Source organism: Paenibacillus xylanexedens (genome assembly GCF_007676705.1).
GTDB lineage: Bacteria > Bacillota > Bacilli > Paenibacillales > Paenibacillaceae > Paenibacillus > Paenibacillus xylanexedens_C.
This window is the reverse complement of sequence record NZ_VEBF01000003.1, coordinates 173,015-288,357: the sequence shown is the minus strand read 5'-3', so window position 1 is coordinate 288,357 and position 115,343 is coordinate 173,015. Positions and strand designations below refer to the sequence as shown.

Below are 115,343 nucleotides of genomic sequence, written 5' to 3'. Positions count from 1 at the left end.
AAACCGGGACTGATCATCGGTATGCCAGTAGGATTCGTATCCGCAGCAGAATCCAAAGACGAGCTGCGTAAACTCGACATCCCGTTTATCACCAACATCGGCCGTAAAGGCGGAAGCACCATCGTCGTAGCGGCTCTGAACGCCATCTCCCTGATGGCAGTAAGAGCTGAATCATTAAATAACCGCCCATAGGGTAGATTCAACCGAAAGCCAAACAAGCACAAAACCGCGTAACTACATTCCATGCCATCTCCTAGTGGCATGGAATGATCAGTTACCCAAAACAAACCTCAGGGCATTGTTTAGCCCAAGAGGTGCACTACGCACTGTGCCAGGTGGATGCAGAAGCAGGTAGCAGCGAAGGGGACGGAATCGATTCTGAAGAAGTGGAGCGGTCGCCTTTGTCTCCGGATTTCTCCCTTTAGAAAAGGGAATCGAGGAAATCTGGAGACAACAGCGATCATAAGAACGATCCGTACCCGTAGCGTCCACCCAAGCGCCCAAAGCCCCACCCACGTACGCAGCGTAATGCCACCTCATTTAAACTAGCTAATTAAAGGACGGGAGGTTCAAAACCCATGATAGGCGGCAATACCCCAGACCCCGACAAACCAATGCGTTCCGGTTTCACCACAGGAGCGTGCGCGACAGCCGTTGCCAAGGGAGCCACGCAACTCCTGTTAACAGGTGTTACGCCGGCACAGGCCGTGGTTTCATTGCCCGCGGGCTTTGACCACTCGTTCGAACTGATCGAGCAGGAACTGACCGATGGCGTAGCGACCTGTGCCACCATCAAGGACGCGGGGGATGACCCGGACGCCACGCATCGGGCGAAGATCATCGCGCATGTGTCGTGGCGAGACGAGCCCGGCATGGAGCTGGATGGGGGAATCGGCGTAGGCCGAGTCACGAAGCCCGGACTGCCCGTGCCTGTAGGCGAAGCGGCAATCAACCCCGTTCCGCGCCGCATGATTACCGAAGCGGTAACCCAGGTGCTTGCTGAACATGGCACAGCCAGAGGGGTGCGGGTCGTGATCAGCGTGCCGGAAGGCGAAGAGATCGCCAAGAAGACCCTGAATTCCCGGCTCGGCATTCTGGGCGGTATTTCTATTTTAGGTACACGCGGCGTGGTCGTTCCGTTCTCCACCTCTGCCTACAGAGCGAGTGTCGTACAAGCTATTTCCGTTGCTCAGGCATCGGGCTGTGAACATATTGTGCTGACGACGGGCGGTAGTAGTGAGAAATACGCGATGAAGATGATGCCGGAGCTGCCGGAGGAAGCTTTTATCCAGATGGGTGACTTTGTCGGGTTCGCCATCAAACACGGTAAACGACTGGGCATGAAACGCATCAGTCTGGTCGGAATGCCAGGCAAATTTGCCAAAGTAGCTCAAGGCGTCATGATGGTGCACTCCAAGAGTGCGCCGGTGGATTTTGGATTTCTTGCGTCTGTGGCCCGCGAGACCGGATCTGGAGATGAACTGGCGCAAGCGATCGAGGAAGCCAACACGGCGACTCAGGTAGCAGATATGATGACTGAAGCGGGGTACTTGCCCTATTTTGAAAAGTTATGTACATATGCTTGCCAGCACTGTCTGGAGCATGCGGGAGGCGGCATAACGGTGGAAGTGGTATTGGTTACGATGAAAGGAATGGAACTGGGGAGGGCGGAAATCAGTGAACTCGAAGACAGCAACTGGAGCAAAGAATCGTAGAATCCGCATTATCGGCGTGGGTGAAGAAGGCGCGGCAGGATTGACAACAGATAGCCTGAATCTCATTCAGGAGGCAGATGTACTTGTGGGCGGAGAGCGTCAGCTGCAGTATTTCCCGGCATTTGCGGGTGAGAAGTTAGCGATCAAGAGCGGTTTAAGCGATCTGGTTGTGAAAATAAAAGCGTTGCAGGCCACACACAACGTCGTTGTGCTTGCCTCGGGAGACCCGCTGTTCTACGGCATAGCCGGGTATTTAGCGCGCAAATTAGGCCCGGATCAACTGGAGATCCGGCCTAATCTCAGTTCGCTGCAGCTGGCATTTGCCCAGCTTGGCGAGAGCTGGCACGATGCCGTGCTCGAAAGCGTGCACGGACGCCCGCTCAAAGGCCTCGCACAGCGCATCGATGGCAAAGCCAAAATTGCGCTGCTCACGGACGAGCATAACAGCCCCGCTGCGATCGGGGCTTATCTGCAACAGTTCGGCATGACCGAGTATGATGCCTACGTTGCCGAGAACCTGGGCGGGGCAGACGAGCGTGCCCGCCATTACACCCTGGACGAGCTTGCGGCAGCAGAATGCAGCCCGCTGAACGTCGTGATTTTGCTGCGCCGCAAGGATGCACCTGCGCCGCGCCGGGGGTTCGGTTTTGCCGACGAGGAATTCCAGCAGCGCAAACCGGAGAAAGGCCTGATCACCAAGCGCGAGGTCCGCGCATTCAGCTTGGCTGAACTGCGACTTGGCGTGGATAGCATTGTGTGGGATATCGGCGCTGGCTCTGGCTCTGTGGCGGTAGAATGCACGCGGCTCGCGCCGCAGGGACATGTCTACGCCATCGAAAAAAATGAAGGTGACCTCGTGAACATCGAGGCCAACCGGATCAAATTCCGGACAGACTTCACCGTCCTTCATGCCAAAGCACCAGCAGGGCTGGACGAACTACCGAATCCGGATGCGGTGTTTATTGGCGGCAGCGGCGGTGAGCTTGCCCAGCTGATCGCCTTGTGTGCGTCTCGGCTACGCCCAGAGGGACGCATTGTGGTGAATGCAGCGACCATCGAGACGCTGCATGACAGCATGAAGGCCATGCGCGAAGCGGGCCTGGAGGCATCCGTGACGTTACTTCAGACGGCGCGCAGCAAGCCGATCTTGAACATGACCCGTTTTGACGGATTGAATCCGATTTACGTAATCACAGGACAGCACGGAATAACAGAGGAAGTGGAAGCTGGAGCGGCAGAATGACTTTTCAAGGACAGGACAAGGGGGAAAACAACATGAGTACGGCAGCAGTAGGTACGCTGTATGGCGTGGGTGTCGGGCCGGGAGACCCGGAACTGATTACCGTGAAGGCGTATCGGATGATCCGGGAATGTCCAGTGGTCGCTTATCCGAAGAAGCGCAAAGGCGGAAAATCATATGCCCACGAGATCGTGGAACTGTACGTGAACCCGGAAGAGAAAGAGATGCTCGGCTTGATCTTCCCGATGACCAAGGATCCGGTTGTGCTTGAACGTGAGTGGGGCAAGACCGTTGAAGCATGCTGGGGTGCGCTCAAGGAAGGCAAGGATGTGGCCTTTGTAACCGAGGGTGACCCGAACTTGTACAGCACATTTATTCATCTGGCCCGGCTGATGCGAGAGCTGCATCCTGAAGTGCCGATTAGTTCGATTCCAGGCATTTCATCTGTGTTGGGTGCAGCGGCAGCACTGGATATCCATCTGGCAGACGGAGACGAGCAGGTGGGCATTATTCCGGCTACGGCAGATAAAGAAGCGATGAGGCAGGCGATCGAGCATCACGATACGATTGTATTTATCAAAGTGGCGAAGGTGCTTGATCCGATGCTTGAATTGCTGGACGAGATGGGACTCGGCGGCAAAGCTTCGGTCGTTACCAAGGTCACTTCTCCATATGAACTGGTCTGGCGTGATGCCCGTGAACTGAAAGGGCAGGAGCTGGAATATCTAAGCCTGATGGTGGTGAGCAAATGAAGACATTGGAAGCGAAAGTCTACATTGTAGGTGCAGGCCCGGGTGACCCGGAACTGATTACCGTGAAGGGTTCGAACATTTTAAAGAGTGCGGATATGGTGCTGTATACAGATTCACTCGTGAATGATGAACTGATTGCTACCGCGAAGCCCGAAGCAGAAGTGCTGCAAAGCTCTGGCATGGATCTGGAACGTCAGGTTGAGCTGATGTGTGAAGCCACTCGTGCGGGGCGTAGCGTAGCGCGTGTGCACACGGGTGATCCGGCGATGTACGGCGCGATTCTGGAACAAATGGTGCTGCTGAAACAGCAGGGTGTGGAATATGAAATTATTCCGGGTGTAAGCTCGGTCTTTGCTTCGGCAGCTGCGCTGGGAGCTGAATTGACTGTACCGGAACTCACACAGACCGTAATTCTGACGCGTGCAGAAGGGCGCACACCTGTGCCTGAGCGGGAGAAGCTGCGTGATCTGGCATCCCATCACTGCACGGTGGCGCTCTTCCTGAGTGCGACTTTGGCGAAAAAAGTCGTGGTTGAATTCCTCGCCGCAGGCTGGAGCGAAGATACGCCGGTGGCAGTGGTGCAGCGTGCGACATGGCCTGATCAGAAAATTGTACGGACCACGCTTGCCAATCTGGCAGCAGATCTGCGTGCCGCAGGCATTACAATGCATGCAATGATTCTGGCGGGCTGGGCGCTCGATCCCGATCTCGTGAACCGGGATGCCCACCGTTCCAAGCTGTACGATAAATCCTTCACCCATGGCTATCGCAAGGGAGTGAAGTCCGGTGAGTAATCCGTTTGCAGCCGTTGCCATCACGAAGCATGGCGTGGAGATGGTGCGTAATCTGGCGGGGCAGTTCCAGGGTACGGACGTGTATTATATGAGCAAGTTTGCTCGTGGGGATGAAGAGCAGTTGGGTTATGAGCTGTTCGAAGGCTCAGTGAAGCTGATTTTGCCTGATTTGTTCAAACGATATAATGGCATTATTCTATTCATCTCTTTGGGTGCGGTTGTGCGTATGATCGCTCCGATTCTGGTGGACAAAAAAGTCGATCCCGCCGTGCTGGTCATTGATGACCGCGGTGAGAACGTCATCAGCGTGCTGTCTGGTCACCTTGGCGGCGCGAATGAGTTGACTCGTCAGGTCGCAGAGGTGCTTGGCGCACGCGCGGTCATTACGACGGCTTCAGACGTGCAAGGCACCATTCCGGTGGACATGTTCGGCCGGGAGTTGGGTTGGATCGTGGATAGCTTCGACAAGGCGACACCTGTCAGTGCAGCTGTTGTGAACGAAGAGCCTGTAGCTCTCATTCAGGAGACAGGGGAGCGGAACTGGTGGAGATATAACAAACCAGTGCCGGATCATATCCGCGTCTTCAACAGCCTCGAGGAAACAGAATCATTCCCGTTCAATGCTGCACTGGTCGTCAGTGACCGCTTGCTTTCGGCAGAAGAAGAGGAACGTTTTCTCACCAATGGCGTATTGTATCGTCCAAAAAGCCTCGTGCTTGGCATGGGCTGCAATCGCGGCACATCTGTAGAGGAATTGGAGCAGGAAGTCCTCGCGACCTTAGAGGAGTTATCCCTCTCCGTGAAGAGCGTGCGCAACATTGCCACGATTGATCTGAAAAAGGATGAAGAGGGCTTGTTGGCCCTATGCGCCAAATACGGGTGGGAGCTGGTGACCTACACCCCTGCGGAGCTCAATACGGTGAAGCTTGCGAATCCTTCCGAGACAGTATTTAAATATACTGGAGCATATGGCGTAAGTGAACCTGCGGCGTTGCTCTCTTCGGGAGCCGATCATTGGTTGCTGGAGAAGAAAAAGAGCGGCAATCTAACGATCTCCGTAGCACGGATTTCATTTGAGTAGAGATATGCATGAAGTGAATCTACTTTACACAGGTACTTCGATGACAGAATAACCTTCCGATCACTAGTGTGTATTAATCTTGACCGCATCGCTATATGATGCGGTTTTGTTTAGATTATAGAATTTATACGTTTTCAGCGGAGCTGAAGGATTCGATAATCGCAAGAAAAGCAACAACTAAAACACGAATGTATCATCCTTGATAGTGCTTCGATCAGAAGCTTTTGTTATATTGACGAAAAGGTGGAATTGACGATGACCATTGCAGATCGTAATGCCAGACCCCGACTGATCATTGCAGGCACCGGAAGTGGTGCAGGGAAAACGACAGTAACCTTGGGGCTGATGAGAGCACTCGCCCAGCGTGGTTTGAGTGTACAAGGGTTCAAGTGCGGCCCGGATTATATTGATCCGACATATCATACCGCCGTTACCGGCAGACCGTCACGCAATCTGGATGCATGGATGACATCGGCTGAATACGTGAGAGATACGTTCGAGAAGGCATCGGCAGGACATGATATATCCATTATCGAAGGCGTTATGGGCCTCTACGATGGCAAAGATCCGATTAGCAATACAGGCTCGACTGCAGAGATTGCTCTGATCACGAAGACCCCTGTGATCCTGGTCGTGGATGTACGCAGTATGGCTCGTAGTGCGGCCGCGATTGTTCTTGGTTTTCAACAGCTGGAGCCTGAATTACATATTGCCGGAGTGATCGTCAACCGTTGTGGAAGTGTGGGTCATTACACCATTGTGAAAAAAGCCATTGAGCAGATGTGCGGCATTCCGGTGGTTGGCTGGCTGAAGCGGGATGAAGACATGTCCATCCCCGAGAGACATCTGGGACTGGTGCCTGCCATTGAGCGCGGTGAACTGGAACCGTTATTTCAGCGGGCTGCCGATGTATTAATGGAAGGCACCGATCTGGATCTTCTGCTGGAGCTCGCAGCAAGCGCCCCGCCGCTTCAACAAGAAGAAGGCAGTCTTGCCGCTACTACCCACACGGATTCGGCTAATGCTGAATCCGGCTCGAATTACGATTCACAATTCGATTCAGTGATCCACGTTAATAATCGACATGTATCATATGAAGTACAGCCTGTCATTGCCGTTGCGCGTGATGCGGCGTTTAATTTCTATTATCCCGATAATCTGGAATTGCTCGAAGCGGCCGGGGCTCGATTACAATACTTCAGTCCGCTCGCTGGCGAAGGCATTCCAACGGATGTGGATGGCGTCTATTTGGGCGGCGGATTTCCAGAGGAATTTGCAGCAGTGATTGCAGGAAACATGGGTTTCCTAGGAGGACTTCGTGAAGCAGCGCGTTCGAACATGCCTTTATTCGCAGAATGTGGTGGCTACATGGTACTCGGGGAAACGTTGACCGACCGAGAGGGCGTTACTTTCGAGATGGCGGGCATTATCCCCGCACAGGTGCAGATGCAGAAGAAGCGAGCTGCACTTGGTTACCGTGAAGCGAGTGCGGTTGAGGATTCCTTTTTGCTGAAAAAGGGTGAAGTACTTCGGGGTCATGAATTTCATTACTCCACAATGACCTATCGTGAAGAAGGAATGATTCCTTATGCGTATGAGACCAAGGGGTTGCGTGGCTTGAAGCAAGAAGGGTATGCTGCAGGCAACATCGTGGCGGGGTACACGCATGTTCATCTGGGCTCTTACCCGGCAGCCGCTCGAAGATGGGTGGAACATTGTTTAGCCTATCGACAGGAGCGATATGGGTCAGGAATAATAACAGAGCAATAAACCGCTCAATTCAATAAGCAGAATGGCTCTAATCTCGCTTTTACCTCATGAGTCTTTGGTCGTGAAGTTGGGGAACCCCATTCTGAATTAAAGGTTTTCAGATGAATATGTGGAATGAGTTAAAGACAGAATCATTGGCGAGGGAGGGACAATATGATGAGAACCGTATGTGTAACGGGTGCTGCCCGGGGGTTGGGACTCGCTCTGACAGCACAGATGCTGAAGAGAGGTTATCTCGTGTATGCGGCCGGTCTGGATGTGGAAGATTCCGAGGGGATTCGTGTGCTTGCAGAAGCATACCCTGATCATCTGCGGGCGATCGAACTGGATATTGCGGACGACCTGTCGGTAGCTCTGTTCACGGAGACATTGAAGCTGGGTACGAATCATCTGGATATGCTGATCAATAATGCGGCTATACTAGGAAGTATTACGGATCATATCCGCGGGCCGTTGAATATAGCGGAGATGGCTGAAGTATTTAATGTAAATACTCTTGGCACACTGCGTGTGACTCATTCTCTGTTACCCCTTCTTCTTCAAGGGCAGACCAAGCTGATTGTTGATATCTCTTCCGAGGCTGGAAGTATGGAGCAATGCAGTCGGGATGGATGGTTTGCCTATTGCATGTCCAAAGCTGCTTTGAACATGCAGGCATGTCTTGTGCACAATGGTCTGAAGGATGAAGGCGGACAAGTGATGCTTGTGCATCCCGGTTGGGTACAGAGTTATATGCGGGGAGAATTGGATGCTTCTGCGGATCTCACGCCCGAGCAATCTGCACAGCATATCGCAGTACTTATCGACCGCCATGAGCAGTTTAAAGGAGATCAGCCCGCATATGTGGACTACAAGGGAGACACACTTCCCTGGTAGTGGTTGTATACAGTGAGGTGAACAAGAAAGGAGATTGATTGAATGGATCATCGTAAAAAAGCATTACTACTTGGCGATTATACGCATCCGGATTGGCACCCGCTTCAAGGTGTGGATGCAGAGATTAGCCGAATTTTCCATGATACTATGACTGTGCAGTGCAGTGAGAATCGGAATATGCTGCTGCAAGAAAATATAACCGGGTTTGATGTATGTATCTCATACATGGACGATTGGAAGGGGAAAGTCTCTCCACAGCAGACAGCAGGTTTGTTGTCCTATGTAAGTAATGGAGGTGGGCTGGTCATTATACATAACGGCATTTCGCTCCAAAATCGTTATGAACTCAAACAGATGATCGGTGCCAAGTTCCTGCATCATCCGGCTTATGCACCGCTTGAATTCACTGTAACGGCCGAAAGCCATCCAGTGACGGAGGGTATTTCGAATTTCACAATGGAAGAAGAACCTTATCAGTTCGAGTTTGGTTCTTTTGCCGAAACGAAGATTTTGCTGGAATATCAATCCGAAGAAGGACCGAAGCCTGCGGTTTGGGCACATCGATATGGTATTGGACGTATTGTTTATCTGATGCCAGGTCATCATGTGCCGTCTTTTGCGCACGAAACGTACCGTAAATTACTCCTGCAAGCAGGCAAATGGGCTGCACGATACGTCTGATCGGACGGACATCTTTGCATGCAGAGTATAAGGGGTATAATATAGAGATCAACGAAGAGGAGGATGACAAAAATGAGCGATTTGTTCAAAAAGGCGATCTCGTTAGGGCTTGGTCTTACTGTCGTAAGCAAAGAGAAAATTGAGAAAACCGTGGATGATTTGGTCAAGCGCGGGGAACTTGCGCCCGGTGAATCCAAAGCTTTGGTTGAACGTCTGCTGGAACGGGGCGATGAAGAGCAGGGTCAGTTCAAGAGAATGATTCAGGAGCAGGTCAAGCGAGTGCTTCAGGAAGCTGGTGTGGCATCCGAAAGTGATGTAACCAGTCTGGAACAGCGCGTTGCTGTCCTGGAGAAAAAACTTGCCGAACTGGGCCAATCACCACAACTCCAACCTGATGAATCCCCGGCTCCACTTGAAGTTCCTCCTCCTCTCAAAGGAAACGAGATCGAGTAGATGGCAGTGCGAATCAAACATATCGGCAGATACCGTGAAATTGCCATGGCGCTAGTGCGTCATGGCTTCGGTTATATGGTCGAGGAGCTGGGTTTGTTCCAGTTGCTGGCTCTACCCAGACGGTGGATGTCGCGTGAAGCACACACCACCAAAACGCTGAGTGAACGCATCAGGCTTGTACTGCAGGAGCTGGGGCCAGCTTTCGTCAAGCTGGGGCAACTCGCAAGTACAAGGGCAGATCTATTGCCTGAGTCTGTCATTCGTGAATTGGTGAAGTTGCAGGATCAGGTCCCGCCGTTCTCTTCCGAGACGGCACGGGGTATTTTGGAACAGGAATTGGATACACCGCTGGAGGAGATCTTTTCCCGGTTCGAGGATACCCCTGTAGCTGCGGCCAGCATTGGACAGGTGCATCTGGGCAAACTTCGAAGCGGTGAGTCGGTAGCCATCAAGATTCAGCGGCCGGGTATATCGCGTATTGTGCAGCGTGACCTGGATATCTTGCGTGAACTGACAGCCATGGCGGAGAAGCGCTGGGACTGGGTGAAACAATATCAGATTCCGCAAATGGTCGAAGAATATGCTCAGGCACTGATGGCTGAACTGGATTATACGGTTGAAGGCCGAAATACGGAAAAGATTGCACAGCAATACCAACAGGACAACAAGGTCAAAATCCCGACAATTTACTGGGATCAGACTTCATCACGTGTACTCACGATGGAGTATATCGAAGGCATTAAACTCAATGATCGTGAAGAACTGGTGAGACGGGGTCATGATCTGAATAACATTGCCGAGCGGCTGGTGGATTCATTATTGAATCAGATCTTTATTCAGGGATTCTTTCACGCTGACCCACATCCGGGCAATCTGATGGTATTGAAGGATGGACGTCTTGCTTTTATAGACTTCGGTATGGTAGGCAGTCTGAGTGATGAGATGAAACAACAGCTCGCTTCGCTTATTATTGGGTTAATGCGCAAAGATACGGACAGTATGATCCGGGCAATTGAGAAATTGGGCATGATGCCAGATGACATGGACCTGCGTGGGCTTCATGTGGATTTGGACAAGTTACGTACCAAATATTACGATATTCCCTTTTCCAAGATCAGTGTTGGTCAGGCGTTGAATGACTTGTTCGGCGTAGCCCAGAGGCACCGGGTGGTGATGCCTGCCGATATTCTGCTGCTCGGCAAATCGTTGCTAACGATGGAAGGTGTCATCGAACATCTTGATCCTTCCCTGAGCATCGTAGATATGGCCGAACCCTTTGGCCGGAAGCTGATCAAGGAACGTTTTAGCGCCGGAAGAATCAAGAATCGGTTGTTCCGTAGTGCAGCTGATATGGCTGAGAGTGTCATTGGTCTACCGGGGCAGTTAAGGCAGTTATCATCCATTATTAGCAAAGGCAAGCTGAGGCTGGAGATCAGTGTTCCTGAACTGGATGCACTCATGCGTAGAATGGACCAGATCAGCAATCGGCTATCTTTCAGTATTGTGTTACTCGCTTTTTGTATCATCATGGTGGGCTTGATTATCGGATCTTCGATCAGTCATCAGTCCACGATGCTGTGGGATATTCCGGTCATTGAGATTGGTTTCCTGGTGGCGATTCTGATGGTGGCTTTCCTGCTCTATTCGATATTCAAATCGGGAAGGTTCTAGCATCAGCATGACATCACAAGAGGACCCGTAAAGAGACTTTCTTCAAAGGATCTTTGCGGGTTATTTTTTGTGAATAGAGCATTGATGAGTAAATTATAGAAATATTAAGATAATAGAAGAAAAGGTTCTATTTTTTCACCATAACTGTATTAGTACATATCCGGTCCTGTGACTATAATAATAGGTCAGTACATTAACGGACCCGGTTTTTCTGAGAGGGGAAAACCTATTGGCATCAGGATCAGCTCCTGATGTCGCACGAGTAAGACAACTGAAGGCAGTAATGGAATATCAGCGATACACACTGGAACGGAAAAGAGTGAGTGCTCATTAAGCCGTCAAGGTTATACGGATGGGGAAGAATGATGCCAGCTCAGGCAAGAGCATATACGAATGATGCGGAGAGGAATCCGTTGTTTTGTGCTGTCCTGGGTAGTTAGTTAGTGGTGTACGGATTCCGTTACTCTTCAGTAGGATTGTCCAATATGAGGGATACACGTAGGAGGAACGGCAAAGAACATATGAATACGTTAAAACAACAATGGTTTGGCAACATTCGCGGAGATGTGCTGGCAGGCATTACGGTAGCGCTGGCGTTAATTCCGGAAGCCATTGCGTTCTCCATCATTGCAGGTGTTGATCCGATGGTCGGATTGTATGCTTCGATTACAATTGCAATTGTGATCTCGATTGCTGGTGGAAGACCAGGCATGATCTCGGCGGCAACAGGTGCCATGGCGGTACTGATGGTTGGACTCGTCAAGGATTATGGGGTGGAATACCTTTTTGCAGCAACGATATTGACGGGAATTATTCAGTTTATTTTGGGTATTTTCAAGGTGGGGCGATTCATTACGTTTGTGCCTCATTCGGTACTGACCGGATTCGTGAACGCACTGGCTATACTAATCTTTATGGCGCAGTTAACCCATTTCACGGGAGCGAATTGGATCATGTATGCGATGGTGGCAGGTACGCTGGCGATCGTCTATATTTTGCCAAGGTTTTTCAAAGCCGCACCGGCTCCGTTGATTGCCATTATCGTGATGACGATCATTACGGCGATGTTAAATCTGGATGTTAAGACTGTCGGCGATATGGGGAACCTGACCAGTACATTGCCGATGTTCCACTTGCCTAATATTGCATGGACTTGGGACACGCTGATGATTCTGCTGCCCTATTCATTCACTCTGGCACTCGTCGGTTTGCTGGAATCTCTCCTGACCGCTACCATTGTGGATGAGATGACGGAGACCAAGAGCAGTAAAAACCGCGAAGTACGCGGTCAGGGGATTGCCAACTTCATTAACGGTTTGTTCGGTGGTATGGCGGGCTGTGCCATGATTGGGCAGTCGGTCATTAATGTGAAGTCTGGAGGACGTGGAAGATTATCTACGTTTACTGCGGGTGCATTTCTCGCGATCCTGTTGTTGCTGCTCAGCGGAGTGGTGAAACAGGTGCCGATGGGTGCGCTCGTCGGTGTAATGTTTATGGTGTGTATCGGAACATTCGACTGGAGTTCCATCAAAAATATTGCCCGTGTGCCTCGGGCGGAAGCCTTTGTCATGATCGTGACGGTGGCGATTGTGGTCTATACCCACGATCTGTCGATCGGGGTTATGGTCGGCGTTGTGCTCAGTGTGCTGCATTTTGGCTGGAAACAGACCAAGATTCGCGTACAGGCGAGCCAGGAGCAAGGGCAGAAAGTATATCGGGTTCACGGACCGTTCTTCTTCGGTTCTTCGTCCCGTTTTGTGGATGAGTTCGATGCAGAAGCCGATCCGAAGGAGATTACGATTGATTTCGGAGGGTCACATATCTGGGATAATACTGCGGTTGTGGCTATTGGCAAAGTGAAGTTCAAATATGCGAAGCTTGGTAAAACTGTGCACCTGCGCGGGTTGAACGAAGAGAGCACTCGCATTCTTGAACGGAGTGGATTTGCCACAGCCGGAGGGCACAGTTCGTAACTTGTTTGGAACGAAGTAAACAACGAATAGGTAACATAAAAAGATGCATTTTAATCAGCGTCGCACTTTTTCCGGATTTAATCGGGGAGAGGGCGTCGCTGTTTTTTATTAGAGCCTGAGGCATGCTAGGTCATTTGCACATCATCAGCAACCTGAAGGCAGATCTAGAGTCCCTTGTTTGATACAAGTCACGCTGAACTCGAGATTTTATGCTACAAGTTAGGGGGTAACGCTGTATCCCCTTTTGTTTTGCTTGACTAACGTGTAAACTACAGGGTATGGAGAAGAAGAGCAACGAGTGGATTGCTTTTTAAAAAATTCATTTCATAATCATGATTGATATAAGGAAAGCTAGTCTTGATTGCAGATACTGAAGTCTTTATGAAATGGACTTATCTAAATGAATATACAGAGGTGTAACGATTGGCAAACTTTGAACAACTGGGCATTCGCCCGGAATGGTGTGAGATCCTGAAACATCAGGGCATCACCGTGCCGACTCCGGTACAGGAGCGTTCGATTCCGGTACTGCTGGGTGGACGCGATATTATCGCCGAGGCACAGACAGGCACAGGGAAAACGCTGGCATTTTTGCTGCCGATTATTCAGAAAATTAACGTATCCGACCGTTCGCCGCAAGCCCTGATTATCGCGCCTACGCGTGAGCTTGCGCTGCAAATTACGGAAGAAGCGAAGAAGCTCACTGCTAACGACGATAAACTGCACGTTCTTGCCGTATATGGCGGGCAGGATGTGGACAAGCAACTGCGTAAATTGCAGAACGGTACCCAGATCGTTATTGGTACACCGGGGCGTCTCCTGGATCACCTGCGTCGTGGCACGTTGAAGCTTGATAATGTGAAAAAACTGGTGCTGGATGAAGCCGACCAAATGCTGCACATGGGCTTCCTGGACGATGTGGAAACGATTCTTAGTGAGCTTCCACACAAACGTCAGACCATGCTGTTCTCAGCAACAATGCCGAAGGGCATTCGCAACCTGGCGAAGACCTACATGAAAGATCCGGAAGATGTGAAGGTATCTTCCCAATCGGTTATCCCGATCAAACAGATTCGCCAGCAGGTGCTGGAATGTACGGATCGCGGTAAGCTCGAAGCGCTTCGCGGCATGATTGATACGTATCGCCCATACTTGGCGATCATTTTCTGCCGGACCAAGCGTCGTGCATCCAAGCTGAACCAAGATCTGCGTGAAGCAGGTTATGCAAGTGATGAACTTCATGGAGATCTGTCCCAATCCAAGCGTGAGAACGTGATGAAAGCGTTCCGCGATGCCAAACTGCAAGTGCTGGTTGCTACAGATGTAGCTGCACGTGGACTTGATGTAGAAGGCGTCACGCATGTATTTAACTACGATATGCCGCATGATGCGGAAAGTTATATCCACCGGATCGGTCGTACAGGCCGTGCAGGCGGTACCGGTCTTGCTGTAACGTTTGCAACAGAGCACGACAGACCAGAGCTTGCACGAATTGAACAAGGTATCGACCAGAAGCTGTCCCGCATCCAGTGGACGAGTGAAGGCCCAATTGCTTCGACTGGAGCTGCTAGACGTTCCATCAACAGCCAGGGAGATGACGAACGTTCAGGCGGACGCTCTTCCGGGACAGGCAGTGCCCGTCGCGGTGCAGGCCGTAACGATGGCGGACGTGGGGGTCGTGGTTCCCGCGGCGGCGAAGGTGGACGCAGTGGTGGTCGTAGCGGTGGCCGCAGTGGCGACAGCAGTCGCGGTGCAGCAGGTCGTGGTTCCGCGCGCAGTGGCGACAGCAGTCGCAGTGCAACGGGCCAAAGCGGACGCAGTGGTGGGCGTAGCGGTGGCCGCAGTGGCGACGAACGTAGCGCAGGCCGTGGTTCCGCGCGCACCAGCGACAGCAGTCGCGGTGCAGCGGGCCAAGGCGGCCGCGGTGCAGCTAGCAGCGGCTGGGCTGGACGTAGCGCCGACAAGCGCAGCTCCGGGCGCAGCAGTGAAGGCTCTCGCCGTCCGGAATCCGCAGGACGCGGACCGGCGAAGGGCGACCGTCGCGATTCTCGTCGCGGAAGGTAAAGATTTCGGTGCAAGCGGCGATGCAGCCGCAATTGCACCATGCCATGCTACAGAGATTGGCATGGCGGATAGCATGAGAGGCTTCCGGTACAGAGGTACCGAACCCTCAGATCAAGGGTTGCGACGGAAGCACGTCGCGGCCCTTTTTTCACCAGAATAGAATATGGTTACCGTTTATTGCTCATTGCTCTGCCATAAACTTCAAAACACCTCATCCTAGACCTAAGGATGGGGTGTTTTTGGATTAATTCTTATATCATTAGAATCATAACATTCGATACCTGTTGCCGATGTGCATGCAGGGGTGGTTGAAATTGCATTCGTCTATATACACGGAGTGAGTTTGCACTAAACTACGTTTTTCATTCCCAATATATCCTTGTTACACGTGAACGTCTGCGTACTGATCCCGATATTTCTCGTTATACACCCGGCCCACCGACTCTGCCAGTCCACCGCGTGCCTTGCTCGGATAGCGTTCAATCGTGTGATAGAGCCTCATGAACCGATCCTTGGTCATAAAGCGGGCGTAACGGGTAATAAGACTAGGGAATAACTCAATATATTTGCTCTTGCGCACAGCAGCAGCAGCTACGGCTGTAAGTATCTGAATTCCATTGTGGAGCTGTAAAATGTTCACTTCATAGGTAGCGATATAACGAATCGCATCTTCACGAATTAATTCCGGCTTAAGTCGTGCAATCTCACCGATATATTCAGCCAGTAGCCGCTCGAAGTTGCGTAGCAGCAAGGGCTTGAGCTGCAGATCCATATCACTACGCAGGACAAAAGATTGTAACAATGCAACCTGTTGCAGTCGAACTCGGTCGTTGTAGACAAGTGAGCCGATCTCGCGGAGCATCTCATAGGCCAGTGCTTCATCCTGCTTTCGGGCTTCGGCGACCAGAGCCCAGTTTCGGTTGATGCCCTGTCGGATGATTTCCTCATCCTGTTGCAACGTGCGCTTCAACTCGCGCTGCTGCTCTACCTCGAACGAACGTCTCTGCATGAAGATCAGTAATGCCAGAAGCAGCAGGGAAACGCTGGCTGCCGCCATGGTCTGATCTATGGTCTCACCGAAATAGGTAGCAGCTGCACCGAACAATATCGTAATGAACAGGTCGCGTGCAATTCGGCGTTTCACACGGGAAGTCGCCTTCGCCTGAACGGAATTCAGGGTACCCCGGCCACAGGCCGTGCACTCCTCTTCCCACAGGCAGGTATACTGTCCACAACGGGTGCAGACTTGCAACTTTTCATAGGCATGGGTCGTTCGTTGAAATGGTTTTATGGATACAACTAGTTTAGTGCTCATGCTCAATCACGCTCACCATTCAGAATAGTGTAGAGGGTACGATCCGTGTCTTCGCGGGAGACCGGTTTCCGCCGATGAAGCTGGAGTGTAATTACCTTTATCATGACAAAAAGAAACAATATGGCGAGGCATCCGTATGTAACCATAATCCGTTCCCTTCTATGGCTTGTAATCAAGCGCTGTTATATTGCAGTTTGCTGGCAATAACTATATCATATTTCCATAGTTGGTACTTTTGTGCCAGTTACAGGCGTGAAATCGTCGATTTTTGTCAGTCATTACAAAACTGTAACTCAAGATAGGGGTGCTTTTCAGAATTTATTAGTAGACTGTTAAGATTTCCTTAAGGCTTGACGCCTATAATAAACTATTCCCATTTTAATCTCAAACGTGAAGGAGTACACCCAATGCTGCGGACACGCAAAATACGCTGGCTCAGCGGAACGATGGTTCTGCTGGCAATTCTAACGCTACTGCTACCTCAGGCGTTGCTGCCACAAGCTGCAGCGGCTCAGGCACAGACGAGCGGAATCGATGCGGTACTTGTAGCCGATGTAAGTAACTCGATGAATACAAGTGACCGTGACAAGATCAGTAATGAAGCCATGAAAATGTTTATTGATATGCTGCCCGTCCAGGGGGACAAGGTAGGAATTGTTGCTTATACCGATCAGGTGGAGCGAGAAAAGGCTATGCTGGAGATTCAGTCCGATGCGGACAAGAGCAGCCTGAAGGATTTTATTGATCAACTCGGCCGAGGCCCATATACCGATGTCTCAGTTGGTGTCACTGAAGCCGTAAACATACTGAATCATGGTGCAGACCCATCCCACTCGCCGATGATCGTGCTGCTGGCGGATGGCAACAATGACTTTAACAAAACCAAAGGCCGTACACAGGCACAATCCGACGCTGATCTGGCAAAAGCCGTGAAGGAAGCACAGGATCAGGGTATTCCGGTGTATACGATTGGACTGAACGCGGATGGCAAGCTGAACAAAAATGCACTCGCAGACCTGGCTCAGCAGACCGGAGGCAAGTCATTCATTACCGATACGCCGGATGATCTGCCTCAGATTCTGAGTGAGATCTTCGCCGATCATGCCAAACTGAATGTGGTGAAACTGCCCTCTGTAACGGGAAACGGCAGTTATCAGGAAGTTACCGTGAATGTACCGAACGACAGTGTATTGGAAGCAAATATTTCGATCATGTCCTCGAAGCCGGTGGAAGTGCAATTGACGGATCCATCCGGACAAGCCGTGGATCTGAAGTCGGATGAAGCCAAGCTCTCGACGTCGAAAAGTTACTCATTGGTGAAGCTGTTGAAACCCCAAGAAGGAGACTGGAAACTTCGGGTAAAAGGGGCTCCGAAAGACAGCATCGATATCAACCTGTTGTTCAACTATGATCTTCAGCTCGTTGTGGACCCAATTAAGACCAAGTCCTATACCAAAGGGGACAAGGTTGATCTTGCCGCCAAACTGGAGAATGGCGGTCAGCCGCTTCAGGATAATGACCTGTATACGGATATGAAGGGCACGCTGGTTGTGAAAGATGTGGATACAGGCAAAAGTGAAGAACAACCGCTGGAAAACACAGGTTCTGGTTTTGCCGGAACGTTTGAAGTACCAGACAATCATAACTATGAATTAGTCATTCGTGCAGAAGAAGACAGCTTCTACCGTGAAAGTGCGCCAATCACGATCAACGCGAGTGGAGCAGCCGGAAGTGGAACTCAACCGACAACATCAGGCAGTGAACAGGATAAGCCGTTTCCTTGGTTACCTGTCATCCTGGGTGTTATAGCCCTGATTGTGGTAGGTGTGGGTGCTTGGTTCCTGATGGGCTGGCTGAAACGCAAAAACCGGGGGTTTGTAGGTCAGATGGTTGTGGAGATTCGTGATGAGAACACGGGAGACAAGTCCTATCCGCAATATAAAAAGCTGGTATCCTTCCGGGGCAGGTTCCATCTGCATCAGTTGTTGCAACTGGACCCCGAGCTGAAGGAAACCGAAAAATATGTATTTACGCCCAGCAATGGAGATCGAATTATAATTCGTAACACCGCAGGCGGTACGCTGGAGAAATCCGGTCGTGCAGTCGATGCAAGCTCAGGCGTTGAACTGAAGAACGGTGACCGACTGAGCATCCCGCTGCAACAGGCGGACAAGACCATTTTAATCGAGTATCTGGTTTAAAAATGATTGCCAATAGAAGTTGGAACTAACCGTTTACACTAGAACGCAGAGGACAGAAAAAAGCTGGAGAAGCGAAGCGTGCGCCTTTATCCTCAGATTTTCACATTTGAAAAAGAGAATCAAAAAATCTGGGGATAACAGCGATCGGAAGGTTGTTCTGTCATCGGAGTGGCAAGTGTAATTATGTTGTAGTTCCGACTGCGTTAACTAAAGGGAGGACATGGAATGAAACCGATTGTTAGAGAACATATTCAGCAACTGGATGTATCACTTGGCGGAGGTATTGTCAGTGAGAAAATCAGAGTCGATACGATTGATAACCCCATTCTGATTATCGGTCTGGGAGGAACGGGAATTGACGCGCTGCTGCGCCTCAAATATCAGATTAACCGTCGTTTCAAGCTACCGCAGGACCCAGTATCCAAGAAAAAAATGGACAAGCCGGACAATGTGGAGTTTCTGGCTTTTGAGACGAACGAACAGGATCGTGCGAAAAAGTATAAAGGGATCGGGCTCGATCCGATCAATGAATTCGTGCTGCTGTCCAATGCCGAGATTGGCGGACTTCTTCAGAACCGCAGTGTGCTGGAGCCATATATTACGGACTGGCTGTCTCCGGAACTGAGCATCACGGATGGCATGAACGGTGCCGCAGGGGTGCGTCAGGCTGGACGTCTACTCCTGTTCACCAAGATTAATCAGGTCGTGCAGGCCATCGACAAAAAGATCAAAACCTTATCTGTAGGTACAAACAAAAAACTGATGGTATTCCTGCTGACAGGTTTGTCCGGCGGTACAGGCAGCGGCTGCTTCCTCGATATTTCTTATATCGTGCGCGGCATTATCGAGCGGGATCACGGCTCTGCCGGGATTGACCGCGTGAATACGCTGGGCTACCTGTTCACGCCAGACGTGAACCTGTCCAACAAAAGCTTGAGCGAACACACTCGCGAATACATTCGCAAGAACGGATATGCTGCACTCAAAGAGCTGGATTACTGGATGAACGTGGATAGCCGCGGTGAGCGGTTTACACAGAAGTACGGCAATATTTTAACCGTCAACTCACCACTGCCGCCATTTAACCTGTGTCATCTGATCTCTGCGACGAATACCGAAGGAAAATTGCTGGAGAACGCCTACGATTACTGCATGAACGTCACGGCCGAGAACATTACCAACTTCATGGCAAGTGAGGAGAAGCAGTCGGGTGAGGAGTTTGCGATCCATGACTATATCAGCAATATTCGCACCAACATTGCACAGATGAACAAGGTGTACCCAGCCAACTATGATTACAACATCATTGGTGCATCTTCGGCTGTACTGCCGATTGAAGAGATGACCACCTATCTGGCGTATCGCATGTTCGACAAAATGAACACCATGTTCTCCAAAGCGCCGAACCAGGAGGATACCGAGAAGTTCGCCCGCAAGCTGGGCATTGATCTCGAAAGTGTGGTCAAGTCCTTTGAAGCCCGTGTGCCTGAGCCGTTGCCCGGTTATCAGAACAGCGAACGTCTATCCTATGGCAACGTGGTGAAATCACAGGTTGTGAATATGGACACCGAACTGGAGCAGAACTTCCTGGCTCGTGCTCGTGAAGAATATATCAAGGCGAAGAAACAGCTGCCAGGCGAGATTGCCGGTCAGTTCACCGAACAGATCCGGCGCATGTTTTTGCATCCCGAACAAGGTCCGTTCTATGTCTCTCGTCTAATTTATACGGAAAAAGGATTCTGTGTACTGAAGATGATTCAGTCTTACATCGAAACCCTACGTGAGAATGCCTTCCGCATTCCGCGTGATATTGAAGCAGCTCAGGAGCAGTCTGAAGAGAAGCTCGGCGATGCAAAGAGTGCATTCGTCTCCAAAGAGAAGAAAAAGAATGCTTATATTGAAGCAAAAATTCATGAATACTGGCTGCACGCCGACGTGGAACGCAATGATCAGATGATCGAGTTCTATGAAGATCTGTATGAGTTGCTGAACCAGGAAAACAGCCGCATTTATAATGTATTTACCGAAACGCTGAACGCCCTTAGCTCGATATTCGCCAAGAATGGTGATTTGCTGACACGCGGTGAAGAACAAGCCGATCACAAAGGCAACAAGACATATTACTGGAACGTGGTAAGTGTACCGGATATCGTCAGCGTGGTGGACGGGCTGCTGGATAAGCGTGATACGGACGATCTGATCCGCGACTTCTCCCGTGAATTGCTGGAAAACTCCAGCCAGTGGGTGAAGGAAAACGAGATTGATATCGTCAGCTCCATCTCTGACTTCCTGAGTGAGAAATTCGGTGATCTGATTACCCGTTCCATGGAAGATTTCCTGGTGATCAAATATGGTCAGGATGAGTCAGTCGAGAAATTCGTGGAACGTTTCATTGCTGGCAAGTTGGATGATGAGGCCGTTCCAGTGTTCAATCTGAGCAACAGTACAGGCAGTCTGCATTTCCCTTCATGGGGATTTGTATCGGTACCGGCACAGGCGCCAGGCATTCTGAAAGGGATTCGCAATTATCAGAACAATGCGGTAGGCAAATCTCATTTTACCGTCAAGGAAAGTGAAGTGCGTAACCGGATATTCTGGCTGAACACCCGCAACGGGGTACCGCTTTTTGTCTATACACCGCTCAAAGTTTATGAGGAAAGCTATGAACGTACCATTTTGGACAAAGAAGGCATTGGTCGGCACTTGGTACAAACGGAGAAAAACAACTGGACCTATCTGCCGTCTCCGATTCCGGAAAAATCATGGGGAGATGTGTACGAGAACGCCCGCGTGAAGCAGTATAACGCCCGTGTGCGCAACGAATTCGAGCAGGCGCTTGGATACAACATTGTGACAGCCAAATCCATTGATGAGAATACAAGTAACCGGTACGCGATTGTGACAACAGAAGCGTTTGATTTGTCTGCCAAACTGGGAGCCTATGACATGCGTCTCACGTCCACCACGCCGAACCTCGGCGAAGTGAAGCGGGCCGTGATCGAGCTGAAACGTCTGCAATCCGAAGGGTTGCCGCGTGTAGGAGTTAAGGATATTTTCGGCAGTATTAATGAAGATATGGCTAAAGAAAACCTGGTACGCTCCCCGCAGCTGATCGCACGCGTACGTGAGGAACTGGCGAAGATGAATGCCATCTCGGCCAAAGTCGCGGAACTCGAAGGCATTCTTGCCCAGTACCAGGACGAAGAGCAGTGGTATGATCGCTTCATCGAAGCGTTATATACCGACACCATCGTCAAAAAAGGTGCGCTCTACGTCTATGACCGTGATCCGGAAGAAGACGCATGGGAGCCATTCGCTAACCTGATGAAGAGCCGTAACTTTGCCGAGTATGAAGTGTTTGGTAACTTCCGCGGCCTGACGGAAAAGGACCGCAGTACACTGCTGCGTAAAGCCTCCCGTCGCGATAATGATCTGACGGCTTCAGAAGATATCACCCCATTGCTGACGAAGCTGGATGATCTGGCTGCGCTGTTCATGGAATCACGTGATCGTCTGGAGTATGAACGAGTAGAACTGGCTAACGGAGAAGACATCTATCAGTTCTACAGAACGATGTCGTCGAAGCTGAACGACATTCGCAGAAGGCTGAAGTAAGATGGCGGCCGGGATGGAGTTGGGCTCGAGCAATACCCTGAAGCGCGATCTGGAGAAGTATGCGGTACATTACGCAACAGAGCAGGAGCGCCAAGGCAGCCTGGGTGATGGACGCAGCAGCATCCATTACCCAGCCTTGTTTCTGTTCGTGGGTGATCAAGTTGCACCTGCCGTGTCTGCGGTGAGGGAGATTAACCGGTTGAAATGGGATAATGGAGACGGTGTGGTCTACGTTCAGATCGGGACAGAAGATCAGGAAGTAGATCCGGGTGAAACGAGGAATGATGGCTCATCCGGTGACGACGGACAGGTAACTCTGCACCGCTTGCCACTGTCCACTGGGCAGAAGGAGCGACCGTCCAAAACACGGCGTAAGGATGTACACCGCAGTTTCCATGAATCGGATCAGGCACTCTACGATCTGAATCGTACGCTTCGGCGGGTCAGTAACCGAATTGCCGAATATGGACGGTTGTACTCGTCATTTGATCGGATTTACGTTACGGTGGTAACCAGAGCGGATGATCCGCTGAATGTATTGTTGCCAGAGCTCACCAAGCTGACGGAGACCATTTTGTCCCAAGCCTTCAAGTCGGTGCAGACGGATCTGCATGTGTTGGTCAGCGAGATGGAACAGGTGGATTCCTTCGGGTATGCCAGCGCAGCAGGCCTCGCTTTTCTGCGGGAGCTGGATTATATGCAGTCGCTGGACTACACGTTCAGCGGTAATCTGCTGGTGACGGAGGATGGGATCTCCATTCCCGTAGCACATCCCGCATCACCGTTGTTTGATCTTGTATATCTGTTGTCCGATAAAAATGAGCGTGGAACTGGCGTTCCCGGTGGCTGGATCGAAAATGCCGAGATCATCTGCCGCATCTGCCTGTTGAAGAACAGGAAGCAGGATGGGAATCACTTGGGTACCGTTTCAAGCACAGGAGCGAACACGTACAACAATACATCCTTTAAAAACAATATTCGTACTACCTCTGATCAGCATGGTTATGCAAGCGCGGGTTTTGCCGAGATCAGGCGGCCCAACAAACCGATTGCGCTGACGGTGTTATACCACCTGTATCGGTATCTGCTCGCACGTATGCGGCAGGAGCCGGATTGGAGCATCAAGGACAAGCTTGCTTTCTTCGGACTGGACGCGGCCTCGGTGGAACGTAAAGTCGAAGGCCTGCTGCCCAATGAAGATCTGGTTAGTGGCATGAGCGGCATTATGACGCATAACGTTGGTTTCTCTGAGCTGAAGCCGCTCTCCCTACGTGAAGCGGAGAGAGCGTTGTTCGGACAAGGAGCCGAGTCATACTTCCGCGACAACGTAGTCCGACTTGTGGAGGAACGTGTTCGGGAGCGCAGCTCTAGCAGTTCCCTGCGCCGTCAGGCCGAACAGTCCCGTGTGCAGCATCCTGAGGTTGGTTACTTCCAATGGGCGGCCTGGAGTGGCAGTGAGCCTGGCAGTGTACGTGAGGCACTGCTCGGACTGATTCGGGATAAATCGATGCAGCTTGAATCCGCACGTGCTCTGCTGGAGCAACGTCAGCAAGAGCGTGTGGAAGATCAGTCCTTCAAACGAGCATTGTTCCGTGATAAGCAGAATGTACGCAATCTGATTGATTGCATGCTGGAGCGGGTGTATGTGCCGAAGGTGGAATTACTGCGACTGGAAAATGAATTACATCTGCTGCGTATCTACGATACGGAGATGGAAGAGCTTCACCGTTTCAGTCGCCATATCACAGCATCGCTTGAAGCGCTGGAACACACACTGCGAGAGACAGCTGCCCAAAGTATCGCCGCTGCGGATGAATACATCGGGCAGAACGTGATGGAGTATTACGGCAAAGTGACGGAAGAGCTAATCATAGATTTGGAAGCCAAGCGCGGACGGGATATATGGTTTGAGGACCGTTACATGGGAGACATGAACCGACTCGCAACGGAAGGCGATGATCGGTTGTTGAAACGTCTGATGGAGGTATGTCACTCGTTGCTGCTTACGGCCGAGCCGCTGCAATTGCCATTTGAAGAAGAGCTGTTGCAGCGGGCCAATGTGACGATTGCCTACGGAGACAAAGACGTATTGACCCGGGATGATCTGTTCCGCAGGTTGTACCACACGCTGGAGGATCAGGCCGTCGTAAGGGTGCGGGTCTTCGATTATACACAGGAACATCGGTATGAAGAGAAGTACTTCTTTGGTGACCATCATAGTGCTTTCATGGACTACGCTGCACATGCCGAAGAGACGTCACGCATCTACAAGCTAGGTGTGGTGTACGAAGAACGCAGTAGTGGCGTGGAGAAGCTGAATCTGATGGGCGGTTTCCATCTGGAGGATCTCATGGTGTATCGGAACGGTAAGGTATATTATGACTCCTATACGGAGAATGGCTATGAACTTCACCCCGCAGGTCTGGTGGAGAAGTTGTCGCCCATGCGTTAAGACGCCGACGGTGTCCTGACACCCTGCTACAATCTTGTATTAACTCAGCCTGTTACGGCTGGTATGGAAAGGATGCATGTAGACATGCAGCGAAAAATCAATCTTCTCCTGGTCCTGTTCAGCCTGATTGGCGGGGCAGTGGGGTTTGCGGCAGGAGAAATCATGCTGCGTCAATGGCTTGGGGAGATGCCGCGTCTGTTGCTGATGGGATTATACTTTGGCATACTGGCGCTAAGCGTTGGATTGTTCTGTTTAATCGCAGAGATGATCTCACCCAAGCTGAATGGCGCTTCATGGAAGCTCCGGTATCTGGGACTGTCGTGGAAATTGCTTGTTCCGGCAACGCTGGCTCTGTTGTTTGTTGTTGGACTCACCCTGCAATTGTTGTACCAGATCAATCCGGGCGGTGTGAAGCAAGTGAAAGACATCGTACTGATGATTGATAACTCGGGCAGCATGAGCGAGACAGATCCGGATAACGGACGCTTTGAAGCAGCCAAGACACTGATCAGCCAAATGGAGAGCGACAAACAGGTAGCTGTCATCACGTTTGATGACCAACCGCAGTTGTTGCAGCCGTTTATTGCGCTGGATAGTGAAGCGGCCAAGAATGAGGTTTATGGCAAAATCGATGGCATTGTCACGACTTCGGGCGGCACCAATTTTGATGCCGTGCTGCGGGAAGGCATGGAACAGATTCAGGGCAAACAGGACCCGAAACGCGGTACCGTCGTCATCTTGTTATCCGATGGCTTCAGTGAAGCGGACACGACCGATATTTTGTCCCAATATAACAACGAACAGATTTCCATTAATACAGTCGGCCTCAGTCTGGTGGACCCATCAGGAACGGATTTGCTGCGTAATATTGCCCAGCAAACGGGTGGCATGTACTATGATGTACCGGATTCCGGTGGTCTGAATCTGGCATTCCAGCAGATCTACGATACGATTGATGAACGGACGCTGGTAACGGAGCGTACAGGCATGATGGAGCATAGCGTTTATCTGGCGATTTTCCGTGTAGCAGCCGTGTTACTAATCGGCGTGGCGCTGGGTGTGTCACTCGGACTTGTGTTTGATAATCGTCATCTCGCGCTCAGCTTCGGCATTGGTGGTGCGGTGTCGGGTCTACTGGCAGGGCTTCTGCTGGAATGGGGCCTCGACGGTTCGAACGTGGGTGATACATTTGTACGACTCGGTGCGATGCTCATCTTGTCTGGTGTACTGACCCTGTTCTCCTGGATTGTTCCGATCAAGGAGAACACGCCGCGGAAGAGCAGGGGGCGTCGTGAAGCTGGCGGCGGAACTTCCTCAGCCGAAGGATTCGGTCAGAGAGCAAGAGATACACGCAGCAAAGGATTCTAACGTCGGGAGGTCAATGGAAATGCGGTTTACGGATGCAGACCCTTCGACACCCTTGATTCGAAAACTGACACTTGAGGTGGACGAAGGACGTTGTACACTTCGCTGGCTCTGGCCGGAACGGGTAGAAGCTGTATATGTCGAGCGGCTGGAGCTGGATATGATGAGCGATGATCGTGACGGAGAACAGCCTGCACAGGGCAAGCTGAAGCTGTACACGAGAGAGGAATATAAGGCGAGCAATGGTTACACGGATCGGATCACGGGTTTTGGTGCCTTCAAGTACACGGTGTATGTGTGTCAGATGGAGGACGACGGGCCTGTGCTGATTCGTCAACGAGACGAGGACAACATGGTGATTGCAAGCGCAGGGAAGGCGGATATCCGCTTTTCCATTCGCTACAAGAGCGGTTTTTTTCAGAAACGAAAAAGTGTATTGATCACCGTCACAGCGGAAGTACCTGTTCCAAAGGAAGCACTCTGTTATGTTCGCAAACAGGGCGGGGTTCCGCTGAATAAGGAAGATGGTACGGTGTATCCTTTTGTGAGTGATTTTGCTCCCGGAAGAAATGAGATGCCGCCCGTTGAAGTCGCCAAGGATGATTATGTGCGATTATTCTTCACGGACGGACCAAAATATGGAGCCGCCTATAGATTAATATCAGACTAGATAGTTAGGCTAAGTGTACATCTTTAGTCTGACTGATCAGGGGAGGGGAGTGGCTATGAGCTTTTTTAGTCGGTTTTTGAAGAGACAACAGCCGGAGGAACGTCCGCTGTTTTACGATATTGTATGCCCTTATTGTTTCAGCAAGTTTTCACCGGAAGAGGTAGTGTTCCGCGCCGCCCATCACCGCGATGATGATGAGGACTACGCACTCGGGGAAGATGCGAAGTTGAATCGGTATCGCGAAAGGTTCGGACTCGATACGGTATTTGATATGGAGGCTGTATTGGCTCCGCATGATGTACCGGAGGAACATCGCATTTATTCCGATAACATCGTGATGGGCCTGAACGATCGGTATGGTGTCGTTACACGCCGCCGGTTGTGCCCGCAGTGTCATAACGAGCTGCCTGTTACGGCGGGGAAAGCACCTAGCAATATCATATCCATCATTGGTGCATCCCAGGTGGGGAAATCCGTCTACATGACTTCATTAATTCATACATTGCAGCATTATACGGCCGATCATTTTGACGCGGCTTGTATGCCATTGAATGCGGAGATCAGCCGCCGGTTCCGTGCGGATTATGAAGAACCGTTGTTCGAACGGGGCGATCTGCTGGATTCCACGCAGAAGGAGAAGTTGCAGGAGCCGTTTATCTTCCAGTTTGTGTTCAAGGACGAAGATAAAGCGCCGCTGACGCTGGTGTTCTTTGACGTCGCAGGTGAAGGTATGGTGGAGCAGGATTACCTCGGACTTCACGGGCAGCACATCAAGAACTCTGCAGGTATTCTGTTCATGGTGGATCCGCTTCAGATTCGTTCGATTCGGGACAAAATCCGCATTAACCTCGGCAATGAGCCGGGAGAGTGGACACCACGATACGATGAGCCACGTGACGTGGTACTGACGATGTTCGGAGATTTTATCGCGTATCAGGATAAAGCCAAGACCAATATTCCAACAGCCGTTGTGCTCACGAAAAGCGACATGCTGCATTCCCTCAAGGATGAAGAGGGCGATTATATTAAATCCAACAGTAATGTCTTCCGCAACATGGTGCACCGCGATTGGTTCGACTTAACCGAGTTCGAGAATATCGACGGGGAGATCCGGCGTTTTATCGAGAAGGTGGATCGTCCGTTCAAGGGCACGATGGATGTGTACTTCAAGGACACAGCCTATTTCGCAGTCTCTGCGCTGGGCAGCAATCCGGTGGATATGAAATTGCAGGGTGTGGTTAGCCCGATCCGTGTGGATGAACCCTTCCTGTGGCTGTTGTACAAGCTGAAGTACATTGAGGGGAGAGTGGGATGATGCGTTCTTCCGTAACCCCGCCCATTGAACAACAGTTGTATACCCGAGAGCGGCGCGGGGTGTTTCGCACAACAGAGGGGTTCGATACGGTTGCGGCATCGCCGGGACTGGACCCTTCTTTTATCAAAAAAGTGCTTCACCCCTACTGTGTCTATGATGCTCCGGCGGAGCTAACAGGCCGTAGCGAGAAGGACGAGACGAAGTTTCCGGCTTCCATTCACCTGCTTCATCTGGAGAGTGGAGAGACGATCCTTGGGCAAAATGTGTACCAAGCTGCGGATTTCACCGGGCTGCGCAGTGCCTTTTTCGCTCATAATTACGTCTTGTCTCCCGAACGCTCGGAAGAGCAGATGAAGCAAGGCAGCTGGCTGGATACCGTGTTCGCCACGTCCTATGACATCGAACAAGGCACAGTACTGCCTGCGCTTGCTGAATTGCCCATATCTTCGGGAAGTGGTCCTGATTCGTCGCCAAGTCAGATCCTGAGTGCCTTGAAATTGAATGAAGTGCTGTTCAAGCGCTTGCTCTATGCCGTAATGCAGTCCGTAGCGACACGCAGAAAAGTGTATATTGCACTGGATGTTCCCGCAGAGGAAGTGACCGCCGGAGCGAAGGGATTGCTACGTTTGCTGTACACGGCGTTACCCTATGCATTCCGTCGTCAGCTTGGTTTCATGACGTTTGCCAAGGAGCCGCAGGCCAAGAAGGGCATTCACATCCAGTTTGTAGAGCGTGGTACACTGCGTCCGAAAGACCGGAATACGGAGAAGGATTTCACTTTTGATCTGGTATCCGGGAGAGTTACGCATGCAGATGCATCTGTGGCGAAACTGCCTTATGCGGAATTCGCCTGGTACTTGTTGCAGGAACCTGCTGCTGCGGATGCGTTCTATACGTTTGCCGATGAGATGCTGTCCGGTATGGAGCCTGGACGGGAACTTTCCATTGAAGCATATGGCGAACTATCGGTGTTCTATGGTCTTGAACAAGGCATGGAAGACCTGTATCTGGATAACAAAAGCCATGTCCTGAGTGGTTTGCTAACCTATCTGAAGCCGGAAGGTGGGTCCAAGCAACGTTCACGTCTGAACGAGCTGTTCCTGACTTTGCTTAGCCGGGAACTGGACAGTGTGAAGCGCGAGAATGTACCCGAAGAAGCCGTTGCTGCTCGAATTGGAGAATATTTTAGTGTTGCTGCGCCCGTGGTACAATCCCGGATTGTGGACTATTTCATCTACGGTGTAAATAATGCCCGTGCCCAGAAGCGTATGCGTGCTGTGCAGGAATTGTATGCTGTGCTGGATCGGGATCCGCAGCTGAATCGGGCTTTCTTTGATAAAGTGTTGGCCAATGAATCGCTCACCAAGTTATTGTTTGAGCCTTATCTGGACAATCAGTTGAAACGCACGGAATCAGCAGCAAACGTCGTGGAAGTGATCCGAAGATGGGTTACAGCTCATCCGTCTGCGATTCACAACAACTACTTGCTGGAGCGGACAGCCAGTGAGCTGCGTGAACGATTATGTTCTGCGCCTAATCCGGTTCAGTCTGCTAATGAAGCCCTCCAGCGAGTTAGTGTGCTCGACCGGGTATCCACGGAAGATACGTATGATACAGGCATTACGGCACGAATAGGCCAATCTGAAGCTACAGCCCGCCCTAATCGAAAAGGGGGTTCTCAGGCTGCCAGTCAAGATCCGGCATATCTGGAGGAGTTAACTCGCCTTGCGGACAAGCTGGCCTATGTCATTAACCTGTTTATGATTCAGGATCTGGATCTGGAACGGGTAGATCGTGAACAGCTGTTAAGCATCGATATTTTGCAGCATGGCGATGAGGTTCGGGACTGGGCGGCACGCCAGGGTTCCGATGTATCTGCTCGAACGAACATGATGCTGGCTGCAAGAGCATGGCTTAGTGGTGAGGGGAATGACGAAGAGCAACTGGAGACACTCTCCCTGGCGGAGCGCAATGAACTTCAGCGCTGGACGCGTCGCTGGCTTGCCGGAGAGCTGCAGGCTCACCCGGGGATAGCGGCCTATGAAGCTTTGCCAATGGCTTTTTATCGAGGAGGAAGCGGCAGTAACCGGTTGGATTATCCTGGCCTAATTGAATTTGTTCGTAGTCATGCAGATCGGACTCAAGGGTTGTATCCATTCTTCGAATGGTCAGGGAGTCAACGGATGTTTGTCCGGGGTTCCAATGCACATAAAGGATATGCGGATGCCCTTGTGGCCTATTTCAAGTCCCATGACCGTGAAGCCTTCAAGTCGAAGTCGGCTTTCAAACCGTATTACGCGAGAGCAAACAAGGCGATGAAGCCGGCCTATGACCGTGCCAAGACCGAATTGTCTTCTCCTCTGGTGCGGATGCTAACGGGTAAAAGGAAGAATCTGTTCGGATTAATCCTCTTGATCCTGGTTTTGGGTATTGCTGGCGGTACATATGCATGGATGAATGATTCTGTGGAGCCGCCAGCGGCATCTCCTCCTACCACCGAGGAGCCTGTCATTCCGGCTGAACCTGAGGTACAGCTCGCGGAGCAGATTGCTTATGTGGTTCCTGGGAGTGAACAGGAGGGTACTGAATCAGCTGCTCAGTTGGTCATCCGATTCAGGAATGATACGGGAAGTGATGAGTTTGAGCAAGGATCACTCCAATTGATGATGAAAGATGGCAGCACGCAGGAATTAGATTCAACAGGCAAGTGGGAGAGCTTTAATCGGAATGAAGAACGGGATACCCAAGATGCCTCCGATGGGGGTTCAGGAAGTGCTTCCGAAGGAAGTGCGGATGGTTCTTCAACGGGAAATGTGGGGAACACAGAGCAGACGGAGGATGGCGATCAGCAGGCAGATCCGTCAACGTCAGGTAATGCCACTTCAGATCCTGCTAACGATGCTACAACGGATACAGGGACGAATGCATCGTCTGATGCTGCGAACGGAGACACGGATCAAGGCACCGAAGCAGATCAAGCTACAGGTTCGACATCGCCTGACACATCTGTATCCAATGAACAGGATGCGACGAATTCTTCACAGATGTCTATTGGAGAGGCAGATCGTCTCTATCCGTATGGATTGCAGATCGATCTTCCAGCCGATATGGATGCCGAGAGCGTTGTCAGTGTGAAGAGTACGCAGGGCAGTATGACGGTGATCCAATTGATGCCGCAGCCGAAACTGTAAGTTATTTTATCTGAGCATGTCGCATAAATTCATAGAGCGTCTTCTGACCAATTAATGAAATGCTGACTTCATACCCTAGTGAACGAGAGTGTGTAGATGACCTTGAACTTGAATTTCAAGGTCATCTTTTTTTATTTCAAATGTCGGATATAGCCCATTGCATAAAAATAAATCAGTCATTCACAAATCGGACACAAAATTTTTGATTCAAGAGTTCGAGAGATAAGCAGAATGGATGAAATGCGCGTGATGAATGAGAAAAGCTCTCATATGTATTCTGGAAGAAGGTCTGCAATTTGCTTCAGAATGACTGAACAAAGCAAGAAAAGAGCAGCGAATTTGGTTTTTTATGTTGACAAATGATAATGATTATCAGTATCTTTAATGTAGAAGATATTTGCGCCGGAAATACACTTAATTACAATTTCGTTTTCGTTGTCTATAGCCGGATTACATAACCGGGATAAATGAGAGAGGGATGATCGCATGTTTCGTCTGGAGACGACCAAGCTGGATATCGCTTATGAGGAAAGACTAATTGTAGAGGATCTGAATATTCAGATTCCCCAAGGAAAAATTACAGCACTTGTTGGAGCCAATGGTTCAGGGAAGTCAACCATCCTGAAAACGATGGCACGTATTATGGCTCCAAAAGCAGGTAATGTATTGCTCGACGGGAAGTCCATCCATAAGCAGTCTACGCGTGAAGTTGCCAAGCAACTTGCGATTTTGCCACAGAACCCGACAGCTCCTGAAGGACTTACGGTTACTGAACTGGTATCCTACGGACGTTTTCCTTATCAAAAAGGATTTGGTTCCATGCGTTCTGAAGATAAACGTATGATTGAATGGGCTATCGAAGTGACAGCCATGACTGAATTCCATGATCGTCCGATTGATCAACTGTCCGGTGGACAGCGTCAACGTGCCTGGATTGCCATGGCACTTGCCCAAGAAACAGATATCCTTTTCCTGGACGAGCCGACTACGTTCCTGGATATGGCTCATCAGCTCGAAGTATTGCAATTACTGGAGCAGCTGAATGCCACAGCCAATCGTACCATTGTTATGGTTGTGCATGACTTGAATCATGCTTCCCGCTATGCACATCACATGATTGGTATCAAAAAAGGTAAAGCCATCGCTCATGGCTCACCTGTGGAAGTTATGAACTCGGATGTGCTTCGTGAAGTATTTAACATTGAAGCAGATATCGTGATTGACCCGCGTTCCGGTGTACCGCTCTGCTTGCCTTACGCTCTTGCAGGTGAACGTCAACAATCGAAAACACCAGACCAGATGGTCATGAACAGCGCGATGGTTCATGCAGGTGGACGGACAGAACAACGCGTTCAAGCGACAGGAAGTTAACGAAATGGGCCATACGTGGTCCGTACACTATAGAATGAAGCCGCTGTGCGTAACGCACGCGGCTCATTCGCATTCATGGGAGGTTTGCAACCGATGGGAGCAATTAACTACACGTGGTTAGAGCAATATGGACGTATAACGACCGGTCCGGTTAACGAACCGGTTTTTGGCATGCCTCTGACATTGTTAAGACATCCGGAGAACGCAAAGCTTATGCTCGAAGCCTATAATGAGCATCTGCGTGCGGATTCTCTTCGCTCTGCTGCTGTATACTTCATGCACTCCGTTCGCGGTTTATTGCTCGGAATTCATTATATGACGTCCATGTGTGATACGTCGCTAGACATCTCCCTGGAGAATATCCAATTGCAGTTGGAGGTCCAGGAAGGGCGCCCCGTAATTTATTTTCAACTTACAGATGCAACCGAGCGTGCCCATCCTGGTTCAGTAGACAGCAGTGTTGGAGCTGTATCTCCTTGGCGGAATGAGTTACTTACAGCATATTACGGCGAACAACTGCGTCCCATGATTGAAGGCGTGGCGCTTGCCGGAGAAGCGAACACCGGTCAGATGTGGGCACAGCTCGCATCCATCCTGAGATGGTTCAAGACAACCGTAGTGAAGATGGACATTACAGAATCAGAACGAGAAGCAGTGATTCAGGGATATGAGCATGTCATCGCCATGCCACCGGAAACTCTGGGGTTACGCAAGAACTTGCTGTCATTCAAACCGGTCGAGATTGCTAATCCCCATCAACCTGGAGAGACCATGCTGATGAAGCCGACATGCTGTCTGCACTATCAAGTGTATGGCGGGCAGAACTACTGTTACAGCTGCCCCAAACTAACCAAGGCAGAGCGGCAAGAGCGGTATGATGCCATTGTGGCTGCCAAGTCAGGTTAAAGTAACCCGGAGCCTTGGTATGGGTAGACCGGAATTTGGTAATCGCATCGGATCAGGTCTATAATAATAGGACAGGCTGTAGGATCATTGGATCTCAACTGCTCGTAACAGCCCAAACCAACATATGTCATGGGAGGAATCAGTCATGTCCGTATATTCATATCAGGCGGTAACCACCGCGAACCAGGAAGTCTCACTGGATCTGTATCAAGGTAAGGTATTGGTCATTGCCAATACAGCCAGCAAGTGTGGACTGACCCCGCAATACGGTGAATTGCAAAAGCTCTACGATCGTTATCGCGATCAAGGCTTGGTTGTACTGGGGTTCCCTTGTAACCAGTTTGGAGGGCAAGAGCCAGGTACAAGTGAGGAAGCCGAATCATTTTGCCAGATTAACTATGGTGTGAACTTCCCGGTGTTTGCCAAGGTAGATGTGAATGGTGAGGAAGCACATCCCCTGTTCCAATACCTTAAAGAGCAACAACCCGGTACAGGTGAAACAAACGACATCCAATGGAACTTCACCAAGTTCCTTGTTAACCGTGAAGGTGAAGTGGTTGGTCGTGTTGAACCGAAAGAATCCCCGGAAGCCATGAGCGCAGAAATCGAGAAATTACTCGGTTAATACATGAACGTTAAGAAGCCTATCCTTGCTTATGCGAGGATAGGCTTTTTTAGATGACTTTACATACGACGTAGATTTAGCTTCTCATCAGGTAGATGTAGCTCCAGGATCAAGGCAAGGGCTTACTTAATGTGTAATAGCCTTGATCCGAGGCCAGCTTAAGCAGGTTACGAGCATAGCTTCCGGCCCAGGAGTAGCCGTGTCTTCGTTCCTCACTGATGTCCAGAATGTTCATATACTTCATACCATCCCGATCCGCGTAGAAAGGCACATCTTCATCCACGTTATAGAAACGGTACCAGGTTACACTTCCTGCGTCCGGTTCAAAATATACGGGTCCTTGCCGGTTATACTTGGTTCCATTCTCTCGCACCGTATCGAACCATCGCAGAGCCCCTTTGGCGGCTTGTTCAATCTCGGGAGTCTGAGGCCTGGACATGAGAAAAGCAGTAATTGCCACCGACTCTGATCCCGACTTGGAAGCTAATTCATACGCTCTGCCCGTCACAGGAGCATAGGTCACAGGATCATGCTGCGCACCCCAAATGGTGGGCTGACCATCATTGATAATTTGCGCTTTCAGCGTATATTCAATCCCTTTGTCCAGCGCTTTCTTCAGCTTGCTGCGATCATTGGAGGTCCATATATCGTTGTTAAACCCATGTCTTCGCTCAACAATATCATCTAACAAAACCATCGTCTGTACCATGGCATTGTCGTTGTAAGTCACCGCGTCAGAGTAATTACTTCGTTTGGGATAGACCTGTGGCCATCCTCCAGATGGATATTGGGAGATCAGGATAAAGTCCACCGCTTTGCGAACACTGTTCTTAAATGCCAGATTGCCGGTTTTTTCATACATGTCAGCCAGAAAGCGGATCTCGGAAGTTGTTGCATCATTATCGAAGGTACCAAGTTCAATGCCATTCAGGTCTTTCCAGCCTGATCGTGCTGTTACACCATCCCAGGGGGCTGCGTACTGCTCTTTCATGTCTTTGTAAAATCCTCCGTGAGGCATTTGCCACGAAACGATATTCAGGGCGTAGGCCGTATCTTTGGCCAGATCGCCAGTTGCAAAATGACTGAAATCCCTGAACTTCTGAAGCAGCGAAGACACATCGGTACCTGCTGGGACGTTGGAGGACAGAACCTCGGTTTTAATCGTAACGGGTGGAGAATCTGCAGAAGCAGAAGCGAAGGGGATCGCTACTCCAGTTGTCATCATGGTGATGGCAAGCGTAACGGGAACCATGCGGAAAGCAACAGACATTAAACTTTTCTTCAAATGAACGCCTCCTGAACGAAATGAGATCTGGTGGTTTATTTACATAAAATCCATTTAAAGGATCATTGTTATTGTAAGCGCTTACCAATTTGAAAATCAACCCTGTCATGAAAATTAGTGCATTTATTTTTGTACAGGCAAAACCTGAATGGGGAGAGGGCTCTCCTGAAAGCACCCATAACAGGGATTGCGGAAGCCATTACATAGCATAAACTGACCTGGATCCGGGGACAATGAAATCAATAAAACGAAGGGAAGAAAGGCTTAAATAAAGGGAATAATTTCTTACCACAAACTTTTTTTTGCTTAACCTATTGCAATGTGAAAAAGATCACATTATAATGAGTGTATAAAGTGAAATAAATCACATACACAGTATCGATTAAGAAGTGAAATGTTTCACAACCACTATAACGTTATATTCAAACTCATTTATATATTTCGAGGAGGAACTTTTAATGAAAATCGCAGTTATCGGATGTACACACGCAGGGACCGCAGCCATCGTAAATACCGCCAAATTGTACCCGGATGCTACCATCACGGTGTATGAGCGCAATGACAATATCTCCTTCCTATCTTGTGGCATTGCGCTCTACGTAGGTGGGGTCGTTAAAGACCCTGACGGCTTGTTCTATTCTTCGCCTAATCAGTTAGCAGAGCTTGGTGTTGTAACCAAGATGCTTCATGAAGTGACGGCAGTCGATGCCGAAGGCCATACTCTTCAGGCTAAAAACCTGAAAACTGGGGAAGAATTTGAAGATACGTTTGACAAACTGATCGTGACAACGGGTTCTTGGCCTGTCGTTCCGAAGCTTGAAGGCATCGACATGGATAACATTTTACTTTGCAAAAACTACAATCACTCCAATACGATTATTGAAAAAGCCAAAGATGCCAAACGCGTTACCGTTGTAGGTGCAGGATATATCGGCGTAGAGCTGGTGGAAGCTTTCCAGATGAACGGCAAGGAAGTTACCCTGATCGACAGTGTGGACCGGATTTTGAACAAATACTTGGACCCTGAATTCACGGATGCGATCGAAGATACGTTGACTGGACGCGGCATCAAGCTGGCTCTTGGTCAAACGGTACAGAAGTTTACTGGAGAAAATGGCAAAGTGACCAAGGTGATCACGTCCAAAGGGGAGTTTGAAACCGATCTGGTTATTCTGTGCATCGGCTTCCGTCCGAATACAGAGCTGCTCAAAGGCCAAGTGGATATGCTGCCAAACGGTGCGATCATCGTGGATAAATATATGCAAACTAGTCAAAAAGACGTCTTCGCAGCGGGTGACAGTTGTGCAATTCATTACAACCCGACAGGCAAAGCATCTTACATTCCACTGGCGACTAACGCTGTGCGGATGGGTACACTGGTAGCCCGCAACCTGGTTCGCCCTACGACACCGTATATGGGTACACAAGGAACATCGGGTATCAAAATTTATGAGCAAAATATTGCGGGTACCGGGATGACGGAAACATCTGCTGCTGACGAAGGTCTGATTGTGGAATCCGTGGTACTGGAAGACAGCTACCGTCCGGAGTTCATGCCTACGGCTGAGAAACTGTTACTCAAAGTGGTATATGAGCAGGCTACTCGTCGAATTGTCGGAGCACAAGTAATGTCACAGGTTGATCTGACTCAATCGATTAATACGATCTCGGTCTGCATCCAAAACAACATGACCGTAGATGAACTGGCCTTCATCGACTTCTTCTTCCAGCCACATTACAACAAACCGTGGAACTTCTTGAACACGGCGGGTCTGCAAGCACTGCCTCCAATAGAGGTAAAAGCACCAGCAATGGTGTAAGGAAGCCATAAAATCAAAAAAAGACTGGCGAGCATATCGTCAGTCTTTTTTTGATTTTTCTATGAAGTTACATCCTAGCATGCGCTATATATCTTGCTGTCATAGACATTGAATGACAATCATGGATAACGACTTTTGTGATTAACATTGTGATAATTTGCACAAAGTTTTACATAGGACCAAGATACAATTAGGATATGGCGTTCGACGCGTAACTAAGGAATTTCCAAATGGTTTTGTTTCAATGATGAATGAACAGTGAAGGAGAGGATGAATGATATGGCAGCAAAAACACCTCTTGAGGTTGCACAATATACGGCGCAAACAGGGATGAAGAAGGCTCAATATCCGGTATCTTCTGTACTGGTGCTCAGTTTTCTGGCAGGGGCTTTTATCGCGCTGGGTTTTCTACTGGATATTCGGGTCATTGCTTCTGCGCCGGCAGATTGGGGAAGTCTGGTTAATCTGATTGGAGCAGCGGTATTCCCGGTTGGATTGATTATGGTGCTCATTGGTGGGGGCGAGTTGCTGACGGGTAATATGATGGCTGTTCCACTCGCGACGATTGCACGGAAATTATCCGCGGGCAGCATGTTGAAAAATCTGACGTTAGTGACGATTGGTAACTTTGTTGGAGCTTTGTTTGTCGCGTACGCGTTTGGACATGTGCTTGGTCTGACTGGAGAGGGCGTATATCTGGCGAAAGTCGTGGATATGGCTGGACATAAGCTGCATGATGGATTCCTACAGGCTTTTATCTCCGGTATCGGCTGTAACTGGCTCGTGGCGCTGGCCGTGTGGCTATCTTATGCATCCGATACGATGAGTGGCAAAGTACTGGGCATTTGGTTTCCAACGATGGCATTTGTGGCGATCGGATTCCAGCACGTTGTAGCCAATATGTTCCTCATCCCTGCTGCAATCTTCGAAGGATATTATTCATGGGGACAATATGTAATGAATTTCATTCCGGTATGGCTCGGGAATCTGACTGGTGGGGCTCTGTTTGTAGCCGCAGCTTATTGGATGGTATACCTGCGTGAGTTGGAGCCGAAAGTGAAGCCAGAGATAGCAACATCAATCGAACCAGTGGAGACTGAGGCTAGAGCGATGTGGACCAAACAAGCGTAGAGGACATTGCGTAGCATGTGTGCACGTATTACAGAAGAGAAGACGATTCTGATCTTGCTCGGTTTCATGGCGAATATGCTGTGACGGAGAAGGTCGGGATCGTTTTTTTTGTATGGGGTCCTTGTTGGAATTCAACGCAAAGTAAATTCGCCATGACAAGGTTCGGGGGAACGAAACCTGTTCATGGCGAATTTCGGGAGTGGTCCATGATATGGCATGAGGAGGAAGTGGGGAAACACTAGCCTAATGCCTTATTTTTAATTTACCCCTGAATTCTGAAGTTGAATCAAACGACAAAACATTTTTTTGAAAATAATTTGAAGCTGCTATAGCGGCGAATATTAGGCGAAAATATACTGTTCTCTTTACGTGATAACCTCGAAGAAGATATGATATAGGGATAGCTTTTAAAGAGGGGGAGCCATACGATGATCGATCAGGAGAATGGGGTATTTGCAGCGGTATGCCCGCTCGATTGTCCGGACACTTGTGGTCTGTTGTTACATAAAGAGAACGGTAAAATTGTGAAGGTGGCAGGCAATCCAGATCATCCGATAACAAAGGGTGCCATCTGTAATAAAGTCAGAAATATGACCGAGCGGGTGTATCACCCCGAGCGTCTACAATATCCGATGAAACGTGTAGGAGCCAAAGGCGAAGGCAAGTTCGAACGAATTAGTTGGGATGAAGCGATTCGCGAGATTACGACCAAATTCACTGCATTGTCCGAGACCTACGGCCCGGAGAGCATCCTGCCCTACAGCTTCTACGGCAACATGGGCATTCTTGGCGTAGACGGTATGGACCGACGTTTCTTCAATGCGCTAGGTGCGAGCGTGCTGGAGCAGACCATCTGTAATGCCGCCGGAAATACCGGCTGGAAATATACGATGGGCGCCAACCGGGGAACGGTCCCGGAAGATACGGAGCACGCGGATCTCATCTTGGTATGGGGCGGTAATATCGTCAGTACGAATATGCATCAAGTCGTTTTGGCGGAGAAAGCCCGGAAGAACGGCGCCAAGATCGTCGTCATCGACGTTCATCGCAATCGTACGGCTCAATGGGGCGACTGGTTTATTCCGCTGTACCCGGGCACGGACAGTGCACTGGCGCTGGGATTGATGCATGTGCTGTTCGAACGGGGATTGACGGATGAAGCGTTTATGCAAAAGTATACGGTGGGTCATGAGGCACTGCGTGATCATGTCCGCAGTTACACTCCTGACCGGGTTGCACGCATTACGGGCGTGCCGGAGGAGACGATTGTGGAGCTGGCCGAACTATACGGCAACGCACAGGCAGCCCATATTCACATCGGCAACGGCCTCCAGCACCATGATAATGGGGGGATGAACGTGCGTAGCGTTGCGTGTCTGCCAGCCATTACAGGGCAATGGCTGAAGCAAGGCGGCGGTGCCGTTCGCACCAACAGCTACGCGAGCACGAATAGCGACGCGCTGGAACGTCCGGAGCTGCGGCAGAATCCGGAGCCGCGAGTGGTGAACATGAACCGGATTGGTGAAGCGCTGCTGGAAGCGGAGCAGCCAATCCGGGCCATGATGGTCTACTGCAGCAATCCACTGGTGGTGGCACCGGATACCGAGCGGGTAGAGCGAGGTTTTGCACGGGAGGATCTGTTCACGGTTGTGCATGATCTGTTCATGACGGATACAGCGAAATATGCAGATATCGTATTACCAGCCACATCTTCATTTGAAGCGACGGACCTGTATACCTCTTATTGGCATCAGTACGTTCATCTGCAAGAGCCGGTGATTGCACCGATCGGGGAGAGCAAGAGTAATGTCGAACTGTTTTCCCTGCTTGGACAGGCCATGGGGTATGACCCTATGATCTTCGGAGAAACGCCGGAACAGATGATTGAGGACGCACTTCAGGGAACGGACAACCCCTATATGAATGGAGTCACGTTGGAGGGACTGAAGGAACATCGATTCGTGAAGCTGGATATGACGCCACATGCTGCATTTCTGGATCAGCTGCCCACACCTTCAGGCAAAATCGAATTGTATTCGGAGACGATGGAACAGAGAGGCCTTCCGCCACTCCCAACCTATAGCGCCCTGGTTGAAGGATATGATGGGGAGAATCCGGCTGGACCTGCCGATACCTATCCATTGATGTTCCTATCGCCGCCAAACCATAATTTCCTGAACTCCACCTTTGGTAATTCAGCCAAACATCAGCGTTTGGAAAAGATGCCTCTATTGCAAATGCACCCCGAGGATGCCATCCGTAGAAACGTGGAGGATGGAGATGCAGTGGTCGTATGGAATGATCGCGGACGCATCGAACTTACCGCCAAGGTGAGTGAAGCCATGTTGCCAGGAACCGTCATCAGCCAAGGCTTATGGTGGGATGGTGACGGGAAGAAGCAGCGAGCGAATTCACTGACGTCCAATCGGTTGTCGGACATGGGGAACGGGGCTACCTTCTTCTCGGCCACTGTCGAAGTGAAGCGTCAATGAGTGTGCTTGCAGCGTGAATTTTTTGAGGTAAGATGAACAAAGGATCGAACTTGAGCAGGATCTAAAGAGCAATAGATGTAACACTTCCAAAGTCCTTCGCTCTGGCTGGTTATGCCGTCAGGGCAAAGGCTTTTTTGGTATGTTAATACGTTTTTATGGTACTAAGGAGAATGGATTAGAGATGATGAGATGGCTGGATAACTATCCAAAAGAAGTGAGAATATTTTTATTAGCAAGTCTGGTTAATGCAACAGGCAGTGCACTGATGTGGCCGCTGACCACCATGTATGTGTTTGATGAGCTTGGACGGACGATGGCTAACGCCGGTTTTGTAATCCTCATTCAGTCCCTGGGTGGCATCTTCGGACAATTGCTCGGCGGTTCGTTATATCACCGGGTAGGCGTGAAGAAGCTGATCATTGGATCACTGGCGCTTAATGCGTTAGGTTTGTTTGCACTGCCCTGGATTAGCGCGTATTGGGTCATATTTATATGTGCGATGGGCTGGATTGGTCTGTTCAGTTCATTGTCGCTGCCAGCGATTCAGGCCTTTATTGGCTTCCGGTTTGCGGAGCGACGCGGTGAATTATTCAATATTATCTATGTGGCGAACAATATCGGGGTGGCGATTGGTACAGCGCTGAGTGGTTTTCTGGCTGACTTTTCCTATCACCTCAGCTTTGTACTGAACGGGGTGACCTCAGCCGGGTTCGCGATTTTCTTCTGGTATTATCTGTCGCGAGTCGAACCGGATCAGGGGGAAGTACATCTGACGAAACGCAAAACCGTTCCCGATGGGCCGGGCGTCTGGGCACTGCTGGGCAATACCCGATTATATCTGTTTATGAGCCTGGGCGTGCTGTTCCTGTTATTCGGCAATTCCATCTGGAACACAGGCGTGTCCCCGTATATCATTTCTGAGGGTATGGAAAAAAGAATGTACGGTCTGCTCTGGACCCTGAACGGGGTGCTGATCTTTGTGGGACAACCTTTTACCAGCTGGGTGAAACGGACCATGGCCCGTACCTCCACTGCCCAGATGACGGCGAGTGCGGTATTCTATGGCATGGCCTACATTGTCATGATTACCATGTACAGCTATCCGGGCATGGTGCTCGCAATGGTACTTGCCACGTTTGGAGAGATGCTGATCTCCCCTGCGACGCCTGCCTTCATATCGGAGCATGCAGGCAGGGCAGCACCTTTTTACATCGGGATATCGGGTGGGATTGGTGCAGTTGGACGGGTTATCGGACCCTATGCGATGGGAGTCATGTATGACAAACAGGGACTTATTCCTGTAGCGTGGCTGGCAACAGGTACAGCAGCGATTGCGGTACTTGGTTTTGTATTGCACGCGGTGTTGAACCGTAATCGTGAGGTGAAGGAGTATGGGATGGACGCCTAACAGATCTCATCGGGTTGGATAGGATGCGGAAGGAAGAACGAGTTGAAGTTGACGGTAAATCCACTGCAATCTGTCTGCTCATCCGTAAATTATGGTTGACAAAAAAATATATTTATGCTATAATTTACATATAAAAATATTCCGTATATAATAAGATTCTCCTGGCCAGGGGAATCTTATTTTTGTTTGTACGGGAGGAATAAGTATGAAGCAAAATGAATCCAGTATCACATCATTGATTTCGACTTTTGGCCGAGCCTATCACAGCCAACATGACACACCCCTCATTTTCGATGATTTTATGGCGAGATTGCTGATCTCTCCTCAAGAGTTTTCAGATATCAGCAATAACATGGTTAGAGGCATTCATTTTTTCAACCCGGATATGGCTCACCAGCTCAAGGATGACCCGGAAAAGGTTCTAAAATGGATTACCCAGGTACAGTTATCTCCAATAACTCTGGCTCGGGCCGCTTACTGTGAGCATGTACTTTTGCATGAAGTCGCGTTGGGATTGAAGCAGGTAGTCATTCTTGGCGCCGGGATGGATACGTTTGCTTTGAGGCATCCGGAATTGGAAGACACGCTGGATATCATTGAAGTGGATTATCCGGCTACACAGCAATTCAAGAAGGAGCGGCTGAATCAGGCCGAGCTGACTATTCCGGACAATCTTCACTTTGTACCCATGGATTTTACGCGTGAGCTTTCGAATGACAGCTTGACTCTTGAAGGGTTGAAGAAACGGAAGACGTTGGCTAGTCTCTTGGGTGTTTCGTATTATTTGCCTAAAAATGATCTGTTTAACGTGATTCGTCATGTGTTTGCGAACCTTCCAACCGGAAGCTCTATAGTTCTGGATTATGCAGATGAGCACCTTTTTGAGGAAAAGGGAATGTTTAATCGGGTTGAAAATATGGTTAAATTGGCTGCAATGGGTGGTGAGCCGATGCAATCCGGCTACGCATATGTGGAGATGGAGGCCTTGCTTGATGAAGCAGGGCTGCTTATTTATGAGCATCTGACTCCCGAGGCGATTCAGGAACAGTTTTTCCAGGATCGAATCGATCATCTACGGGCATTTGAAACGATACATTTCATTCACGCAGTAAAAAAATAAATCGATTTGGGCATGTATGGTCACCTATATAGCCCCCATATGCATAGCAGCAGCCAACCTTCACCCTGTGGCAGGGTGAAGGTCGTTTGGTTTGAACAAAGGACCAGCATAAACCTTGATTCGGTAGCCAATAACTTCGCACGTGATACAAATGTTCAACAATCAGACTTGTTAGGGTTCAATTCCATGTCATTCAACGTTCTCCCCTCTATTTGTGCATAATGCCCATATAATAGAATGGAACTGGTTAAAAGGCAGGAGGATGCATACAATGTACAAGGTTTTGTTGGTCGATGATGAATTTATGATCTCGGACGGGATATCCAGTGTCGTGAACTGGTCCCGATTAGGAACAGAACTGATCGGCATTGCCCAAGATGGATTGGAAGCGCTTGCTTCAATTGAGCGGCAACGTCCCGATATTATCATCTCGGACATTCGCATGCCGGGAATGGATGGCTTACAGCTGGTTGAAGCAGTGGCGGAGAAGTATCAGGATATCTCATTCATCATGCTCACGGGTTTCACCGAATTCGAATATGCGAAGACGGCCATGCATTATGGAGTGAAGCACTATCTGCTCAAGCCCTGCAGTGAAGAGCATCTCGTACATGCTATTAGTGAATTGGTTAGTGAGAAGCGGGAGTTAACCGATCAGGAACATTTTGTGCAGTCGATCCAATATAATCTGGAGCGTGTACTGCCGCATGCCAAGGAATATTTTCTGAAAGAGCTGGTCACAAACAGAACATACGGGGTCAAGGAATGGAGGTATTTCGAGGAATTATTCGATGTACAGTTCCAGGATCAGCGTGTGCGGTTGTTGCTGGTAGAGATTGAGGGGGATCATGAGTATTTGCACTTGTTCGCGGTCAAGAACATTGCCGAAGATATTTTTCACAATCCAATCTTAAGTGCCACGGTTGGGGGGCATGTGCTACTAATCATGGAGGACAAGTTGTCTGAAACGCAGTTGTTCCATAATATCGATGAGATTCGCGCCACATTTACCCGATATTATCATGACGATCTCACGATTGCGCTGAGCGAGCCAGGAGATCTATCGCAGGCACGCCATTTGTACATGCAGACGCTGGTCTATCTCAATTACCGCTTTTACCTCGGTGAGGGCAGTCTTATTATGGAGCGGGATATTTACTCTCCCGGGGAGCACAGTCTTCCTGAATTCGAATACGATCCGGAGCGGATGGTTACTGCAATCAAGGCTGGACACTGGCAGGAAGTTGGAACAGAGCTGAACCGGATGTTTCAGCTGCTTGCCAGCTTGCGATACGATATATCCCAAACGAAGTCCTATCTTATTCAGATGTTTATGGAGATGATTCGACTTAGTGGCTCTGCCGAGATGAAAAGGTATATGGATCAGTTGCCAGGCATGATTGAATCCAGCACGCTGCATTCTTTTCAACAGTTTCTGCTTGCTGTCGCCAAAGAAATCACCCTGCGCCGCTACGAACAACACCGCTCCAGACAATCGCAGATGGTAGGTAGTGTGAAACAGTTGGTAGAGAAACGCTACAGGGACGAGACACTGACACTCCAGTCCATCGCCGGGGAAATATACATGAATCCAGACTACATCGGCAAAATGTTCAAAAAAGAAACCGGTGAGAAATTTACGAACTATGTGTTAAGCTACCGCATCCGTAAAGCATTGGAGCTTCTCGAGCAGGACGGGAACTACACTGTATCCTCGCTTGCTGAACAGACAGGCTTTGGTGCCAACTGGCCGTATTTCAGCAAAATGTTCAAAAAATATACGGGCTTCTCCCCTTCGGAGTATAAAAAAGTACCCTAGTACAGTGTTGCTACCGTCTTCTGCGTAGCTTACCTGTATATCCGATCCACATTGATCTACGATCGTGCCCTGTATGCCATTCATCGGCAGCAGGGTCTTTTTTTGTCGGACGGAACTCGGTTTTGAACATCCATTTACCGGAAATGAGCATGGGAAGAAATGGTGCTCGCTTCTATCATTAGAAGTGTCATGTTAGTGAATCAATACCGAGAGTGGAGGGCGAGTGGATGGAGCTGAATCGAAGCCGGGGGATTGAACCTGGGCGTTTGAAGCCAGCTGGCAAATGGAGTTCGGTGAAAAAGGAACTTGTCCGCAACAGATACGTCTATCTGATGCTCGTTCCTGTTGTAGCCTACTATCTGATTTTCAGCTATGGGCCAATGTACGGGCTACTGATGGCATTTCAGGAATCGTACAACCCGATCAAAGGAATCTTGGCAGGCGAATGGGTCGGATTTGACAACTTCACCATGTTTTTTGAAAGTTATTATTTCTGGCGACTGATTAAGAACACACTGATTTTGAGTTTTTACAGTATTGTGTTTGGTTTCCCGGCTCCGATTCTACTAGCACTGTTGCTGAATGAAGTCCGGAAAAAGTGGTTCAGAGGCGCAGTACAGACCATCAGTTATATGCCGCATTTTATTTCGGTTGTCGTCGTGGTTGGAATGTTGAAAACGTTCTCATCTCTGGACGGTGGGTTATTTAACGTCATTCGTGACTTTTTCGATCTGCAGCCGATTATGTTTCTGGCGGAAAAAGATATGTTCCGTCCGATGTACATCCTGTCCAACATATGGCAGGGCGCAGGCTGGGCCTCGATTATCTTTTTGGCAGCACTAAGTGGTATTGATCCTCAGTTGTATGAGGCTTCCAAAATTGACGGCGCAGGCCGCTGGAGACAGCTATTACATATTACACTGCCGGGCATCATGCCAACGATTGTGATCATGTTAATTCTGCGTATGGGTGCGGTCATGAATGCAGATTTTCAGAAAATATTGCTGATGCAAACGGCACCGACCTATGAGACATCGGATGTCATATCCACCTTTGTCTATCGATCGGGTATTTTGGAGGGGAACTATACGTATTCAACCGCCATCGGACTATTTAACGGCGTCATTAATTTTGCGCTGCTCATTATCGCGAACGCGATCAGCAGAAAGCTTAACTCAACCAGTCTATGGTAATCGGAAGGTGAAGCGATGAAACAGTCTATAGGGGAACGACTTTTTGATGTATTCAATACACTGCTGCTCTTGGTGATCATGGTTTTATGCTTTTACCCGATGCTGTACGTGTTCAATTCTTCAATCAGCGACCCGGACCAGATGCTGCGTTCCCGTTCACTGATGCTCATTCCTGAAGGTTTTCAGCTGGGAGCGTACAAGTCGGTATTTCAGGATACTCGCATCTATACGGGATACATGAACACCTTGTTCTATGTTGTGGTGGGTACAGCCATCAATCTGCTCATGACTTCGCTGGCTGCATATGGGCTGTCACGCGGTGATCTGATGGGCAGGAAAACGTTGATGAAGTTAATTACGTTCACGATGTTCTTCGGCGGGGGTATGATTCCAACTTTTCTGCTGATTCAGAATCTGGGAATGGTGGATACCCGTTTTGCGCTTATTATTCCGGGTGCCATCAGCACATTCTATTTCCTCATTATGAAAACAAACTTTGAGGGCATTCCGATCAGTCTGATTGAATCGGCGAAGCTCGATGGCGCGAATGACTTTCTGATTTTGTTCCGTATTGTGCTGCCCTTGTCGAAACCGATCCTGGCGGTCATGATGCTGTATTATGCGGTTGACCATTGGAATGATTATGTCGGACCGATGCTCTACCTGCGCAGTCAGGAGCTATATCCGATCCAGATTATTATGCGTGATATTCTGATCAGCAGCAGTACAGAGGCCATGGGTGCGGGCGCCGATACCGGCTTCGCCATTGGGGAGAACATCAAATATGCAACCATCATTATCTCCACGCTGCCTATTATGCTGGTATATCCGTTCATTCAACGTTATTTTGTTCAGGGCGCTCTAATCGGCGCTGTGAAACAATAAAAATGTAATCTATGGAGGCGAATTGTGTGAAAAAAAGAATGGGGTCCATCCTGTTGTCATCGCTACTTACCATGTCTTTATTAGCGGGTTGTACAGGTGATAATGAACCAGGTACCGCAGAGCCAGCAGAAGGAACAGAACCTGCAGTTCAGGCGTTGACCGAGATTCCGCTACCGATTACAAGTGAGCCATTTACCATCGACTACTGGCGCGCCAATGATGCCAAACTGACGGCTTCCTTGAACAATTTTGGCGATATGGCGGCTTACAAGGAAAAGGAGAAGCTAACAGGCATCCAAGTGAAGTTCACACATCCCCCGCTTGGACAACAGCGTGACCAGTTCAATCTGCTGATCTCCACAAAGGAGCTGCCGGACGTCATTTATTATAACTGGGCGGATGCCGTTGGCGGACCGGAAAAAATGATCAAGGATGGCCGAATCATCCGGTTGAATGAATTGATCGACAGTTATGCACCGAACTTGAAACGGATAATAGAATCCGATCCGGATGTGAAGAAGCAGATAGCTCTCGACGATGGGACAATCTATATGTTCCCGCTGCTCAAGCTGGATGCACTGAAGCTGAATGCCACTTCCGGTTTAATTATGCGCCAGGATTGGCTTGATAAATTGAACCTCAAAGTACCTACCAATATCGATGAGTGGTATACGGTGCTTAAGGCATTCAAGGAACAGGACCCTAACGGCAACGGCAAGCCAGATGAGCTGCCATTCACCGGAAACTGGGGGCCGGGCAACCTGACCAAGCTTCATGATTTTGCCGCGGCCTTTGGCGTAATTGGTGGCTTCCAGATGAATGGAGACAAGGTGGAATTCGGACCGATTCAGCCGGGCTACCGTGATTTCTTGGAGACAATGGCCAAGTGGTACAAGGAAGGGCTGATCGATCCCGAGATCATGACCAATGACGGTAAAGCATTCGACTATAAGGTTACCAGCAATCTGGCCGGCGCATATCAGGGTGGTGTATTCAGTGGCATGGGGAAATACTTCAATCTGATGAGAGATACCGATCCGAACTTTAACGTGACTGGTGTACCGTGGCCTGTATCTCCGGATGGAACTTCGTATGCGACATTTAATCTGGACGCTAAAGTGTTGACTTATGGTGAGGCCATTACGGCTTCCGCAGACGAAGACAAATTGAAATATATTGTTCAGTGGATGGACTACAACTATAGCGAAGAGGGTAGTGATCTGTTCAACTTTGGTATCGAAAATGACAGCTACGTTCGTGATGGGGAAGGTGTCAAATTCACAGATACCATCATTAATAATCCGAATGGTCTGACGTATGATCAGGCACTGGCTTCCTATGCCTTATCCATTATGGACGGTCCAATTAATCAGGATAGCCGTTATCTGGATGCCTTACTTTTTGACGACGGACAACGTGCGGCCAATGCGGAATGGATGAAAGCAAGCTCAGCATTAACGCTTCCCCCAATTCGTTTGTCAACAGATGAGGTGACCACAAGTACGTCCATCATGAGCCAGGTGAATACGTATTTGAATGAGACGATGACTGCCATTATCAGCGGACAGAAGCCAATCACCGAATTTGACACCATGGCTGAAACGATCAAGAGCATGGACATTGACCGGGCGATTGAGGTTCATCAGGCTGCCTATGATCGATATCAGTCCAAATAATACGTAATAAATCGAGCGCTAAAACTTTGGGAAAACCTTCCTGCATGTGATATACCTAGTAGTATCACGTGGTTCAAAGGAGCGCTTTGGTCATGACAGCCTACCGAAAACTGAGCATCAAAATGAAAATGTTTCTGATGATTATGTTCATGATGGCGTTTATCATCATCCTGGCGTTTGGGTCCCTGTATTATACGTACTCGGTGTATGACAAACAGCTATTTGATAAGTCGTCCCGTCTCCTGAACCTTTCCTCTTCTACAGTGGATGTTGAACTTCAGAAGTTGGAAGCGTTATCACTAAACATGATTTCCGATACGCAGATTCAAAGAGCTTTGAAGTCGTTGCTGGATGACGATAGCGCATATTCAAGCTTTATTGAACGAAAGAAGATCACGGATCGGCTATGGGAGCATATTAGTGGGGCTGCACGTTATGTGCAGTCCGTTCATCTGATTGATTCCAGGGGAAGAGTCAATAAATATGGCGAGACACTATCCGTATCTCAGGAAAAATATGATCGGATGATTGCGGCTGCGGAGCAGGCCAATGGTGCAGTACGCTGGTTATACCCGGATGACGATGACCCGATGCTGGTTATGGTCCGTCAGGTGCGAGCCTATGAACCGATGACCCTGGAACCGGTAGGTATACTGTTTCTGCGTATTAATATCGAGCGACTGGTTGAGGAGTATGCGGGCATTGACAGCCAGGACAGTGACATTATTTTAAAAGCAGGCAGTGAAGTTGTCTATCCCTATCGCCAGCTTCCGGAAGCGGTGTCCGCCGGACTGAATCCACTTCCAGGCAGTGGGGGATATGAGATCAAGAATCTGGATGGGAGGGAGATATTTCTTTCCCAGAAGAAATCCTCTTATACCGGCTGGGTTTATTACAATATGGCCTCTTATGATGAAATTTTTGAACGTATTATATGGTTGAAAAATATACTGATTGTCATCTATCTTATCGCAATTCTGGTCGTGCTTGCGCTCGGTATGGTCTTCGCACGCAGTCTGACGAGGCCGATCAGGCAGCTCATCAGTCAGATGAAGGAGGTTCAGTATGGGGATCTGGAGAACATAGATGCCAATCTGTCCATTCCAACACACCAGCACATGGATGAACTGGGATTGTTACAGCGTACGTATCGACTGATGATTACACATATTAATACATTGATCAAAGAAAATTATGCAAGCCAGCTAGTCATTAAGGAAACGGAGTTCAAGGCACTGCAGGCACAGATCAATCCCCACTTTTTGTATAATGCGCTGGATTCGATCCATTGGCTTGCCAAAAAGAACAGGCAGGAGCAAATCTCCAGTATGGTGCTGTCACTCGGATATTTGCTGCGTTCCTCCATCAGCTTCAAGCAAAATATCATTACCATCGCTGAAGAACTGGAGATCGTCAACCATTACATCACCATTCAAACCTACCGTTTCCGGCAGCGGCTGGATTTCCGCATGGATGTGCCCGCTCCCTATCTGGGGTGTGCCATTCCCAAGCTAACCCTGCAGCCCCTGTTGGAAAATGCCATTCAATACGGATTGGAACCACAGGTTGGATCATGTCTGATTCGAGTGTATGCCGAAATGTCAGATGGCAGGCTTGCCCTTATCGTTGAGGATCACGGTCCTGGCATGGAATCTCAATATGTGGAACAAGTGCTTCGTGGAGAAGTGAAAACCAGAGGTACAGGTATTGGTCTACTGAATATCAGGGAGCGGGTGCGTCTGGCTTTTGGCGAAGAATATGATGTTATGCTGGAGAGCGAGCTGGGGAGTGGAACGAAAGTAACGGTACTGCTTCCACCACCATCACCAGGTAAGGAGGAGAAGCTATGAGAAGATGGATGCGAATGATAGGCATGCTCTGTCTTATACTGACTCTTCCTGGCTGCGTGAGTCAATTGGATCAAAGGCCAGGCATGATTGTGGAGGAAGAACCGATTACGCTGCGAATCGCTTGGTGGGGCGGGGAGTTCCGCAACAATGCCACCATTGCTGTTATCAATCTGTATGAGAAGTTGAATCCACATGTGAACATCGAATACGAATATAGCAGCTTCAATGAGTATTGGAGAAAACTTGCCCCGCATGCAGCAGGCAATGCGTTGCCCGACATTATCCAGATGGACATCTCCTATCTGTCCCAGTACAGCTCGCTGCAACTGTTGGAGGATATGACGCCGTACATGCAGAGCGGACTGATTGATACAACAGATATTGAGAAGGAACAGCTGCAGAGTGGTAGCCTGAATGGAAAAACCTACGGGCTCAGTTTGGGTGTTAACGCCATGCTCAGCATCTATGATCCGGAAGTGTTGAAGGCCAATGATATTGAATTGCCAACGGAGACGTGGACATGGGCGGACTTTGACCGGATGGGCGAGCAATTACTGGAGAAGGGCATCTATTTGGGAACCTATTTCACACCGGAACAATTTTTCGCGTATTACTTGAGACAGTATGGTTCCAAGCTATACGCAGAGGATGGCAAGGGATTGGGTTATGAGGATGATGGGCTGTTTATTGAATACTTTGGCAGGATGCAGCAGCTCGCGGAAAAGAAGCTTATCTTTGCACCGGATATCTGGACGTCAGACATTGGCAAACCCGACAACGACCCGTTTTATCTGGGAGAGGCTTTGTTTAGCTGGGGGTATTCCAACCAATTTATCAGCACCGCTCAGCGTTATGGCAAGCCATTAACCATCTCCCCGATGCCTGGGCCAAACAGCCAGGATGGGTTGTTTTTGAAGCCAGGCATGTTTTTCTCCATGGCGGGCAATTCCAGACATAAGGAGGAGGCTGCCAAGTTCATCAGCTTTTTCGTGAATGATTTGGATGCCAATTTGCTGCTCAAAGGGGAGCGGGGTGTTCCTGTCTCATCCAGTGTCAAAGAGCGAATGAAGCTGCTGGTTGAACCGGAACTGGCGCAGGTGTTTGACTATATTGATTGGGTTGCCGATAACAGCAGCCCGATGGACCCACCTGATCCCGTAGGTGCAGCCGAGGTCACTGCGGTGTTACGTGAGTTGTATGATCTTCTGCTGTTTGGCAAAATTACGCCTGAGCAGGCGGCGGTGGAATTTCGTGAGCGGGCGAACGAAATACTGGGTGGGAAGTTATATAAATTGAACTAAACGTCACTTACACTTGCCACTCCGATGACAGAACAACCTTCTGATCGCTGTTATCCCCAGATTTTTTGGATTCCCTTTTTCAAAGGGGAAAATCCGGTGATAAAGGCGAACGCTCCCGCTTCTTCAGGTTATTTCTGTCCTCTTCGTTTTGTGTAAATATATAGTTCAATTTATATAACGAATAGTAATATAAAAACAACAACCTTCCCTCTAGTACAGAAGGAAGGTTGTTTTGCTGTTGTAGTGACTTATTTGTACAACTCATATATTGAACTAACTTATAGCTTTTAAGCTTACCTTTAACCAAACTGGGCTTGATGCAGTCGGCTGTACGAGCCTTTGCGCGCGAGCAGTTCTTCATGGCTACCTTGTTCGGCTACGCTACCGTTCTCTACCACCACGATGCGATCGGCGTGTCTGATCGTCGCCAGTCGATGGGCAATCACCAATGTCGTACGTCCTTGAGCCAGCTCGGATAACGCCAGTTGAATGGCGGCTTCTGTCTCAGTGTCGAGCGCGGAAGTGGCTTCATCCAGAATGAGAATGGGCGGGTTTTTCAGGATCATTCTTGCGATGGATAGACGCTGCTTCTGTCCGCCGGACAATTTCACGCCACGTTCACCGATCATGGTGTCCAGTCCATCTGGCTGGGATTGTACCAGTTCTTCCAGTTGGGCCCGGCGAATGGCTTGCCAGATTTCCTCATCGGAAGCATTCAGTTTGCCGTATGCAATATTTTCTCGAATTGTTCCGTCAAACAGGAAGATATCCTGCTGCACAATCCCGATATGGGAGCGCAGTGATTCCAGCGTCATGTCCTTCACCGGAATGCCATCGATGGAGATATGCCCCGTATCCACATCGTAGAAACGTGGGATCAGACTGCACAGTGTCGTTTTTCCCCCGCCTGAAGGTCCAACCAGAGCAACCGTCTGGCCTGCTTGAATATCCAGATTGACCTGAGACAGCGTAGATTTGTGTTCTCCATAAGAAAAGGTAACGTTATGGAAGGCAATATCACCTTTGACATTCGGAATCGGTTTCGCCTGAGGTGTATCTTCTACATCCGGCACAGCTTCAAGCAGCTCCAGGTAACGTCTGAATCCGGCGATGCCTTTGGGATACGTCTCGATGACGGAGTTAATCTTCTCGATCGGTCCGAGGAATACATTGGACAGCATCACAAAAGCGATGAATTCCCCGTAGGTCATACTGCCTTGAATGACAAACCAGGTTCCACATACCAGTACAAACAGTGATACAAATTTCATCAGAATGAAGCTAAGTGAAGAGTTCCAAGCCATAATGCGGTAGGTGATCAGTTTAGTGAGTCTGAAACGTTCGTTGTTCTCGACGAAACGTCCTACTTCATGTTTTTCATTGGCAAAAGCTTGTACCACACGGATGCCGCTCACATTATTTTCTACCCGTGCGTTATAATCGGCGATATCCGCAAACATGCGCTTGAACGCCTTGGACATTTTGCGACTGAAATACAGCGACAGGTAGATCATCAGCGGAACGATGATGAACGTCATCACAGCGAGCTGCCAGTTGATCCCCAGCATGATACCGAAGGCTCCGGCGAGTGTCATGAGGGCAATGAACAGGTCCTCGGGTCCGTGATGCGCGATCTCACCAATATCCATCAGATCGTTGGTCATGCGGGAAACTAGATGCCCGGTCTTATTGTTATCGAAGAAGCGGAAGGACTGCTTCTGTACACGCTGGAACAGTTCACGCCGCATATCGGATTCGATGTTAATGCCGAGCTTGTGGCCCCAATAGGTCACTGCATAATGGAAAAAGGAACTGAGCAGATAGATGCCGAGCAACCCAACACACGCCGCTAAGATCATGGACCAATTGCCAGCCGGAAGCAATTGATCGACCACCCGGTTAACGGCGAGTGGAAAGGCCAGCTCCAGCAGAGCGGCGGCGATTGCACAGGAGAAGTCCAAGATAAAGAGTCTTTTGTAAGGACGATAATAAGACATAAAACGGCGAAGCATATGTAAGTCCTCCTCGATATGACACAAATGCCCGAGCAGGCTGATTAGCCTGTCCGGACACCTGTATTCATGCTTATGTTATTTGCGGTTTTGCTCGGCACGTTCTACGATCATATCGGCGAATTCCTCAGCCTGACCTTGAATCGCAATCGGGTCGAAGTACCAGTAACGGTCTTCCAGCAACTCATACACCTGATTGTTTTTCACAGCCGGCAGGGATTGCCAGATGGCATCACCTTGGTAATTTTTATTGTTCTCTCCAACGGTTAAGAAGATATGATCCCCTGCATAATCACCAACAACTTCACGCGAAATTTCTTTCCATTGGGTATCACCCATCAGTTCTTTTTTGGTAATTTCGAGTGGGGCAAGTTGTAAAGCACTGTAGACCGCTTGTCCTCCTCGACCAAAGTTGTCTCCATATCCATAATAACTCTTGTCGGATACTTCAAGGATGGAGAAGGTTTCCTCCGGTTTGATGACTGTTTTCACCTTGGCACGAGCGGCTTCAATCCGTTCATCGTATGTTTTCAGCCAAGCTTCGGCTGCTTCGGATTTGTTCATCAGCTCACCGAATCCCCGGATTTCTTCATGCACATTGGTGAATGTACCATAAGGGATGACCACGGTCGGTGCGATTTTTTTATAACTTTCAATCTCTTCGGCTTGATCAGAGTAGGTAATGATCAGATCCGGATTCAGGGCAACGACCTTCTCCAGGGATACCGCCGCCCGATCACCGATACTTTCGATGCCCGCCACCTGATCTGCATAGAACGGGTTTTCCAAATAATATTGAACAGCCCCAACGGGTTTCACACCCAGTGCGAGCAGATCACTTACGTACATATCCGTGACGATTCGTTTCGGTTCAGCCGGAATTTCAACATCCCCGCTTAAAGACTTGTAGATCCGTGTAGCATTCGAATTGTCCGAACCGGACGACATGTCTGTGTTTGTCTCGGAAGAGCCGGTTGTCGTTTCTGTTCCCGCTGCCGATGTCTGTTCAGTGGCAGTCGAGCCTGTACCGCTGCTACAAGCAGCCAGAATCATAATAATGGCGAGCATAAGCAGCAAGCCGGAAAAGCGTTTTTTTGCAGCAAACATATTCTTGTTCCCCCTGTGTATAATCAATAATGATTATTATTCTCATTAATAACATAGAGGAAGATGTGATATTTGTACATGGACAACTATGATCACTACAGCATGGACAATTATGATGTCAGGTGACGCATGATATGCTTCAACTGCTCCATAACGGACAGGGGATCGAATCCATAGAACATGTCGGCATCAATCTCGTATACACGTCCTTCACGAACGGCGGAGAGGGTGCCCCATGATTCCTGATTCAGCAGGCTATCCAGCATTTCTCGTTCGGTGCGTTCCTCAGGGTAGGCAACAAACATGTGATCTGCTGCATACAAGTGAATCTCGGACAACGGAACATGAACGTACCCCGTGAGTAACTGTCCATCCTGCTCCATACGTGAGGGTGGAGTGAAGCCCAGCGATTGATACAGCACATGAGAAGCTCTGCCCCAGCCATGACCGTAGATATAAGCCCCGTCTTCTCCAATCATAAACATGCAAACGGCGGACCCTCGTGTTCCTTCCATCTGTTGGTCCAACGTATGATTGGCTTCTTGCTCAAGTTGATGATATCGATCTAACAACGCTTGTGCATTCGACTCCAGCCCAGTAATTCGGCCGAGATGGAGAAGCTGCTGCTGCCAATCGAGCTCCTCAAAGGGCATCAGGATAGTCGGTGCGATCAGACGCAGGTCATCGGAAGCGGGATGCGGTGCATAACCGACAATGACATCAGGATGAGCATTGGTAATCAGATCGGTCTGCTTAACCAGCTCATATTCGGAATGCTGTTCAAAATGTTCAGGACCATGTTCGCCCAATTTTTCTTCCATCCAGCTGGCTACGGCGCCCATGTGAGGCGTATGGCCCAGTGCCAGTAGAGAAGCGGTGTAGTTATAAGTTAGAGATACGATCCTTTTGGGCATTTTCCGATAGTGAGTTGGTGCAGAGCCAACCATCTGTTTGAATTTGCGGCTCAGATAGAAGGTGTCCCTGTAGCCTGTTAGTTGTGCAATTTCCTGTAGCGTAGGGTTCGCGAACAACAGATGCTCCTGAGCCATCCTGATTCTGAGACGGGTCACATATTCAACAAACGTAAGACCAGTATGTTTTTTGAACTCTCTTGAAAAATGCTCGGGACTCACATTCGCATCGCGTGCCAATTGTTCGCGAGTCAGCGGATGCGTATACATCTGATGGATATGTCTGAGCACAGCATCGAGCCAGGAGTGATCTTCATGAGCAGAATGAGCTACATGATCCCGCAAAATATCCAGTAATTCATAGAAAAGCATATGTGGCCTGAAGGGGCTCGAATCATGGCCTGTCGAACTTGCTTGAATCAGCTCTACTGTCCTGTCGGTGAGCGTCCGGCTCGCAATGGGGGCTGGTATCCCGAAAGGCCAGAACAGCTGTTCATTTTCAGTGGAATCAAAAGCAATAGCAATGCCCTGTATTGGCGATAGAGAGCCGCGGTTGTTCTCGTGCTGAAGCAGACTTCCGGCTTGACGGACGACTGCAGAGCCCGCATTTAATGTCAGTTTGCCCTCTGCACTGATCAGCCTGGCCTGGCCAGCAGTAATGACGTATAGTACATGATGTGTCCTCCACATCTCATCTGTTTGGGAGAACGCCTCGCGGTCATGAAGTTGAACCAGATGGCACAGCTTGAACAGGACATCAGGGATGGACTGAATTTTCTGCAAGGGAACTGGGCGCGACAGCGATTTTTTAGGATAAGTTGGTTTGGATGTATGCATTAAATAACCGTCTCCTTACATAGGTAGCAAGGGCATCATTCCTCTTATGCCCTTCGTATACTGGCGGAATTCTCGAATCTGAACTATTATGCAGTATATACTATAAACGAAGTGACGGGGATGGACAGATTGAGCATTTTATATTTTTCTGTGGAAAATGGATAAAGTGGTTGAAATCGCTATCAACACCGACTATAATGAAAATGTCGAAACGTTTCAATCTGACGTTTGCTACCCGTTTCATTGTGTTAGGCAATAACGGTTCATAGGACACCAGATTGAAAGACGCGTTATAACCATCATTATTGGTATAGACTGGAATGAGGTACATGTAACAGTGGTACCCTAAGGATGGAGACAAGGATTTTTTTTGAGAATACCTCGAAACGTTTCGATTGATAGTTAAACCATTGATAAGTAAAATGATTAATGAACGATTGTATAGGATTTAGTGGTTGTTAAGACCATGTACCGTATAAAATGTAGATAACCTTAGAATTTGTTCTAGTTTAGAAGGAGCGAACGTGGAATGGCAACGATTAAGGATGTGGCAAAGCTCGCAGGTGTAGCACTCTCGACTGCTTCCTATGCGCTGAGCGGGGATAGCAAGGTTAGTGCCAAGACCAAGGCTAAAGTGCTTGAGGCAGCACGAGAACTGAATTACCGCAAGAACGGCTTTGCCATGGACCTGAAACGGAGCCGTACGAACACCATCGCTTTAATTCTGACAGATCTGTCAGGTCCGTACTACTCGGAGTTGATCCGTAGTGTACAGGATGTAGCACTTGCGAACGGGTATGATCTGATTGCTTGCAGTTCCATGGGTGGACGGGATTCAACGGCAGTTCGATTTTTGCGTGAAAAAAGAGTAGATGGAGCCATCATCCTGGCGCATAACATTCATGATGATATTCTGGTGGAATCTGCCGGTCCTCGTTTTCCGATCATTGTGATGGATCGACAGCTGTCGAGTGACCATCTGGTCAACGTGCTGGTGGATGGAGAGCAGGGTGGTTACCTTGCTACCCGTCACCTGATTCAGGCAGGACATCAGAAGATTGCATATATCAGCGGTCCATCCAACTCGTATGACAATGCGCTGCGTTACCAAGGGTATCTGCGGGCGATGCGGGAAGCGGGACTTGAAGAAAAGTCCAAATGGCGTCTGAACGGCAATTTTGTGCGTGAGGGCGGATACAGTGCGACCAAGATGATGATCATGCAGGGCGAGCTTCCCTCAGCGGTATTTTACGGTAACGATGAGATGGCGATTGGCGGCCTGAAGGCATTGGAAGAGCGTGGTATATCGGTGCCGAATGATATTTCAGTGATCGGTTTTGACGATATTCAATTGTCCGAGTATGTGCGTCCACCGCTGACAACGATACGCCAGCCGAAGCATGAAGCGGGGTCGCTTGCAGGACATCTGTTATTCCAGATGCTCAACGGAGAAGCGGTGGATCCATCGTATACGTTAACGATTAATATGATCGAGCGCAGCTCTGTACGTTCGGTTTAGAACGGGTGTGGAAACGAAGAATTGCCTGCATGCTGAAGTGAAAGTTTAATGATGGGGTTATCGTCCGGACGGGCTGTAAATGGCCGGTTTGAAGAGGCCCCTATTCTTTTTCAAATGTATCGAAACGTTTCGATTTTAACTAATTCAAGGAGTGAACCTTATGACAACGATGATTAATGAACCGATCCGGTTGAGTGCCGGAGAGTTATCTTTTACCTTTTTGAACAGTGGAGACCTGTACCAGGTCACATCCGGCACAACCATGCTGAATCAGTTGCTCAGCAACCAGATTGATGGATCTTTGAACAACCTGTACCTGCGTGTGCATGAGGGAGAGAAAATCAGCTCGTTCCCGCTGCTGGGTGTACGTTCGAATAGCAAGGTAATTACAAGCAAGGCACAATCCAGCAACCAGTTGATCTGGGAGGGTACAGTCCAGCTGGAAGGCAAAGAACAAGGCGTTGGCTACCAGGTCGTATTTACGGCTACACCGCAAGGTGTTTGGTTCTGGGATGTGAAGCTCTCAGGACAACAAGATAACGTAGACGTGGTGTACGGACAGGATGTAGGGCTTGCTGATCCGGGTGCGGTACGCAGCAATGAAGCTTATCTGTCACAATACATCGACCACACGGTATTTGAAGATGAAGCCAAAGGTTATGTCGTTTGTTCCCGTCAAAACCAGCCTCAGGGCGGTGCATTTCCATATATGCAACAAGGTTCCCTGACCAAAGCAGTCGGTTACTCCACAGACGGATTCCAATTCTTCGGTCTGTCGTACAAGGAAACGAATCGACCAGAGAGCTTGAATCGCCCAATGTTGGCGAATGAGACGTATCAGTATGAATTTGCCTACACGGCGCTGCAATCTGAACTGCTGAATCTGAACGGAGAAGCACAGGTAGTCTTTTATGGACTAGCGAAGCCTAATCATGCCGAAGGAATCTCTGCACTGGAATTCGGGGATGAAGTTACTGCAGCATGGAATGAAGTACAGGCTCTGACTGTGGAGAAAGGTGACATGTTGGAACAGGTAAAACTTTCCTCCTTCCTGGGTGAACCACTGGTAACACTCGATCTGACGCAAGATGAGATTCATGATCTGTTCCCTGATCGTCATCAGGAAGAGCACAGCGGTGAGGAACTGTTATCCTTCTTCACAGGCAGCTATGAACATATCGTTCTGAAAGCGAAAGAATTGCTCGTAGAGCGTCCGCACGGTCACATTCTGATGAGTGGTGGAAACGTGCAACTTGGGGCACAGGTTATTACGACAACGTCGTATATGTACGGTATTTTCAACTCTCAGCTCGTTATTGGTAACACCAATTTTAATAAAATGATCAGTAATGCCCGCAATGCATTGAACGTGCCGAAGACGGCTGGACAACGCATTTATGTGGAAATGGACGGACAATATCGTCTGCTGACGATGCCTTCCTTGTTCGAGATTGGCTTCAACTATGTGCGTTGGATCTACAAAACCGAATCTGATACGATCATCGTGACGAACTATACAGGGGCACATACTACGGAAGTAAGCATGAACGTGCGCTCCACAAGTGGTACGGCATACCGTTACCTGGTAACAAACCAGATTACGATGAATGTGAATGAATACGAGTATCCGCTGCATATGACGCAGGATGGCGATACGTTGATCTTCAAGGCTGACCCACAAGCGATTAGTGCCGGAACGTATCCGGATCTGCAATACCGCATGTCGGTGAATGGTGCAGCTGTAAATGTAGGTGACGAAACGTTGCTGGCAAGTGGTATCCGCAGTGGGTCTGCATCTCTGGTTACGCTTAGTCTGGAAGCAAGTGCTGAATGGACGCTGAAGGTACAAGGGGTATTGGAAGGCCAAGTGGATAGCGGAGTGGCAGTGGGCTCAAGCCTGACGTTCGAAGAGGAAGTACAGGCATACCGCGAGTTCTTCGCAGGTGTGATGAACGGTTTCCGTTTGTCTCGTGGAGAAGGTCAGAGTGCTGAGGATCTGTTCAAAGTAAACGCGCTGGCTTGGTGGTACACCCACAATATGCTGGTTCACTACTCCGTGCCTCACGGTTTGGAGCAGTACGGCGGTGCAGCTTGGGGTACGCGGGATGTGTGCCAAGGTCCGGTGGAGTACTTTATGGCTACGCAAAAATATGAGCAAGTTCGCGATATCATCAAAATGGTCTACACTCACCAATACGAAGATGATGGCAACTGGCCGCAATGGTTCATGTTTGATAAATACTTTGCAATTCAACAGGAAGAAAGTCATGGCGATATCATCGTATGGCCGTTGAAAGTATTGGCGGACTACCTGACAGCAACTCGCGACTATGCAATCCTGGATGAGAAAGTACCTTATACCGTCAAGCATAGCTTCGGGTTCACGGAAGAGACAGCAACTGTACTGGATCATGCGAAAAAAGAGATCGAATATATCCGTTCGCACTTCCTGCACGATACGTTCCTTTCTTCCTACGGGGACGGTGACTGGGATGATACGCTCCAGCCAGCCAATGCACAGCTCAAGCAATACATGGTGAGCAGTTGGACTGTAGCACTGACGTATCAGTCCGTGAACGTGCTCTCGCAAGCCCTGAAATACAAGGATGCAGACTTTGCACAGGAGCTGGACGTGCTGGCTCAAGGCATCCGTGAGGACTTTAACCGTTACATGCTGGGCACAGATGTGATTCCAGGCTTTGTATACATGGAAGAAGCCGACCAAGCGAAGCTGATGCTTCATCCAACAGACACAGAGACAGGCATTCAATATCGTCTGCTGCCAATGACGCGCAGCATGATCGGTGAATTGCTGAATGCTGAGCAAGCTGAATCGCATTATGCCTTGATCCGTGAACAGTTCCTATGCCCGGATGGGGTGCGTCTGATGAATCGTCCAGCTCAATATGCTGGTGGTGTAAGCACACACTTCAAGCGTGCAGAGCAAGCGTCCAACTTCGGACGTGAGATTGGTTTGCAATATGTTCATGCTCATATCCGTTACGTGGAAGCGATGGCGAAGCTCGGCAAGACAGATCAGGTGTGGAATGGTCTCGCGATGATCAACCCGGTTGGCATCGGCGAGGTTGTACCTAACGCGGAGATTCGTCAAGCGAACTCGTACTTCAGTAGTTCAGACGGCAAGTTCAATACGCGTTACGAGGCACAGGAACATTTTGACCAGCTTCGTAAAGGTACTGTACAGGTGAAAGGCGGATGGAGAATTTACTCCAGCGGCCCTGGAATCTATATGAACCAGCTGATCTCCAACGCGCTTGGTATTCGTCAAGAGGGCGGCGATCTGGTCATTGACCCGGTATTGCCAGCTGAACTGGATGGTATGCAATTCGAATTCGAGTATGCGGGTGAGCCTGTGACGTTCATCTATCACTTGAATGAAGGTGCTGTGAGCCGTGTAGCGGTGAACGGTAAGGATATTCGTACCGAGCGTACAGCGAACCGTTACCGTCAGGGCGGGGTTAGCATTTCACTGGATGAATTCAGACAGGCACGCAGTGCAACTGAACGTGCAATTGTTGATATTTATATGTAAGAAATGAAAGTTATTTACATTGTTATTGGAACGAATTCCTAAAATGTAAGCATATATGCACCCCTTAGGTAGAATAGACACTGGAGAAATCTCGAGATTTCATCAATCAAATTCTAAGGGGTGTTTATCTTTTTCTTGATTTCATTAATGTCTAAATAGAGTTTTAGTAAGAAGCCGATTAGTATGCCTATTCCAATTATTGCACCTACAGTCCCTAATAAAATTAAGATATATGAAATTATACAACCCAAGATCATTAAACCTACCAATTTCATTGTGTATCACTCCTTTAAATGGTTGTCTTAGACTTAGTTAACTATACTATTATTTGGAATTATACCCGAGACTATTTCTAAATATGTGACCTTTCCGATAGAGACAAATACGAGCGGAAGGTTATTGTATCATCGAAGTAATAAATATATTATTCTTTAATTCACTTTACATAGTTAGCGCAGAGTATGACTCAATGGATGAGGGGGAGATCAATGAATGGAGCCGTATTGGGAAGATAGATTTGAAATGGAAGGGAAGATTTGGGGAGAAGTTCCGAGTGAGATTGTATTCAAGCGATAGCAATTTTCAAGCAATTTGATATTAGAAAAGTACTGGTTCTGAGCTGACTATGGCCGGAATACTAAAGAACTATCAAATTTTTGATGTAGATGGAATTGAAATTTCGTCTACGGCCATTAAACTTGCAAAAGAATTTAATACTAAATCTAACTTTATTCATTCGTCTATATTTGTTTAGAAGAGAAATATCACGCTATATTCTGTTAAAATCTTCTTTATTCAAGCAGCAGGGAGGATGATTTAAAGAAACACTTCAAATACTTTACAATCTCGGAAACTGGTCATTTCAAAGAGCAGCTTTTTTATACTCATGAGAGTAGCTCTTGGATAAATATAAGATACATTAGTGTTTCAAAAAATAAACCAATATGTGGCTATTATTTAAATTTAATAGCTAAGAGGATGGCATTATAATTCAGTGTCATCCTCTTTCATTTTGCGTTAAATCCTCTCGACTTTAACACAATAAAATAGGGTGGGCCTCATTGTCTAAGTATAAATCTATTTATTTCATTTGTGCCTCTTAGGGATTCGGTGATCACCGCAGTGGAACTGCCAGCAATGTATGTAACAGCTCATTATGCCGCACATGCTTCGTTACGTATCCTTGTTGCTCCAACCAGTCGCATAGCTCATCGAGCAGAGGAAAGTGACGCTCGCGCAAGGCGCGCAGTTGTTCTTCGTGTCCTGATAACTCAGCTTCACGAACATACGCCTCGCGGTGAGCAGCATTGATAAACATCAGATCGGTTAGACCGATACGCCCGCGCGAGGTTAAAACACGCTGCATCTCCTGTAATGCCAATAGTTGCTGATCTGAACTCAGATGATGGAAAGCGAAGCTGGACACGACAAAGTCGAAGGAATGATCGGTAAAAGGCAGAGCCAGAAAATTCCCAAGCTTCACATGCATCTCGGGATATTTGGTGCGACATCTGCGCAGCATCTCCCGGGACTGATCGATTGCGGTTATGTCTGCGCCGTTCTGTAATAGTTTCCCAGCCAGATTCCCCGTGCCTGTGCCTATATCAAGTCCCTTCTCACCAGGGGCGGGAGAGATCCAATGAACTATCTGTTCGAGCCCCTCATCATAGTTGTGATACAGATAGAAATAAGGCTGTACCGCATCATTGGAATCGCTCGGCACGGAAGTATCTGTGTCTTGATATGAATGTGTAACTCCATGCTCATGGTTTGCAGGCGAGGCGTTGTCCGAACGATGCCTGTCCTCTGAATGGGGTTGTCCAATACTGCCTCTGCCTGCCTCCTGCACTCGCTGATCATGGATGGCTGCCTGCATATCATAATTCCACCGATCATGCCAGTTCTGCCTTGCTTCACGCAGGCGACGGGCACTGTCGGCAAGATCGTGCAGATGGCTGACATCCAGCGGTCCTTCCTGACGATTCAGGTCAATCATACGTTGGGTTGTATCCATCATACGTTTCAACTCGATCCACTGGGCATACATGACGGCCTGTTGCAGCTCAAGGTATTCTTCCAGCCGCTGCTGGTTTCCTTGATCGATCTCTCCGAGCGCGTGTGTAATATCCTGCAGGGACATGCCAATCTCACGGAGAGCCGCAATGGTCTGAAGCCGCCAGATATCATTCTCGGTATAGGTACGATACCCGTTACTGGACTGTTTGGCAGGTAGAATTAACCCTTTTTCCTCATAAAAGCGAATGGCTCTCGCCGATATACCGAGCCTGCTTGCTGCCTCTTTGATATTCATCATGCATCCCCTCCTTATCGAACCAGTATAAACCATGACGTTAGGGCAAGGTTAAGCGTTTATTTTATATTGCGAAAAGGTTCAATACCGGTTGGAATTTTAGTCAAAGCTGAGGCTATGCTACAATATATAGAACAAAAAAACTTGAATTGTGAAGTAAACGAACAATGTCTTCCTATTCTAAATTCTCTTAACTTTCTTAAATCTCCCGACGTTGTAACGTACAGCGTTGTCGACTATAGCACGAAAGGTTGAATCATTATGCTTACCAGCCATACATTTACGATTCGTCCATCTGAGATTAAAGATGCAGCCCAGCTAATGGAGTTGGACACCCTGGTATGGGATAAACACACCTCACCTGCACCGATGCAGTGGCGCTCCAGACAGCAATATCTGCAGCATTGTCCGCCAGGCAGCCAGTTGATTGCGGTGCAGGGAGAGCGGGTATGTGGTTATGTGGGCTTTAATCCAGCCACAGGTATGCCGGTCAATCGTCATGTCTACGAGATTCATATTGCAGTTCACCCTCATGATCGGCGTTGTGGTATTGCTACAGCTTTGATGGATGCCATCAAGCAGCATGCGGCCCAACAAGGCGTTCGCAAGCTCAGGTTGCGCGTGCTCTCCAGCAATCCGGGAGCAATTACGTTTTATACACAGTGTGGATTTGTGACAGAAGGCAGGCTGGTATCCGAGTTTTATATCGGTGGCAAGTATGTGGATGATATTCTTATGGGTTATTTTATCCAGACCAAATAAAAACGTAGCTGAGGAGGAGGAACAACGATGGATATGGGACTTCGGGGTAAAAAAGCACTGGTGCTGGCTTCCAGTCGCGGACTGGGCAAAGCGGTTGCCGCTCAATTGGCAGCAGAAGGTGCTGACGTCATGCTCGCCAGCAGAAGCGAAGAAAAGCTCGCAGCAGTGAAGCAGGAGCTTCTGGCGCTTGGCGGTGGCGGACGTGTGGAATATTGTGCAACCGATGTGACACGCAAGGAAGATATTGAGGCGCTGATTCACAAGACAGCAGAGCTGTTCGGGCAGATTGATATTCTGGTGAACAATTCGGGGGGTCCCCCATCGGGTTCATTTGAGTCACTGACCGATGAAGATTGGGAACGTGCATTTGAATTAAATGTACTCAGTTATGTAAGGCTGATTCGCGGCGCTCTTCCTTTTATGAAAGAAAGCGGAGGACACATTGTGAATATCGCTTCAACTTCGGTGAAGCAGCCGATTCCGGGTCTGGTGCTGTCCAACACGTTCCGTACTGGCGTTTTCGGATTGGCGAAGACCTTGTCTCAAGAGCTGGCTCCATACGGTATTTTGATCAATACAGTGGCACCAGGACGTATTGCAACTGATCGTATTCGTGAATTGGATGCAGCACGGGCTGAGCAGAACGGAATCAGTGAGGAAGAGGTATCTGACCAGTTCCGTAAAGAGATTCCACTAGGACGTTACGGTCAACCGGAGGAGTTCGCCAAAGCGGTGGTATTCCTGTTATCCGGAGCCAATACGTACATCACGGGAACCTCCCTGATCGTGGATGGTGGTATGGTCCGAGCACTATAAAAGTCATGGATACAATAAAATACCCTCTGTCACCACATGCCGTGGAGATAGAGGGTATTCCTGTTATTCCGATATGTTGGGAGAGATCACTCCTGATTTATTATGTAGGCGAATTAGCGTAAAAGTTCCCATTCATGCTGCAGCATGCCGTACACTGCATGGTTCACGTATCCCTTAGGCAATTTCTCTGCCTGACGAATGACACCTTCGAGAACAAATCCGAGTCTTTCAGGGATGGCGCGACTCCGTTTGTTGTTGGTTGCTGAGCGAATCTCGACGCGATTCAGATCCAGGGTCACCAGTGCATAGTCTACCAGAACGCGACAAGCGCTTGTCATCAGGCCCTGACCTTCGAATCCTTTTCCAAGCCAGTATCCGATGCTTACCGAGCGGTTGGTCCAGTTAATCTCTTGGAATCCGATGACGCCTGCAAGATCCCCTTTTAACCATACTCCAGCGGTGAAGCCGCCATTTTCAGCACCTTGTTTTAACGCGTTGGTAATAAAGTTCGAGGTGTGTTCCACTTCTGTCACATGATCCACCCACGGCAACCAATGTCTCAGTTGATCCCGCGAGCGATCCGTCAGTTCGAACAGCGGTTTGGTATGTTCCATGGCCAGTGGCCGGAGTTCGGTATATTCATCCAATGAATAGGTAAACATGAATGCAACCTTCTTTCTTTATAAATTAGTGGATTAACGGGAAGTTTTGGGCAACTTTTGCTCCAGTGCAAACAGGTCTTCTTCCATTGAGGCCATGCGTTGATTGACCGTTGTGCGTGCGTCACGGAGTGCCTGATTATATATGTAGGGAGCGAGCTGTGTCATGAACAGGTCGAGGACTCCCCAGGCCGCCAGATCACCCAGTTCTTCGCCACGTTCCTCTTCGAAATACGACTGGATGGTGCGAATGGCTTCATCCTGCTGTTCTTTGGTCAGTTTAAGCGTGTTCAATGGGAAACCCTCCCTTTAATTTGATTTTACTATCATGCTACATGATTCGAGCGAACCCGTCAAAATGGTTTTGGGCCTATTTATGCAAGGCTGATCCTGACTTTGGTGCCGTTCTTTATTGAACTCCTCCCCCGTTAAAGGTATATTTAAATGAAACGCGTACGAAACTTTCCAAGAAAACAGTTTTTTTCAGGAAATGACTTCGTTATAAAGGAATTATAGCCGGAATTGCTGCAATTCCCGAAAGCTCCAATCAATTCATGAAAGGTTTGATACCTGTGGACAATCGTACAACCCCACCTAACTTTATCAAAAATATTATTACCGAAGATCTCCGGTCAGGGAAAGTCCAGGAAGTTATTACCCGTTTTCCTCCGGAACCGAACGGTTATCTGCATATCGGCCATGCCAAGGCGATCTGGATTAACTTTACGCTGGGCGGCGAATTTGGCGGCAAAACGAATCTGCGCTTTGATGACACGAACCCGGTCAAGGAAGATGTCGAGTACGTTCAATCCATCCAGGAAGACGTGAAATGGCTCGGATACGAGTGGAACGAGAAACGTTTTGCCTCGGATTATTTTGATGAGATGTACAACCGTGCTGTCTTGTTGATTGAAAAAGGAAAAGCTTATATCGACGACCAAAGCGCCGACGAAATCCGTGAAATGCGCGGAACGCTGACGGAGCCGGGCAAGAACAGCCCGTACCGCGATCGTTCGGTGGAAGAGAATCTCGACCTGTTCACACGTATGCGTGCAGGCGAATTCAAGAACGGAGAGAAAGTGCTGCGTGCCAAGATCGATATGTCTGCACCGAATATCAACCTGCGCGATCCGGTTATTTACCGGATTTCACATGCACATCACCATAACACGGGCGACAAATGGTGCATCTATCCGATGTATGCCTTTGCTCACCCGCTTGAAGATGCAATTGAAGGTGTAACGCATTCCCTCTGTTCTCTGGAGTTTGAGGATCAACGCCCATTCTACGATTGGGTTATTGCAGAATGTGAGATGGAGAGCCAACCACGTCAGTACGAATTTGGCCGCCTGAACCTGTCCCAGATGGTAACAAGCAAGCGGAAGCTGAAACTGCTCGTGGACGAAGGCCATGTGGATGGATGGGATGATCCACGTATGCCGACAATCTCGGGTCTGCGCCGCCGGGGATATACACCGGAAGCCATTCGTGATTTCGTATTTGAGACAGGCATCTCCAAGAGCCAAGGGGTTATCGACCTGCAAACGCTGGAACACTTTGTACGTGAAGACTTGAAACTGAAAGCTCCGCGCACGATGGCTGTTCTGCACCCGCTCAAAGTGGTCATTACCAACTATCCTGAAGGACAAGTGGAATGGCTTGAAGCTGAGAACAATGTGGAGAACCCGGAGATGGGTAATCGCCAAATTCCGTTCTCCCGTGAAATTTATATTGAACAAGACGATTTCATGGAAAATCCGCCGAACAAATACTTCCGTTTGTTCCCTGGCAACGAAGTTCGTCTGAAACATGCATACTTCATCAAATGTAACGATGTGATCAAGGATGCAGAAGGTAATGTAACCGAGATTCATTGTACCTATGATGTAGAGACGAAGAGCGGCAGTGGATTCACTGGTCGTAAAGTTAAAGGCACGATCCACTGGGTAGAAGCGACTCAAGCGGTACCTGCTGAATTCCGTCTGTATGAGCCTTTGATCTTGGATGAAGCACCGGAAGCAGAGGTGGAAGTGGCAGTAGCTGGGGCTGAAACTGAGGTTGTGGAAGAGCAACCGGAGAAAACGTTCCTGGATCAATTGAACCCGAACTCCCTTGAGATTGTTAATGGGTATGTGGAACAAGAGATGAAGGAAGCGAATGCTCAGGATAAATTCCAATTCTTCCGTCACGGTTACTTCAGTGTAGATCCGAAAAATTCCGAGCCAGGACGTCCGGTATTTAACCGGGTCGTATCCCTGAAAAGCTCGTTCCAACTGCCAAAGGCATAAGGCCGATGGATGAACTTAAGGTCTGTTCATCAGAGTGCTGGTAAGCAGCCAAGTTTTAAGTTAAATGAAGGGCATCCTTCGTCATGATCATGGCGAAGGATGCCATTTTGTTTTTATGGGTATAGTCGGGTTTAGTTTCAGACTGAGCATACATTACGGCATGAACATGAACTGAAGCCATAGATGTACGTATGAGGCAAGAATCTAACGAACCGAAGACACGCTATTCAATTGTATTTGGGCATTCCAGCAGCGTAACAAATCGTAGAGACCTTATTTCCTCGTTAGGCTTGTCTTTTTAAGGTTTTTAACATCTTTTTGCAAAATAAGGTGGCTGAGGTTCTTTAGCTTTAGAAATTCGTGAAATTATTGCAAATAAGGCGCCTAAGATTCGTTAGGAGCAACAAACCTTAGACGCCTTTTCTCTTTACTGCACCTATTCTTAATCTTTTGTTTCGGTTTTTTGTACGCTGATGTTACACCCTAACGTAGAGGACAGAAATAACCTGAAGAAGCGGAGCGTTCGCCTTTATCTCGGATTTTACCCTTTAAAAAGGGAATCAAGAAAATCCGGAGATAACAGCGATCAGAAGGTTGTTCTGGCATCGGAGTGCGCCAGTGTAACTTTAATCGTGCAAATATCCCCCTGCAACAAATGATTATCTGTCCTCATCCATATTACCCATCTCCGTCAACACAACTGGCTGATAGCCGTTGCGTCGATTCGACAACCACATGATGCCGAATCCGACAGCGCCGATGAGCGAGAAGAATACACCGATGCTATACATGATTTCCGCACCGAAGCTCTGGAACAACCAGCCGCCGAACAGACCGGCAATGACGCCGGAGAGACCGCCCCAGGCCATCGTGTAGACAGCTTGACCGGAAGAACGATAAGGTCTTGGGATAAAGAGCATAGTCAGCTGCGTACCCACATAGAAGTACCCACCGAACGTAATGGAGTGCATCAACTGAATGAATACAATCTCCAGCGGGTTATTAGCCAGTGCCATGAGCTGCCAGCGAAGTGCAAACAGCACACTGATCAGGATAAGGGATGCCAGGAGTATGCTCATTTTACGCTTGAGTAAGCGGTCCAGCAGCAGAAATACACCGACTTCGAGAATGGAAGAGGTGAAGATGGCCCAACCCACCATCTGTTTGTCGCCACCCATCTCTACGATATATAGCGACATAAATGTGCTGTTCATCGCATTGGGCACCGACACGAGTACACCCAGACCGATAAATGTCATAAAATACGGATTGAACATGACTTTGCCAAACCGCCGAAAAGTAACCACGGGTGTATCCGAAGCGATAGGCTGTCTAGGCAGAAATACGGATAATACAAAGGCGATAACAATCATGCACGCAAATATAATGGAGACACTGCCGATGCCAAAACGGTCAATAACCGGTCCAGCAGCGACGGCAGTCAGTGCCCAACCGAGTGAACCCCAGAGCCGGAATGCCCCGAATTTTTGGGTCGTACCATCGATGTATCCGAGAATCAGACTGTTCGTTTGGGCGAATAATGGACTTTGAAAAAAATAAAAGAAAATCATGGCTACATAGATCCATGTATAACTGGGCGCATAGAATACACCCTGGGCGAGCACAAATGTGCCTCCCATCATAATCATCAGAATGATGCGAATATTGCGAGATTTATCGCTCCAGAAACCCCAGAACGGGTTGGCGAACAAAGATACAAAGGGTCCAATCGCCATCAGACTGCCAATCTCCAGTTTGGTCATGCCAATCTCTTGCAGGTAGAGCTGCAGGAATCCGGCAAAGATCGAGATGGCTCCATATATGAAAAAGTTATATAGTTTCAGAGAAACCAATGAGGGATTGCCTCTCGAAGGTACAGGTCTGTCCAATTAAGCCATTCCTTTCAAATGCATATTGTTCAATGTATCATTTGTTGAAAGGGGATTCAATGCATAGCGAACGTTTTGAAATTGATGCAGCCAAACACATATCGTGATCTGAGGGAGGATAACAACATGAACACGCGTGAATGGACAGGTATTATATTGGCAGGAGGGCTATCCAGCCGCATGGGGGCCAACAAGGCCATGCTCGAACTGAACGGTTCTGTTGTACTGCAACATGTGACGAAGGCCATGAGACCCGCTGTTTCGCGTATCATCGTGGCTGCCGGACCCAACGTGACAACCTACGGCGAATTGGGCTACCAATGCGTTCAGGATCGCTATCCGGGGAAGGGGCCACTCGCGGGCCTTCACGCGGCACTGGAAGCTTCCGATACAGAATGGAATCTGGTCTGCGCTTGCGATATGCCGCTTCTGCAAACGTCCTTTTTGGATGGCATAAAAAAGCTGGCCGAGTCGCACAACTCTTATTCTGCTATCGTTCCGCGCGTGGATGGACGTGTCCATCCACTTGCAGGTGCTTATCACAAGCGAGTGCTCCCTGATCTGGAGCAGCGCCTGGTGCGGGATCATCTTCGAGTCATGCGATGGCTTGAAGAGATCAGTTGCCGCTATGTCGAAGCGGAAGAGCTTGAGAGAGCGGGCGTTCATCAACTAGCAATGCAGATGAGTAATATGAACACGCCGGAAGAATACGAGCGTATCCGTAATCAAGATTCTGGACTCGATTCCGATCTGTAGGATACAGGATCGCCTGATGCTTCTGCATGATGATTGCGATATTGCAGCGGACTTTGGCCTGTCCAGCGCTTGAATTGTCTGCTGAAATGGGACAGATGGGTGTAACCGAGCTTCCACGCAATTTCACCGAGCGACAGCTCTGGCTGTTCGATCAGCACTTTGGCTTCCTGCAACTTCAGGCTGGACAGGTAGGCCCTGGGTGATCGCCCGTACACCTTGCGAAAGACCTGCAAACCATATCCCGGGCTGATGCCAAACGAGGATATAATCTGCTCGACTTTGACCGTGGACACACTGTCATCCTTGGTTCGAAGCTGGGCATGGAATGCCTGCTTAATCGCTTCCGCAATAGCTCCCGCATAATGCATGGCTGTTGGGGCTGGTGTGTGTGAAGCAGCAACGGAATTGGCGGACTCCGGTTCATTGTCAGCGGCTTGGGACAACAGGGCGAACAGTTCAAACATGCGTGCCTGCATGATCATTTTATCGGTGGACGTGTAGGCTTCAGATACGTTAATCATGCCCATCCAGCTCTCCAGCACTACACGCATCTTCCTATTATCGGCCGTACCTGCAGCGTAGATTCGGCTATGCTGTGATATCAACTTCAGGGTAAAGACAGGATCATCCACATTAAAATGAGCACTGAAATAGGTCATGCCGCCCGTGGATACACATTGATTCGTATGTTTGAATCCGGGCGGAATGAGGAGAATGGAACCTTCCTCCACGGTATAGGTATAACCATGAATCACACTTTCCTGGGTGCCTTCAATAATCAACATGATCTCAAAGCCCGGATGTGATTCCTCCGGCATCGTCCATCCATATGGAACTTGTTGGCTGTGCGCACCATAGAATTTGATGTTACAGTCGATAATAGGCAGCCAGTGGGCCAGTGTATGGTGAGGCATTTCTCGGAGCTGTGATCGAATATCCATCATATTCACCTCGGAAAAGGGTAAAAACAACTCGCCTTGTACAATCGGCACCCGTAGTATACTTCATTATAATCAGTTTAACGCGAGCATGGATAATCCATGGGACACATCAGCGTAGTGGTTACTGAACAATCCAAATTTTTCAACTGATAATAATGTAAACGCTACCATTATGGGTTGGAATATGTCAACTCATATGCAACGCAAGAACACCACATTTCCCGACAAAAAGGAGATTAAATGATGGATAAATTATTGTATGGCGTAGCCTACTATGATGAATATATGCCTTACGAAAGATTGGACAAGGACATTCAGATGATGAAGGATGCAGGCATCAATGTGGTCCGAATTGCAGAATCCACCTGGAGTACTCATGAACCGCAGAATGGTGTATTTGACTTTTCTTCCGTAGATCGTGTGCTGGATGCCATGCATGTGGCAGGGATTCAGGTGATCGTTGGCACACCAACGTATGCTGTTCCAACGTGGATGGTGAAGGAACATCCGGACGTGCTGGCTACCACCTCGCAGGGACCTGGCAAATACGGCGCAAGACAGATCATGGACATTACACATCCAACCTATCTATTCTATGCTGAGCGAATCATCCGCAAGTTGATCTCTCGGGTAAGCACACATCCAGCGGTCATCGGTTATCAGACAGATAACGAGACGAAGCATTACAATACAGCTGGAGATAATGTGCAACTGCAATTCGTCAAATATATGCGTAACAAGTTCAGTTCTCTGGATGAGCTCAACAAGGAATTTGGCCTCGACTACTGGAGCAATCGAATTAATAGCTGGGAGGACTTCCCGTCTGTTGTAGGAACGATCAACGGTAGTCTGGGGGCTGAATTTGCCAAGTTCCAGCGACAGCTGGTAACCAACTTTTTGGCTTGGCAAGTGGGGATCGTGAATGAATACAAACAGGCAGGACAGTTTGTTACCCAGAACTTTGACTTCGATTGGCGTGGATATTCCTACGGCATTCAAGGGGATGTGGATCATTTTGCCGCATCGAAACCTTTTGATATCACCAGTGTGGACATCTACCATCCTTCCCAGGATGATCTGACTGGCATTGAAATTTCATTCGGCGGGGATGTGGCACGTTCCACCAAACAATCGAACTATCTTGTGCTGGAGACCGAAGCGCAGGCGTTCTGGCATTGGGTTCCTTACCCGGGCCAGTTACGTCTACAGGCATTCAGTCATCTGGCATCGGGAGCAAACATGGTCGCCTACTGGCACTGGCATTCGTTGCACAACTCCTTTGAGACCTATTGGAAAGGACTGCTCAGTCATGACTTTGAACCGAATCCGGTGTACAACGAGGCGAAGACGATTGGCAGGGATTTTGCAAGACTGAGTCCGAAGCTCGTTAATCTGAAGAAAAAGAATCGAGTGGCTGTGCTGTTCAGCAATGAGGCACTGACATCGATCAAGTGGTTTGGTTTTAACTTCACCAGTGACAAGAACTACAATGACGTGGTGCGCTGGATGTACGATGAATTGTACAAGATCAACATGGGCTGTGACCTCATCGATCCATCTGTTGAGAGTTATGCGGAGTATGATGTGCTCGTTGTACCTGCTCTGTATGCTGCTTCGGATGCATTGCTGAAAAAGTTGAATCAATTCGTAGAGGATGGCGGACATATCGTCTACTCGTTCAAAAGCGGATTTGCGAATGAGCATATCAAGGTACGTTCTACTCGCCAGCCCGGCCTAATTAGTGAGGCATGCGGGATCAGCTATAACCTTTTTGTAGAGCCGAAACATGTGTCACTGCGGGACGATCCGTTCGGGGTTGGTGAGGAGCATAACCAGATTCATACCTGGATGGAACTGATTACACCAACAACGGCTGAAGTACTCGCTTGGTATGATCATCCACATTGGGGTGAATATGCGGCAATTACCCAGAATGTCTATGGAAAAGGCAAAGCAACCTATGTCGGCTGTTACACCAGTTCTGCGGTGATCCGTAAAGTGTTGGAACGTGTCATGAAGGAAGCGGGCGTATGGGGAGCTGATCAGGAGCTGGCTTTTCCCATCATTGTGAAGACAGGTGTGAACGATCAAGGGAACACGATTCGCTACTATTTCAATTATGCAGATGAGGCAGCATCCTTCGTGAATGCTTATGGAGAAGGGACTGAACTTCTGGCAGGAACCCTGATTGCTGCGGGAGAGAAGATCGAACTGGAACCATGGGGCATACGGATCATTGAACAATAATAGGAAATAATAAATATAGGTATATAAGTTGAATTTAACATGTACACGTTAACGGAGAGGGCAGAAATAACCTGAGGAAGCGGAGCTAAAAGCTTTCTGAAAGAAAGCTGCATCGGAAGCATACACCTCGCCTTTATCAACGGATTTTCCCCTTAGATAAGGGAATCAAAAAAATCCGGTGATAACAGCGATCAGAGGGTTGTTCTGACCACGTAGTGATCTCGTGTAACCATTCATTCTATTGTATAACGTGATATTTTAACATTTCCAAACGAATATAAAGACCAAAGCGCCCTCGGCTTCTATGCTGGGGCGTTTGTCTTATTTTAGCTCAGGAGTGGATGCGCTGTGTTTACCGAATGTTATCGGAAGCTGACAGATCCTTTCAAACGCAGCATTCGCAATAAATTGATTCTTACCATGACACTGCTGGCCGTTCTGCCCGTCATTGCCATGACCGCCATGGCAGCCGAGAATACCCGCTCTTCCATGGAAGAGGAGATTATGGAGACCAACCGGGCCAATATGAACTGGGCCTCTATCTATCTGGGTGAACAGTTCGCCCGCATGAACAATATTATCTATTCGATTCAGATCAGTGACGAATTGCATCAATATCTGGCGTTGAACCAGGAAGCGCCAGCAGCCAGTCGATTCGATGAACAGAAGGCCGTATTCAATATGCTGAACAGTGTATACTATTCCGCTGGCAATTATGTATTTGGCGTTGAACTATACCTGAAAGAATTGGACACCCTGTTCACCTTCAACTCCATGGATTCTCGCATCAAAGCGGTATCGGAAATTCCGGAAGGGTATCATGAACTTTTCGCACAACATAAAGATTTTACGATTATCAATGATCCGGACGATCCACAAAAGTTTCACATGACCCGCAGCATGAACCGCTTCGAGGATCAGGCACAGATCGGTGCCATCAGTCTGGAGGTCAAGTGGGCTGAGTTCAATCAGACGCTGGAGCTGCTGAATAGCCGTGGAGAATATGCGGTATACATTGCTGACAGCGCGGGCAGTCCGGTCTATCAGCCAAACCAAGAGATTCAGCCGTCTGCGGAAGCACTGGAGAAATTGGCAGGCACGAAAGAAAGTTCGGGCTTCATCCGTACGCCCAAGGAATACGTATTCTTTCATTCCATTGAGCCGTCAGGATTGCGTGTGATCAAGATTGTACCTGCCCATGTCGTTAACGAAAGTGCTTTGGACACGATGAAATACGGACTGTTCGTGGGTGGCCTGGCCACCGTCATATCTGTGGGACTAGCTGCGCTGATGGCCTGGCGTACATCGAAGCCCATTGTCAGACTGGCAAATTCCATGAAGGGTATCCAGCTGATCAAGGATAGGGAAGTAGTACGAAGCGGCCGGGTAGATGAGATTGGCCTGCTGGAGAAAAACCTGCACGGCATGGCAAGTCGTATTCGGGAACATATTCGCGACAACTACCTGATGAATTTGGAGAAGCAGACGGCCGAACTCAAAGCACTGCAATCCCAGATCCATCCGCATTTCCTGCAAAATACGTTGCAGATGATTGGTGGCATGGTCTACTCGCAAAAACCGGCAGACAGTTACAAGGTCATTCGAGCCTTGAGCGAGATGTTTCGTTATATTGTGCGAGCGCCCGATGGGCTTGTGCCCCTGCAGTCTGAACTGGACCAGCTGGAGCATTATATGCTAATTCAGAAGCAGCGTTTTGCCGGCAGGCTTGAATATACCCTGGAGATTACTGGGGAACTTCGGGCGTGTTATATTCCCAAGTTGTCTCTGCAACCGATTGTGGAGAACGCATTTTTACATGGTCTGGAGAAGAAGCAGGGCGAGTGGAAGCTGGGCATTGAGGTCGTCTGTGAACCTACAGATGTAACCATTCGAATTTGTGATAACGGTGTGGGTATGGATGCTGAGAAACTAACGGAGATGCAGTCCAGACTGGAGCGGCTTACCCGGCAGGCAGATCGGGTGTGGAGTTCAGGTACAAGTATTGGACTGGTCAATGCGGCCTCACGAATGGTGATGCATTTTGGACCTGAATACGGGATGAACATGGAAAGTGAATACGGACAGGGGACGAGCGTTACGGTACGAATCCCCTGCAATACAGGAGGCGAAGCCTTGTGAACAATGAACTGTACAGAGTGCTGCTGGTGGACGATGAACCGTGGAACCGGGATATTTTGCGCAACCTCGGAGATTGGAATGAACTTGGCATGACCGTTGCAGGTGAGGCAGAGGATGGCGAGCAGGCCATACAACTGGTCAAGCAGCATCAGCCTCACATTATCATTACGGACATGCGCATGCCCGGCACAGACGGTGTGGAGCTGCTACAGACTCTGAGCGGACAATACCCACAGATCAAGGTGATCGTGGTGAGTGGATATGACGACTTCAATTATGCAAAACATGCGATTCGCCATCGGGCTGCTGATTATCTGCTTAAACCGGTGAATCCGGATGAACTCAATGGTGTACTGGCCAAATGTGCAAGAGATTTGGAAAAGGCTGAATCTGCGCCTGAATCATGGGAGTCGTATCCCTCTGCGTTTGCTGGTGATTTTTCTTTGTTTCAGCAGCAGGCTCGCCTACGGTTTAATGACCTGAACGTTCAGAGTCTGCGGGAATGGTTCCAGCAATTACAGCAGAAGCTGGAACGATGCGAGATTAACAGACCCCGGCAGCTCGGGCGGGTGGCTTATGAATTACAGGCTTTGCTGGATGAGTTGTGCGTCTCCAACGGCTTGTACGAGCGGCCAGTGGCAACAGCGCTACCTCCTGCGGCTGCACTGACATCTATATCTGCTGCAGTGGAGTGGATATCTGCACCTTACTATCAGGCTTTGGAGCAGCTGATTGCGCAGCGCAAGTTCAAAAACAAGCTGAACCTGAATGAGGTGAAGCAGTACATGGAGCAGCATTGTATGGAGATGATTACGCTGGAGCAGCTCGCCCAGATCTTTTTTGTCAGCAAGGAATATCTCAGCAAGGTATTCAAGAAGGAGTATGAGGTGAATGTGACCGACTATGTTGTCCAGTTACGCATGACGCGAGCGAAGGAATGGGTGATGGATGAACAGATTCCGTTCAAGCATATTGCCGAGATGGCGGGTTATGAAGACGTGTCCTACTTCTATCGGGTGTTCAAGAAACATTTCGGAGTTTCACCGGGGGAGATGCGGAAGGGACAACCTCGTATGTCAGACAATTCAGGCAGTAGCACGGAATGAGTCGTTCGAGGGAACACTTTTGGTTGGATTAAGGTTTAAAATAATCCAATGCAGGAGTCTAATTTTGTCCAATGAAGCGCTTTCATTCTCTGATATATAATGAGCCTATGAAAGACAAACCAGTTACACACCGGGAGGTCATAAGAGATGAAAGTATGGAAAAGCGTAGCAAGTGCGGTACTGGTCAGTGTTCTGCTCGCAGGTTGCGGCTCCAATGCAGGAACGGACAATGGGCAGGAAGAATCGGCATCAGGCAGCACGGTGTCACTCAAAGTATTCGTCGCACAACCTCGGCTGAAAGAACATTACGATAAATATATAGAACAGTTCAAAGCCAAGGAGAAGGCAGAGAAAAACATTGAGGTGAACGTGCAACTGGAGATGCCGCCTGCGGACAATGCACCTCAGATTCTGAAGACTCGCCTCGCCTCCAATGATGCACCGGATGTGTTCGCCCTGCATGCAGTCAATGAGATTCCACCATTCAGCAAAGCGGGTTATCTGGAAGACCTGTCGGGCCAACCTTTTGTCGATAAGCTGCTGGATTCGGTTAAACCTTCCATAACGGATGCGGAGGGCAAAGTCGTAGCTGTTCCATTGGAAACAGTATCATGGGGCTATCTGTACAATAAAGATATTTTCAAAGAGCAAGGGCTGGAAGTGCCAACGACGTTAACGGAAATGAAAGCGGTCGTGGAGAAACTCAAAGCAGCCAACATTACACCGTTTGAACTGTCCTACAAAGAAGCCTGGATTCCGCAATTATTCCTGCCACTTACCGTGGGTGCATTAACTCAGTCTGAGCACAAAGACTTCGTGGAGAAGATGAATCAGGATCAGGGCTCCTTCTCCGATATGAAAGCATTGTTTGATATCTTCGATCTCGTCAATGCCAATGGAACGGACAAAGCGCTGGAAGTGGGCGGAGATGATGGTTCAGCAGCCTTCGCATCTGGAAGCGCCGCGATGTGGATTCAGGGACCATGGTTTGCCGAAACCATTCTGAAGTCCAACCCGAACTTGAACTTTGGTGTAGCACCAATGCCGATCAATGACAATCCGGATGATACCAAAATCAATCTGAGCACCTCCACTTCACTGGCAGTATCGTCATCTAGCAAAAACAAAGAAGTGGCACTCGATTTCGTGAACTACATTCTCGATGACAAGGATTCAAGTGCATTCTTCGAAGCACTCAAGTTCAATCCGGTTGCCAAGATCCATGACTTCAAGAGCTTCCCATGGGTAGACGATGCCCAGAAATATGTGAGTGAAGGTAAAGCTTATGAGGACCCATCCCTCCCTCAAGCGGTGAAAGACGAGTCAGGCAAAGCGTTGCAAGGCTACTACTCTGGGCAATTAAATCAACAGCAGGTTATCGATGCGCTCGACAAGGCGTGGAAATCCTACAACAAAGTCAACAAGTAAGGAGTTGTGAGGAATGGAGTATCCGCTTTTGTTGGCAAATCTCAACGGTTTTGGGAGTTTTGTCAACAAATTAGCGGTACTTTATTTCGTCGCAGTCTCCAAGCAGATGATACGGCAGGCAGAACGTTCTTCGTTCCCTCGTTTACAATCATCCGCTTCGAGTGAAAAGGGGGAGAACCAATGGCTACGAATGTGTTCAAGAAGTATCTGTCACTGCTCGCGTTCACTGCGCCTGCCTTTGTCATCTATGCGATTTTCCTGCTGTACCCTACGTTTAGTGGCATGTTCTATAGTCTGACAGATTGGAACGGACTTAATCGGGATTACAGCTTTATCGGTCTGGGCAACTTTGTGGAATTGTTCAAAGAAGATCCTGACTTTCTGAACTCCCTGTGGTTCACGATGAAATATGTAATATTTATGTTGATTCTGCAAAATGGAATTGCCTTGCTGCTCGCCGTGTTGATCGAGTCACGGACGCGCAGCAAGGGGCTCTTCCGGACCCTGTTTTTCATGCCTAATATGATCAGTACGATCATCAGTGCTTTCATGTGGACATTCATCTTCTCTCAGGTGCTGCCACAGCTCGCACAGAAACTGGCCTTTTCGTTCCTGGACCAGCAATGGCTGGGTGATCCGAAGTTTTCATTTTACTCCATTCTGATCGTATCGCTATGGAACGGTGTAGGTTATATGATGATCATCTATCTGGCTGCTCTCCAGGGTGTGCCGAAAAGTCTCAAGGAAGCGGCTGTTATTGATGGGGCCAACGCATTCCAGGTGCTGCGCAATGTGGTGTTGCCGATGATTACCCATGCTGTGACCATCTGTTTCTTCCTGACACTGAACGGAGCATTCAAAGTGTTTGAAGTGGTGTATGGACTGACGGGTGGTGGACCGGGCAGAGCCACGCAGGTTATCACGATGAACATCTATGAAGAAGCGTTCTCCAATAACTTCAGATACGGCTATGCGAGTGCCAAATCGGTTGTGCTGTTCATCATCGTACTCATCTTTACACTCATCCAGATCACCGTCATGAAGAAGAAAGAGGTGGAAGCATGAGGATGCAACGACTGAACAGTTATCTGATTCGACTGCTGCTGATTCTGGGCTCTCTCGTCGCCATGCTGCCGATCTACATGGCGGTGGTGAACTCTTTCAAAACACAGGGTGAGATGTTCCAATCTTTTATCGCGCTGCCGACAACGCTTCACTGGGAGAATTACTCGGACGCGTTTAACAAAATCAATCTGATGGGCAGTTCGATGAACTCGGCGATTGTATCCTTTCTGGGGATCGGGGGAATCGTCTTCTGTGCCTCACTTGCGGGATACAAGCTGTCACGTACCTCCGGACGTTTGAGCAACCTGATCTTCTTCCTGTTTGTTGCATCCATGCTGGTACCGTTCCACTCGATCATGATTCCACTGACACGGGTAGCCAAAGGCATGGGTGTACAGGGAAGCACGTACGGATTGGCCCTGATCTATATCGGACTTGGTGTGAACATGGCAATCTTCCTCTATCACGGGTTTGTGAAGTCCATTCCGCGTGAATTGGAGGAATCGGCTCAGATGGACGGATGTAATGAGTTCCAGACATTCTTCCAGATTATCTTCCCGCTCTTGCTTCCGATCACAGTCACCATCGCGATCCTGGACTTCCTGTGGATCTGGAATGACTTCTTGTTGCCACTGCTTATGTTGACCGATGTGAATCGCTATACGCTGATTCTGTCCACGAACATGCTGTTTGGTGAATATAACAAGGAATGGCCGTTGATTCTGTCCTCCCTGGTACTGACTGCGATTCCGGTTATTCTAATCTACGCGTTCTTCCAGAAGTTCATCATGGAAGGTATTGCAGAGGGTGCTGTAAAGGGGTAAAACATTTGAGGGAATCCCGTAACTTCACCGGTAGCTACGCGCTTTTGGTATTCGAACACACTTAGGAAACTTACGCAAATAGCCTTGATCTGAAGGACACGGTCCTTTCAGGTCAAGGCTGTTTTGGTTGTGAAATCAGGAAGCAGCATTCGAAGTCAGGAGTCAGAATCCATAAGCCTGTGGACAGCCTCTGCGAGGCATTGTAGTCCACGCTCCATCTCATCAGGTGAAGCATAGGCGTAAGAGAGCCGAATATGACTCGCATCCAGCCGGTCATACAGATAGCCCGGGTGAATAAGTACATTTTGCTCCAGACAGGTATGGAACAATTGGCGGATAGAGAGAGGGGAGACAATGAATTGCAACCAGATGTAAAACCCACCAGCAGGTATCTTCCACTCCGCAATCCCATGGAAGTGACGTTGCAATAGATCAAGCATGATATCTCTGCGTTTGCGCAGTTCAGGGCGAAGGCGTTCCATATTTCCAGTGTGATGTCCTTCGGCGAACCACAGGGCAGCGGCTTCTTGGGCGAGTGAACTGGTGCCATAATCGGTCTGCATCTTGATATCTGCGAGACGGCGAATGACCGGCTCTGGCCCGACTAGCCATCCGAGGCGCAGACCGGGACTGACTGCCTTTGACAGAGTACCCATATGCAGCACCCGTCCTTCCCTGTCACGTGCCTTCAGTGATGAGGGAGGAGGAGTTTCCAGCCACAGATCACTGTAAGCAGCATCCTCCAGTATGGAGATGCCTAGTGTTCGAGCGGTGGTCATCAGTTCTTCCCGGCGGTGATCACTCATCACAGAGCCGGTGGGATTGTGAAAGCTCGGGATCGTGTAAAGAAGCGAGATGTGATCTTGATCTTTTACATGCTGCGCAGCGTCCTCCAGACGTGCAATATGTAATCCTTCGTCATCCATCGGGATACCACTCATTTTCAACCCTGCTGACTGAAAGGCGTGAATGGAATAGAGATACGACGGTTTTTCCAGCAAAACCGCTGATCCGCGAGGGAGCAGTCCGACCGAAATCAAGTGTAGGGCCTGAAGTGAGCCGGATACGATCAGTATGGAATCTGGAGAGGCCTGAATGCCAGTCGTCTGCAAATGGGCGGATAAAGCCTCACGAAGCTCCAGGCTTCCTTGAGGTTCCAAGTAGTTGAGTGTACGAGAACGCTGGGACAGGGAGTGTAGAATATCGTTAAAAGCATCCTGAGGCATCAGCTCCGGGGCAAGCTCCCCTGTACCGAGTCGTATGATGCCAGGCCGGAATTCAGCCTGATTAATCTGCTGGATCTCGGGCAGGTTGGGATAATACCAACCCTCCTCGATGGCTTCGTTCCAGTTGGGCATGGCTCCGTGAGCCATGCCATGCCAACCGGAGCCGGAAATATAGGTTCCCCCGCCATGTCTGCCTTCAATCAGACCTGCGGCGGCCAGATTATCCAGGGCAGTGACCAATGTACTGCGGTTCACCCCCATGGACTCAGCCCATAATCGCTGTGAGGGGAGACGATATCCTGCTGACCATTCGCCCGTTGTGATTTTCTGGCGGATATAGGCTTCAATCTGGCGATACAAGGGCAAGTCGAGAGAAGGATTCGGCTTCCAACCCATGTTTAGCCGGGAATCAGAACGTTCCATGACAGGTAGAATCACCTCCGTTTGACTTTGTAACAAACACTATATCATTTGGTTGGGTCTGATGCCATCCAAGTGGTTGGTTACGTTAGGAATGATCTCCCCTAATATGGAGGACAGAGATAAGGGGGAAGAACGATGATGGAGGTTGTTATTCACGCAGTAGTTCTGGCGTTTGGCCTGATTTTGCCACTGGGTGTGCAGAATGTATTTATTTTTAACCAAGGCATGAGGCAAAAGCGTTATATACATGCCCTGCCTGCAGTAATAACGGCAGGGATCAGTGATACGCTGTTAATCGGGGCAGCCGTCGGAGGGGTGTCGCTCATTTTGCTGCAATGGCCATTACTGGCGAATGGGCTGTATGCAGTAGGAAGCTTGTTTCTGCTCTATATGGCATGGAGTATTTGGCGGTCGTCCGAATCTGTGCAAGGTTCGCAGACGGTAATGTCAGCAGGACGACAAATTGCGTTCGCCGCATCGGTATCTTTACTCAATCCCCATGCACTGCTGGACACGGTTGCCTTGATTGGCACCAGTTCACTTCAGTATGAAGGGGTGGAGCGCATTTATTTTGCCCTGACAGCCGCGGCTGTATCTTGGATATGGTTCATGGGACTTGCAGGCGCAGGCAGGGTGATTGGCAGAACGGATCGTACTGGACGCATCAGTCTGGTGTTCAATCGATTGTCTGCTCTAGTCATGGTCGGTCTGGCATGCATGATGCTATGGAAGCTCATCTATTCATAGAAGGACCGTGATATGGCTCCTATTGTATAAAATAAAAAAACTCCCCGTGACGTTAATCGCACAGGGAGTTCAATGTGAGTGCTGAATTTGGTGATCAGCATAGCTTGCTGATCTAGTTATTGAGTTGGAACATGTAGTGCTCGATAACGCTTTGGTGTAGCGTCTCTTATATATGGTTGGTCATTTGAGTTAGGGTCATCGTAATCGGATCTATTCTGCCTTTAGCAGCATGGATTCAATGAACACTTTCAGATCATGGCTTACGCTGTTCAACTGATCAATGACCTCGCTGAACTCGGTTACCAGCACAGCCTGTTGGTTGCTCGACTGTGAGATCGAAGTGATCTCTTGCTCCATCTGCTGGATGGAATGCTGGACATCTTTCAAGGAACGTTCGATGTTCACCGTAGCTTCTTTGGTACCTGTAGAAAGTTTACGCACTTCCGATGCAACGACGCTGAACCCTGCGCCTGCTTCGCCTGCTCGGGCTGCTTCGATGGCTGCGTTCAGGCCCAATAGATTGGTTTGCTCTGAGATCTCACGAATGAATGCTGCAACTTTGTTCACTTCGCCTGAGTTTTGTACAGCCATGCGGGTATTGTCCAGGATCTGCGTAGAAGAGGCCGTCAATTGCTCGGATTGCGCAGCAACCGTCTGCACCATATCTGTCAGTTTACCGCTGATTCCGCCAATCAATTCGGTGAAGTACTCCAGCTTTTCCTCGTTTTGCAGAGAGAACCCAATCGCAAGTGTGCCCACAATGTTTCCTTGCTCATCGCGAAGCGGTGTGGCTGCCGAATTAATGGATGTGCCATAGAACTTGGCATCAATACGATTGGCTGAAGTCTCGCCATGGATCAGTGCACGGCGGAGAGTAGGGTCATCCAGGGAGATGGGATCTCCTGCCTTGATGCCCAGATCGAGTTCGTTGCTGGGAACATAATACCAGAACTTCTCGGTATCGGTTACTGCAATCATGATATCGTGTTCTTTCAGCATAATTTTAAAATACGGACTTGCTGCAACGAGTGCTTCAACGATGTTCAATAAGGTTCAGCTCCTATAATGTATGTGCATATCATCTAGATGTATTGTATACATCGTCAGAATGAGGCTAATCTTGAAGGCCTGATAAGGGCATAACGTATATTAATTAGATTTTTTACATATGAAACAGGGGAATATGAATTCGTTTAGAAATTTATGAAAATAAGACAAAAAAGCAGGCAAGAACATCATGTTCTCGTCTGCTTTGGTTATGCGCTTATTCCTTGTGCAACGCTCTATTTTCACGTTACCCGCAATGAATGCTGATTCACGTAAAGGTATACAATGCCAACAGACATCATCAATGAAACATGTGTTATCCGCCAATCTGGGACATGCGCCGTACCGTCGGCGTGTGCGATTGCATTTTTTGTTCCAGAGCCAGGGCCATCTCGTGATTCTTGGGTTTCGTACCCAGCGCTTTGAGGAAGAGCGCCGCCATGGCATCCGGATCATCCACGAAGCGGCGAACATTATACTCATCTGACCAGTAGAGGCAGGCTTTGATATGTCCGTCAGCTGTCAGCCGAAGTCGGTTACAATTGTCGCAGAAGTGATCGCTCACGGGATGAATCAATCCGAATGTGCCTTCGGAGCCCACAATTTTCATATTGCGTGATGGGCCGTTACCCGCTGGGCCTGCTGTATTTTCAACCGCCCAACCTGCCTCAGCACATACATCCGTGACGGCCTCCAGCGGCAAATAAGATTTGCGCCATGAATCCGAAGCCTGTCCAATCGGCATATATTCAATGAAACGCACATGAAGAGGCTGGTCAATGGTCATTGCAATAAAGTCCTTAATTTCATCATCGTTAATGCCCTTCATCAGCACGACATTCAGCTTGATTGGAGCGAGACCAGCGGCTGTTGCAGCCTCGATGCCTTTAAGTACCTTGTTCACATCGCCGCCACGGGTAATCATGGAGAAGCGGCTAGCTTGCAGGGAGTCCAGACTGATATTGATCCGGTTCAACCCAGCGTCTTTCAACGCTTGAGCTTGTTTGTCCAGCAGAAGAGCGTTGGTAGTCAGTGCAATATCGTCAATTCCGTCAATCGCCGAGATCATGCTGACGAGCTTGTGCAGGTCCTTGCGCACCAGCGGTTCGCCCCCGGTGAGTCGTACTTTGCGCATACCCATCGGGGCAAGCACTTTCAGCACCTGTGCTATTTCTTCGTAGCTCATAATCTCATCATGTGGAGCAAACTCCATACCCTCTGCAGGCATGCAGTACACACAGCGTAAATTACAGCGGTCCGTAACAGAAATACGGATGTAGTCATGTATCCGGCCAAATGAATCCTGAAGCAATTCCATGCAGACCACCCTTTCATCGGTTCAGATTGGAGATCTTCTATTATAAATGATATGACAATTTCAAAAGGAACAGTTGCATCAAATTTTAGCTATTTCTCCAATCCGCGTCAACGATGACGTCAGATGACAGCATTTTTGGCGGGGTGGTTGAGATGGAATTGTCCCACGAGTTGTTGCAGGAAGACCGTAATGGCTTCCACGTTATGCGAAGAATGCTGAACCTGCAACATATCACGGATCAGCTCCATCATCTCTGCTTCTACCTCAGCAGAAGTCGCCCGATTTTGATGGCTGATCGCAGCAATATTCTCCATTAGCATGACCACTTGATCCACGACTTGTGTGCGTTCAGGTTCTTCAGCGGTAGCATTTTGTAGAAGTTGCGAAGCGGCCTGAACCAATGTCGTTCCTTCAGCCAGCACCTGATCTCCCTCTGTGATTAATTGGGATGCAGCTCCTGCTGCAGTTGAGATTCGGTCCAGAATCTGATGGATATCTTCAGTAGAAGAGCGGGATACATCGGCCAGCTTACGGATTTCCCCCGCCACAACGGAGAACCCTTGGCCATGTTCGCCCACGCGTGCAGCTTCAATGGTAGCATTCAGCGCGAGCAGGTTGGTCTGAGCTGAAATTTCATCAATGACAGCCAGTGCACGGTAAATCTCTTTCATGGTGTCCATGAAGGACAGGATGGTACGGTTGGTATCGGATACCGCTCCGGAGATTTGGGTCATTTTGTCACCGATTCGTTCCACTTCTTGCTGAGCCACGCCAATCTGTTCGGTGGCAGATGTCTCTAGTTGCTGCAGCGTTAGGCGCATGTGATCTGCAGCGATCTTGGCCTGATCGAGATCTTCCAGTTGGGTGCGAATGGCCTGAATCATCGAACCAAGCTTGTAGTTCACACGCTCAGTCGTCCCCTGGGTTGTCTCTGTTGAGGTTCGCATCTGATACTGGTTGTCCATAACGTCTACCGTGGCAAGTTGTACCTTCAGCATAATGCCTTCCAGAGAGTCAATCATGTTGTTGATCCACTTCGCGAGTTCACCCGATTCGTCTTGGGCAAAATCAGACGTATTCAGGCGCTGTGTTAGATCACCTCTGCCTTCGGCATTGATTCGAATAAATCGGCTGATGCGGCGCAAGTCATCATGAACCCGTCGATATTGGCTGCGATTCAGCCGTAATGCAGTGAAGAATCCGAACAGTACATTAAAAGCCGCAAGTAGTGCCGCGCTCCATCCACTGCCAGTAACGGCATAGACAAGGGCCGCTCCTGTAACCCCTGACAAGAGTGTGAAGAGACTGTGCTGCTTAAACTGGCGCCAGCCAATGCTTCGTATCCGGTATACTTCCTCCAGATCCCCCTCACACATCATGCCCCACCGATCAGGACAATGTGGAAGCTGGAAGGTGATACCTTTGCCAATGACAGAAATATGGCGGTAATCCGAGTATCCGGGAAAGGCTACAAACAGATTCGAACCATTCTGAATGGTGTTCGCAACGCCAGGGTGTAGCTCTCCGGTCGAGGGATCAGTGAACATGAGTTCCAGCTCGGTATGCTCCTTCACGGAAACGATGCCCCAATCGGTGGTGACACCATCTTTCAGATTCTCCCCATGTGTGAAGGTACGATCCTCGAAGCGGCTTCGAGACAAGGCGGTACCGGGCTGCAGATGAGGCCGTAATCTCGACTCAGCCATAAAGAGATAGTTGTCACCGGAATCGGGATAGATATGGCCTGATTCTCGTTGAATCAGGTCACCCAGGACATCTCCAGGAACACGGCTGCATAATGAACCGACGTATCGACCTTCCTGCAGAATTGGGGTGATAAACAGCAAGGTGACATCATCGTGAAAAGCGGACGAGCGTGGTCCAATATCCAACGTCAGTGGATCGGAATAAGGGCCATACAAACACTTTTTCCCATGATGATCTGCTCGGGAGTACTTCAATCCTGGTCCAATCAAAGCTTCGTGATCTTCATAGATCTGTCCTATATGTTTCTTATATGTAGAGAATACCACCTGATTCTGTTCGTTTAGCATAAATAGCTCTGTACTATCGACGGCTCGATTATAACTGGATTGAAACCATGCATCCAGCTGGCTTATATGAGATGAATTTGGCAGTACATCTTGGGGTCGAACTGACTGTATTTGATGAAGCAATCGATCCAGGTGATTCCATTGTTCCTCTGCCCAGTCCATCATCAGCTGCCGCCTCGTTTCGGCAATCCCCTCAAAAATCTGTTCCACATCTTCCTTCATGTGTGCGTTCAACCGATACGATCGCCATAGCGGCAAACCTTTTCTCCATCCCAGCCAATCAAACATCATGACCACCCCGATTTCTGGATTTGCAAGCTTCGTTCTATTGATCTATGGACACTCCTGTGTAGTGGTTGAACCGGAATCATGATACCGCCTTCATTATTCCGCAGCCTGACTCACTCGCAGGTGGAAGTCCTTATCGTTCTATTCAATCTTTATACAAGAAAACGAGCAAGAATACGAGGGGATATGTCATATTTTCCGAATATTCATTCAATAAATACAAATGATCGTACGCTTATTGTTAGGTGAAACATATGTTAGCTTTCTACCAAGGAAACTCACATGAATGCATCTGAGAATCTATCTCATTTTACATTGTGTAACATGAACGGGCCCATACTCAAAACACACTGTATAATGTAATCCCCGCCCAAAGCGATATAGTATTATCTAACAAGCAAAACCTGTTACGTTCGTGTATATAAACCTCCCATTCAGCCTTGGTGTGCAATGCAAACAACTTCTCACAAAGGAGAATGCCCATGTCCTCCATATCCTCAGCTACAGCCCCCGAAGCCTGCCATATTGATGTTGATCATGTGTCCGTTGTCTTCGGCACAGGGACACAACAAGTCACTGCCTTGTCGGATGTTACATTCCAGATTCAGTCCAATGAGTTTGTCTCCCTGCTGGGCCCTTCTGGTTGTGGCAAGTCAACCTTGCTCCGGCTGGTGGGTGATCTACTTCAGCCCACCTCAGGCACTGTTCGCATTGCAGGTCAGGAGCCTGAACGGGCCCGGCTACAGCGACAGTTCGGCATCGTCTTTCAGACACCAGCCTTGTTCGATTGGCGCACCGTTCGTCACAATGTGGAATTGCCCTTGGAGCTGCTCGGTACTCGCCGAAAGGAGTGCCGCCGCATTAGCGGTGAACTGCTTGAAATGGTAGGGCTATCCCGCTTCGCCGACCATTATCCATGGCAGCTCAGTGGCGGGATGCAGCAACGTGTATCTATTGCACGTGCCCTTGCACTTGATCCGCCATTGCTGCTCATGGATGAACCCTTTTCCGCCCTAGACGAATTCACCAAAGAAAAGCTTCAATTGGAGCTGCTTGAGATCAAACGCTCGACAGGCAAGACCTTCCTCTTTGTCACACACAGCATCCCCGAAGCCGTATTTCTATCCGACCGAATCATCGTGCTCTCGGCACATCCGGGTCAAGTACATTCCATTCATTCCGTTAACCTGCCTTCCGAACGTCATAGTGAACTGAGAGAAACAGAAGCTTTCTATCGCATGATCACGACCATTCGCAATTGCTTCTACGAGGAGCGTGATGACTCTCATGTCCCTGCGATTCTTTAAACCAGGCTATCGCTCCTGGGTCGTCATCTGGATTATGGCCGTATTGGTGCTGTGGGAAGCAATCGCCTGGATGCTCCAGCTGTTTCTGTCACCTCAGCAGGCGGCGTCTCGCCTTCCATATCTGCACGAAGTCCTTGCAGCCCTGTTTCGTTACTCGGGTACGCTCGCAGAGCAGGGGGCTGTCACGTTTGGCAATGCAGCCATTGGTTTCGCAGGGGGAACGCTGCTGGGTCTGGGTCTGGCGCTGCTCATGAGCGCGGCTGTCTGGCTGGAGCGCACATTATCGCCATATGTAGTCTCCTCACAGATGGTTCCGGTCATTGGTCTCGCTCCGATTGTGTACGGCATCATCCACAACGCGGAGTGGGCACGGATTGTTATGGCGGCGTATGTCACCTTCTTTCCGATCATCATCCATACCTTGAAAGGATTGAAAAGTGCAGCACCAGAGCACCTGGAACTTATGCGTTCCTGTGGAGCTTCACTGACCGCGCGTTATATCAAATGTCTGCTGCCCTCAGCACTGCCGGGACTATTTTCTGGGTTGAAAATAGCTGCTCCGCTGGCGGTAACCTCCTCCATCGTTGTGGAATTGATGGGGGCTCCCGATGGACTCGGCGTCCTGATGGTCAGTTCGTTATATTACGGCCATGCCCAAGTTGGCATGTTCTGGGCAACCATTATGCTTAGCATCGGCATTGGCCTGATCTCGTATCTGGCCATCAGTCTGGCTGAACGTTGGTTGACTCCCTGGCAGCCTGAATTCAGGGCCAAAGGAGGTCAGGCCACATGAGTGAAGGTAGCGTGTTGAGCCGGAAAAGTGATGAAGGTGTGTCGATTGCTGCTGTAACTGGCGCGGCTACGACCCTCAATGGTTCACAGACGGCAGCTGTCCCAGGATCGGAAATTCATGGACAACGGGGACAAGCCGGAAAGGTCAGATCGGGCTCTGGCGTTCGCGGACGATCGGTTGCACTGAGTGTGCTTCCTTGGGGTGCGGGTGTGTTGTTTCTCTCCCTCTGGCAGCTCAGGTTGTTTCATTGGATATTCTCGCTGGAAAGCTACCAGCTGCCTGTGCCTTCCGCGATTGCGGCATCCATACAGGAAAATGCCAATATGCTCTTTCGTTACGCGATGTACAGCGGAACCGAAATGCTGGGTGGCTTCCTGCTCGGTTCCCTGCTAGGCGCTATGGCGGCAGCGGGTGCATCGTTCTTTCCCACAAGCGGCAGGGCGGCAGTTACGGTTTTGTCTGCGCTGAACGCGGTCCCCATCGTGGCCCTTGCCCCGATTATGAACAATTGGTTCGGTGACGGGATCTGGTCCCGTATTGCTGTTGTCACGGTGATTACGATGGCAGCCATGGCTGTCAGCCTGTTCAAAGGGCTGACTTCAATTCAACCGCAGTACAGTGATCTGCTGAGTGGCCTTGCTGCGAGCAGGATGCAGTTTTTTTGGAAGCTGAGACTGCCTCACGCCATGCCTTCCCTCTTTGCCGGTCTAAAGATCAATATGTCGACCAGTATTATCGGGGCCATTGTGGGTGAATTCTTCATCGCCTCCCAAGGGCTTGGGTACTTGCTCTCGGATCAGATTCGACTGGCGAACATGCCTTTGGCCTGGTCCTGCATTGTCATCGCCGCCGCGCTCGGCATTGTGTTGTATGAAGCGGTTGTCCTGGCAGAAAAGCGACTCATTCCGTGGAATCGTGCACGCACAGATCAATAACGTTCATCAGGGTACCCACCATAGATCGTAATACCTGATTGAAAAATCGTATATAAACAGGGGGTTGTTCTGTACATGTACAAAACGTTGAAGCCGGGTTTGCTGGTATTGGTCCTGTTGGTTGTTACGATGCTGGGCGCTTGTTCTACGAAGTCCGAGCCGGCTGCTGAGCCTGCCGCTGCGAGTTCAGGAGGGGCGGGAGAAGCAGATCAACCGTTAACCAAAGTGAAAATTCAGCTGAAATGGGTGCCGCAGGCGCAGTTTGCCGGGATCTATGCAGCGAAGGAAAAAGGCTTTTTTGCAGATGAAGGCATTGATGCCGAGATTATTCCGGGTGGTCCGGATATCGTGATTGAGCAGCAGGTGGTCAATGGTGCGGCCGATGTGGGGATCACGGGTGTAGACAGTTTGCTGGTCAGCCGGGATAACGGCCTGCCACTTGTCTCGCTCGCCCAGATCTCACAGAAGAGCAGCTATCGTTTGATTGCGAAGAAGTCCCTGGGCATTACCGATCCGGCTCAGATGAAGGGAAAGAAGGTCAGTACCTGGTTCGGCAGTCAGCAGTTTCAGGTGCTCGCGTTCATGGAGAAGAATGGCCTGGACCCGAAGAAAGACATTGAACTGGTGAAGCAGGGTTTCACAATGGATCAGTTTTTCAACGATCAGGTAGATGTAGCTACGGCGACGATCTATAACGAATACCACGTGGTGCTGGAAAGTGGAACGAAAGAATCGGATCTGGATGTGTTCAACATTGAAGATGCCGGTGTTGGCATGCTGGAGGATACGCTGATTGCCAAGAAGGATTGGGTAGACAGCAACCGTGAGCTTGCGGTCAAAGTGACCCGTGCCATTCTGAAAGGCTGGAACTATGCCATTGATGAACAGGATGAGACGGTGGATATCGTGATGAGTAATGTGACGGATGGCAGCACCACTCGTGAACATCAGGTAACGATGCTGGAAGAGATTGCGAAGCTGATCCGACCAGAAGGATTTACGGAGCAGCAAGTCGGCAGTTTTGTGGATGAGTCATTTACCCGGACTGCGGATATTGCACTGAACTATGGCCTGATCAAAAAAGCTGCCAACCTGGATGAAGCGCTCGAGAAAAGCATCTATGAAGAAGCGGTGAAATAAGCGTGTGGAGGAGGATGACGAATGAGTTCTGTGGATCAGCAGCCTCAGCCGCTTGGCGGTACGAAGGAAGAATGGCTGGAGAAAGATCGCAAATACGTATGGCATCACATCTCGCCTCATAACGATCATCCGATGATTGCAGTAAGCGGGGAGGGTAGCTGGATCACCGATCAGGATGGTACGCGTTATCTGGATGCGATGTCTGGACTGTGGTGTGTGAATGTGGGGCATGGCCGTGAGGAGATTGCGAGAAGTGCCTACGAACAGATGAAAGCACTCGCTTATGTACCGATGACGCAGAGTCACGAACCGGCGATTTTGCTGGCGGAGAAGCTGAATGACTGGCTGGAGGGGGAGTATCGAATATTCTTCTCCAACTCAGGTTCAGATGCGAATGAGGTGGCTTTCAAAATAGCCCGCCAGTACCACCATCAGAATGGTGAGCCTACTCGGCACAAATTCATCTCCCGTCACCGTGCGTATCACGGCAATTCCATGGGAGCGTTGGGCGCCACTGGGCAAGCCGCCCGCAAGATCAAATACGAGCCGCTCGGCGTGGGTTTCTCTCATGTTCCACCACCGTATTGTTACCGCTGCCCGTTTGGACGAAGCAAGGATGGATGCGGACTCGAATGTGCAACCATCTATGAAGAGGTGATTCGTTGGGAAGGTCCTGAGACAGTTGCCGCAGTAATTATGGAGCCGGTGATCACAGGGGGCGGCATGATTGTCCCGCCGCCGGATTATATGCGTACCGTGCAAGAGATCTGTCAGCGCTATGGTGTGCTGCTCATCGTAGATGAGGTAATCTGCGGTTTTGGCCGCTCTGGGCAGAAGTTTGGTCATCAGAACTATGGTGTGCAGCCAGATATTGTGACGATGGCAAAAGGCATGACCAGTGCGTATTCACCCCTATCGGCAACAGCCGTGCGAGCCGATCTGTATGACACGTTCCGCGAGCCCGGACCGGATGCCCATTTTCGGCATGTGAATACATTTGGCGGAAATCCCGTGTCCTGCCGGGTGGCACTGGCGAATCTGGAGATTCTGGAACGAGAGAATCTGGTCAGCCGGGCGGAAGAACTGGGATATCTGCTTCGTGAGAAGCTGAAGCCATTGCTCGAACTGCCTGTTGTGGGGGATATCCGTTCATTCGGATTCGCCTGTGGCATTGAATTGATTGAAGCAGAAGGTTCTCCTGCGGAGGCGGATAAGGTAATGAAGGTGCTCGCCAGTTGTAAAAGGGACGGCATCCTGATTGGCAAGAACGGCGATACCGTGCCGGGGTTTGCAAACATTTTGACGATTTCCCCGCCGTTTGTCACCACCGAGGATGAGTTGGATCTGATCGCTGGAAGTCTGCTCGTTGCGCTACGTAGTCTGGACGCAGGTTAGTTGCCATAGATGGATAACACAAAAGGAGGCGAGGGAGGATGCAGACCACGACAGGCAAACTCATTAATCAGCTTCGCTTGAATGAGCGAATTGAGCAGTTGTCACAGATTGGCCGAATCGCAGAGACGGGTGTCTGCCGACTTGCCCTGACGCCAGAAGATATGGACGGCATCATACAGGTTCGTCTCTGGATGGAAAAGGCAGGTCTGACGACTCGACTTGATCCCTTCGGCAATCTGATTGGTCGTCTCGAAGGTACGGATCAGGCGTTGCCTATCCTCATGATTGGTTCCCATATCGACTCTCAGCCTTACGGCGGTCGATATGATGGAGCGATCGGTGTGCTCGGCGCACTGGAAGCCGTGCAATGCCTGATCGAAAATGGCATTCAACCCCTAATGCCGATTGAGGTGATTGCCTTTTGCGATGAAGAAGGTTCCCGTTTTAACAAAGGTTTGTTCGGCTCACGTGGCATAACGGGTCAGTTGGAAGAGGGCGAACTGGAGCGGCAGGATAAAAATGGAGTGACTCGCCGGGAGGCGCTGGAAGCCTTCGGCTGTTCTCCTTCGGATTTTGAAGAAGCGATCTACCCGCCAGGTTCCATTGGCAGTTATCTGGAGCTGCACATTGAGCAGGGACCAGTGCTTGAGGCTCTGGATGCTCCAGTAGGTCTGGTGACAGGCATCTCGGGCCCACTCTGGCTTACGGTGACGATGAGAGGCATGGCGGGTCATGCTGGCTCTGTTCCGATGGGGATGCGGCAAGATGCTTTGGTAGGCAGCGCAAAAGTCATTGCGGCGTTTGACGATATGGTGAGAGAAGACCCGGAAGCTCCAACCGTAGGTACGGTGGGAAGTCTGAGGGTATTTCCAGACTCACGGAATATCATCCCGGAGGAAGTTAGCTTCACGGTGGACTTACGAGATATGGAGATGGAGCGCAGGAACCGGCTTGAAGCCCGATTGATGAACATTTTGGATGACGTAAGTTCCCGATATGGTCTGACTTACTCGCTGACAGAGGATACGAACAGTGAACCGCGATATTGTGCTGAGCCGATCATGTCGGTGATTCGTTCATCCGCGGAAGAGATCGGGGTTACTCTGCCAGAACTGATGAGTGGTCCGTTCCATGATGCGTTGGCCCTTTCGCTTGTGTGTGATTATGGCATGATCTTTGTCCGCAGCAAGGACGGCATCAGTCATCATCCCAGCGAATATTCCTCCCCTGAGGATATTGGATTAGGTACGGAAGTGTTGTATCGCACCATTCGGAGGATGTGCAGTGGCGTGAACCAACCAATCATTTTACCTGAGGAGGCGTTGTGACGTTATGGGCAAAATCAGCATCGGATTAATCCAGGCTTCACATGGGATTGAGGGTTCGGCTCCCGTTGAGGTGCACAAAGAGGCTGCGGTTCAGAAGCACATTGCGCTGGTCCGTGAAGCTGCTGCAAGAGGGGCCAAGATCATCGGGCTGCAGGAAGTATTCTATGGCCCGTATTTTTGCACAGAGCAGAATCCCAAATGGTATGCATCCGCTGAACCGGTACCGGAAGGACCAACGACCAGACGTTTTCAGGAGCTGGCAAAGGAGCTTGCGGTGGTGATTGTTTTACCCGTGTACGAGGTGGAGGGCATTGCTTCGTATTACAATACGGCAGCCGTCATTGATGCGGATGGTTCATATCTGGGCAAATATCGCAAACATCATATCCCTCATGTGGAGGCTGGGGAGGGCACGAATGGGTTCTGGGAAAAGTATTATTTCAAACCAGGTAACCTCGGTTATCCGGTATTTGATACGGCCTACGCCAGAGTCGGCGTGTACATCTGTTATGATCGTCATTTTCCGGAAGGGGCACGATTGCTCGGGCTGGCGGGGGCAGAAATTGTGTTCAATCCGTCCGCTACGGTTGCGGGTACATCGGAATATCTGTGGAAACTGGAACAGCCTGCTCACGCGGTAGCTAACGGCTATTATGTAGCGGCCATCAACCGGGTCGGTGTGGAAGCGCCATGGAATATGGGTGAATTTTACGGACAGTCGTACTTGGTAGACCCGCGAGGCAGAATGGTAGCGATAGGCAGCCGGGATCAGGATGAGGTCGTTATTGGCGAGATGGATACGGAGATGATTCGTGAGGTGCGTAATGTGTGGCAATTCTACCGGGATCGCAGGCCGGAAACGTACGAACATCTGGTTCGTCTGTGAAGTAGCTGGAAGCTGCCCGGATCAAACTTCAGGAGGTGCATGACATTGATGAACAGCTCAGGAACAACGTTATCCGATTACGGGTGGGAGAGTCGTTTTGCCGAGATGAAACCCGCCATGACAGGAAAGGAAGCGATGGAGGAGTCGAACCGCTGTCTGTACTGTTACGATGCACCTTGTATCAAGGCTTGCCCAACTGACATTAATATCCCTTCTTTCATTAGCAAAATATCGACAGGGCACCTGAAAGGATCGGCCCGCACCATCATGGATGCGAATCCGGTTGGAGCCAGCTGCGCACGTGTATGCCCCACAGAAGAGTTATGTGAAGGCGCATGTGTGCTAAACGAATCGTCGAAGCCGATTCGTATTGGTGACTTGCAGCGTTATGCCACCGACTGGGCGCGAGCTAAGAATGAGCCGTTATTCCAGGCAGCGCCTGCCAATGGGAGAAACGTTGCTGTTGTGGGAGCGGGTCCTGCGGGACTGTCGGCGGCACGTGAACTGGGGCGTGCAGGGTATGAGGTGACGATCTACGAAGCCAAACCCAAAGGCGGCGGGCTGAATACGTACGGCATCGTATCTTTCCGTTTGCCCGAATCGGTTGCGCTATGGGAAGTGGAGCAGGTGGAAGCGCTGGGTGTGCAGATCCGTTATGGGGTGCGCATCGGTGTGGATATTCCTGCTACGCAGTTGCTAGAGCAACATGAAGCGGTCATTCTGGCATGTGGCATGGGTTCAGTACCTATGCTGGGCATTGAAGGAGAGACACTGGAAGGCGTCTATGATGCCATTGAATTTGTGGAGTCTACAAAGCAAGGTGTTCCACCCGCGTTAAATGGTCTGAAGGTCGCCGTTATTGGCGCGGGTAATACGGCGGTAGATGCAGCGACCTGTTCGGTACGTCTTGGTGCCGAGCGGGTGCAGATGTTATATCGGCGCGGGGAAAGCCAGATGACGGCGTATGCGTTTGAATATACGTTTGCCAAGCAGGAAGGTGTGGAGTTCCGCTGGTTTACGATGCCGCAGCGTATCATTGGAGACGAGAATGGTCGGGTTCAAGCTGTGGAATGCGTGAAAATGGAGTTGGTTACCCCGCCTGGCGGTGGGCGTGCATTGCCTGTGCCTGTAGAGGGATCGGAGTTCATGATTGAATGTGATACGGTCATCCGGGCGATTGGGCAGCATCGTCTATTACCGTTAATTGAAGCGTTTGGGCTTCGTCACCACTGGGGTGTTGTCGAGATCGAGCCGCATACGTACCGTACCTCGCATCCTCAGATCTATGCGGCAGGCGATGTTATTTTTGGTCAGGGCCAGGGTGAAGCGATGGTTGTCTCGGCTGCACAGCAAGGTAAGCTGGCTGCCGCCGCAGTTATGAAGGCGTTGCCTGGACAGGTGGAAGAGACGGCATGAGCAGTTCATCGAATCCTTGTGTCCCTGGCGCGCTAACGAACCCTACACACCTTATAGTGGAAATTATGGAGGATTGAAAAATCTAATGAATCTCACACGTCTTATTTTGATAAAAATCGTTGAAATGAAGCCGAAATGAGCTATTACAGCAATATAAGCTTTCTACGATTCGTTAGATTTTGAAAGTGCCGCAAATGAGCCCAATAAGAGCTCTACGGTTCGTTAGGATTTAGGTGCGTACTATCCAGAAACACCATTACTACGCAGAGATCCTAAACACGACCAAATATCCAGTACAACGATAAAAATTGAACTAAACATTTACACAAAACGAAGAGGACAGAAAGAACCTGAAGAAGCGGAGTTAAAAGCTTTCTGAAGGAAAGCTGCATCGGAAGCATAACCTCGCCTTTATCCCCGGATTTTCCCTTTATAAAAGGAATCAAAAAAATCTGGGGATAACAGCGATCGGAAAGTTGTTCTGTCATCGGAGTGTCCGGTGTAACTAGTAAGTTCAAACAACACCAAGGAGGGATCGTTATGGCTGACTTATCCATTAATCTAGCAGGTATTCGATCACCCAATCCGTTCTGGCTGGCTTCTGCACCACCGACCAATACGGGGTATCAGGTTCAGCGTGCATTCGAAGCGGGTTGGGGTGGTGCGGTGTGGAAGACACTGGGTGAGCCGATTATCAATACATCCTCCCGTTTCGCGGCGGTCCATTTTGGCGGACAGCGGGTGGCGGGCTTTAACAATATTGAATTGATATCCGATCGTCCGCTGGAAGTGAATCTGCGGGAGATTGCCGAGACCAAGAAGCGTTTCCCGGATCGTGCGGTTGTCGCTTCACTGATGGTGGAGCCTACGCGGGAGAAGTGGCATGAGATTGTGAAAAAGGTGGAGGCCGTCGGTGTGGATGGCTTGGAGTTGAACTTTGGCTGCCCGCATGGCATGGCCGAACGGGGCATGGGAGCTGCCTCCGGTCAACAGCCGGACCTTGTGGAGCTGCAGACGATGTGGGTAAAGGAAGTGGCGACCACACCAGTGATCGTGAAGCTCACGCCGAATATCACGGATATTACAGCGACGGCCCGGGCAGCTGTCCGGGGTGGCGCGGATGCGATCTCCCTGATCAATACGATTAACTCTCTCGCAGGTGTGGATCTGGATTCGTGGAATACTGTGCCCCATGTGGGAGGCAAAGGAGCACATGGCGGGTATTGTGGTCCAGCCGTGAAACCAATTGCTCTGAACATGGTTGCCGAATGTGCCCGTAATCCGGAGGTAGGTGTGCCAATCTCGGGGATTGGTGGCATCTCCGACTGGCGGGACACGGCAGAGTTTCTGCTCATGGGTGCTACAGGGGTTCAGGTATGTACCGCAGCGATGCATCACGGATTTCGCATTGTGGAGGACATGATTGATGGCCTGAACGATTATTTGGATGAAAAGGGTTTGAGCAGCGTAGCAGAACTCGTAGGTCAGACGGTTCCGCGTTATTCGGATTGGGGCAATCTCGATCTGAACTACAAAGTGGTCGCCCGCATCAACCGCGATGTCTGCATCAACTGCAACAAATGCCATATTGCGTGTGAGGACACCTCGCATCAGTGTATTGATATGTTGACCGACCCATCGGGTTCCTATCTGGAAGTGGTGGAAGAGGACTGTGTTGGCTGTAATCTGTGTTCGATCGTCTGCCCAGTGGATGGGGCGATTGAGATGGTTGAGCTTGTACCTGAGCAGGAACCTGTAACCTGGAATGAACGTCAGTCTGCGATTGCCCTGCTGCAATCGGTCAGAGATCAATCAACCAAGGAGGCGATATCATGAGTACCCGCAAATTGATTCGTAATGGTGTGTTGGTCACAGCGTCGGATACCTTTGAGGCAGATATGTTGATCGAAAAGGGTAAAATCACACAGATTGGCATCGGGCTTATCCCAGACGAACAAACGGAAGTCGTGGACGCTTCCGGCTGTTACGTCATTCCAGGCGGGATCGATCCGCATACACATCTGGATATGCCATTCGGTGGAACGGTAACCGCAGATGATTTTGCGACAGGAACGGCAGCAGCAGCCTTTGGCGGTACAACGACGATCATTGATTTCTGTCTGACACAAAAAGGGCGTCCATTAATCGAATCTCTCCAAGAGTGGCATGCCAAAGCCGAGGGTAAAGCCGCCATCGACTACGGTTTCCATCTCATGATTGGGGAGATGAATGATCAGGTGCTGGAAGAGCTGCCGCAGATTATTGAAGAAGAGGGTGTGTCATCCTTCAAGGTGTTCATGGCTTACAAAAACCAGTTCCAGGCTGATGACGGGATTCTCTTCCAGACGTTGCAGAAGGCAAAAGAGTACGGCGCACTCGTCATGGTGCATGCCGAGAACGGGGATGTCATTGATCTGCTGGTACGACAGGCGCTCGCCGAAGGGCGCACAGAGCCCATTCACCATGCGCTGACTCGTCCATCCATGCTGGAGGGAGAAGCAACAGGGCGTGCGGCGCGTCTGGCTGCGCTTGCGGATTCACAGCTGTATGTGGTGCACGTGACCTGTGCGGAAGCAGTGGAGCAGATCGCACGCATGCGTGAAATGGGCTACCGGATCTGGGGAGAGACCTGTCCTCAGTATTTGACACTGGATCAGTCGATTATGGATCAGCCGGATTTCGAGGGTGCAAAGTATGTCTGGTCACCACCGCTACGGGAGGCTGCTCATCAGGAAGTACTCTGGAACGCACTGAAAAGCGGTCAGTTGCAGACGATTGGTTCTGATCATTGTTCGTTTAATTTCAAAGGGCAGAAGGACCTGGGCAAGGATGATTTCAGCAAAATTCCGAACGGGGGGCCTGTCATCGAAGATCGCCTAAGTATTCTGTATTCGGAAGGTGTAGTCAAAGGAAGGATTACGCTGAATCAGTGGGTCGATCTATGTTCGACAAGAGCGAGCAAGTTATTTGGGTTATTTCCGCAGAAAGGCACTCTGGCCGTAGGGACAGATGCGGATATCGTTATTTTTGACCCATCTGTAAACAGAGTGATCTCGGCAGATACGCATCATATGAATGTGGATTATAGCGCATTTGAAGGCATGCAGGTACAGGGATGTCCGGTGACGGTGCTGTGCCGCGGGGAATATGTCATTCGTGATCGGCAATTTGCCGGATTGGCAGGGGCGGGGCAGTATGTGAAGCGTGATAAATACGATGCGGGTATACCTATTCCGGTGAGACAGCCCGTGACGGCAGTGAATGGAGGGAGAAGCTGATGTCAGATCATGATGTGTTTGAAGCGGAGAGAATCGCCATAGAGCGAATGGTTGCACAGGGGTATCGGATCTACGCGGTACGGGAACATCTGGAGGGTGCACACGTCATATGGGGGCACCCGGATCTTCCCGAAGAGAAACAAGAGCAATACGTGGGTACGGCGTCTGGACGAAAGTGGTTCAGTCACATCCTGATTCGCCAGCTTCAGGAGCAGCGGGGAGCGTAGACCATGCTGGAGTTCTTCATACGATTGGCCCATGAACGTACTCATAGGCGTAGATGGCAAGTTCGATCGCAACCCTTTTCTCGGGGAGGATATAGTCTTCTCCCAAAAGGGATTCGATTTTGTCCAAACGGTGATACAGCGTCTGTCTAACGATATATAGCGCGGTGGCCGTCTCTTGCTTGGAGCAGCACAGGACCAAATATTGCTTGAGCGTACGTAGCAGCTGACCTCCTTTCTCTGTATCGTAACGAATGAGCGGCCCCAGATATTCTTCGATGAAATCATCCAGATTACCGCTCTGCTTCATGCTGGCAATGATACGGTAACAATGAAGGTTACTGTAAAAGGGCTGCTGCATCACACCGATGTCCTTCTGAATTCGCAGTGTCTCCTTTGCTGATTCCAGGCTGTCCTTGAGACGGGAGAGATCCGCGCAGCTATGACCGATACCGAATAGGCCTGAAAAGAGACGATGGGTCTGTTCCTGCTCGTGCTGCTGCAGCTGTTCGATGCAGCGCCATAGATTGCTTTTACGCTGAGATCCGGGTAGTGGGTCGAGAATGATAAGAATGATCTGATGGTTCAGAACTGTGCTGTAGAGGGTGAAGTTCTCCCGTGCAAATACCGACCGGGCGACGATGTTGCGTTGTATCAATAACTTCTGAAGTCTGAGGCTGTCTGTGTATGCGGGGTTGCTGTCGAATAAGATAATGGTGGCTTTGCCTTTTGCGAGAAGGGGATTAACGGTAGATACATATTCATGGATTTCCTTCGTGGAGTGATGTCCGTTAAGCCAGTCAATGACCCACATATCTTCTTTGTAGCGACGTTTCTCTTCCATGTACTTGGTTCGCATCCAGTCCTGGGCAATCGCTGCTGCGCAACGTTCCAGTGCCTGAATGACGAATTCATCCGAGGGTATAATCGGTATGCTTGAATCGTGATCCGGCAGTTTTTGATGCATGAGCACAAGATCAGCAAAGGTGTAATCCAACGCCTGAACAGGCATGCTGAACGCATGCAATGTGTTATCCGTGTATGCTTTTAACGCTGTAGTATCCTCTCCCTCCGAATGTCCTCGTTGCAAAAACCAATCCTGCCGACGAGTCTCCAGCTGCTCTGGAGGGCAATAGGGAACTGCACTTGCTTCTCCTTCAAGTGGATATAACGCCACGGCATATCCGGTTGTACGTGACAATAATCGAAGCAGGGGTTGTACCCCGTCTCCATTCAGAAGAAGTTGGTTAAACGAGGTGGTGAGACTGTCGAGTTCGGCAATCATCCGCTGATGACTGCGAATCAGGGTAAAATGCAGATCTTGCGTAATATCAATATAACGGACTTGTTCACGGAACCAGATCAGCGGGAAATCCGCTGCGACTGCAATTTCTTTCATCGCACCGAGCTGGGACTTGGTGTGATCCCCCAGTTCCATACAGAGTCCAGCAGCCCCACGTGCAATTAACTGACGTAGAAAAGACAGGCCATGCTGCTCACCTTCCTGCCAGCCAATGCCTGTCGTCAGCACCAATTCCCCGCCATTGAGCAAGTCCCCGACCTCAGGAACTTCCATGATATGAACCCAGCGAACATATCGCTCCAATGCGCGTTCACTGGCTAGGACTTCCGCCTTGCGAAATACGGGACGTTTTAACATGTCTCTGATCTGAATATGAAGCATTGTCTCCCCCACACAACCACCGTCCTTCCCCAATTACATGTGATCTATCTGGAGTCTGGAATCCGTCAACTTACATAATTAATCCATATTATAATTCTATTTACAGCAGATGGGCAGAAATCTCACGTTCATTTGTTCCAAATGACAAACGAGTCTGCACTTTTTGTTATTTTGATTAAAATGAAGTATTTCTATGTCAGTCTATGTCTCGTGTGAATTTACATAAAAAAAGCCCCTTAACATCTATCGGAATTTAATTATTCCAATAGTGCTAAGGGGCGAGAGGTTGGAGAGTATAGTCTGCATTTAGGCTGTACTCAACCCATTACATGAGACGACTCTCTACTTCTTAATCTTCGATTCTTTTCTTTTTAAATTTCATCAGGAACTCATACACAATCGGTACGATAACCAGTGTGAGTAGCGTGGAGCTGATCAGACCGCCGATTACGGTGATTCCCAATCCTTTTGAGATGATACCCGCACTTTCTTCAAGACCCGTTACCAGTGGCAACAGGGCACCGATGGTCGCGAGAGCTGTCATCAGAATTGGACGCAGACGTGTTGCACCGGCTTCCAGCAAGGCTTCACGGGTAGGCATACCCTCTTTTTCCTTGTGAATAACACGGTCGATCAACACGATGGCGTTGGTGACCACGATGCCGATGAGCATCAGTCCACCCATCATGGCGGAGACGTCAAGCGTACCACCAGCGATGAACAAGCCGACCATAATACCAATAACGGTAAATGGCAGGGAGAACAGGATTGCGAATGGTGCCAATCCGCCGCCGAATGTAACAACGAGCACGAAGTATACAATGGCGATGGCTGCCAGCATGGCGAGACCCAGTTGAGTAAAGGTATCATTAATCTGTTCGGTTGTACCACCGAATTTCACTTCAACGCCATCAGGCAGATCCAGCTTGTCGATCTCAGCCTGTAAGTTGCTCGAAGCTTTCTGTACATCGGAAGCCAGGATGTTGGCTGTCACTTGTACAACAACCTTACCATCAATTTGCATGATGGAGTTCGGGGATGTTCCTTCTTCGACTTTGGCAACATCTTTGATTGGTACTTCGATGCCAAGCGGTGAAGTGACGGTTTCATCCTCAATCTCATCAATACTGCTGAATGTTTTGTTGTCTGTCTCTACATATACTTTATACGTTTTGTTATCAATATCGACTTCCGTGAGCACAGGACGTTCCCGTGCCGGGCTCAGCGTCATAGCCAATTGGCCTGCAGTCAGACCCAGGGAACTTAGTTTCTCTTGATCTGCCACGAGCGTATACTGCCCGTAGGTGTCAGCGAGTGTAGTATCTGCTTTTTCAAAATTATCCGTATCCGCTTCAACCAGTTTCAGAATTTCATCCGATACAGGTTTGAGTTGCTCTACATTATCGCCATAGATGGAGAGGCTCAGGCCGCTGCCACCCAGACCGCCGGACATGTCGAGCTCATTCCAGGTTCCTACGGTAACTTCCTTCTTCAGACCTTCGACAAGCTGTTCTTTCACTTGAGCAAAGTCTTTTGTATCTTCGTTATATTCGATATAGAAGAGTGCTGAGTTTCCGCCACCGCCACCCATGCTGCTCAGTGGGTTCGTGCCGCCGATGGAATATTGCATTTTCTCCAGTCCCGGTTGTTCCAACAACCACTTCTCGGCAACGAGTGCTTCTTTCTCCACATCTTCACGCAAAGCTCCGGTTTGTGGACTGTACGTAATGGTCACGTATTTATCCTGTTGTTCCGGCAAGAAGCTTGCACCGATGAACGGGTACAGGAATAAACTGCCGACCAGTAGAATCACTGCAATACTTACCGTGATGAGTTTGTGTGATAATGTCCAGTTCAGCAGGCGTTTGTAACCTTCTGCCATCTTGCCTGGTTTTTCTTCGTGATTCTGCTTGTTCTTCAACCCTTTACGGAACAGGGTATGCGCGAGCATCGGTACGATGGTAATGGCAACGATCAGGGATGCCAGCAAGGCGAATACCATGGTCAGTGCAAATGGCAGGAACAGCTCGCCCACCATGCCGCTTACCAAGGCCAGTGGCAAGAATACCGCAATCGTTACGATTGTGGAAGAAAGGATAGGAACAAACATCTCGCGAGTTGCTTCGCGAACCAGTTCACGGCCTTTCAGTTTCTCACCTTTGAGTGTTAATCTGCGGTAGATATTCTCGATAACAACGATGGAGTCATCGACAACCCGTCCGATGGCAACCGTCATGGCACCCAGCGTCATCATGTTCAAAGTAATATCCATCATATTGAGCGCAGTCAATGCCATGAGCAAGGAGAGCGGGATCGAGATAATGGAGATAATGGTTGAACGAATATTACGCAGGAACAGCAGGATGATCAGGATGGCAAACAAGGCGCCAAATACGGCTTTGCCCAGCATCGTGTTCACAGAGTCCTGAATCGGTTTACCTTGGTCAAGGAGTACAGTCAAATCAGCATTTTTGAACTGCGTCTGCAATTCTTCCGCTTTGTCTTTGACTGCGTTAACGACATCAACCGTGTTCGCATCGTTGGATTTTACAACGGAAATACCGATCGATTCCTTGCCGTCTGTCCGGGAAATGGATTCCGCTTGACCGATGACTTCGATCTTGGCAATTTCACTTAGTTTTACAGTTGGAATGCCAGGTGCGTTGGCAGCGCCCGATGGGCTACCTGCACTGGCATTACCGCCAGCAGCTTGCCCTGCAGCCTGGTCTGTTCCTTGTGCAGAGCCAGGAGCTGTACCTTGCCCAGCTTCACCAGTTGGCGCTCCAGAGCCTTGTGGGGCTGCGCTTGCACCATTGCCTGTGGAAGCTCCGGCACCGCCGGGTACGACTGGAATGGCAAGGTTTTTCAGATCATCGATGTCGATAATGTTTCCATCTACGACAACGGCCTTCTGGGATTTATCCAGTTCGAACAGTCCCAGTGGCACACGAATGGATGAACCTTGAACGATACCGTTTACCGTATCTTCAGTTAGGCCCAGCTCGGCCATTTTGGCTTGATCAAACTTCAATTGAACTTCTTTCACATATTGACCGGACACCTGAACCTGAGCTACACCGTCAATATCTTCGAGTGCAGGCTGAATATCTGATTCAACCAGTCTTGTCAATTGTTCCAGGTCACCACCGTCCTTGTCGGACAGGCTTAGAGATACAACCGGGAAAGAGTTAATGCTGAACTTGGAAATGGTCGGCTTCTGCACGCTGTCAGGCAATTGTACTTCATTGAGTGCCTCACGAACGGTTGCCGTCGCGTTGGTCAGATCTGTACCATAATCAAATTCGAGTGTGATCGATGCTGCATTCTCCATGGAAGTGGAGGTAACGGTCTTCACGCCATCCACATTGCGTAGTTTTACTTCCAGTGGCTTCGTAACATCTTCAACAATTCCCTCCGGTGCAGCCCCCGGATCAATGGCAGTGACATTCAGAAACGGTACGTTGATGTTCGGGATCGTCTCTTGTTTCATCGTCAATCCGCTGTACAAACCTGCGAAAGAGATGATAATCGTCAGAATCCAAATCGCAAACTTGTTGTTCAGTGAAAAATTAATAATACCTTTCATACGATGGTTTCTTCTCCTCTCTGTTTCTCCTGTTTATGTGTGTGACGAGTCAGCTTGGATGAACCGGCTATACATGGCATCCAGAATATGCTGAAGCTCGGAGTGCAAAGATTGAATGGCAATTACGTTCTCCAGATTGTGCATCATACCCAGAATAATGGCACGCCGCGGCGTGAATTCCATCATCTCCTGCCTGAGAATGGCAATGGTTTCAAGTGCATCATTCTTCGGTTGTCCAGCAGGCAATTCGGAAGCAGCGATATCCTGCATTTGCTTGATAATATGAATAGGGTGACGCATCACTGTGGAATCCGGATGGGGTTCGGTAATCCAGGCAGGCCAGTCCTCCAAAGGAATCAAAGGCACAGGTCGCTGCTTAAGAAAACCGTGTGCTGCATAGTCCATCATTTGCAGCAAATTTGTTGCCATTTTGGTAACAGTAAGGGACGGCATTTCCGTAAACCAGATCTTGACGTAGGAGAGGAACAGCCCCTGTGTCAGCAAAATAAGGTCAATCGTATAAGGTTCAATCTCCGATCCGTACTGCTCCTCCAGCTTATCCTTAAACCAATGTAAGGTACGTACCTCCAGATCTCTTTGCAGCGGATGGCATTGTTCCTTGCGTTGCTGTTCATCATCCATCATCATGCTGCGCATCTGTACTCGCAAAAACTCCTTCAGTTCGGCAACATGGATTAACAGTGTCTCGATCTGCTTGTGCAGACGTTCACGCGAGGTAAGACTGGTTTCATGCTCAATCTGCGTCATCTCGTCCATGAGCGTGTACATGCAGTACTCCAGAGTACTGGCTTCTAATTCCTCTTTGGATTTAAACATGATGTAGAGGCTGCCCTTGGACATCCCGCATAATTCTGCAATCTCTTGCATGGATGTTGCAGCACTGCCTTTGGATGAGAATAGCTTGAGTGCTGTAGTAATGATGAGTTTTTTCTTCTCATTCATCTCATGTATAGGGTTCATTAACGATACATTCACCTCATCAGGGAACTTGTGAGTTCTTGAATTGACTTTAAGGTCAAACCAAGTATAAACGATCTGGTTGAAAGAATTCAAATGGGAGTAAATTGGAAAAAGAGAGTGAGTTAAGAAGTGATATCGGTATAGTGATATGAGGGTGAATCAAGGAAGTAGGCATAACAAGTGAGAAGATACAGTCTGTATGTACGATCGTAATCCCAAGAACGGGTAAGCTAATTTCCTTCACTGAAGGCATATAAGGCAAGTAGCGTTCTCTTTCTCATGATGACAACATCCTTTCTTACGTAGCAAAGTATAAAGAGGTTCCCTATTTATATCATTCCCCAAAAAAGACGACTTCCTGATCGAAGTCGTCTTTTTTATATTACAAAATTTAATAGATATCATAATGGAAGCTAAGAATTACACGATAACGAAGATTGCAGAACCAGCTTGAAGAAACGAAGTGTTCGCCTTAAAGCTTTCTGTAAGAAAGCTTCTTCGGAAGCATATGCTATCACCGGAGTTATAAAGTGTAACTTCATTTCGTTCCATTACGTGATCAGTTTCAGACCAACGGCTGCCACCAAAATCATCGCAATAAACAGGATACGCTTCGCTTCTTTTCGCTCACCGAACAGGAACATGCCTGTTAACGTACTGCCGACCGTCCCGATCCCGGTCCACACGGCATACGCTGTGCCCATGGGAATCGATGTCATGGCATAGGATAACAGCGAGAAGCTGAACACAAACGATACCAGCATCAGAACGATGTAAGGCCATCCTTTGCGAGTAGAAGCACCATTAATACCGATCACGCCAAAAATTTCACATATACCTGCACCTACAATTGCCATCCAAGCCATTATACAGCACCTCCCTTGGCTTCTTGCTGATCCGTAACCAGCTTCAGTCCGATTACGCCGCAGAGCAGCAGTCCAATGAGCAATACTTTGGCCAAGCGGAACGGCTCGCCGAACAGTACCATTTCCGTAAGGACGGTACCCGCCGTACCAATTCCCGTAAAGACGGCATACACCGTACCCACAGGCAGTCTTTTGGAAGCGGCAATGATCAGTCCAAAGCTGATCACGATGGCAATCCCCGTCAAAGTCCATTCCCAGGCATTCGAGGCATGTTTCAGCCCGCTCACCCAGACAATCTCAATAATTCCCCCAATAAATACATATAACCAATTGCGGTTCATGATGTTGAATCTCCTTCCGGCACCATGCTGTGTGCCTCTTCGTTCAGATAATGAATGCCATGCCAGAAGACAGGCCAGGATGCTTCCAACCGTCTCTTGTAGCGACGGGAGCTTCCATAGATAATCTCCACGGTAATACCGTCGAGAAACGTCATGAATGCAATGGCGGCCTGTTCCGCAGGAAGCGGCGGCAGATCTCCATTACGTATTGCCCTTTGCAGCAGGCGGGTCAGCGCGCGTTCCATTCCATCGATAAACGGATACACCTGATCCATCACTTCGCCATACAGGGAAAGGGGTGGGTAAAAACAATTGCGCAGCATCAAACGGGCAGAGGCCTGGGCATTGTATTCTTGTTCGAACCAAGCCAGCAAGCCCTTAAGTCTGTCCTCAAGTGGAAGATCCGTATGATCACGGAAATACTCCAGTGTGTGCCGTTTCACCTCTTGAAATGCAAAGGCCAGTGTGTGTAAAAACAAGTCATCCTTGCAGCTGAAATGTGCATATATGGACGGTTTTTTAATCCCGACTTCATCCGCAATAGCTCTTAGAGACGCCCCCTCATAGCCATCTCTGGCAAAATGGAACAGGGCTGCATCCCGAATGGATTGTGCAGTCATTCGATCACCTTCCTAACGGTCGTTAGGTAATTATATTTTCACACTTCACATCGCCTGTCAAGATGAAAATATCCGCCTGCACAGTAGAGTACAGGCGGATATAACAGGTATGAATGTGGTTTTTGATCAAAAGGTCGTAAAACCGAGAATCAGTTGCAGCTTATATAGGATGCCTTTCAAAAACGTTGTCTTCTCCTGGAATTCATCCAGTTCTAACGTGAACTCCGCATCATCATTATTCCAAATACGCTCAAAATAATTCGCGATATCGATCGTGAACTTATTGTCTGGCGGAGCGGCAACCCATAAATCGTTCTCCAGATTGTAGTCATTCATGTTTCTTGGTGTGAAGTTGGTTGAGCCACCCAGAACAATATGATCTCCGGTTGCTTTGGCAAGATAGATCATCTTGGTATGGTATTGCTCCTTGGTGGTGTTATACCAGCGGATCTGTATTTTTCCATCGGATTTATCATGCAATTCGGCGGCGACAGGACGGTTCGGGATGCCGATCTTTTCCTGACCAAAGGCATTTTCATTTGGATCAAGCACAAGACGGATCTCGGTTCCTCGCTTTGCCGCTTCGAGCAGGGCTTCCAATACTGTTGGAGAAGCGACATAGAACATGCCCATCCATAAAATATCCCCTTCATTCGCTTGATTGATCTCATGGAGCACAGCATCATTCACTTTTCCTTCAGTCAAATAGCGAATTCTCAAATCTCCCGTGTTCGAATCCGTGGAAGGCGCGGTGTAGGTAGGAACCTGGCCTCCGCCTGAGATATCGAGTACAGCTTGCTCTGACTGAAGAATGTCTCCAATAATTGGGCCTGTTACTTCAAATGCGACGTTCGAGTGATAGGCACTCGCATCATGGATATTGCCTGAAGAGACAATCGCCGTCTTTTCACTAACAACAACTTTGCGGTGGTTTGCCTTCACATTAAGCAGTTTCAGATAGGAACGCACGGTTACATCTGGACCATCCGTGGCCATCAGGTTCTTGATCCATCCGTCCCCGGATTGGCCAAACCATTGAAAGAAGGTTCGCCAGACCGCAGAGTATACGGGAGTTGAATCACGCAAAGGGTCCACATCGGTGATGACCACGTGAATGCCTGCTTGTGTCATTTGTTCCAGCAACGGATTGGGTGCAGAGTTATAGTTGGTGTTTACTTCATCTGTAATGAACCAAATATCCATGTCCGGGTGCTGATTTTTTTTGGCGACCAGAGCATCGGTGAATTCTGCACTCACAGGTGGGAAGTTCTGTCCTTTGTGTTGATAGTTGTTGAACAAGAACATATCCACCAGGACAAACTGCTCTGCTTCCTCCACAATTTGCATCATGCGCTGGAAGATCTGTTGTTCATGCTGCATTTGTCCGTCAGATGAAGGGTAGGTGAGGTCATGCAGGAACTCGACTTGATCAACACGGTACTCTGGACTTTCATAGGAAATGCCTGGTGGTAATGGTTTATAGGTCTGATAGAGCATGACGGCGATGAGCCATAAAGCCAATAGGCCGAGCCCTGTTCGTATGTATGGAAATTTGCCGCGTGAAGACTTGCGGTCTGATGTATGGCGGCGTAATGAGACCAACGGTGGACTCCCCCTTCTGTGCTTGCTGACTTCTATTACCACACGGATGATAACGTTGACGCAGGAAAACCCGGTAGAATAACTGATGTAGCGGTAAAATACATATGGCAAAATTGGCATTATGCAATCGACAGGTGTCTGAGCGTTGTGTATAATGAGTGTATTATTTTTGTGGAATGTTAGGGTTTTCATATGCCTGACAAGGACGGGGAATGATATAACTTGTGAAATCTGGACATTTAGGAAAGAAAGTGGGTAATAAGGTGTATTCCATCAAACAAGTCGCTGCCATGCTCGGTATCAGGGCGGTAACAATCCGGGCTTGGGAGAATCGGTATAGTGCGGTCACCCCTGAGCGGACGGAATCGGGTTATCGAATGTACACCGAAGAGAATGTTGCGGATCTGCGCTGGTTGAAAGAGCAGGTAGAACTGCATCAGACCAATATTTCGGAAGCGGTACGCATGTTGAAAGTGAACAAATTAAGTCCGCCCGAAGCGGCTGTGCCCACGCCGATCATGGCTCCAGTGCCTACGATGGAAGAAGCCTATGCACGCATGGCAGATCAGATCTATGACTCGCTCTACAACTTTCAGGGTGAACGTGCCAATGGTCTGATTGATTTTGGTTTTACCATGTACGGTTACGACTCGATGTTCTATCATGTGCTGGTGCCCATTCTGGTTCGGGTTGGGGATGCGTGGGAGCAAGGCAGGGCCTCGGTAGCGCAGGAACACTTCATGACACAGCTGATTTCACAGCGGTTTTATCAGTTTTTCCATCTGTTCCCGATCTATCCGCATCTGCCCAAAGTTCTGGCGTTGTGCCCGGAAGGGGAGCATCATCAGGTCGGGTTACTGTTGTTCTCTTTGTTTATGCGCAAAAATGGAGCGGAAGTACTGTATCTCGGTGCCAACACACCAGAGGAAGGGCTCTTTCCGATTATCCGGGAGCAAAAGATCAAGTTGGTCTGCCTTTCGATCACAAGTTCTGGACTTCTTGAACGGTGTGATCAGCTCATCGAGCGGATTATGAACGAGTTCCCACATATGCGCTTTGTACTTGGAGGCAAAGGCTATGAGCGTGCGGAGCATGCTCGTTACCCGCAATGGATTATGCCTGAGAGTTCTGCGGATTGGCAGTCATGGATGGAACGGGAATATCTCGCAGAGCGGCCGCCTGGTGCAAGGTTCGGACAGGCCAATCATTAAACATAATCTCAAATGATATGAATAGGTTAGTGTATACAGGACATCCTTTGATGCTAGTGCTCAAGGGGTGTTTTTTGTGTTTAATCAAAGATGTATTTCAACATTTTGACCAGTGGGTCATTTTATGGTTTACAAGTTCGTATAATATTTGTATTATATTTGTATAATGTTTTCGCTAGTTACCCGCTTAAAGTGTTCTTGGGCGGTTTAATAATAGGTTAGGGCTAGAGAACTATAGGAATTCCCTACATAGAAAGGTGAGTGGCATGATACCGAATCAACAACGCAAACGTGCAGCTGTCATTGGCGCGGGTCCAGGTGGACTTGCAGCAGCCATGCTATTATCCGGTCAGGGGTACGAAGTAGATGTATATGAGAAACAGCCAGTCATTGGGGGACGTTCTGCTAGATTGCAGCTGGGCGAATACCGGTTCGACCGGGGTGCAACGTTCTTGATGATGCCACAGCTGATTGAAGAGATGTTCGACGTGGTTGGACGCAAATTATCCGATTATGTGGATATGAAAGAGCTAACCCCGTTGTATGCATTGAACTTTGGTGACAAGGTATTCAAGCCTTCTCGTAATCGTGAAGATACAGCTGCACAGATTAAGGAACTGTTTCCGGGCAATGAAGACAATTACCTCCGGTTCATGCAAGAAGAAGAAGTGAAATTTGGCAAAGTCATGCCTTTGCTCCGTCGACCTTTTGGCAAGCTGACTGACTATTTGCGCAAAGATGCGGTAACAGCTCTACCCAAGCTTGATGTCCACAATACAGTCTATGGAATCTTGTCCCGCTATTTTACAGATGAGCGTCTACGCTGGGCATTTACATTCCAATCCAAATATCTAGGCATGTCTGCCTGGGATTGTCCAGGTACCTTTACCATACTGTCGTTTATTGAGCATCATTACGGGTTGTTTCACCCGATTGGCGGTGTGAATCGGATCTTCCAGGCCATGGCTGATGTTGTGGAAGAACATGGAGGACGCATACATACTTCCACTCCGGTGAAACAGGTCATCGTTCGCAATGGCCGTGCAGAAGGCGTATTGCTTGAGAGTGGTGAACGTATTGAAGCCGACCATGTGGTTGTGAACGCCGACTTCGCACATGCGGTGAATCATCTGTTCGAACCGGGCGTGCTTAAGAAATATACCCCCGAGAAAATGAAACGCAAAAAGTATTCCTGCTCTACAGCGATGCTGTATCTGGGCGTGGATGGTGAAGTGGATCTGCCGCATCACTCGATCTATTTTCCCGAGGACTATCGGTTGAACGTCGACGAGATTACGAAGCACAAAATGTTGTCAGCCGATCCATCTCTATATATTCATAACCCTTCCAGACTCGATTCGACGCTGGCACCGGAAGGGAAATCTGCTGTATATGTTCTCATGCCTACGCCCAACCTTACCGCAGACATTGACTGGGAGGCAGAACGGGAGAATGTACAGGAGGCGATGATAAGACGCATGGAAGGCATTCCTGAGCTGGCAGACATTCGCAGCCGCATTGAAGAATGCATGCTGTTTACCCCGCTCGATTGGGAGAATGAACTGGATGTGTATCGCGGAGCGACGTTTAATATGGCACATAATTTGGGTCAGATGATGTATCTGCGTCCCCATAACCAGTTTGAAGAATTGAAAAGTGTATGGCTGGTGGGCGGTGGAACGCATCCAGGCAGCGGATTGCCAACGATCTTCGAATCGGCACGGATCAGTGTCAGACTGATTCAGGAAGAGGACGCCAGAACAAGTTCCAAGCCATCCTCCTACGTGAAGACCGCAGAAGCTGGAGGGCATTCATGAAGCGGGCCGCTATTGTAGGGGCAGGGATTGGTGGACTCACTTCGGCACTGTTGTTAAACCGTCAGGGATGGGATGTCACCGTATATGAGCGGGGTTCTCGTGTTGGCGGACGCATTGGATATGAGCAGGAAGGGGAGTACCGGATCGATCAGGGGCCAACGATTGTGCTTCTGCCGGAGATGTTACTTGGCATACTGGAGGAAGCAGGCGTAGATCGTTCGAAGATTGAGCTGCTCCGCTGTGACCCGTTATACAGAGTGCACTACCACAGTGGTCGTGTCATGACCAAGATGACGTCACGCGAAGAGCAGACGGCGGAGATTGAACGCTTGTTTCCCGGAGAGAGTCAGGGATTCGCACGATTCATGAAGGATATGGATACATTGTTCCCGGCAGGAAGGGTGGCTTTTCTAGAACGGGCTTTTCCACGTAAAAGGGATTTCTTCACACCTTCCCTCATGTCTCTCATGGGCAGATTGCGTGCACACAAAAGTGTCCGGAAAGCGGTAGGCGATTATTTTCACCATGAGGAATTGCTTGACGCTTACTCTCTGCAAAGTCTATACATCGGTGGATCACCGTTTGGGACGCCAGGCATCTATTCCCTTTTACCTTACGCAGAGCATGAATATGGCATTTGGATGGTCAAAGGCGGATATGCAGCATTGCCGGCCATTCTGGAACAGGAACTGATATCGCGTGGTGGGCGTGTTGTGCTGAATTCGCAAGTTACCGGACTAACGATTGAAAATGGTGTGTGTAAAGGTATAGAAACGGCAGCAGGCGCAGAACACGTGGATGCAGTTATCTACAATGGCGATTTTCCCCATCTCTCGGGATTGCTTGGTCAGTTGCCTAAGGCACCGCGGAAAAGAAAACCGTATCGCCCCTCTTCCGGATGTGTCTTGCTCTATGTTGGTGTGGACAAAACCTGGGAAGATGCAACGACGCACCAGTTCTTCCTGCCACCGAGTCTTGAAGGCAGTCTACAGGAAGTTTTCAATCAGCGACGCATTCCGGCCAAGTCCTCATTCTACGTATTTAATCCGGTCGCATTGGATGAAACGGCAGCACCTTCGGGACAGAGTGTATTGTATTTCCTTATTCCCGTGCCAGATGCTGAAGGTGTCGACTGGGATCAGGAGAGCGAAGCCTTGGCAGAACGGGTATTGGAAGAAGCGGAGCAACGTGGATTCCCGGGACTTCGTGCAGCGATCAAGTGGAAAAAGGTGCGTACACCTGCCGATGCAGAGCGAGACGGGCTCTATGGGGGCGGAAGCTTCGGTATTGCGCCAGTGTTGTTCCAGTCCGGTGTATATCGACCACAACCCAAACCATTCCCCAATATACAGGGATTATATGCCGCAGGAGCATCCGTACATCCTGGAGGCGGGGTGCCGATTGTGATGCAGAGTGCACGTATGGCCGTCAATCAACTCATGAAGGAGATGGGAACATGAATGAAGCGATTTTGAACAGGTGTGAAGAGTTGATGCAAAAGGGTTCTTCCTCTTTTTATCAGGCCTTTAGTGGGCTGCCTAGTCCACGTCGGGAAGCGGTATATGTCATTTATGCCTTCTGCCG

85 protein-coding genes (2 of these 85 running past the window's edge) are annotated in these 115,343 nt (G+C 49.2%); 63 read left to right on the top strand and 22 right to left on the bottom strand.

The window, feature by feature from the left end; genetic code table 11:
* The 14 genes from FS628_RS19150 to FS628_RS19090 all read left to right on the top strand — a co-directional run.
* On the top strand, window positions 1–192 hold the 3' end of the coding sequence (locus FS628_RS19150; protein WP_145324597.1) for a precorrin-8X methylmutase. 477 nt of this gene lie to the left of the window's left edge; the window shows 192 of its 669 coding nt (coding positions 478–669); its start codon lies beyond the left edge, outside the window; its stop codon occupies window positions 190–192.
* Window positions 193–266: 74 nt separating this feature from the next.
* A complete protein-coding gene (locus FS628_RS31440; RefSeq protein WP_186327880.1) occupies window positions 267–425 on the top strand; it encodes a hypothetical protein in 159 nt (52 codons plus the stop codon).
* A gap of 153 nt (window positions 426–578) precedes the next feature.
* Window positions 579–1,715: a cobalt-precorrin-5B (C(1))-methyltransferase gene (locus FS628_RS19145; protein ID WP_145324595.1), complete on the top strand. Its 1,137-nt coding sequence runs from the start codon at window positions 579–581 to the stop codon at window positions 1,713–1,715.
* The gene (gene cbiE / locus FS628_RS19140; RefSeq protein ID WP_145324593.1) at window positions 1,678–2,958 is read left to right on the top strand and encodes a precorrin-6y C5,15-methyltransferase (decarboxylating) subunit CbiE; all 1,281 of its coding nucleotides are present in this window, start codon (window positions 1,678–1,680) and stop codon (window positions 2,956–2,958) included. The genes FS628_RS19145 and cbiE overlap by 38 nt, the downstream gene beginning before the upstream one ends.
* Window positions 2,959–2,990: 32 nt before the next feature.
* The gene (gene cobI / locus FS628_RS19135) at window positions 2,991–3,707 is read left to right on the top strand and encodes a precorrin-2 C(20)-methyltransferase (protein ID WP_145324591.1); all 717 of its coding nucleotides are present in this window, start codon (window positions 2,991–2,993) and stop codon (window positions 3,705–3,707) included.
* Complete coding sequence (cobM, locus tag FS628_RS19130) at window positions 3,704–4,501, top strand: precorrin-4 C(11)-methyltransferase (protein ID WP_145324589.1); 798 nt, start codon at window positions 3,704–3,706, stop codon at window positions 4,499–4,501. Before cobI ends, cobM begins: the two co-directional genes overlap by 4 nt.
* On the top strand, window positions 4,494–5,582 hold the full coding sequence (locus FS628_RS19125) for a cobalt-precorrin 5A hydrolase (RefSeq protein ID WP_145324587.1): 1,089 nt from the start codon (window positions 4,494–4,496) through the stop codon (window positions 5,580–5,582). Before cobM ends, FS628_RS19125 begins: the two co-directional genes overlap by 8 nt.
* Before the next feature lie 255 nt (window positions 5,583–5,837).
* Window positions 5,838–7,352, top strand: a complete 1,515-nt coding sequence (locus FS628_RS19120; protein WP_145324585.1) for a cobyrinate a,c-diamide synthase — start codon at window positions 5,838–5,840, stop codon at window positions 7,350–7,352.
* Between the two features lie 156 nt (window positions 7,353–7,508).
* Window positions 7,509–8,228 (top strand): SDR family oxidoreductase, encoded by a 720-nt coding sequence (locus FS628_RS19115; RefSeq protein WP_145324583.1) that lies wholly within the window; start codon window positions 7,509–7,511, stop codon window positions 8,226–8,228.
* 42 nt (window positions 8,229–8,270) lie between these two features.
* Window positions 8,271–8,909, top strand: a complete 639-nt coding sequence (locus FS628_RS19110) for a ThuA domain-containing protein (RefSeq protein ID WP_145324581.1) — start codon at window positions 8,271–8,273, stop codon at window positions 8,907–8,909.
* 72 nt (window positions 8,910–8,981) lie between these two features.
* The gene (locus FS628_RS19105; RefSeq protein WP_091036091.1) at window positions 8,982–9,362 is read left to right on the top strand and encodes a phasin family protein; all 381 of its coding nucleotides are present in this window, start codon (window positions 8,982–8,984) and stop codon (window positions 9,360–9,362) included.
* Window positions 9,363–11,033 carry an ABC1 kinase family protein gene (locus FS628_RS19100; RefSeq protein WP_145324579.1) on the top strand — a complete coding sequence of 557 codons (1,671 nt, stop codon included), beginning with the start codon at window positions 9,363–9,365 and terminating at the stop codon, window positions 11,031–11,033. It abuts the gene before it with no gap.
* A gap of 521 nt (window positions 11,034–11,554) precedes the next feature.
* Window positions 11,555–13,006 carry a SulP family inorganic anion transporter gene (locus FS628_RS19095; RefSeq protein ID WP_145325002.1) on the top strand — a complete coding sequence of 484 codons (1,452 nt, stop codon included), beginning with the start codon at window positions 11,555–11,557 and terminating at the stop codon, window positions 13,004–13,006.
* A gap of 423 nt (window positions 13,007–13,429) precedes the next feature.
* Window positions 13,430–15,070 carry a DEAD/DEAH box helicase gene (locus tag FS628_RS19090; RefSeq protein WP_145324577.1) on the top strand — a complete coding sequence of 547 codons (1,641 nt, stop codon included), beginning with the start codon at window positions 13,430–13,432 and terminating at the stop codon, window positions 15,068–15,070.
* Window positions 15,071–15,452: 382 nt separating this feature from the next.
* On the opposite strand, the gene FS628_RS19085 is transcribed toward FS628_RS19090, so the two are convergent.
* Together FS628_RS19085 and FS628_RS31435 are read right to left on the bottom strand one after the other, a co-directional pair.
* Window positions 15,453–16,385, bottom strand: coding sequence for a hypothetical protein (locus tag FS628_RS19085; RefSeq protein ID WP_145324575.1), 933 nt, complete (start codon window positions 16,383–16,385; stop codon window positions 15,453–15,455).
* Window positions 16,386–16,387: 2 nt separating this feature from the next.
* Complete coding sequence (locus FS628_RS31435) at window positions 16,388–16,531, bottom strand: hypothetical protein (protein ID WP_186327879.1); 144 nt, start codon at window positions 16,529–16,531, stop codon at window positions 16,388–16,390.
* A gap of 261 nt (window positions 16,532–16,792) precedes the next feature.
* Between FS628_RS31435 and FS628_RS19080 the strand changes: the two genes are divergently transcribed.
* From FS628_RS19080 to FS628_RS19035, 10 genes are all read left to right on the top strand, one after another.
* Window positions 16,793–18,586, top strand: a complete 1,794-nt coding sequence (locus FS628_RS19080; RefSeq protein WP_145324573.1) for a vWA domain-containing protein — start codon at window positions 16,793–16,795, stop codon at window positions 18,584–18,586.
* A gap of 225 nt (window positions 18,587–18,811) precedes the next feature.
* On the top strand, window positions 18,812–22,201 hold the full coding sequence (locus tag FS628_RS19075) for a tubulin-like doman-containing protein (protein WP_145324571.1): 3,390 nt from the start codon (window positions 18,812–18,814) through the stop codon (window positions 22,199–22,201).
* Window position 22,202: 1 nt separating this feature from the next.
* Entirely contained in the window at window positions 22,203–24,653 is a 2,451-nt protein-coding gene (locus tag FS628_RS19070) for a transcription initiation factor TFIID (RefSeq protein ID WP_145324569.1), read from the top strand.
* A gap of 84 nt (window positions 24,654–24,737) precedes the next feature.
* Window positions 24,738–26,021 carry a vWA domain-containing protein gene (locus FS628_RS19065; protein WP_145324567.1) on the top strand — a complete coding sequence of 428 codons (1,284 nt, stop codon included), beginning with the start codon at window positions 24,738–24,740 and terminating at the stop codon, window positions 26,019–26,021.
* A gap of 19 nt (window positions 26,022–26,040) precedes the next feature.
* Window positions 26,041–26,688, top strand: coding sequence for a beta-mannanase (locus FS628_RS19060; RefSeq protein ID WP_145324565.1), 648 nt, complete (start codon window positions 26,041–26,043; stop codon window positions 26,686–26,688).
* A 55-nt stretch (window positions 26,689–26,743) separates the two neighbouring features.
* Window positions 26,744–28,003: a TRAFAC clade GTPase domain-containing protein gene (locus tag FS628_RS19055; protein ID WP_024632789.1), complete on the top strand. Its 1,260-nt coding sequence runs from the start codon at window positions 26,744–26,746 to the stop codon at window positions 28,001–28,003.
* Entirely contained in the window at window positions 28,003–31,194 is a 3,192-nt protein-coding gene (locus FS628_RS19050) for a GAP1-N2 domain-containing protein (protein WP_222125260.1), read from the top strand. Before FS628_RS19055 ends, FS628_RS19050 begins: the two co-directional genes overlap by 1 nt.
* 486 nt (window positions 31,195–31,680) lie before the next feature.
* The gene (locus FS628_RS19045; RefSeq protein WP_145324561.1) at window positions 31,681–32,565 is read left to right on the top strand and encodes an ABC transporter ATP-binding protein; all 885 of its coding nucleotides are present in this window, start codon (window positions 31,681–31,683) and stop codon (window positions 32,563–32,565) included.
* A gap of 93 nt (window positions 32,566–32,658) precedes the next feature.
* Window positions 32,659–33,471, top strand: a complete 813-nt coding sequence (locus FS628_RS19040) for a (2Fe-2S)-binding protein (protein ID WP_186327878.1) — start codon at window positions 32,659–32,661, stop codon at window positions 33,469–33,471.
* A 145-nt stretch (window positions 33,472–33,616) separates the two neighbouring features.
* On the top strand, window positions 33,617–34,096 hold the full coding sequence (locus tag FS628_RS19035; RefSeq protein WP_145324557.1) for a glutathione peroxidase: 480 nt from the start codon (window positions 33,617–33,619) through the stop codon (window positions 34,094–34,096).
* Between the two features lie 109 nt (window positions 34,097–34,205).
* On the opposite strand, the gene pelA is transcribed toward FS628_RS19035, so the two are convergent.
* On the bottom strand, window positions 34,206–35,381 hold the full coding sequence (pelA, locus tag FS628_RS19030; protein WP_260871115.1) for a pectate lyase: 1,176 nt from the start codon (window positions 35,379–35,381) through the stop codon (window positions 34,206–34,208).
* 458 nt (window positions 35,382–35,839) lie between these two features.
* Here pelA and FS628_RS19025 point away from each other — a divergent pair, with 458 nt between their 5' ends.
* From FS628_RS19025 to FS628_RS18975, 11 genes are all read left to right on the top strand, one after another.
* Window positions 35,840–37,201: an FAD-dependent oxidoreductase gene (locus FS628_RS19025; protein ID WP_145324555.1), complete on the top strand. Its 1,362-nt coding sequence runs from the start codon at window positions 35,840–35,842 to the stop codon at window positions 37,199–37,201.
* A gap of 279 nt (window positions 37,202–37,480) precedes the next feature.
* The gene (locus FS628_RS19020) at window positions 37,481–38,332 is read left to right on the top strand and encodes a formate/nitrite transporter family protein (RefSeq protein WP_145324553.1); all 852 of its coding nucleotides are present in this window, start codon (window positions 37,481–37,483) and stop codon (window positions 38,330–38,332) included.
* A 428-nt stretch (window positions 38,333–38,760) separates the two neighbouring features.
* Complete coding sequence (locus tag FS628_RS19015) at window positions 38,761–40,824, top strand: molybdopterin-containing oxidoreductase family protein (protein ID WP_145324551.1); 2,064 nt, start codon at window positions 38,761–38,763, stop codon at window positions 40,822–40,824.
* Between the two features lie 184 nt (window positions 40,825–41,008).
* Complete coding sequence (locus tag FS628_RS19010) at window positions 41,009–42,232, top strand: MFS transporter (RefSeq protein ID WP_145325000.1); 1,224 nt, start codon at window positions 41,009–41,011, stop codon at window positions 42,230–42,232.
* A 205-nt stretch (window positions 42,233–42,437) separates the two neighbouring features.
* The gene (locus FS628_RS19005) at window positions 42,438–43,352 is read left to right on the top strand and encodes a class I SAM-dependent methyltransferase (protein ID WP_145324549.1); all 915 of its coding nucleotides are present in this window, start codon (window positions 42,438–42,440) and stop codon (window positions 43,350–43,352) included.
* Between the two features lie 271 nt (window positions 43,353–43,623).
* A complete protein-coding gene (locus tag FS628_RS19000) occupies window positions 43,624–45,171 on the top strand; it encodes a response regulator (protein ID WP_145324548.1) in 1,548 nt (515 codons plus the stop codon).
* A gap of 332 nt (window positions 45,172–45,503) precedes the next feature.
* On the top strand, window positions 45,504–46,364 hold the full coding sequence (locus tag FS628_RS18995; protein ID WP_235193717.1) for an ABC transporter permease: 861 nt from the start codon (window positions 45,504–45,506) through the stop codon (window positions 46,362–46,364).
* A 15-nt stretch (window positions 46,365–46,379) separates the two neighbouring features.
* Window positions 46,380–47,249 carry a carbohydrate ABC transporter permease gene (locus FS628_RS18990; protein WP_076209737.1) on the top strand — a complete coding sequence of 290 codons (870 nt, stop codon included), beginning with the start codon at window positions 46,380–46,382 and terminating at the stop codon, window positions 47,247–47,249.
* 26 nt (window positions 47,250–47,275) lie between these two features.
* Window positions 47,276–48,925, top strand: a complete 1,650-nt coding sequence (locus tag FS628_RS18985; protein ID WP_145324546.1) for an extracellular solute-binding protein — start codon at window positions 47,276–47,278, stop codon at window positions 48,923–48,925.
* 92 nt (window positions 48,926–49,017) lie between these two features.
* Window positions 49,018–50,775: a sensor histidine kinase gene (locus tag FS628_RS18980; protein WP_145324543.1), complete on the top strand. Its 1,758-nt coding sequence runs from the start codon at window positions 49,018–49,020 to the stop codon at window positions 50,773–50,775.
* Window positions 50,772–52,076: an ABC transporter substrate-binding protein gene (locus tag FS628_RS18975; protein WP_145324541.1), complete on the top strand. Its 1,305-nt coding sequence runs from the start codon at window positions 50,772–50,774 to the stop codon at window positions 52,074–52,076. Before FS628_RS18980 ends, FS628_RS18975 begins: the two co-directional genes overlap by 4 nt.
* A gap of 299 nt (window positions 52,077–52,375) precedes the next feature.
* On the opposite strand, the gene FS628_RS18970 is transcribed toward FS628_RS18975, so the two are convergent.
* From FS628_RS18970 to FS628_RS18960, 3 genes are all read right to left on the bottom strand, one after another.
* Window positions 52,376–54,088: an ABC transporter ATP-binding protein gene (locus tag FS628_RS18970; RefSeq protein WP_145324539.1), complete on the bottom strand. Its 1,713-nt coding sequence runs from the start codon at window positions 54,086–54,088 to the stop codon at window positions 52,376–52,378.
* Window positions 54,089–54,166: 78 nt separating this feature from the next.
* Window positions 54,167–55,195 carry an ABC transporter substrate-binding protein gene (locus tag FS628_RS18965; RefSeq protein ID WP_145324537.1) on the bottom strand — a complete coding sequence of 343 codons (1,029 nt, stop codon included), beginning with the start codon at window positions 55,193–55,195 and terminating at the stop codon, window positions 54,167–54,169.
* Window positions 55,196–55,305: 110 nt separating this feature from the next.
* Entirely contained in the window at window positions 55,306–56,943 is a 1,638-nt protein-coding gene (locus FS628_RS18960; protein ID WP_145324535.1) for an AraC family transcriptional regulator, read from the bottom strand.
* A gap of 529 nt (window positions 56,944–57,472) precedes the next feature.
* Between FS628_RS18960 and FS628_RS18955 the strand changes: the two genes are divergently transcribed.
* Window positions 57,473–58,462 carry a LacI family DNA-binding transcriptional regulator gene (locus FS628_RS18955; protein ID WP_145324533.1) on the top strand — a complete coding sequence of 330 codons (990 nt, stop codon included), beginning with the start codon at window positions 57,473–57,475 and terminating at the stop codon, window positions 58,460–58,462.
* 160 nt (window positions 58,463–58,622) lie between these two features.
* Complete coding sequence (locus FS628_RS18950; protein WP_145324531.1) at window positions 58,623–62,015, top strand: GH36-type glycosyl hydrolase domain-containing protein; 3,393 nt, start codon at window positions 58,623–58,625, stop codon at window positions 62,013–62,015.
* Between the two features lie 1,114 nt (window positions 62,016–63,129).
* Here FS628_RS18950 and FS628_RS18945 read toward each other — a convergent pair.
* A complete protein-coding gene (locus FS628_RS18945) occupies window positions 63,130–64,326 on the bottom strand; it encodes a methyltransferase domain-containing protein (protein WP_186327877.1) in 1,197 nt (398 codons plus the stop codon).
* Window positions 64,327–64,587: 261 nt separating this feature from the next.
* On the opposite strand from FS628_RS18945, the gene FS628_RS18940 reads away from it, so the two are divergent.
* Complete coding sequence (locus tag FS628_RS18940) at window positions 64,588–65,088, top strand: GNAT family N-acetyltransferase (protein ID WP_145324527.1); 501 nt, start codon at window positions 64,588–64,590, stop codon at window positions 65,086–65,088.
* Window positions 65,089–65,115: 27 nt separating this feature from the next.
* Entirely contained in the window at window positions 65,116–65,904 is a 789-nt protein-coding gene (locus FS628_RS18935) for an SDR family oxidoreductase (RefSeq protein ID WP_145324525.1), read from the top strand.
* A gap of 113 nt (window positions 65,905–66,017) precedes the next feature.
* On the opposite strand, the gene FS628_RS18930 is transcribed toward FS628_RS18935, so the two are convergent.
* The gene (locus FS628_RS18930) at window positions 66,018–66,566 is read right to left on the bottom strand and encodes a GNAT family N-acetyltransferase (protein ID WP_145324523.1); all 549 of its coding nucleotides are present in this window, start codon (window positions 66,564–66,566) and stop codon (window positions 66,018–66,020) included.
* Between the two features lie 33 nt (window positions 66,567–66,599).
* Entirely contained in the window at window positions 66,600–66,857 is a 258-nt protein-coding gene (locus FS628_RS18925; protein ID WP_133386130.1) for a DUF2164 domain-containing protein, read from the bottom strand.
* 260 nt (window positions 66,858–67,117) lie between these two features.
* Between FS628_RS18925 and FS628_RS18920 the strand changes: the two genes are divergently transcribed.
* On the top strand, window positions 67,118–68,851 hold the full coding sequence (locus tag FS628_RS18920) for a glutamine--tRNA ligase/YqeY domain fusion protein (RefSeq protein WP_145324521.1): 1,734 nt from the start codon (window positions 67,118–67,120) through the stop codon (window positions 68,849–68,851).
* Window positions 68,852–69,510: 659 nt separating this feature from the next.
* Here FS628_RS18920 and FS628_RS18915 read toward each other — a convergent pair.
* On the bottom strand, window positions 69,511–70,740 hold the full coding sequence (locus FS628_RS18915; protein WP_260871114.1) for an MFS transporter: 1,230 nt from the start codon (window positions 70,738–70,740) through the stop codon (window positions 69,511–69,513).
* A gap of 126 nt (window positions 70,741–70,866) precedes the next feature.
* Between FS628_RS18915 and mobA the strand changes: the two genes are divergently transcribed.
* Window positions 70,867–71,496, top strand: coding sequence for a molybdenum cofactor guanylyltransferase (gene mobA / locus FS628_RS18910; RefSeq protein WP_186327876.1), 630 nt, complete (start codon window positions 70,867–70,869; stop codon window positions 71,494–71,496).
* On the opposite strand, the gene FS628_RS18905 is transcribed toward mobA, so the two are convergent.
* Complete coding sequence (locus tag FS628_RS18905) at window positions 71,466–72,488, bottom strand: AraC family transcriptional regulator (RefSeq protein ID WP_313958618.1); 1,023 nt, start codon at window positions 72,486–72,488, stop codon at window positions 71,466–71,468. The two genes, mobA and FS628_RS18905, sit on opposite strands and share 31 nt — an antisense overlap.
* 192 nt (window positions 72,489–72,680) lie before the next feature.
* Between FS628_RS18905 and FS628_RS18900 the strand changes: the two genes are divergently transcribed.
* The 6 genes from FS628_RS18900 to FS628_RS18875 all read left to right on the top strand — a co-directional run bounded on the left by FS628_RS18900 (window position 72,681) and on the right by FS628_RS18875 (window position 81,246).
* Window positions 72,681–74,684 carry a beta-galactosidase gene (locus FS628_RS18900; RefSeq protein ID WP_145324513.1) on the top strand — a complete coding sequence of 668 codons (2,004 nt, stop codon included), beginning with the start codon at window positions 72,681–72,683 and terminating at the stop codon, window positions 74,682–74,684.
* Between the two features lie 348 nt (window positions 74,685–75,032).
* Entirely contained in the window at window positions 75,033–76,823 is a 1,791-nt protein-coding gene (locus FS628_RS18895) for a sensor histidine kinase (RefSeq protein WP_145324511.1), read from the top strand.
* Window positions 76,820–77,929: a response regulator gene (locus FS628_RS18890; protein WP_260871113.1), complete on the top strand. Its 1,110-nt coding sequence runs from the start codon at window positions 76,820–76,822 to the stop codon at window positions 77,927–77,929. The genes FS628_RS18895 and FS628_RS18890 overlap by 4 nt, the downstream gene beginning before the upstream one ends.
* A gap of 147 nt (window positions 77,930–78,076) precedes the next feature.
* The gene (locus tag FS628_RS18885) at window positions 78,077–79,357 is read left to right on the top strand and encodes an ABC transporter substrate-binding protein (protein WP_145324509.1); all 1,281 of its coding nucleotides are present in this window, start codon (window positions 78,077–78,079) and stop codon (window positions 79,355–79,357) included.
* Window positions 79,358–79,537: 180 nt separating this feature from the next.
* On the top strand, window positions 79,538–80,422 hold the full coding sequence (locus FS628_RS18880) for a carbohydrate ABC transporter permease (protein WP_145324507.1): 885 nt from the start codon (window positions 79,538–79,540) through the stop codon (window positions 80,420–80,422).
* Window positions 80,419–81,246, top strand: coding sequence for a carbohydrate ABC transporter permease (locus tag FS628_RS18875; protein WP_145324505.1), 828 nt, complete (start codon window positions 80,419–80,421; stop codon window positions 81,244–81,246). The genes FS628_RS18880 and FS628_RS18875 overlap by 4 nt, the downstream gene beginning before the upstream one ends.
* A 155-nt stretch (window positions 81,247–81,401) precedes the next feature.
* On the opposite strand, the gene FS628_RS18870 is transcribed toward FS628_RS18875, so the two are convergent.
* Entirely contained in the window at window positions 81,402–82,895 is a 1,494-nt protein-coding gene (locus FS628_RS18870) for an aminotransferase-like domain-containing protein (RefSeq protein ID WP_145324503.1), read from the bottom strand.
* Window positions 82,896–83,030: 135 nt separating this feature from the next.
* On the opposite strand from FS628_RS18870, the gene FS628_RS18865 reads away from it, so the two are divergent.
* Entirely contained in the window at window positions 83,031–83,642 is a 612-nt protein-coding gene (locus FS628_RS18865; RefSeq protein ID WP_145324500.1) for a LysE/ArgO family amino acid transporter, read from the top strand.
* Window positions 83,643–83,852: 210 nt separating this feature from the next.
* On the opposite strand, the gene FS628_RS33040 is transcribed toward FS628_RS18865, so the two are convergent.
* From FS628_RS33040 to FS628_RS18850, 3 genes are all read right to left on the bottom strand, one after another.
* The gene (locus FS628_RS33040) at window positions 83,853–84,689 is read right to left on the bottom strand and encodes a methyl-accepting chemotaxis protein (RefSeq protein WP_145324498.1); all 837 of its coding nucleotides are present in this window, start codon (window positions 84,687–84,689) and stop codon (window positions 83,853–83,855) included.
* Window positions 84,690–85,005: 316 nt separating this feature from the next.
* Entirely contained in the window at window positions 85,006–86,007 is a 1,002-nt protein-coding gene (gene moaA / locus FS628_RS18855) for a GTP 3',8-cyclase MoaA (RefSeq protein ID WP_145324497.1), read from the bottom strand.
* Window positions 86,008–86,126: 119 nt separating this feature from the next.
* Complete coding sequence (locus FS628_RS18850) at window positions 86,127–88,349, bottom strand: methyl-accepting chemotaxis protein (protein ID WP_145324495.1); 2,223 nt, start codon at window positions 88,347–88,349, stop codon at window positions 86,127–86,129.
* A gap of 482 nt (window positions 88,350–88,831) precedes the next feature.
* Here FS628_RS18850 and FS628_RS18845 point away from each other — a divergent pair, with 482 nt between their 5' ends.
* The 11 genes from FS628_RS18845 to FS628_RS18795 all read left to right on the top strand — a co-directional run bounded on the left by FS628_RS18845 (window position 88,832) and on the right by FS628_RS18795 (window position 101,054).
* Window positions 88,832–89,656 (top strand): ABC transporter ATP-binding protein, encoded by an 825-nt coding sequence (locus tag FS628_RS18845; protein WP_145324493.1) that lies wholly within the window; start codon window positions 88,832–88,834, stop codon window positions 89,654–89,656.
* Entirely contained in the window at window positions 89,637–90,449 is an 813-nt protein-coding gene (locus FS628_RS18840) for an ABC transporter permease (RefSeq protein WP_145324491.1), read from the top strand. Before FS628_RS18845 ends, FS628_RS18840 begins: the two co-directional genes overlap by 20 nt.
* Window positions 90,446–91,384, top strand: coding sequence for an ABC transporter permease (locus FS628_RS18835; RefSeq protein ID WP_145324489.1), 939 nt, complete (start codon window positions 90,446–90,448; stop codon window positions 91,382–91,384). Before FS628_RS18840 ends, FS628_RS18835 begins: the two co-directional genes overlap by 4 nt.
* A gap of 75 nt (window positions 91,385–91,459) precedes the next feature.
* A complete protein-coding gene (locus FS628_RS18830) occupies window positions 91,460–92,524 on the top strand; it encodes an ABC transporter substrate-binding protein (protein WP_145324488.1) in 1,065 nt (354 codons plus the stop codon).
* A 21-nt stretch (window positions 92,525–92,545) separates the two neighbouring features.
* Window positions 92,546–93,919: an aspartate aminotransferase family protein gene (locus FS628_RS18825; RefSeq protein ID WP_145324486.1), complete on the top strand. Its 1,374-nt coding sequence runs from the start codon at window positions 92,546–92,548 to the stop codon at window positions 93,917–93,919.
* Between the two features lie 38 nt (window positions 93,920–93,957).
* Window positions 93,958–95,247 carry a M20 family metallo-hydrolase gene (locus FS628_RS18820; protein ID WP_145324484.1) on the top strand — a complete coding sequence of 430 codons (1,290 nt, stop codon included), beginning with the start codon at window positions 93,958–93,960 and terminating at the stop codon, window positions 95,245–95,247.
* A 4-nt stretch (window positions 95,248–95,251) separates the two neighbouring features.
* Window positions 95,252–96,133: a nitrilase-related carbon-nitrogen hydrolase gene (locus FS628_RS18815; protein ID WP_145324482.1), complete on the top strand. Its 882-nt coding sequence runs from the start codon at window positions 95,252–95,254 to the stop codon at window positions 96,131–96,133.
* 48 nt (window positions 96,134–96,181) lie between these two features.
* A complete protein-coding gene (locus tag FS628_RS18810) occupies window positions 96,182–97,549 on the top strand; it encodes an NAD(P)-dependent oxidoreductase (RefSeq protein WP_145324998.1) in 1,368 nt (455 codons plus the stop codon).
* Window positions 97,550–98,089: 540 nt separating this feature from the next.
* Entirely contained in the window at window positions 98,090–99,385 is a 1,296-nt protein-coding gene (gene preA, locus FS628_RS18805) for an NAD-dependent dihydropyrimidine dehydrogenase subunit PreA (protein WP_145324480.1), read from the top strand.
* The gene (gene hydA / locus FS628_RS18800; RefSeq protein WP_145324478.1) at window positions 99,382–100,827 is read left to right on the top strand and encodes a dihydropyrimidinase; all 1,446 of its coding nucleotides are present in this window, start codon (window positions 99,382–99,384) and stop codon (window positions 100,825–100,827) included. Before preA ends, hydA begins: the two co-directional genes overlap by 4 nt.
* Entirely contained in the window at window positions 100,827–101,054 is a 228-nt protein-coding gene (locus tag FS628_RS18795; protein WP_062836929.1) for a hypothetical protein, read from the top strand. The genes hydA and FS628_RS18795 overlap by 1 nt, the downstream gene beginning before the upstream one ends.
* Window positions 101,055–101,070: 16 nt before the next feature.
* Here FS628_RS18795 and FS628_RS18790 read toward each other — a convergent pair whose 3' ends face one another.
* The 7 genes from FS628_RS18790 to FS628_RS18760 form a co-directional block, all read right to left on the bottom strand.
* Window positions 101,071–102,735 (bottom strand): PucR family transcriptional regulator, encoded by a 1,665-nt coding sequence (locus FS628_RS18790; protein ID WP_260871112.1) that lies wholly within the window; start codon window positions 102,733–102,735, stop codon window positions 101,071–101,073.
* 349 nt (window positions 102,736–103,084) lie between these two features.
* Window positions 103,085–106,321 carry an efflux RND transporter permease subunit gene (locus FS628_RS18785; protein ID WP_145324474.1) on the bottom strand — a complete coding sequence of 1,079 codons (3,237 nt, stop codon included), beginning with the start codon at window positions 106,319–106,321 and terminating at the stop codon, window positions 103,085–103,087.
* A gap of 33 nt (window positions 106,322–106,354) precedes the next feature.
* Complete coding sequence (locus FS628_RS18780) at window positions 106,355–107,284, bottom strand: TetR/AcrR family transcriptional regulator (RefSeq protein WP_222125259.1); 930 nt, start codon at window positions 107,282–107,284, stop codon at window positions 106,355–106,357.
* 569 nt (window positions 107,285–107,853) lie between these two features.
* Entirely contained in the window at window positions 107,854–108,168 is a 315-nt protein-coding gene (locus FS628_RS18775) for a DMT family transporter (protein ID WP_062836933.1), read from the bottom strand.
* Window positions 108,168–108,509, bottom strand: coding sequence for a DMT family transporter (locus FS628_RS18770; protein WP_017691902.1), 342 nt, complete (start codon window positions 108,507–108,509; stop codon window positions 108,168–108,170). Before FS628_RS18770 ends, FS628_RS18775 begins: the two co-directional genes overlap by 1 nt.
* The gene (locus tag FS628_RS18765; RefSeq protein WP_145324470.1) at window positions 108,506–109,129 is read right to left on the bottom strand and encodes a TetR/AcrR family transcriptional regulator; all 624 of its coding nucleotides are present in this window, start codon (window positions 109,127–109,129) and stop codon (window positions 108,506–108,508) included. Before FS628_RS18765 ends, FS628_RS18770 begins: the two co-directional genes overlap by 4 nt.
* Before the next feature lie 126 nt (window positions 109,130–109,255).
* Window positions 109,256–110,731, bottom strand: a complete 1,476-nt coding sequence (locus tag FS628_RS18760) for a phospholipase D family protein (RefSeq protein WP_145324469.1) — start codon at window positions 110,729–110,731, stop codon at window positions 109,256–109,258.
* A 263-nt stretch (window positions 110,732–110,994) separates the two neighbouring features.
* On the opposite strand from FS628_RS18760, the gene FS628_RS18755 reads away from it, so the two are divergent.
* The 4 genes from FS628_RS18755 to FS628_RS18740 form a co-directional block, all read left to right on the top strand.
* Window positions 110,995–111,942, top strand: coding sequence for a MerR family transcriptional regulator (locus tag FS628_RS18755; protein WP_145324467.1), 948 nt, complete (start codon window positions 110,995–110,997; stop codon window positions 111,940–111,942).
* A gap of 266 nt (window positions 111,943–112,208) precedes the next feature.
* A complete protein-coding gene (locus FS628_RS18750) occupies window positions 112,209–113,759 on the top strand; it encodes a phytoene desaturase family protein (protein ID WP_145324465.1) in 1,551 nt (516 codons plus the stop codon).
* Window positions 113,756–115,219 carry a phytoene desaturase family protein gene (locus FS628_RS18745; protein ID WP_145324463.1) on the top strand — a complete coding sequence of 488 codons (1,464 nt, stop codon included), beginning with the start codon at window positions 113,756–113,758 and terminating at the stop codon, window positions 115,217–115,219. The genes FS628_RS18750 and FS628_RS18745 overlap by 4 nt, the downstream gene beginning before the upstream one ends.
* Window positions 115,216–115,343, top strand: the 5' end (the start) of a protein-coding gene (locus tag FS628_RS18740) for a phytoene/squalene synthase family protein (RefSeq protein WP_145324461.1). 745 nt of this gene lie beyond the right edge of the window; 128 of the gene's 873 nt are visible here — the first part of the coding sequence; it begins with the start codon at window positions 115,216–115,218; the stop codon falls past the right edge of the window. Before FS628_RS18745 ends, FS628_RS18740 begins: the two co-directional genes overlap by 4 nt.

Excerpts from the sequence above, each read along its gene's own strand:
- FS628_RS31440 (WP_186327880.1), top strand. The coding sequence starts at position 267 with ATGATCAGTTACCCAAAACAAACCTCAGGGCATTGTTTAGCCCAAGAG.
- FS628_RS19145 (WP_145324595.1), top strand. The coding sequence starts at position 579 with ATGATAGGCGGCAATACCCCAGACCCCGACAAACCAATGCGTTCCGGT.
- cobI (WP_145324591.1), top strand. The coding sequence starts at position 2,991 with ATGAGTACGGCAGCAGTAGGTACGCTGTATGGCGTGGGTGTCGGGCCG.
- cobM (WP_145324589.1), top strand. The coding sequence starts at position 3,704 with ATGAAGACATTGGAAGCGAAAGTCTACATTGTAGGTGCAGGCCCGGGT.
- FS628_RS19120 (WP_145324585.1), top strand. The coding sequence starts at position 5,838 with ATGACCATTGCAGATCGTAATGCCAGACCCCGACTGATCATTGCAGGC.
- FS628_RS19115 (WP_145324583.1), top strand. The coding sequence starts at position 7,509 with ATGAGAACCGTATGTGTAACGGGTGCTGCCCGGGGGTTGGGACTCGCT.
- FS628_RS19110 (WP_145324581.1), top strand. The coding sequence starts at position 8,271 with ATGGATCATCGTAAAAAAGCATTACTACTTGGCGATTATACGCATCCG.
- FS628_RS19105 (WP_091036091.1), top strand. The coding sequence starts at position 8,982 with ATGAGCGATTTGTTCAAAAAGGCGATCTCGTTAGGGCTTGGTCTTACT.
- FS628_RS19100 (WP_145324579.1), top strand. The coding sequence starts at position 9,363 with ATGGCAGTGCGAATCAAACATATCGGCAGATACCGTGAAATTGCCATG.
- FS628_RS19095 (WP_145325002.1), top strand. The coding sequence starts at position 11,555 with ATGAATACGTTAAAACAACAATGGTTTGGCAACATTCGCGGAGATGTG.
- FS628_RS19085 (WP_145324575.1), bottom strand. The coding sequence starts at position 16,385 with ATGAGCACTAAACTAGTTGTATCCATAAAACCATTTCAACGAACGACC.
- FS628_RS31435 (WP_186327879.1), bottom strand. The coding sequence starts at position 16,531 with ATGGTTACATACGGATGCCTCGCCATATTGTTTCTTTTTGTCATGATA.
- FS628_RS19080 (WP_145324573.1), top strand. The coding sequence starts at position 16,793 with ATGCTGCGGACACGCAAAATACGCTGGCTCAGCGGAACGATGGTTCTG.
- FS628_RS19075 (WP_145324571.1), top strand. The coding sequence starts at position 18,812 with ATGAAACCGATTGTTAGAGAACATATTCAGCAACTGGATGTATCACTT.
- FS628_RS19070 (WP_145324569.1), top strand. The coding sequence starts at position 22,203 with ATGGCGGCCGGGATGGAGTTGGGCTCGAGCAATACCCTGAAGCGCGAT.
- FS628_RS19065 (WP_145324567.1), top strand. The coding sequence starts at position 24,738 with ATGCAGCGAAAAATCAATCTTCTCCTGGTCCTGTTCAGCCTGATTGGC.
- FS628_RS19060 (WP_145324565.1), top strand. The coding sequence starts at position 26,041 with ATGCGGTTTACGGATGCAGACCCTTCGACACCCTTGATTCGAAAACTG.
- FS628_RS19055 (WP_024632789.1), top strand. The coding sequence starts at position 26,744 with ATGAGCTTTTTTAGTCGGTTTTTGAAGAGACAACAGCCGGAGGAACGT.
- FS628_RS19050 (WP_222125260.1), top strand. The coding sequence starts at position 28,003 with ATGCGTTCTTCCGTAACCCCGCCCATTGAACAACAGTTGTATACCCGA.
- FS628_RS19045 (WP_145324561.1), top strand. The coding sequence starts at position 31,681 with ATGTTTCGTCTGGAGACGACCAAGCTGGATATCGCTTATGAGGAAAGA.
- FS628_RS19040 (WP_186327878.1), top strand. The coding sequence starts at position 32,659 with ATGGGAGCAATTAACTACACGTGGTTAGAGCAATATGGACGTATAACG.
- FS628_RS19035 (WP_145324557.1), top strand. The coding sequence starts at position 33,617 with ATGTCCGTATATTCATATCAGGCGGTAACCACCGCGAACCAGGAAGTC.
- FS628_RS19025 (WP_145324555.1), top strand. The coding sequence starts at position 35,840 with ATGAAAATCGCAGTTATCGGATGTACACACGCAGGGACCGCAGCCATC.
- FS628_RS19020 (WP_145324553.1), top strand. The coding sequence starts at position 37,481 with ATGGCAGCAAAAACACCTCTTGAGGTTGCACAATATACGGCGCAAACA.
- FS628_RS19015 (WP_145324551.1), top strand. The coding sequence starts at position 38,761 with ATGATCGATCAGGAGAATGGGGTATTTGCAGCGGTATGCCCGCTCGAT.
- FS628_RS19010 (WP_145325000.1), top strand. The coding sequence starts at position 41,009 with ATGAGATGGCTGGATAACTATCCAAAAGAAGTGAGAATATTTTTATTA.
- FS628_RS19005 (WP_145324549.1), top strand. The coding sequence starts at position 42,438 with ATGAAGCAAAATGAATCCAGTATCACATCATTGATTTCGACTTTTGGC.
- FS628_RS19000 (WP_145324548.1), top strand. The coding sequence starts at position 43,624 with ATGTACAAGGTTTTGTTGGTCGATGATGAATTTATGATCTCGGACGGG.
- FS628_RS18995 (WP_235193717.1), top strand. The coding sequence starts at position 45,504 with ATGCTCGTTCCTGTTGTAGCCTACTATCTGATTTTCAGCTATGGGCCA.
- FS628_RS18990 (WP_076209737.1), top strand. The coding sequence starts at position 46,380 with ATGAAACAGTCTATAGGGGAACGACTTTTTGATGTATTCAATACACTG.
- FS628_RS18980 (WP_145324543.1), top strand. The coding sequence starts at position 49,018 with ATGACAGCCTACCGAAAACTGAGCATCAAAATGAAAATGTTTCTGATG.
- FS628_RS18975 (WP_145324541.1), top strand. The coding sequence starts at position 50,772 with ATGAGAAGATGGATGCGAATGATAGGCATGCTCTGTCTTATACTGACT.
- FS628_RS18970 (WP_145324539.1), bottom strand. The coding sequence starts at position 54,088 with ATGCTTCGCCGTTTTATGTCTTATTATCGTCCTTACAAAAGACTCTTT.
- FS628_RS18965 (WP_145324537.1), bottom strand. The coding sequence starts at position 55,195 with ATGTTTGCTGCAAAAAAACGCTTTTCCGGCTTGCTGCTTATGCTCGCC.
- FS628_RS18960 (WP_145324535.1), bottom strand. The coding sequence starts at position 56,943 with ATGCATACATCCAAACCAACTTATCCTAAAAAATCGCTGTCGCGCCCA.
- FS628_RS18955 (WP_145324533.1), top strand. The coding sequence starts at position 57,473 with ATGGCAACGATTAAGGATGTGGCAAAGCTCGCAGGTGTAGCACTCTCG.
- FS628_RS18950 (WP_145324531.1), top strand. The coding sequence starts at position 58,623 with ATGACAACGATGATTAATGAACCGATCCGGTTGAGTGCCGGAGAGTTA.
- FS628_RS18945 (WP_186327877.1), bottom strand. The coding sequence starts at position 64,326 with ATGAATATCAAAGAGGCAGCAAGCAGGCTCGGTATATCGGCGAGAGCC.
- FS628_RS18940 (WP_145324527.1), top strand. The coding sequence starts at position 64,588 with ATGCTTACCAGCCATACATTTACGATTCGTCCATCTGAGATTAAAGAT.
- FS628_RS18935 (WP_145324525.1), top strand. The coding sequence starts at position 65,116 with ATGGATATGGGACTTCGGGGTAAAAAAGCACTGGTGCTGGCTTCCAGT.
- FS628_RS18930 (WP_145324523.1), bottom strand. The coding sequence starts at position 66,566 with ATGTTTACCTATTCATTGGATGAATATACCGAACTCCGGCCACTGGCC.
- FS628_RS18920 (WP_145324521.1), top strand. The coding sequence starts at position 67,118 with ATGAAAGGTTTGATACCTGTGGACAATCGTACAACCCCACCTAACTTT.
- mobA (WP_186327876.1), top strand. The coding sequence starts at position 70,867 with ATGAACACGCGTGAATGGACAGGTATTATATTGGCAGGAGGGCTATCC.
- FS628_RS18900 (WP_145324513.1), top strand. The coding sequence starts at position 72,681 with ATGGATAAATTATTGTATGGCGTAGCCTACTATGATGAATATATGCCT.
- FS628_RS18885 (WP_145324509.1), top strand. The coding sequence starts at position 78,077 with ATGAAAGTATGGAAAAGCGTAGCAAGTGCGGTACTGGTCAGTGTTCTG.
- FS628_RS18880 (WP_145324507.1), top strand. The coding sequence starts at position 79,538 with ATGGCTACGAATGTGTTCAAGAAGTATCTGTCACTGCTCGCGTTCACT.
- FS628_RS18875 (WP_145324505.1), top strand. The coding sequence starts at position 80,419 with ATGAGGATGCAACGACTGAACAGTTATCTGATTCGACTGCTGCTGATT.
- FS628_RS18870 (WP_145324503.1), bottom strand. The coding sequence starts at position 82,895 with ATGGAACGTTCTGATTCCCGGCTAAACATGGGTTGGAAGCCGAATCCT.
- FS628_RS18865 (WP_145324500.1), top strand. The coding sequence starts at position 83,031 with ATGATGGAGGTTGTTATTCACGCAGTAGTTCTGGCGTTTGGCCTGATT.
- moaA (WP_145324497.1), bottom strand. The coding sequence starts at position 86,007 with ATGGAATTGCTTCAGGATTCATTTGGCCGGATACATGACTACATCCGT.
- FS628_RS18850 (WP_145324495.1), bottom strand. The coding sequence starts at position 88,349 with ATGTTTGATTGGCTGGGATGGAGAAAAGGTTTGCCGCTATGGCGATCG.
- FS628_RS18845 (WP_145324493.1), top strand. The coding sequence starts at position 88,832 with ATGTCCTCCATATCCTCAGCTACAGCCCCCGAAGCCTGCCATATTGAT.
- FS628_RS18840 (WP_145324491.1), top strand. The coding sequence starts at position 89,637 with ATGTCCCTGCGATTCTTTAAACCAGGCTATCGCTCCTGGGTCGTCATC.
- FS628_RS18835 (WP_145324489.1), top strand. The coding sequence starts at position 90,446 with ATGAGTGAAGGTAGCGTGTTGAGCCGGAAAAGTGATGAAGGTGTGTCG.
- FS628_RS18830 (WP_145324488.1), top strand. The coding sequence starts at position 91,460 with ATGTACAAAACGTTGAAGCCGGGTTTGCTGGTATTGGTCCTGTTGGTT.
- FS628_RS18825 (WP_145324486.1), top strand. The coding sequence starts at position 92,546 with ATGAGTTCTGTGGATCAGCAGCCTCAGCCGCTTGGCGGTACGAAGGAA.
- FS628_RS18820 (WP_145324484.1), top strand. The coding sequence starts at position 93,958 with ATGCAGACCACGACAGGCAAACTCATTAATCAGCTTCGCTTGAATGAG.
- FS628_RS18815 (WP_145324482.1), top strand. The coding sequence starts at position 95,252 with ATGGGCAAAATCAGCATCGGATTAATCCAGGCTTCACATGGGATTGAG.
- FS628_RS18810 (WP_145324998.1), top strand. The coding sequence starts at position 96,182 with ATGAACAGCTCAGGAACAACGTTATCCGATTACGGGTGGGAGAGTCGT.
- preA (WP_145324480.1), top strand. The coding sequence starts at position 98,090 with ATGGCTGACTTATCCATTAATCTAGCAGGTATTCGATCACCCAATCCG.
- hydA (WP_145324478.1), top strand. The coding sequence starts at position 99,382 with ATGAGTACCCGCAAATTGATTCGTAATGGTGTGTTGGTCACAGCGTCG.
- FS628_RS18795 (WP_062836929.1), top strand. The coding sequence starts at position 100,827 with ATGTCAGATCATGATGTGTTTGAAGCGGAGAGAATCGCCATAGAGCGA.
- FS628_RS18790 (WP_260871112.1), bottom strand. The coding sequence starts at position 102,735 with ATGCTTCATATTCAGATCAGAGACATGTTAAAACGTCCCGTATTTCGC.
- FS628_RS18785 (WP_145324474.1), bottom strand. The coding sequence starts at position 106,321 with ATGAAAGGTATTATTAATTTTTCACTGAACAACAAGTTTGCGATTTGG.
- FS628_RS18780 (WP_222125259.1), bottom strand. The coding sequence starts at position 107,284 with ATGAATGAGAAGAAAAAACTCATCATTACTACAGCACTCAAGCTATTC.
- FS628_RS18775 (WP_062836933.1), bottom strand. The coding sequence starts at position 108,168 with ATGGCTTGGATGGCAATTGTAGGTGCAGGTATATGTGAAATTTTTGGC.
- FS628_RS18770 (WP_017691902.1), bottom strand. The coding sequence starts at position 108,509 with ATGAACCGCAATTGGTTATATGTATTTATTGGGGGAATTATTGAGATT.
- FS628_RS18765 (WP_145324470.1), bottom strand. The coding sequence starts at position 109,129 with ATGACTGCACAATCCATTCGGGATGCAGCCCTGTTCCATTTTGCCAGA.
- FS628_RS18750 (WP_145324465.1), top strand. The coding sequence starts at position 112,209 with ATGATACCGAATCAACAACGCAAACGTGCAGCTGTCATTGGCGCGGGT.
- FS628_RS18745 (WP_145324463.1), top strand. The coding sequence starts at position 113,756 with ATGAAGCGGGCCGCTATTGTAGGGGCAGGGATTGGTGGACTCACTTCG.